This window comes from Enterococcus sp. DIV1283b (genome assembly GCF_051710965.1).
In the GTDB taxonomy this organism is placed as follows: Bacteria; Bacillota; Bacilli; order Lactobacillales; family Enterococcaceae; genus Enterococcus_B; species Enterococcus_B lactis.
On the sequence record NZ_JBIOLR010000001.1, the window covers coordinates 57,672 to 173,014 of the forward strand.

Sequence of the window (115,343 nt, forward strand, 5' to 3'; positions counted from 1 at the left end):
CTAAATTAGAAAGTTTAGCAGCTTACGGCCAGAATGTAGGAAGAAAAGATGAGCCAACTTCGATATTAGCTAAAGATTTAACGTATGATCAGGAAAATCAATCTTTTTTTGTACCATTTTCACTAATGCCCAATCGATTAACAAATTTTGATGGGTATCAGCCTCCTTTTACAACATCTAATAGTACTAGTCAGACGTACTTTGATTTGAATGGTGTACAGGTACCTTCCTCAAGACTAGCTATTACTGAAGATGGGATTACTGTATCTGGGGTTACTCAAAGTGAATTTGAAAGTATTGAAACAATGGAGTATAACGCACGATTTAATAATCCTGCTGGATCTTATGCACAACCAGATGGTTATAGTTTTTACGCCATTTCTTCAGGAACCTATTTGCACCAATTCTTGATCAATCATCAAGAAGCCGCTGCAGATATCATAGTGAGTTATATTGATACTGAAGGGAATGAATTGAAACCTTCTCAAAACATTAGCGGTAATATTGGTGAATCTTTTGATGCAACAACACCAGAGTATAAGTTAGAAATAGACGGGTATACTCTAAAAGAAGTTCAAGGTGATGCGACGGGAACCTTCAGCGAAGATACCCAAGAAGTAGTGTATGTATATGAGCGCAGCGATGCAGCACCAGTGACGGTGAGGTATCAGGATTCCCAAGGAAATCAATTGTCAGAACCAAAAATCTTAAGCGGAAAAATCGGATTGCCGTATGAGAGTGAAGCAAAAGAAATTACCGGCTGGTATGTGATTGAAACGCCAAGTAATGCATCAGGAATCTTTAGTGAAGAAGCGCAAGAAGTGACTTATGTGTATGAAAGGAGCGATGCAGCACCAGTGACGGTGAGGTATCAGGATTCCCGAGGAAATCAATTGTCAGAACCAAAAATCTTAAGTGGAAAAATCGGATTGCCGTATGAGAGTGAAGCAAAAGAAATTACCGGCTGGTATGTGATTGAAACGCCAAGTAATGCATCAGGATTCTTTAGTGAAGAAGTACAAGAAGTAGTGTATACTTACGCTTCTCAACTGGAAAATGAAGAAAAGAATAATCTCGAAACAGATGTGAAAGAAAAGAATGATGAGAACGTATCAGAAAATAATTATCAAGATAAAGAGAACAAACAAAGTGGAGAGACAACAGATAGAGAAAACAGTTCTGATGGGAAGTTACCAAATACAGGAGAAGAAAAATCAAGTCAAAGAGTAATGATTGGAATTGGCTTATTATTTGTCCTGTTTACTTTAGTAGTGATTGGAGAGCGGAAAAAGAGTAAACGAGAATAAGCTATAGTATTTTTTTAGGAAAAGAGGGTGTTCAGAAAATGAAAATTTTCTGGGCACTCTTTTTTGCAAGTATAATTTGATTATTTGGCTATCTTTTGTGTCTACAAACTCGTCAAAAAATCTAAGTTCTGTTAAAAATTTGTTTTTTTATTTATAAAAGTAAGGAGAGGTTTAATAAGCACTAATTTCTTATGAGATAAGCCGAAGTTTTCCAAAAATTCAAGAAATAATCTTCGAAAACTGTTTTCTTGAAGTTAATTAAAAATAGAATAGAGATATACAAGAGCATTACTATTTTTGGAGTATGTAGTTTTAGCCTATCGTTTTTATGTAATAAACACATACTGAATTTTTAGGAAGTGTTTGATGGAGAAAGAAAAAAGAACCGCGAATCCCTTAATTATCAAAGGATTCACGGTTTTTCTTTTATTATTCCCACTCCACTGTTGCTGGTGGTTTAGAAGTGATGTCATACACGATACGGTTGACATGTGCTACTTCGTTTACGATACGTACAGAGATTTTTTGCAAGACTTCCCATGGGATACGGGCAAAATCAGCTGTCATTCCGTCGATTGAAGTCACCGCACGGATACCGACTGTGTAGTCGTAAGTACGTCCGTCACCCATAACACCGACAGAGCGGATTCCTGGAAGAACAGTGAAATATTGCCAGATATCACGGTCAAGTCCAGCAGCTGCGATTTCTTCACGCAAGATAGCATCAGATTCGCGTACGATTTCTAGCTTGTCTTCAGTGATTTCGCCAAGAACACGAATACCAAGACCAGGGCCAGGGAATGGCTGACGCCAAACGATTGAATCAGGCATGCCTAATTGAGTACCTAATTCACGGACTTCGTCTTTGAATAATGTGTTTAATGGTTCGATCAATTCAAATTGCATATCTTCTGGCAGTCCACCTACATTATGGTGAGATTTGATCGTTTGTGCTGTTTCTGTACCAGATTCGATAACGTCAGTATACAACGTTCCTTGTGCTAGGAAAGAGACGCCTTCTTCACCAGCAAGTTTTGTTGCTTCGTCATCAAAAACATATACGAATTCATTCCCAATGATTTTACGTTTTTGTTCTGGGTCAGATACACCTTTCAACTTGTCTAAGAAGCGATCTCTTGCATCGACTTTGATGATGTTCAAGCCGAATTTTCCGCCTAGACTTTCCATTACTTGTTCCGCTTCGCCTTTGCGTAGCAGACCATGGTCAACAAAGATAGATGTCAATTGGTCACCAATCGCTTTTTGTAAAAGAACCCCAACGACACTAGAATCAACGCCGCCTGAAAGACCAAGCAAGACTTTTTTGTCACCAACTTGTTCACGGATTTTTTCTACTTGCATATCGATAAAGTTATCCATTGTCCAGTTACCTTCACAGTGACAAACATCAAAGGCAAAGTGGCGCAGCAATTCGATTCCGTATTCGGAATGACGTACTTCTGCATGGAATTGGATACCGTAAAAATTACGTGTTGTGTCTTGGATAGAAGCAATCGGACAATCTTTGCTTGTTCCGACTGTTTCAAAGCCTTCAGGAACTTTAGTTACCAAGTCGCCATGGCTCATCCATACTGTTTGTTGTTTTGGTGTTTCTTTAAACAAGACAGCTTGATCGCTTGTTACTTCTAACAAGGCTTTCCCATATTCGCGGTTTTTAGCAGGCTCTACGGAACCGCCAAGTTTGTACGTGATCAATTGCATACCATAGCAAATCCCTAATACAGGAATACCTAAATTGAAGATCTCAGGATCGATCCCAAATGCATTCTCATCATATACACTGTTTGGTCCGCCAGAAAGAATGATTCCCTTTGGATTCATCGCTTTTACTTCTTCTGCAGTAATGCGGTGGCTCAATAATTCGGAAAAGACTCCAAGATCACGAATACGTCTTGTGATCAATTGGTTATACTGACTACCGTAGTCTAATACGATAATCTTTTCAACGTTCGTCATATCGGCAACGTTTGTCAAATTTATTACCCCTATCCCTTTAAATTTTATCTCAAAATAGTTAAACTATTTTAAAATGCTAATATTTTCGCATGAAAATCGAATCGATGATATGATTTTCAGTTTTATGGAGAATTATATCGGCTCTTCCTCGTGTAGGCAAGATATATTCCTGTAAATTTTTCAAATTCACATTTTTCCATACATCTTTTGCCATTTTAAAGGCTTCTTCACGATCTCCGATAGCAAAACGATAATAATAATTCTCTGGATTTTGGAAAGCCGTATCTAGTAACGCGCCAAAACGATCCAAATACCATTTTTCGATCAGCACGGGATCAGCATCGACATAGACAGAAAAATCAAAAAAGTCGCTGACGTATATTTGCTGATTCGCAGGTAATTGAAGCGTATTGATCCCCTCAACGATCAAGATATCAGGTTGTTGGATCAGCTCGTACTTATCTGGAATGATATCATATACATCATGTGAGTAAACAGGTACTTTTATCTCTTCCTGACCAGATTTTACACGATTCAAGAAGTCGATCAGCATCTCCATATCATAACTTTCAGGAAATCCTTTGCGATCCATGATTCCACGCTCTTTTAATATACGATTTGGATAAAGAAATCCATCAGTCGTGATCAGCTGAACATTTCTTCGTTTGAAGGTACGAGACAAAATCGTCTGCAGCAGTCTGGCTGTGGTACTTTTTCCAACGGCTACGCTTCCGGCAATCCCGATAATAAAAGGCGGTACTTCTACATATTTATGAAGAAATAAACCTTTACTCAAGAACAAAGATTCAAATTCTTTCATATATAGATATATCAGATGAGCAAGAGGTACGTAGATATCTCGAACATCCTGCATGGAAATGCGGTCATTCAAACTTTTGATATTATCTAGTTCATCTTGTGTCAAAGGTGCTTGCCCATTACGATAAAATTCTCGCCATTCTTCTCTTGCCACACGGTAGTAGTTCATTGGATCATTCATATTAGCCTCCTGCGTTCTCCCATCAATGGAACTATTTTAACACAAAATAAACACAAACCCCACCACTTAAGAGAGATTGCCAATCTTTTTGTACAATCTTTATAATAGAAAGAAAAGGAGTTTTATTCTTGACTTGCGCACGGATACATAAAAGGATAGACTGTTGACATGAAAGAAATGAGAAGGATGGAAGACATGACAAATCATTACTATTCTGAACGCCCAGATACGGCGCACGATTTTGAACAATGGGCTTTTGAGTTAAAAGGCAGAACCTTTCAATTTGTAACTGATTCTGGTGTATTTTCACGTGAAACAGTGGATTATGGTTCACGTGTCCTGATTGATGCTTTTGATTGGGAAGAGTTACCTGATGAAGGAAAGATCTTAGATGTGGGATGCGGGTATGGACCGATTGGGCTAGCTTTGGCATTTGCGACACAACGGTTTGTTGAAATGGTCGACATTAATGAGCGAGCAGTGAATCTAGCGCAAGGAAACGCAAAGCGTAATCAAATCGAACAAGTGGACATCCATCAATCGAATATCTATGAAGTACTTCATGAAGAAACCTATGCAGCTATCGTCAGCAATCCGCCAATCCGTGCTGGAAAAAAAGTCGTACATGAAATCTTGACAGGCGCATATCCTCGATTGAAGCAGGGCGGTACACTGACAATTGTGATCCAGAAGAAACAAGGAGCGCCGAGTGCGCAAAAGAAGATGGAAGAAACATTTGGCAATGCAGAAATCGTCACAAAAGATAAAGGATATTATATCATCAAAAGTGTGAAAGAATAACTAGCTGAGAAATAATAGAGCGGCGAAAAAGTGGAACTGGGCGTGCATGCAAGGGTACGTATCAGTTCTTTTTTTGTTGAGAAGTTTTTAAAAACAAAGAACTATTTTTTCTTCAAAAAGAAATAGTAGGAACAGAGTAGTTGTTTTTTACGATAAAATAAATAAGATACAGAACTTGTATAGAAGGCTGCCAAGTTGGTAGATAAAGGAGATTTTTATCAAAAACATACTTTCTTTTTTTCTCTATTCTTTTCTTGGGGGTTTTGGTACACTGATAGGGAATTTAGATAGAAGGGAGCCACTAGGGTGAAGCTGACCATCAGAGATATCGCAGAAATGGCAGGGGTATCAGTAACAACTGTCTCACAGATTTTGAATAACAAAGGAAGCCGATTTAGTGATAAGACAAGAAAAAAAGTGTTGTCGATCGTGAATGAACATCATTATAAACCCGATTATTTCGCCTCAAATGTAATCAATCGACATTCAAAGACCATAGGAATGATCGTCCCTGATGTCACCGATTTCTTCTTCTCCAAACTGATCGAAGGTGTAGAGAGCTATTTGAATCCTTTGGGCTATGTGATCATGTTATGCAATTCTCGTCATAGCCAAGAAAATGAGATCAAGTATTTACAAGAGCTTTCCCACCGCTCAGTGGACGGGATCTTGCTGGCAACACCAAATATTTTACCTGAGAAATACGCATTAGATAGCGGATTTTATCAAAAAATGCCGATTATTTTAATCGATCGCGGATTGAATCGTCGGGATAACGGACGGCTTATCGTAAAGGAATATGAGGGAGCCTATCAAGCCGTTTCACTATTTATTGAAAGCGGCCATACGAAAATCGGCATGCTGAAGGAAACCACTGGATACTATCAACTAGAAGAACGTTTCAACGGATATCGTCATGCGCTGAAAGATCATGGCTTGCCTTTTAATGGGAAATTTGTTGAACATGGAGAGTTGACTGTCCAAGGTGGATATACTGCATCAAAAAAATTACTCAAACATAAAGATATCACGGCTATTTTTTGTGGGAATGATGCCATGGCGATCGGATGCTATCAGGCGATAGATGAATTGGGCAAAAAAATCCCAGAAGATATCTCAGTCATAGGATTCGATGGATTAAAGCTCTCAGAATACATGATTCCGCAATTGACGACAGTGCAGCAACCAAGTTTTGATATTGGATTTTATGCTGCGCGTTTCCTGATCGATACAATCGAATTTCCTCAAAGAAAAGTTCCGAACAAAGTGTTCGAAACAAAATTAATTATTCGTGAGAGCGTAAAAGTATTGACAAAGGGCTAACTCGGCGGTATATTGCTTATGTAAGCATTTACAAAGGCGAGTTAGTGCTTTTTTTATTTTTAGTAAACCAGTTTACTAAAGTGGTTTACCTTTCCTAAAAATAATGTATAATACCGAATGAAGACAAGGAGGATCAGGCAATGCGAATGGTGGATCTGATTGAAAAAAAGAGGGATGGAAACGAGCTGTCGAAAGAGGAAATCGAGTACATCGTCACAAACTATACGAATGGAAAGATTCCAGATTATCAAGTCAGTGCATTATTGATGGCAATTTTTTATCAAGACATGACAAATGAAGAAATCACGAACTTAACATTGGCGATTGCTAATTCTGGTGATGTCATCGATTTGAGTTCTCTTGAAGGAATAAAGGTAGATAAGCATTCGACAGGTGGCGTTGGTGACACGACCACATTGATTTTAGCCCCCCTAGTAGCTAGTGTCGGAGTGACAGTGGCTAAAATGTCTGGACGCGGTCTAGGTTACACAGGTGGCACATTAGACAAGCTAGAAGCAATTCCCGGATTTCAGATCGAGCTTTCGGATGAAGCATTCGTGCGCATTGTCAATGAAAGCAAAGTAGCAGTAATCGGTCAATCAGGAAACTTGGCACCGGCGGACAAAAAATTGTACGCTTTGCGTGACGTCACAGCGACCGTTGATTCTCTTCCGCTGATTGCCAGTTCGATCATGAGTAAAAAGATCGCGGCAGGAGCAGATGCAATCGTTTTGGATGTGACCACTGGAGACGGTGCTTTCATGAAGAATATCGAAGATGCAAGACGTCTGGCAAAAACCATGACAAGCATTGGCAAACTAGCGAACCGAGAAACAGTGGCGGTAATCTCGGATATGTCAGAACCTCTTGGCGAAGCAATCGGAAATAGTCTAGAAGTTGTCGAGGCAATCGAAACATTACAAGGAAATGGTCCAGAAGATCTAGTAGAAATGTGCTACGCCTTAGGAAGCCAAATGGTTGTTCTTGCTGGCAAAGCTAAAACAATCGATGAAGCAAGAACGTTGCTTCAAGAAGCTCTGGAATCAGGTAAAGCGTTAGCAAAATTCAAAGAAATGATCCAAAATCAAGGGGGAGACCCAACGATCGTGGAACAACCAGAACGAATTTTGACTGCACGTTACACAATGGAGCTTCCTGCTAAACAAAGCGGAGTCGTGTCAAAAATCGTGGCAAACGAATTAGGAATTGCTGCAATGATGCTAGGCGCTGGGCGTAAAACCAAAGAAGACGATATTGATCACGCCGTTGGATTGAAACTGCATAAAAAAATCGGGGACACTGTGACAAAGGGCGAGTCATTATTGACAATCTATAGTAATGATGAAGAAATCTCTTCGGTTATTGAATTATTATATAAAAATATTGAAATTGGCGAATCAGCAATGAAGCCAACATTGATTCATGACATTATCACAGAATAAAAGGAAAAAAGCGGATTTTACCGTTTGAAAGAAAAGGGGAAAAGAAATGGAACTAAACCGAATGATCGACCATACTATTTTGAAAGCAGATGCATCTAAAGAAGCTGTGATGCAAATTATCGAAGAAGCGAAAAAATATCATTTTTACTCTGTCTGCATCAATCCAGCATGGGTTGCGCTAGCAAAAGAACAATTACAAGGTGAACCAGTAGCTGTATGTACAGTGATTGGGTTTCCTTTAGGAGCAAACACATCCGAGACAAAAGCATTTGAAACGACAGATGCCATCGATAACGGTGCAGATGAAGTCGATATGGTCATCAATATCGGTGCGTTGAAATCAAAAGATGATCAAAAAGTTCAAAAAGATATCGAAGCAGTTGTTGAAGCAGCAAAAGATCGTGCACTTGTCAAAGTGATCATCGAAACATCTTTATTAGATAGAGAAGAAATCATCCGAGCATGCGAATTAGCAAAAGCTGCAGGCGCTGATTTTGTCAAAACATCAACTGGTTTCTCAACGGGTGGTGCAAAGGTAGAGGATGTCCGCTTGATGCGTGAAACGGTAGGACCTGAAATGGGCGTCAAAGCTTCTGGCGGTATCCATAACGAAGAAGAAGCAATGGCAATGATCGAAGCGGGTGCTACAAGAATCGGAACAAGCGCAGGAGTAGCAATCGTATCTGGTTCAACTGGCGAAAGCTATTAATTTTCAAAGGAGAAACTCATGGCAGAACTCAAACAAGAATGGATCAACACAGCTATTGAAGCGTTAGATAAAGCATACGTTCCTTATTCCCATTTTCCGGTAGGTGCTTGTCTCGTAACAGAATCAGGCAAGACTTATCAAGGAATCAACATCGAGAATGCATCATTTGGATTAACGAATTGTGCTGAGCGCACAGCTTTCTTCAAAGCCGTATCAGAAGGAGAAAGATCGTTTACCCATTTAGTCGTAGCAGGGCACACCCCTGATCCTATTTCTCCATGTGGTGCATGTCGGCAAGTAATGGCAGAGTTCTGCGCCCCTGATATGCCGGTTACGCTAGTGGGAGACAATGGTGTGACGAAGGCAACGACCGTTCGAGAACTACTGCCTTATGCATTTACTGAAAAAGATCTATAACTCATGTTCATTCAGTCAGCTGACTGTTGAAAAATAAAACAATTATTTTAGGAGGCTTTACAGAAATGAAAAAAGCAAAATTATTTGGTTTAGGTGCTGTCGCACTAGCAGCAGGGTTATTTTTAGGTGCATGCGGCAACAACGGCTCTACTGATTCATCCGGTGGCAAAAGCTCATCAGACGCAACAACTGCAGCATTGATCACAGATACAGGTGGTGTAGACGACCGTTCATTCAACCAGTCAGCTTGGGAAGGATTACAAAAATGGGGGAAAGATCAAGGTCTTTCACGAGGCAATGATGGCTTCCAATACTTCCAATCTTCAAACGAATCAGATTATATCCCAAATATCGACCAAGCATTGAATGCTGGATTCAAAACGATTTTTGGTATTGGTTATAAACTAAAACCAGCGATCCAAGAACAAGCAACAAACAATACAGGTACGAACTTCGTTATCATCGATGATGTGATTGACGGATTAGATAACGTTGTATCTGCAACATTCAAAGACAACGAAGCTTCTTATCTTGCAGGGATTGCAGCAGCTTACACGACTGAAACGAACGTAGTCGGCTTTATCGGCGGCGTAAAAGGTGAAGTAATCGATCGTTTTGATGCTGGATTCAAAGCCGGCGTTGATGCAGGTGCGAAAGAACTAGGAAAAGAAATCAAAGTATTGAACCAATATGCTGGTGACTTCTCTGCTCCAGATAAAGGACGTTCAATTGCTCAAGGTATGTATGCACAAAATGCAGATATCATCTTCCATGCTTCAGGTGGTACAGGTAACGGTGTATTCCAAGAAGCAAAATCATTGAACGAATCAGGCGACAAAAAAGTTTGGGTTATCGGTGTTGACCGCGACCAATCAGACGAAGGCGAATACACATTGAACGGCGAAAAGAAAAACTTCACATTGACATCTACACTGAAAGCAGTTGGAACAGTAGTAGAAGATTTGGCACAAAAATCAGCTGACGGTAAATTCCCTGGTGGTGAACACACTGTTTATGGATTGAAAGAAGACGGTGTTGGTCTAACAGAAGGACAACTTTCTGACGAAGCGAAAAAAGCAGTGGATGAAGCAAAAGAAAAAATCATTTCAGGTGACGTAAAAGTTCCAGAAACTCCTGAAGAAAACTAAAACCATTTCTATAGCCTTGTTAGACACATGTTTGACAAGGCTATGGTTTGATTAGAACAAGAATTGTTCATTTATCCAAGCTGCCTTGAGACAGTTTGGATAAGGGAACAACTCCCTGAAGTAATGTTTGTTTCAAAAGAAGAACGCTCACTAAGCGTGAATCTTAGTCAATCGTTGCCCTAGATAGAAATCGTTAGGATGTGAAAAAAAGGTGGTTCAAGAAAATATTGTCATAGAAATGCAGAATATTACCAAAGAATTTGGAACATTCAAGGCAAATGACAACATCAATTTACAAGTAAAGGCAGGAGAGATTCATGCGTTGCTTGGAGAAAACGGTGCTGGCAAATCTACATTGATGAACGTGCTTTCCGGATTATTAGAGCCGACATCAGGGAAAATTTTGATGCGTGGGAAAGAAGTACAGATCACAAGCCCGACAAAAGCCAATCAATTAGGGATTGGGATGGTCCATCAGCACTTTATGCTTGTTGATGCCTTTACTGTAACAGAAAACATCGTGTTGGGAAGCGAACCTAGTCGTGCAGGGATGCTTGACCATAAAAAAGCGCGAAAAGAGATCCAAAAAGTTTCTGAACAATATGGATTATCAGTCAACCCAGATGCTTATGTTCGTGATATTTCAGTTGGGATGGAACAACGGGTAGAAATTTTAAAAACACTTTACCGAGGAGCAGATGTACTGATTTTTGATGAGCCGACAGCTGTATTGACCCCTCAGGAAATTGATGAATTAATCGTGATCATGAAGGAATTAGTCAAAGAAGGCAAGTCAATCATTTTGATTACGCATAAGTTAGATGAAATCAAAGCAGTAGCTGACCGCTGTACAGTTATCCGCCGTGGAAAAGGAATCGGTACAGTCAACGTTAAAGACGTTACCTCACAGCAATTAGCTGATATGATGGTCGGAAGAACGGTTTCATTCAAAACGATGAAAAAAGAAGCGAAGCCTCAAGAAGTCGTTTTGTCTATTGAAAATCTAGTGGTGAAAGAAAATCGTGGATTAGAAGCCGTGAAAAACCTGAACTTAGAGGTTCGTGCTGGTGAAGTACTTGGTATCGCTGGAATCGATGGAAACGGGCAGTCGGAGTTGATCCAAGCTTTAACTGGTTTGCGAAAGGCAGAAAGCGGACATATCAAGCTAAAAGGGGAAGACATCACCAATAAAAAACCTCGAAAGATCACTGAACATGGTGTAGGACATGTGCCAGAAGACCGTCATAAATACGGGTTAGTCCTAGATATGACATTGTCTGAAAACATTGCCCTGCAAACGTATCATCAAAAACCTTACAGTAAAAACGGTATGCTGAATTATTCAGTGATAAATGAACATGCCAGAGAATTGATCGAAGAATATGATGTTCGAACAACGAATGAACTTGTTCCTGCAAAAGCTTTATCAGGCGGAAATCAGCAAAAAGCAATCATCGCTCGGGAAGTCGACCGAGATCCTGATCTGTTGATCGTTGCAAATCCAACTCGTGGACTGGATGTAGGTGCGATCGAATTTATTCATAAACGTCTGATCGAACAAAGGGACAAATACAAAGCAGTGTTATTGATTAGTTTCGAATTAGAAGAAATTTTAAATGTTTCGGATCGTATTGCTGTTATCCATGAAGGAGAAATCGTCGGGATCGTTGATCCGAAAGAAACATCTGAAAATGAATTAGGTCTATTGATGGCGGGCTATACCTTAGAAGAAGCACGAAAAGAGTTAGAAAAGGGGGCTGGCGCACATGAATGATCGCAGCGAGAAATTCCGTAATTTATTAGTGCCTGTACTTTCAGTTGTTTTAGGATTGATCTTAGGCGCGATATTGATGGCTGCTTTTGGTTTTCAGCCCATCCAAGGTTATTCTTCTATGTTAGATGCAGCTCTTGGTTCGCAAAGAGGAATCGGTGAAACATTAAGGCAAGCAACGCCGTTGATTTTTACAGCATTAGGGTTTTCTGTAGCTAACTCAGCTGGGTTCTTCAATATCGGGCTTTCTGGACAAGCGCTTTGCGGATGGATCGTCAGTGTCTGGGTGGCACTTGCTTTTCCAGATCTTCCAAAAGTCGTTTTGCTTCCATTGTGTGTGATCCTAGGTGCCTTAGCAGGTGCGATGGCAGCGGCTGTTCCTGGGTTGCTACGAGCATTTTTTGGAACAAGTGAAGTGATCGTAACGATCATGATGAACTATATCTTATTATACGTAAGCACATTTGCTTTACATGAAGTGATGCCTGAAAGCTACCGATCAAGTTTGGACTCTTCCAATATGATCAGTCAAAATGCATCGTTGCGGTTACCTTGGTTAACACAAGCTTTTGGCGGTTCTCGCGTAAACTCAGGTTTGTTTCTAGCAATCATCGCGCTTATTTTCGTTTGGCTATTGATGAAGAAAACGACTTTAGGATTTGAGATCCGTTCCGTTGGTTTGAATCCTTTTGCTTCTGAGTATGCAGGGATGAGCAGTAAACGTACAATCGTTTTGTCGATGGTCATTTCTGGTGCTTTGGCAGGGCTTGGCGGTGTGGTTGAAGGATTAGGAACGTATCAAAACTTCTTCGTTCAAACAACTTCACTATCTATTGGATTTGACGGAATGGCTGTCTCCTTACTTGGATCTGGATCAGCAATCGGTATTCTTTTATCAGCGATTTTGTTCAGTATTTTGAAGATCGGCGGACTTGGCATGCAGACAGGAGCTGGTGTTCCGTTTGAGATCGTCAATGTATCGATTGCTCTGATTATCTTCTTTGTTGGGATCAATTTCTTGATTCGTTTCTTCATGGCTAAGTTCTTCCAAGGAAAAAAACAAGAAGAAATCGTTGCGACAATCGAAGCGAAGCCAACGAATCAAAACCATGAAGGAGGCGAACTATAATGTCGACTATCGAATTAATTGCCTTGATTCTTACTTCAACACTGGTTTATTCAACACCGCTAATTCTAACGTCACTAGGCGGAACGTTTTCTGAACGCAGCGGGATCGTAAACGTAGGGTTAGAAGGAATCATGGTCATGGGTGCTTTTAGTTCCATCGTTTTCAACTTGACGATGAGCCCCTCACTTGGTTCCATGACGCCATGGATCGCTATTTTAGTGGGTGGCGTCGTGGGTATCCTATTTTCTTTGATCCACGCAGTAGCAACAGTCAGCTTGCGTGCTGACCATATCATCAGCGGTACAGTGATCAATCTGATGGCACCAGCTTTAGGTGTTTTCTTGATCAAAGCATGGTATGGGAAAGGTCAAACAGATAACATCACGCAGAATCTGGGATATTTCTCTTTCCCAGGTTTAGCAGATATTCCGGTCATTGGACCAATTTTCTTCAAAAATACATTCTTGCCTGCTTATTGTGCAATTTTGATTGCTGTCATTGCTTGGGTGATCATCTTCAAGACGAAATTCGGCTTACGCCTCCGTTCAGTTGGTGAAAACCCTCAAGCTGCCGATACATTAGGTATCAATGTATATGCTATGCGTTATTCAGGCGTGCTGATTTCAGGTTTGTTAGGCGGTATGGGCGGTGCTGTTTTTGCTCAGTCGATTTCCGGTAACTTTTCAGCTGGTACGATCGTCGGACAAGGTTTCATCTCTATGGCTGCTATGATCTTTGGTAAATGGAATCCTTTAGGCGCAATGGGTGCCTCACTGTTCTTTGGTTTTGCACAAAGCTTGAGTATCATCGGTGCACAATTACCAGTTATTTCTTCGATTCCACCAGTATTGCTGCAAATTGCTCCATATTTGCTGACAATCATTGTGTTGGTTGTTTTCTTAGGGAAAGCTTCTGGACCAAAAGCAAACGGGAAGAACTATATCAAATCAAAATAATCTTTTAGCGAATAAAAAGGGTGGGTTACGGGAAGTGTTTTTCGTCTCGCCCTTTTTGTTTTAAAGGTAATAAAAATAAAAAGAAAGAAGGAATAATCATGTTTAAACGCGTACATCTGATCGTCATGGATTCAGTAGGAATTGGAGAAGCACCAGATGCCGAGAAGTTCGGTGACGTTGGTTCTGATACATTAGGACACATTGCAAAAGAAGCAGGATTGAATATTCCGCATTTAGAGCAGCTTGGTTTGGGAACGATTCGGCCTCTTGAAGGTGTGGAATCAGTGAAAGATCATCAAGGCTATGCGACGAAATTAGAAGAAGTTTCTGTAGGGAAAGATACGATGACAGGCCATTGGGAAATCATGGGATTGAATATCAAGACGCCGTTTCGTGTATTTCCGAACGGGTTCCCTGATGATCTGATCAAACAAATCGAAGAGTTTTCTGGTCGTAAAGTCGTATGCAACAAACCATATAGCGGAACGGCTGTTATTGACGATTACGGTGAACACCAAATGAAAACAGGCGATTTAATCGTATATACTTCTGCCGATCCTGTCCTTCAGATCGCGGCACATGAAGAAATCATTCCTTTAGAAGAACTATACCGGATTTGCCAATTCGTTCGTGATATAACAAAAAATGACCCGTACATGATCGGTCGAATCATTGCACGTCCATACGTGGGAGATCCAGGAGACTTCACACGAACAAGCAATCGTCATGATTATGCGTTGGATCCATTCGGACACACCGTCCTCGATTCTTTGAAAGAAGCAGGAAAAGACGTGATTGCTGTTGGAAAGATCAACGATATTTTCAATGGACAAGGAATCACTGAATCTGTCCGCACGAAAAGTAATATGGATGGCGTCGACCAGTTGCTGAACGTTATGAAAAAAGAGTTTATAGGTATCAGCTTTACCAATTTAGTAGATTTTGATGCATTATACGGTCATCGCCGGGATGTAGTCGGTTATGCGCATGCGATTGAAGAATTTGACTTGCGGATCCCAGAACTGCTTGAAGCTATGGAAGAAGACGACTTGCTAATGATTACAGCCGATCACGGAAACGATCCGACATTTACTGGTACTGATCATACACGAGAATATGTACCGTTATTGGTTTACAGTAAAAAAATGAAAGAACAAGGGGCGTTGCCTCAAGGATATTATTCCGATATCTCCGCAACGATTGCTGAGAACTTTAGTGTTTCTTCGACTGAAAATGGCGAAAGCTTCTTAAAATTATTAAAATAATCTTTTTAAAATAGGAGAAAGCAAATGACCAAGTTAAGCGAGATGTTACAAGAAACGACCCAGTTTATCCTTGATAAAGGAGTAAAAGAAATTGATTTTGGTTTGATCCTAGGTTCAGGGTTAGGTGAATTAGCAGATGAAATCGAAGATGCTGTAATGATTTCTTATGATGAGATCCCGTTCTTTCCTGTTTCGACAGTAGTTGGACATGCAGGACAGCTAGTTTACGGATCTCTAGCAGGCAAGAAAGTGTTAGCCATGCAAGGAAGATTCCACTACTATGAAGGTCATTCCATGCAAACAGTGACCTATCCAGTACGTGTGATGGCCGGACTAGGTGCCCATTCAGTCATTGTGACCAACGCATGTGGCGGTGTCAACGAATCCTTCGTACCGGGAGATTTGATGCTGATTACCGATCACATCAATTTTACTGGTGAAAATCCTTTGATCGGCCCGAATGAAGATGACATGGGTCCTAGATTCCCAGATATGAGTCAAGCTTATACGCCTGACTATCAAGCAACAGCAAAAGCAGCTGCAGAAAAACTAGGTTTGGATCTTAAAGAAGGCGTATATATGGGCTATTCTGGCCCAACTTATGAAACGCCTGCTGAGATTCGGATGTCTCGGACAATAGGAGCCGATGCAGTAGGGATGTCAACTGTTCCAGAAGTCATCGTAGCAGCTCACAGCGGATTAAAAGTGTTAGGAATCTCTTGTATTACCAACTTAGCAGCAGGCATGCAAGCGAATCTGAGCCATGAAGAAGTTGTAGAAACAACTCAGAGAGTCAAACAATCTTTTAAAGCATTGGTTAAAGAAACATTGACACTATTGTAATAGGAGGAACAATAAAATGAGTGTGCATATCGAAGCGAAAGAAGGCGAGATCGCCGATAAGATTTTACTTCCGGGAGACCCTTTGCGAGCTAAATATATTGCGGAGACTTTTTTAGAAGAACCAGTTTGTTACAATCAGGTCCGCGGCATGTTAGGCTTTACCGGCAAATATAAAGGAGAACGTATTTCTGTTCAAGGAACAGGGATGGGGATGCCATCAGCCACCATCTATGCCCATGAATTGATCCAGTCATATGGCGTAAAGAAATTGATCCGAGTAGGTACATGCGGGGCATTGTCAAAAGATGTCCATGTTCGTGATTTGGTACTAGCGCAAGGCGCAGCGACTAGCTCTTCGATGATCGAAAAAAATTTCCAAGCCTTTCATTTTCCACCGATCAGTGATTTCAATCTATTACTGAAAGCATATGAGATAGCTAAAGAAAAGGGCTATACGGTTCATGTAGGAAATGTCCTTTCGGAAGATTCTTTCTACAAAGATGATTTGACAGAGACATTCCAATTAGCTGAACTTGGCGTCTTAGGAGTGGAAATGGAAGCAGCGGCTCTTTATTACTTAGGCGCGAAATACCATGTGCAGACATTAAGTTTGATGACCGTTAGCGACCATTTGATTACTGGGGAAGAAACAACAGCTGCAGAACGTCAATCGACGTTCAATGAAATGATCGAAGTAGGATTGGAAACGGCGATTCAAGGGTAAAGTAATAGCTAAATAGCAAGAAAGTGTGACTGCCTAAACTTCTATTAATAGAAATTTGGCAGTCACATTTTTTTGCAGAAACTGTCTCACATAACCTGAAATCAATGACAACCGTTGCTTCAGTTACTTCGAGAGTCCTCCTAAAGTCAACCATTTGAATGTCTAAAATGTGAATCGACATTCCTTTTAAATTGCAGACGAATGGCACAATCTTAATCAAATAAAAAAGAACAGAAAGAAGCGAGTTACGCTCTTTCTGTTCCGAACTAGGCTACCAACAGGATGTGACAAATGAGTCATATCCTGTTGGTGGTTTCGTCTAAATGAATACCTTAATCATTCAATTGCTCATGTGATGATGCTTGAAGAATGAAAAATTCAACTTAAATCAAGTCTGCATCAATAATAAGTGTTTCGAATAATACAGCGTGCTCAAGTGAGGGGCTTGATCCAGGACGTCCTGGTAGGCGATATACTTCTACTCGCTGTCCTGCTTTTCCAGGAAATGCTCGACGTATTTGAATATTACTATCAACTGTTCTTGTAAAGCTATAGAATGTTCTGCCGTCAAATGTTTCAAAATGATATCTTCCATCAATGTAAACGACCAATCTTTCTTGACTGTAAAAACGTTCAGGTGTCAATGTTAAATAAGCAAATGCTCGAGAGCCTTCTAGCCCTACAGACAACAAGTTTGTTTCTGTTACGCCTGTTTCCACTTGGATATTGTCATATTTCGCCCAACCATTCCATGTAGAAGCAAATCGTATAAGGTATGTATTTTCATCGTCTGGAGTCGTAAAAGTAAGTTTGCCACGTTCCCAGTTCTCATTATTATGTTCACTGCTCTCTAATACATCAAAACCGACATCATGATTCATGATCCCTAATTCAACACGTCCTGGTGCTGATTCGCTTGCTGCAACATCATAACTAAATGTATACGTGGTACTTGGTTTTAATGTCACGTATTGATGAACATTTTCACCATTTCTTGCTAAAGCAAAGTTATTTCCATTAACGGTTTGAAGTGTGGGATTATTTGGCTCTTGGCCACTAGTGATCCAATGATCAAACCCGTCATTAAAGTCACCATTATGGATATACAATTGTTGCTCAATGGCCTGTTTACTTGTACTAACAAAGTCAGTTGTTGATAGACTTGTTGCGAATGTCGAAACGGATCCTCCTAAACTTAAAAATACCATACCTGCTGCCATCACTGTTTTTAAATTATTTTTGATCATCTTGTATCTCCTCGCTCTCTATTTTTTATTTTTTGATTTTGTTTGTAAGATGCAGCCGTGTAATCTGTCTGTATCTCACAAATTAATCATAACCGAGAAAATAGCGGTCGTGTAAACACTTTTTTCTATATAACATTTATTATTAGGAAAAAATGATAAAATAAATAGTTTTATGAGGTTGACTTTTGTCTAAATTTCATTTGTTAGCAACATAAGAAAAGATGGAGAGTTGTGGTGATAGCTCATAAAAATGAAAACTTCCTCTTAGAAACAGGATAAAAGAATGAAATTTAAATAAGTTTCTACAAAAAATGTTCGCTCCACATCTGAATGATTGTCAGACATTCTTTTTTCTCTCAATGCTACGCCTTCTCTCTTAATTTTTTGTTTATTCAAACAGTACTTACTATTATAATCATATAGTTATTATGTAAATTGATGTCATTCGCATTAGATAGCTAAGACTACCGTCTAACCAATATCTAAAAAAAACAGCCCCTTCATCTCTTACAATAATAGGAGGTGAGAGGGCTGTCTTACTTACAATAGAGTATCTATTATAGGTAGTATTTTTTAGCCACTGTTAAGTCATCATTTAATTCATAAACAAGTGGTTGACCTGTTGGGATTTCAAGATCCATGATGTCTTCGTCAGAGATACCTTCGATATGTTTAGCTAGAGCGCGTAATGAGTTACCGTGTGCAGCTACTAAAACAGTTTTGTTGTCTAGTAATGCTGGAGCAATTTCATCTTGCCAGAATGGCAAAGCACGTTCTAATGTCACTTTCAAGTTTTCGCCACCAGGAATATCGCGTTTGTCTAACATTGCGTAACGACGGTCGTTTGCTGCAGAACCTTCGTCAGTTTCTTCCATTAATGGAGGAAGAGTATCGTAAGAACGACGCCAGATGTGTACTTGTTCGTCGCCGTATTTTTCAGCTGTTTCTTTTTTGTTCAAACCTTGTAATTTACCATAGTGACGTTCGTTCAAGCGCCATGATTTGATTTGTGGTACCCAAAGTTGATCTGAATATTCTAAGATCAAGTTACATGTTTTGATTGCACGAGTCAAAACAGAAGTATAGGCAACATCAAATTCGATTCCAGCTTCTTTGATTTTGCGTCCGCCTTCTTTTGCTTCTTCGATTCCTTCTGGTGCTAGGTTTACATCAGCCCAACCAGTAAATTGGTTCAATGCATTCCATTCACTAAGACCGTGACGAGAAAAAACTAATTTTGGCATGTTTAGCTCTCCTTTAAGATAGGTTTATATTTCTGAAAATTTCAGTTCTGTTTTATTGTACAATTTTTTGGAAGAGATTTCCATCGAAAAATTGGATAAGATTCTATGAGAAAACGAGTAGAGAAGATAAAAAAACGAACAGCTGCGAAAGCACTGTTCGTTTTTAGGCATTAGATGCATAATTGCTCGATTTCTTTTTCAGGCAAATTGATATATTTATAACATGTTCCAACTGAAACACCGCATTTTGAAGAAATAAATTGGATTGTTTCTTTTTTTTCATAATAGAGACGCCGGATTTTTTTGATCGTTTTTGCATCGATTTTTGGTCTTCCGCCGATTTTTCCTTTTTTACGAGCTTCATCTAATCCAACTAATGTACGTTCTTTGATCAATGCGCACTCCATGTTTGCCAGGTTTTCCATCAATTGGAAATAGATTTTTCCCATTTCGCGCGTATCGATTCCTTCATCAATGCTAATCAAGTGCAGCCCGCGGTCTTTGAATAATTGCGTAAGTTCTGTTAATTGCCGTGTAGATTTGCCCAATCGATGAAGTTGGCAGACGACTAGTGCATCGCCTTGCTGCATGTCAGCAATCACTGACTCCAAATGAACAGCAGTAGCATCGTTTTGTTCCACTTCATATGTCTCATGGAAAATTTCTTGACAACCAAAGTCAGATAATTGTTCAACCTGAGTTGTTAAATCAACATCATTTATGGTTGTGCGTGCATAACCAATAATTTTCATGGTGATTCCTTTCTAGCAGTGATTTTCTAACTGGATATAACAGTAAAAATGTAGCATAAAGTACGTCAAAAAGATAGTTTTTTCGCAAATTTTCCGCTGTCTTTTTTTATTGGATGATCAAGCAGTTTTTCTTTATTTATGGCGGATGGCATCAAGAATCTCAACACCTTTTTCTGAGCCAACAACAACTTTTGAAACCATATTTAGGAAAAGTCCATGTTCGACTACCCCAACAAGTTCATCTAAATAGGTAGCTAAGCTTTCTGGTTGTTCGATGACATCTAGATGTAGATCAATGATATAATGACCACCATCTGTGGTTAGGACTTCGCCGTTTTTGTCTGTACGCAAGACAGGTTGGAATCCTTTTTCGTCAAAAATATGAAGTAGCTGTTGGGAACCATAAGGGATGACTTCAACTGGGAGTGGAAACTTCCCAAGTTTATGGACTAATTTAGAAGAATCAACGATCCAAATCGTTTCTTTTGAGTACGTAGCGACTATTTTCTCGAAAAGCAAAGCAGCACCGCCGCCTTTTATCCCTTGAAAATCAGCACTGATTTCATCAGCACCATCTATCGTCAGATCGACTACTGGGACTTCATCGATACTCTTTAGCGGTATTCCTAATTTTTCCGCCTGTTCTTTTGTCGCATTTGAAGTAGTGACTCCTGTGATACGTAATCCTTCTTCACGCATGCGGCGACCAATCTCTTCTACCATATAATAGGCGGTTGAACCGGTCCCGAGACCAACGATCATCCCGTCCTTTACGAATTTCGCGGCTTCAATGCCAGCTAATTGTTTTAAATTCATCTTTGCATCCACCTTTTTTTAGTTTGAGCTTCGTGCTTTCCTCACTATTTTAGCGTGATTTACGGCAAAAAGATACCATTCTTTTTTATTGCAATAAAGCTTTTTCAAAAAAAATTGCATCTCTTGTTGACATGTTTTTTCATTCGTGATATTCTAACAAAGGTGCTTTATCTACAGGTTTCTGTGAAGAAACGTGCTGACTGTTTATCAAAGCATATTTGATAAGGATGCAGACATTGCATTTATTTTTTATCGCAAAAAAAGAACCACCTGGATGTGTGGAACTAGACGCAAATCGTGGGAAGGAGGAAACAAGGAATGCCTACAATTAACCAATTAGTACGTAAACCTCGTAAATCAAAGGTGGAAAAATCTAATTCACCTGCTTTGAACAAAGGATATAACAGCTTTAAGAAAACTCAAACTAACGTAAACTCACCTCAAAAACGTGGGGTAGCAACTCGTGTGGGTACAATGACACCTAAAAAACCGAACTCAGCTTTACGTAAATATGCACGTGTTCGTTTGTCAAACTTAATTGAAGTTACTGCTTATATCCCAGGGATTGGTCATAACTTACAAGAACACAGTGTTGTATTATTACGCGGTGGTCGTGTAAAAGACTTACCAGGGGTACGTTACCATATCGTTCGCGGTGCTTTAGATACTGCTGGTGTTAACGACCGTAAACAAAGCCGTTCTAAATACGGAACTAAAAAACCTAAAGCTTAATTTTAATTATTAAACAAATGAAACTTGCTTCTATTATATAGAAGTAATTACTATGAACAATATTTCGGAAGGAGGAGTTACGGATGCCACGTAAAGGTCCTGTTGCAAAACGTGATGTTTTACCAGATCCTATTTATAACTCAAAATTAGTAACTCGCTTGATCAACCGTGTAATGGTTGACGGAAAACGCGGGATTGCAGCTAACATTATCTATAATGCCTTTGACTTGATCAAAGAATCTACAGGTAACGATCCATTAGAAGTGTTTGAACAAGCAATGAAAAACGTTCAACCTGTTCTTGAAGTTAAAGCACGTCGTGTTGGGGGTTCAAACTACCAAGTACCAGTTGAAGTTCGCCCTGAACGCCGCGTTACTCTAGGTCTTCGTTGGGTAGTAAACTACGCTCGCTTGCGCGGTGAACACACAATGGAAGAACGCTTAGCAAAAGAAATCATGGATGCTGCAAACAACACAGGTGCTTCTGTTAAAAAACGTGAAGACACTCATAAAATGGCTGATGCCAACCGTGCGTTTGCTCACTATCGCTGGTAAGATTCTCTCTGTTTGGTCGGCTTTTATAAGTCGACCTCAGATAGTGTCCTTATTTTTAGCAACTAGATAGTAAAGAGAGGAGAAACAAGGAGAATGACCAGAGAATTTTCTTTACACAACACTCGTAATATCGGTATCATGGCCCACATCGATGCTGGTAAAACGACTGCTACTGAACGTATCTTGTACTATACTGGTAAAATCCATAAAATTGGTGAAACTCATGAAGGAGCTTCACAAATGGACTGGATGGAACAAGAACAAGAACGTGGGATTACGATCACTTCTGCTGCTACTACAGCACAATGGAAGGGTCACCGAATCAACATCATCGACACACCAGGACACGTAGACTTCACAGTTGAAGTTGAACGTTCATTGCGTGTACTTGATGGTGCTGTAACTGTTCTTGATGCACAATCAGGTGTTGAACCTCAAACTGAAACAGTTTGGCGTCAAGCAACAACTTACGGTGTACCTCGTATCGTATTTGCAAACAAAATGGACAAGATCGGTGCTGACTTCTTATATTCAGTATCAACTTTACATGACCGTTTGCAAGCAAACGCTCACCCAATCCAATTACCAATTGGTGCGGAAGACGACTTCACAGGAATTATTGACCTTGTAACAATGAAGGCTGAAATGTATACAAACGATCTTGGAACAGAGATCGAAGAAACAGAAATTCCTGAAGAATACCGCGAATTAGCTGAAGAATGGCGCGAAAAATTGGTTGAAGCTGTAGCTGAAACTGATGAAGAACTTACTTTGAAATACTTAGAAGGTGAAGAAATCACTGAAGCTGAGTTAAAAGAAGGTATCCGCCGCGCAACAGTTAACGTAGAATTCTACCCAGTACTATGTGGTTCAGCATTTAAGAACAAAGGGGTTCAATTACTATTGGACGCTGTTCTTGATTACTTGCCATCACCGTTAGATATCCCAGCTATCAAAGGGATTGACCCTAAAACTGATGAAGAAGTAGAACGTCCTGCAGACGACAGCGCTCCTTTCTCAGCTTTAGCATTTAAAGTTATGACTGACCCATTCGTAGGTCGTTTAACTTTCTTCCGTGTGTACTCTGGTGTTTTAAAATCAGGTTCATACGTACAAAACGCAACAAAAGGCAAACGCGAACGTGTTGGTCGTATCCTACAGATGCATGCCAACTCTCGTTCAGAAATCTCTGAAGTTTACGCTGGAGATATCGCTGCTGCTGTTGGTTTGAAAGACACAACTACTGGGGACACACTATGTGATGAAAAGAATCTAGTTATTCTTGAATCAATGGAATTCCCAGAACCAGTTATCCAAGTCGCTATTGAACCTAAATCAAAAGCTGACCAAGATAAAATGGGTGTGGCTTTACAAAAACTATCTGAAGAAGATCCTACTTTCCGTGCTGAAACAAACGTGGAAACAGGCGAAACAATCATCGCTGGTATGGGTGAACTTCACTTAGATATCATCGTTGACCGTATGCGTCGTGAATTCAAAGTTGAAGCTAACGTAGGTGCGCCTCAAGTATCTTACCGTGAAACTTTCCGTGCTGGCACTCAAGCCGAAGGTAAGTTTGTACGTCAGTCTGGTGGTAAAGGTCAATACGGTCACGTATGGATCGAATTTACACCAAACGAAGAAGGTGCTGGTTTCGAATTTGAAAATGCGATCGTCGGTGGGGTTGTTCCTCGTGAATACATTCCAGCTGTTGAAACTGGTTTGAAAGATGCTATGGAAAATGGTGTCTTAGCTGGCTATCCATTAGTAGATATCAAAGCTAAACTTTACGATGGTTCATACCATGATGTCGATTCAAATGAAACTGCCTTCCGTGTTGCTGCTTCTATGGCATTACGTGCAGCAGCTAAGAAAGCTAATCCAGTGATCCTTGAACCAATCATGGCTGTAGAAGTTGTTATCCCTGAAGATTACTTAGGTGATGTTATGGGTCACGTAACTGCTCGTCGTGGACGTGTTGAAGGTATGGAAGCTCGCGCTGGCGGACAACAAGTTGTTCGTGCGATGGTTCCACTTGCTGAAATGTTTGGTTATGCTACAACTCTTCGTTCTGCTACTCAAGGTCGTGGTACATTTACAATGACATTTGACCACTACGAAGATGTACCAAAATCAGTACAAGAAGAAATCATTAAGAAAAACGGCGGAAAAGCTGAATAATTTCTTAAAACCGGATAGTCCTGCAAAGAGATTATCCAAAGAGACTATATTTTTAATATAGTTTCGTGTAAAATAATTATCGATGATATGGGCATGTGGTGTACCTCGTGTACATCATATACCTATCAGACAAATAAAAAATATATTGTATTTTTAGGAGGACATTTTAAAATGGCAAAAGAAAAATTTGACCGTTCTAAACCACACGTTAACATTGGTACTATCGGACACGTTGACCATGGTAAAACTACATTAACAGCTGCAATCACAACTGTACTATCTAAGAAAAACGGCGGCCAAGCTATGGCTTACGATCAAATCGATGGTGCTCCAGAAGAACGCGAACGCGGAATCACAATCTCAACAGCTCACGTTGAGTACGAAACTGACGCACGTCACTATGCTCACGTTGACTGCCCAGGACACGCGGACTACGTTAAAAACATGATCACTGGTGCTGCTCAAATGGACGGAGCTATCTTGGTAGTTTCTGCTGCTGATGGCCCTATGCCTCAAACTCGTGAACACATCCTATTGTCTCGTCAAGTTGGTGTTCCTTACATCGTTGTATTCTTGAACAAAGTAGACATGGTTGATGACGAAGAATTACTAGAATTAGTTGAAATGGAAGTTCGTGACCTATTAACAGAATACGAATTCCCTGGTGACGATGTTCCTGTAGTTGCTGGTTCAGCTTTGAAAGCTCTAGAAGGCGACGCTTCATACGAAGAAAAAATTCTTGAATTAATGGCTGCAGTTGACGAATACATCCCAACTCCAGAACGTGAAAACGACAAACCATTCATGATGCCAGTTGAAGACGTGTTCTCAATTACTGGTCGTGGTACTGTTGCTACAGGTCGTGTGGAACGTGGACAAGTTCGCGTTGGTGACGAAGTTGAAGTTGTTGGTATTTCTGAAGAAACTTCAAAAACAACAGTTACTGGTGTTGAAATGTTCCGTAAATTGTTAGACTACGCTGAAGCTGGAGACAACATTGGTGCTTTACTACGTGGTGTTGCACGTGAAGACATCCAACGTGGACAAGTTTTGGCTAAACCAGGTACAATCACACCTCATACAAAATTCTCTGCAGAAGTATACGTGTTGACAAAAGAAGAAGGTGGACGTCACACTCCATTCTTCACTAACTACCGTCCACAATTCTACTTCCGTACAACTGACGTAACAGGTGTTGTTGAATTACCAGAAGGAACTGAAATGGTTATGCCTGGCGACAACGTAACAATGGAAGTTGAATTAATCCACCCAATCGCTATCGAAAACGGTACTAAATTCTCAATCCGTGAAGGCGGACGTACAGTTGGTGCCGGTGTCGTTACAGAAATCAAAGCTTAATTGAATTAAGCAAAACTAAGCAACATTTATTCGGACGTAATCGCTCGGAATGAAGATCTCAGAATCTTTGTTCCGAGCTTTTTTATTTATTGCAGACTCAGGAAAGAAAAGACAGGGCATTATAATAGAAGAAACGCGAAATAAAAGGGTTAGTGTTTTCTAAATGAAACTTTATGAAAACAAAATGTTTTTTACAAGAAAAAGCCTTGCGTTGTGAGTTTATATATATTATAATGACAAAGGTGCGTTTACTTTAGTGAATTGCACAGACGTAATCAGATTGATTTCGTCGGCTAAGAAACGAGAGGTTGCGACACGCCCGGACGCTTTGCCACGAACGAGCGTGACGGAAATTTTCGTGGAGCTATGTCTACTTTTCAAAATAGGCGAAGGAGGGAACAAGATGGCAAAACAAAAAATTCGTATCCGTTTAAAAGCGTATGAACACCGTATTTTAGATCAATCAGCGGATAAAATCGTGGAAACTGCAAAAAGAACTGGAGCTAGCGTGTCTGGTCCAATTCCATTACCAACTGAACGCAGTCTTTACACAATCATCCGTGCGACTCATAAATACAAAGATTCACGCGAACAATTCGAAATGCGTACACACAAACGTCTTATCGACATTGTGAACCCAACACCAAAAACTGTTGATGCTTTGATGAAGCTAGACTTACCATCTGGTGTAAACATCGAAATCAAATTATAAAACTAAAACAAAAATAATGGAGGTGTACTCATGACCAAAGGAATCTTAGGGAAAAAAGTGGGAATGACACAAATCTTCACTGAATCTGGTGAATTAATTCCAGTTACTGTTGTAGAAGCTACGCCAAACGTAGTACTACAAGTGAAAACAATGGAAACGGATGGCTACGAAGCTATTCAAGTTGGTTACCAAGATATGCGTGAAGTTTTATCAAACAAACCTGCGAAAGGTCATGTTGCAAAAGCAAACACGGCTCCTAAGCGCTTCATTCGTGAATTCAAAAATGTTGAGCTAGGAGAATATGAAGTAGGAAAAGAAATTACAGTAGATGTTTTCCAAGCAGGAGACATTATTGATGTAACAGGTACTACGAAAGGTAAAGGATTCCAAGGGGTTATCAAACGCCATGGACAAAGCCGCGGACCAATGGCTCACGGTTCTCGTTACCATCGTCGTCCTGGGTCAATGGGTCCAGTTGCACCTAACCGTGTATTCAAAAACAAACGTCTTGCTGGCCGTATGGGTGGCAACCGCGTAACTATCCAAAACTTGGAAGTTGTACGTGTAGATGCAGAAAGAAATGTTATCTTGATCAAAGGTAATGTTCCTGGAGCGAAAAAATCTTTAATCACTATCAAATCAGCTGTGAAAGCTAAATAATTGTAGGAAGAAAGGAGGAACTAAGGAATGCCGAATGTAGCATTATTCAAACAAGATGGAAGCCAAAACGGTGAAATCACACTTAACGAAGAAATCTTCGGAATTGAACCTAATGAAAGTGTTGTTTACGATGCAATCGTAATGCAACGTGCGTCATTAAGACAAGGAACACACGCGGTTAAAAACCGTAGCGCTGTTCGTGGCGGTGGACGTAAACCATGGCGTCAAAAAGGAACAGGTCGTGCACGTCAAGGATCTATCCGCTCACCACAATGGCGTGGAGGTGGCGTAGTCTTTGGACCAACACCACGTTCTTACAGCTACAAACTTCCTAAAAAAGTTCGTCGTTTAGCAATGAAATCTGTATTGTCAGAAAAAGTTGCTGAAAACAACTTGGTAGCAATCGAAGGCTTGAACTTCGACGCACCAAAAACAAAAGAATTCAAACAAGTTCTTGCTAACTTATCTATCGACTCTAAAGTATTGGTTGTTCTAGAAAAAGGTAACGACTTTGCTGCTTTATCAGCACGTAACTTACCAAACGTTTCTGTAGTAACTTCTGATAATGTGAGTGTGCTAGACGTTGTATCAAATACAAAAGTGTTAGCAACACAAACTGCTCTTACTCAAATTGAGGAGGTGCTTGCATAATGAACTTACTAGACGTAATCAAACGCCCAGTGATCACTGAAAAATCAATGCTTGCCATGGATGACAAGAAATACACTTTTGAAGTGGACACTCGCGCAAACAAAACTTTAGTAAAACAAGCGGTAGAAGCTGCTTTTGACGTTAAAGTCAAAAACGTGAACATCGTGAACGTACGTGCGAAATTCAAACGTATGGGCAAATATGCAGGATATACAAAAAAACGTCGCAAAGCGATCGTTACATTGACTGAAGATTCAAAAGAAATCCAATTATTCGAAGCTGCTGAATAAGCACTAATAGATAACTCATTAAATTAGGAGGGAAAAACGTGGCGATTAAAAAGTACAAACCTACCTCAAATGGTCGTCGTAACATGACAGGTTCTGATTTTGCTGAAATCACAACATCAACACCTGAAAAATCATTGTTACAACCATTGAAAAACCATGCTGGACGTAACAACAACGGCCGCATCACTGTACGTCATCAAGGTGGCGGACACAAACGCCAATATCGCGTGATCGACTTCAAACGTAACAAAGACAACGTTGTTGCAACTGTTCAAACGATCGAATATGATCCAAACCGTTCAGCTAACATCGCGTTAGTACACTATGAAGATGGAGTGAAAGCTTACATCTTAGCACCTAAAGGACTAGAAGTGGGTATGAAACTTGTTTCAGGTCCAGAAGCAGATATCAAAGTCGGAAATGCTCTTCCATTAGAAAACATTCCAGTTGGTACTGTTATCCACAACATTGAAATGAAACCTGGTAAAGGTGGACAATTGATCCGTTCTGCTGGTACAAGTGCTCAAGTACTTGGTAAAGAAGGCAAATACGTATTGATCCGCTTGAACTCTGGTGAAGTTCGTATGATCTTAGCTGCATGCCGCGCAACAATCGGTTCTGTAGGTAACGAACAACACGAATTAATCAACATCGGTAAAGCTGGACGCTCTCGTTGGATGCGTAAACGCCCAACTGTACGTGGTAGCGTAATGAACCCTAATGATCACCCACACGGTGGTGGTGAAGGTAAAGCTCCTATCGGACGTAAAGCACCAGTTTCTCCTTGGGGTCAACCAGCTCTTGGTTACAAAACTCGTAACAAAAAAGCTAAATCAGACAAACTTATTGTTCGTCGTCGCAAAAATAAATAATTACTTTGACCATGTGTCGCACATTTTGAGAGGAGGTTCACCATGGGTCGTAGTTTAAAGAAAGGACCTTTTGTCGATGAGCATTTAATGAAAAAAGTTGAAGCTCAAGCAGGGGTTGAAAAGAAAAAAGTTATCAAAACTTGGTCACGCCGTTCAACAGTTTTCCCAAGTTTTGTTGGATATACCATCGCAGTTTATGATGGACGTAAACATGTACCAGTTTACATCCAAGAAGACATGGTAGGACACAAATTAGGTGAATTTGCACCTACAAGAACTTATCGTGGACATGCTGCTGACGATAAGAAAACGAAACGCTAATTTGAGGGGAGGATAAATCCAAATGGCAGAACAAATCACATCAGCTAAAGCAACTGCAAAAACAGTTCGCACTTCACCTCGAAAAGCCCGTTTAGTAATTGACCTTATCAGAGGTAAAAGTGTCGCAGATGCAATTTCAATCTTGAAATTCACACCAAACAAATCTGCTGGAATCATTGAAAAAGTATTGATGTCAGCAGTTGCGAATGCAGAAAATAACTTTGACTTAGATGTTGAAAACTTGGTAGTAACCGAAGCTTTTGTTAACGAAGGACCTACAATGAAACGTTTCCGTCCTCGTGCAAAAGGTTCAGCTTCTCCAATCAACAAACGTACAAGTCATATCACGGTAGTCGTATCAGAAAAATAAGGAGGGATAATCAGTGGGTCAAAAAGTACATCCAATTGGAATGCGTGTAGGCATCATCCGCGACTGGGATGCTAAATGGTATGCTGAAAAAGAGTATGCTGAGTTCTTACACGAAGATTTAAGAATCCGTAAATTTATTTCAACTAAACTTGCTGATGCTGCTGTATCAACAGTTGAAATCGAACGTGCAACAGGTCGCGTAAACATTTCAATTCACACAGCTAAACCAGGTATGGTTATTGGTAAAGGCGGTTCTGAAGTCGAAAGCCTAAGAAAAGAATTAAACAAATTAACTGGTAAAAGAATCCACATCAACATCGTGGAAATCAAAAAACCAGATCTAGATGCAAAATTAGTAGGTGAAGGAATCGCACGTCAATTAGAAAACCGTGTTGCTTTCCGTCGCGCTCAAAAACAAGCGATCCAACGCTCAATGCGTGCTGGCGCTCAAGGGATCAAAACTCAAGTATCTGGTCGTCTAAACGGAGCAGATATCGCTCGTTCAGAAGGATACTCAGAGGGAACTGTTCCTCTTCATACTTTACGTGCGGACATTGATTACGCATGGGAAGAAGCAGATACAACATACGGAAAACTAGGAGTTAAAGTGTGGATCTATCGTGGAGAAATTCTTCCAACTAAAAAAAACACTGAGAAAGGAGGGAAATAATCATGTTAGTACCTAAACGTGTAAAACACCGTCGTGAATTCCGCGGAAAAATGCGCGGGGAAGCTAAAGGCGGAAAAGAAGTAGCATTCGGTGAATACGGTTTGCAAGCTGTTGATTCACATTGGATCACAAACCGCCAAATCGAAGCTGCTCGTATCGCAATGACTCGTTACATGAAACGTGGTGGGAAAGTATGGATTAAAATTTTCCCTCACAAATCTTATACTGCCAAAGCAATTGGGGTACGTATGGGTTCTGGTAAAGGGGCACCTGAAGGATGGGTTGCACCAGTAAAACGTGGTAAAATCATGTTTGAAATCGCAGGCGTTCCTGAAGAAGTAGCTCGTGAAGCGTTACGTCTAGCTTCTCACAAATTACCAATGAAAACTAAGATCGTAAAACGTGAGGAAATGGGTGGTGAATCGAATGAAGGTTAAAGAAATCAGAGAATTAACCACTGCCGAAATGCTTGATCAAGAAAAACAATTAAAAGAAGAATTGTTTAATCTTAGATTCCAATTAGCAACAGGTCAATTAGAAAACACTGCACGTATTAAAGAAGTACGTAAATCGATTGCACGCATCAAAACTGTGTTGCGTGAACAAGCTAAGTAATTATGGAAGGAGGCCATTAAGCGTATGACTGAAGGAAGAAATCAACGCAAAGTTTATCAAGGTCGCGTGGTTTCAGACAAAATGGATAAAACAATTACCGTTGCTGTCGAAACAAAGAAAAACCACCCTATCTATGGCAAACGCATGAACTATTCTAAGAAATACAAAGTGCATGATGAAAACAACACAGCAAAAGTTGGCGACATCGTGAGAATTATGGAAACTCGTCCATTATCAGCTACAAAACGTTTCCGTTTGTTGGAAGTAGTCGAAGAAGCAGTTATTATCTAATAACACGAGATTTTCCTATATAGATTGAATGCAAAATCTGAAAGGAGGATACACAACGTGATCCAAGCAGAAAGTCGTTTAAAAGTCGCTGATAACTCAGGCGCACGTGAAATTTTGACGATCAAAGTCCTTGGTGGATCTGGTCGTAAAACTGCTAACATCGGTGATGTGATCGTTGCTACGGTTAAACAAGCAACGCCAGGTGGGGTTGTCAAAAAAGGTGACGTCGTTAAAGCCGTTATCGTTCGAACAAAATCAGGAGCTCGTCGTACAGACGGTTCATATATTAAATTTGATGAAAATGCTGCAGTGATTATTCGTGATGATAAAAGCCCTCGTGGAACACGTATCTTTGGGCCAGTTGCACGTGAACTACGTGAAAACAACTTCATGAAGATCGTTTCACTAGCACCAGAAGTTTTATAATCTTGAGACACTTATCAAAGGAGGTGCGAAACAGTTATGTTTGTTAAAAAAGGCGATAAAGTTAAAGTTATCACTGGAAAAGACAAAAACAAAGAAGGCGTTGTACTAGCAGCGTTCCCGAAAAAAGATAAAGTTATTGTCGAAGGTGTAAATGTCGTTAAAAAACACCAAAAACCTTCTCAAGCTGCTCCTCAAGGTGGAATTGTTGAGATGGAAGCGCCAATTCATGTTTCTAACGTGATGGTGGTTGACTCTACTGGTGTAGCTGGCCGAGTTGGCTACAAAGAAGTAGACGGCAAAAAAGTCCGTGTTTCTAAAAAAACCGGTGAAGTTTTAGATAAATAAAAGTTTAAGGAAGGAGGGTCTTACTGAATGAACCGCCTAAAAGAAAAATATCTTAAAGAAGTAACTCCATCATTGATGGAAAAATTTAACTATAGCTCTGTTATGCAAACACCTAAAGTTGAAAAAATCGTCATCAACATGGGTGTTGGTGATGCGGTATCAAACGCTAAAAACTTAGATAAAGCAGTTGAAGAATTAACTTTGATCACTGGTCAAAAACCAATGATTACAAAAGCTAAAAAATCAATCGCTGGATTCCGTTTACGTGAAGGAATGCCAATTGGTGCAAAAGTTACATTGCGCGGAGAAAGAATGTACGAATTCTTAGACAAATTGGTTTCAGTTTCACTACCACGTGTACGTGACTTCCATGGTGTAAGTAAAAAAGCCTTTGACGGTCGTGGAAACTATACTTTAGGTATTAAAGAACAATTGATCTTCCCAGAAGTAGATTATGATTTAGTAGATAAAGTACGTGGTATGGACATCGTTATTGTAACAACAGCAAACTCTGATGAAGAATCTCGTGAGTTGTTGACACAATTAGGCATGCCATTCCAAAAATAATTAAAGGAGGCGAACTACGTGGCTAAAAAATCAATGATTGCTAAAAACAAACGTCCTGCAAAATTTTCAACACAAGCTTATACTCGTTGCGAACGTTGCGGACGTCCACATTCAGTTTATCGTAAGTTCCATCTTTGCCGTATTTGCTTCCGCGAACTTGCCTATAAAGGTCAAATTCCCGGCGTGAAGAAAGCTAGCTGGTAAAAAGTAAATTCGCATAAGAAGGAGGTAAAAGATCAATGGTCATGACAGATCCAATTGCAGATTTTCTAACTCGTATCCGTAACGCAAACATGGTTAAACATGAGTCTTTAGAAGTACCTGCATCAAAAATTAAACGTGACATCGCTGAAATCTTGAAACGTGAAGGTTTCGTTCGTGATGTTGAATACATCGAAGATGACAAACAAGGCGTGATCCGTGTTTTCCTAAAATTTGGTAAAAACGGCGAACGTGTTATCACAAACTTAAAACGTATCTCTAAACCAGGTTTGCGTGCTTATGTCAAAGCTGACGAAGTACCAAAAGTATTGAACGGTTTAGGTATCGCAATCATTTCGACTTCTGAAGGTGTTGTCACTGATAAAGAAGCTCGTGAAAAAAATATCGGCGGCGAAGTTATCGCTTACGTATGGTAATCAAGTAGAATCTACAAGGAGGTGTCTTTAAGTGAGCCGTATCGGAAATAAAGTCGTTGTTATCCCTGAAGGAGTAACAGTTACTCAAGAAGGAAACAACGTTACAGTTAAAGGACCAAAAGGTGAATTGACTCGTACTTTCTCAGCAGATATCAAAATGAATATCGAAGGAAACGAAGTGACTTTCACTCGTCCAAACGACAGTAAAGAAATGAAAACAATTCATGGAACAACTCGTGCGAACTTCAACAACATGGTTGTAGGTGTCAGCGAAGGTTTCCAAAAAGCGTTAGAATTAATCGGGGTTGGGTACCGTGCACAATTACAAGGATCAAAACTTGTATTGAACGTTGGTTACTCACATCCAGTAGAAATCACACCACCAGCTGGAGTAACTGTTGAAGTACCAGCTAACACACAAGTAATTGTTAAAGGTGCGAACAAAGAAGAAGTTGGCGAATTAGCTGCAAATATTCGCGGAACTCGTCCTCCAGAACCTTATAAAGGTAAAGGTATTCGTTATGTTGGCGAATATGTACGCCGTAAAGAAGGTAAAACTGGTAAATAATCGTTTAGAAAAATTGCATAGAAGCCAGCAGCAGGAAAAAGGCATTTGGCTGAAGTTTACCTTCAAAAAAATAAACTTTAACTTGTGCCGCAGCTTCTATTTTTCGAAACGTATTTACTGCTTGAAATAGTAGTACAATAAAAATAAAGAGGTGACAATTGTGATTACAAAACCAGATAAGAACAAAACACGTCAAAAGAGACATCGTCGTGTACGTAACAATATCTCTGGTACTGCTGAGCGCCCACGCTTGAACGTTTTTCGTTCTAACAAAAACATCTACGCTCAAATTATTGATGACGTAGCGGGTGTAACGCTAGCAAGTGCCTCTACCTTGGATAAAGAAATTTCAGGTGGAACAAAAACAGAAGCAGCACAAGCTGTCGGTAAACTAGTTGCTGAACGTGCAGCTGAAAAAGGCATTAAAGTAGTAGTCTTTGACCGTGGTGGATACCTTTACCATGGCCGTGTGCAAGCTTTAGCTGAAGCTGCTCGCGAAAATGGACTAGAATTTTAGAAGAAGGAGGAATACCATTCATGGTTTATATCGATCCAAAACATTTGGAATTAGAAGACCGCGTTGTTGCAATTAACCGTGTAACAAAAGTTGTTAAAGGTGGACGTCGTCTACGTTTTGCTGCTTTAGTTGTTGTCGGTGACAAAAACGGACACGTAGGATTTGGTACAGGTAAAGCTCAAGAAGTTCCTGAAGCAATCCGTAAAGCAATTGAAGATGCGAAGAAAAACTTAGTTGAAGTACCTATGGTTGGTTCAACAATCCCACACGAAGTAATCGGTGCTTTTAGTGGTGGTAGAATCCTAATGAAACCTGCTGTAGAAGGTTCTGGGGTTGCTGCTGGCGGACCAGTTCGTGCCGTATTAGAATTAGCTGGGGTAGCAGATATCACTTCTAAATCTTTAGGCTCAAATACACCAATCAACGTTGTTCGCGCAACAGTTGAAGGTTTGAAACAATTGAAACGTGCAGAAGAAGTTGCAGAACTTCGCGGCAAATCAGTTGAAGAATTAATCGGATAAGGAGGACAACAATAATGGCTGAATTAAAAGTTACTTTAAAACGCAGTATTATCGGACGTCCTCAAAACCAACGCGATACAGTTAAAGCGTTAGGTCTTACAAAGATTAACAGTTCAGTGGTTAAGCCTTCTAATGAAGCAATTAAAGGCATGATCAATACTGTTTCTCACCTAGTGGACGTTGAAGAAGTTTAATTAAAAAAATCAGAACTAGAATATTAAGGAGGTGCCAAACCTATGAAACTTCATGAATTAAAACCTGCTGAAGGTTCACGCCAAGTACGTAACCGTGTTGGTCGTGGTACTTCATCTGGTAACGGAAAAACTGCCGGACGCGGACAAAAAGGACAAAAAGCCCGTTCAGGCGGTGGTGTGCGTTTAGGATTTGAAGGGGGACAAACACCATTGTTCCGTCGTTTACCAAAACGAGGATTCACAAACGTGAACCGTAAAGACTATGCAGTCATCAATCTTGATGTATTGAACCGCTTTGAAGACGGAGCTGAAGTAACTCCTGTTGCCTTAGTTGAAGCTGGAATCGTGAAAAACGAAAAAGCTGGAATCAAAGTATTAGCTAACGGGGAACTAAACAAGAAATTAACTGTGAAAGCAGCAAAATTCTCTAAAGCAGCTCAAGAAGCAATTGAAGCGGCTGGTGGATCAATCGAGGTGATCTAATGTTTAGACTATTAAAAGATGCTTTTAAAGTGAAAGACATTAGATCGAAAATCCTATTTACTGTATTTGTGTTGTTTGTATTTCGCCTAGGTGCACATATCACTGTACCAGGCGTAAATGCTGCTTCATTGCAAAACCTTTCTTCTTTGCCATTTTTCAACATGTTGAACTTGGTAAGTGGTAGTGCGATGCAAAACTTCTCCATTTTCTCAATGGGGGTTTCACCATACATTACTGCTTCTATCGTCATTCAGCTTCTTCAAATGGACATCGTGCCTCGATTTGTTGAATGGTCGAAACAAGGGGAAGTTGGTCGTAAAAAATTGAATCAAGCCACTCGATATCTGACATTAGTATTGGCATTTATCCAATCTGTCGGTATCACTGCTGGATTCAATCAATACGCTCAATTAGGTTTCGTGAATAATCCTAACGTAGCAACTTACGTAACGATTGGTTTGATTCTAACAGCCGGTACGATGTTTGTTACTTGGCTAGGAGAACAGATCACAGAAAAAGGTATCGGAAATGGCGTATCAATGATCATTTTTGCAGGTATCATTTCTAGATTGCCTGAAAGTATCAGAGAAATTTATGAAGATTACTTTATAAATATCGATCCTTCAGACATATGGAAATCTGCTATTTTTGTGGCCATTTTATTAGTAGCGGTCTTATTGATCGTGACATTCGTAACATTTTTCCAACAAGCTGAACGCAAGATCCCGATCCAATATACGAAACGTGTCGCTGGCGCGCCTACAAGCAGCTATCTGCCGTTGAAAGTAAATGCAGCTGGAGTTATTCCAGTTATCTTTGCTAGTTCGTTTATTGCTACGCCAAATGCTGTTTTACAAGCATTGAGTGGTAGATTCGGTTCTGAAAACTGGTATAAAGTGATGATGGAGATCTTTAACTATAATACAGCACCTGGTGCTACGATTTATACGATTCTGATCGTTGCCTTCACTTTCTTCTACGCCTTTGTACAAGTAAACCCTGAGAAATTAGCGGAAAACTTGCAAAAGCAAGGAAGTTATATACCAAGCGTACGCCCTGGTAAGGGGACTGAAGAGTATGTCTCAAGATTACTGATGCGTTTAAGTACAGTTGGTGCAGTCTTCCTTGGTTTAGTGGCATTGCTTCCAATCATTGCTCAAATAGTTTGGGATCTTCCACAATCAATCGGATTAGGCGGTACAAGCTTACTGATCGTTATCGGTGTAGCTTTAGAAACTGCGAAACAGTTAGAAGGCTTAATGCTGAAACGTAAATATGTTGGATTCATTGAGTAAGAAAGCGTGTTGAGGTTCTTCCTCAACACACGTTCTCACACATTTATTAGGAGGGAAAACAATGAACCTCATTTTAATGGGGCTGCCAGGCGCAGGTAAAGGAACACAAGCTGAAAAAATCATTGACGCTTATGGTATTCCGCACATCTCAACAGGAGATATGTTCCGCGCAGCGATGCAAAACGAAACAGCTCTTGGCCTGGAAGCAAAGTCTTATATGGATAAAGGTGCATTAGTTCCTGATGAAGTAACAAATGGAATCGTGAAAGAGCGACTAGCTGAACCAGATACAGAGAAAGGCTTCTTATTAGATGGCTTTCCACGTACACTAGATCAAGCAAAAGCTCTGGACGCAATGCTAAAAGATTTGAATAAAAAAATTGATGCTGTCATCGATATCCATGTTGGTGAAGAAATCTTGGTCGAACGTCTAGCCGGCCGATTTATCTGCAGCAATTGTGGAGCAACTTACCATAAAATTTTCAACCCTACAAAAGTTGAAGACACATGTGATCGTTGCGGTGGGCATGAATTCTATCAAAGAGAAGATGATAAACCTGAGACGGTTAAAAATCGTCTGGCTATCAACATCAAAAATAGTGAACCAATCTTGGCTTATTATAAAGAACAAGGTTTGCTAAACACTATTGATGGTGCTCGTGAAATCGATGCTGTATTTGCAGATGTACAAAAAATCATTGAAAAATAGCACGATTGCCCGTAGCCGACTTGCATTATGCAGTTACTCTTGTCAAGTTCAATAAATTATGATAGAATATGTCAGTCCGACTTCTAGAGAATCCTCTAGATGATCCATTTTGAGAATTTTGAGGTGGGAACTGCAGTTTCCGCCATTTTATCGTGTGAAAATGCGAAACAAGTACAAGGAGGTACTGTGCGTGGCAAAAGAAGATATGATTGAAGTCGAAGGTACAGTCGTCGAAACTTTGCCGAATGCAATGTTTAAAGTTGAACTAGAAAACGGACACCAAGTTCTTGCTACTGTTTCAGGTAAAATTCGTATGCATTATATCCGTATCTTACCTGGTGACAAAGTAACGGTTGAATTGTCTCCATACGATCTTAACCGTGGCCGTATTACTTATCGCTTTAAATAATTGTACTCCGTAAAACTACAGGAGGTATTATCATGAAAGTAAGACCATCAGTAAAACCAATGTGCGAACATTGTAAAGTAATTCGTCGTAAAGGACGCGTTATGGTGATTTGCCCAGCAAATCCAAAACATAAACAACGTCAAGGATAATTGGAGGTGCTATAAATATGGCTCGTATTGCAGGAGTAGATATTCCTCGTGATAAACGTGTGGTAGTTTCACTTACTTATATCTATGGTATTGGTAACACTACTGCTAAAAAGATCTTAGCTGATGCTGGTGTATCTGAAGATGTTCGCGTTCGTGAATTAACGAATGAACAAACAGATGCTATCCGTGCAGAAGTAGATAAATTAAAAGTTGAAGGGGATCTTCGTCGTGAAGTGAACTTGAACATCAAACGTTTGATGGAAATCGGTTCTTACCGTGGAATCCGTCATCGCCGTGGATTGCCTGTTCGTGGACAAAACACGAAAAACAATGCACGTACTCGTAAAGGCCCAGCTCGCGCTATCGCTGGCAAGAAAAAATAATTCTTAAGTGAAGGAGGTTAAAACTTCATGGCAGCAAAAAAAGTGAATCGTAAACGCCGTGTGAAGAAGAATATAGAAGCAGGTATTGCACATATCCATTCTACATTCAATAACACTATCATCATGATCACTGATACTCACGGAAATGCATTAGCGTGGTCATCAGCTGGTTCATTAGGTTTCAAAGGAAGCAAAAAATCAACTCCTTTTGCCGCTCAAATGGCAGCAGAAACTGCTACAAAAGCAGCAATGGAACACGGATTAAAGACTGTTGAAGTAACAGTTAAAGGACCTGGTTCTGGACGTGAAGCAGCAATTCGTTCATTACAAGCTACAGGTTTAGAAGTGACTGCAATTCGTGACGTGACTCCAGTTCCTCATAATGGTGCCCGCCCTCCAAAACGCCGTCGTGTTTAATGAGTGCCGCTCATTTTGAGTTTTATCAGTAACGTCATTGAACAAGACACTTTTCGTTTTGAAAGGGGTAAAGATAAGAATGATTGAGTTCGAAAAACCAAGAATCGCAAAAATTGATGAAGAAAAAGATTATGGCAAGTTCATCGTTGAACCTCTTGAAAGAGGGTATGGGACTACTTTAGGGAATTCCCTACGTCGTATTTTATTATCTTCTTTGCCAGGTGCTGCCATCACTAATATTCAAATCGATGGTGTACTGCATGAATTCTCTACCATCAAAGGTGTTAGAGAAGACGTCACTCAAATCATCTTGAACATTAAAGGCTTAGCGCTGAAAATGTATGGCCAAGAAGAAAAAACCCTTGAAATCGATATTACCGGACCTGCTACAGTAACTGCTGGCGATATTATCGTTGATAGTGATGTAGAAATTCTTAACAAAGATATGTACATCTGTAGTGTCTCTGAAGGAGCTACGTTCCATGCTCGCTTAACAGTGAAACCTGGACGTGGTTATGTTCAAGCAGATGAAAATAAAAAAGAAGATATGCCAATTGGCGTTCTTCCAGTCGATTCAATCTACACACCTGTTCGTCGTGTGAACTATCAAGTTGAGAACACACGTGTTGGACACCGTGAAGATTTTGATAAATTGACGATGGAGATTTGGACAGATGGTTCAATCGAACCGTTGGAAGCAATGAGTTTATCTGCGAAAATCATGACTGAACATTTGGATATTTTTGTGAACTTAACTGATGAAGCAAAAAATGCTGAAATCATGGTCGAAAAAGAAGAAACACAAAAAGAAAAAATGTTGGAAATGACGATCGAAGAGTTAGACTTGTCTGTTCGCTCTTACAATTGTTTGAAACGTGCAGGAATCAATACTGTACAAGAACTTACAAATAAATCTGAGCCTGAAATGATCAAAGTCCGTAACTTAGGACGTAAATCATTAGAAGAAGTTAAAGCAAAATTGCACGACTTAGGTTTAGGTTTACGTAAAGAAGATTAAAACCTTTTACGAAGGAGGGAAACCAACGTGAGTTATCGTAAACTAGGACGCACATCTAGCCAACGTAAAGCGATGTTGCGTGATTTAACAACTGATTTATTAATCAACGAACGTATTGTGACTACTGAAGCTCGTGCGAAAGAAGTTCGCTCAACTGCAGAAAAAATGATCACTTTAGGTAAACGCGGAGATTTGCATGCACGTCGTCAAGCTGCGGCTTTCGTACGTAATGAAGTTGCCAGCGTGCGTGAAGAAAATGAGGACATCGTCATTGAATCAGCTTTACAAAAACTATTCAACGATATTGCACCTCGTTACGCAGAACGTCAAGGCGGATACACACGCATTTTGAAGACAGAACCAAGACGCGGTGATGGTGCACCAATGGTTGTCTTAGAACTTGTCTAAAATCACACTAATAACATCACTTTATAGATGATTCTTTTAGAGTGTTATGATGTTGGAAGATATTTTTCCGAGTCTAGCTCAGCGCTGCTCCTCAAGCGAATATCGCTTGGGGAGTAAGCACTCATCATAAAGTGTTTTTTTATACCTTCAATTAACTGTCATGACAGCTCTGCTTGAAGGCATAAAAAAACATTTTAAGCGAGAAATAATTGAAAATTTTGTCTTTTTTTGATAGTGTTAGTAGGAACTTTAGGATGAAGAAGGAGTAATCATGGAGCCAATTATTGAATTAGAGAAAATAAATTACAAATACCAGCCAGATGATCTTCGCCCCGCATTGAAAGATGTCTCCTTTACAATTGATAAAGGTGAGTGGATCGCTATTATTGGACACAACGGTTCAGGAAAATCGACACTTGCCAAAACAATCAATGGGCTACTTCTGCCAGAATCAGGGGTCGTGAAAGTCGGAAATCAAGTATTGGATGAAGAAAACATTTGGACAATCCGGCAAATGGTTGGAATGGTTTTTCAAAATCCAGACAATCAGTTCGTTGGTTCGACAGTAGAAGATGACGTTGCGTTTGGTCTTGAAAATCAAGGGATTCCCAGAGAAGAAATGCTGATACGTGTGAAAGATGCACTTGAGAAAGTTAGAATGGCTGAGTTTGCTACACGCGAGCCTGCTCGTTTATCAGGAGGACAAAAACAGCGTGTTGCTATTGCCGGCGTGGTTGCCTTACGACCTGATATCATTATTTTAGATGAAGCAACAAGTATGCTAGATCCAGAAGGCCGTGAAGAAGTGATTTCTACGATCAAGAAGATCAAAGAAGAAAGTCAATTGACCGTTATATCTATCACTCATGATATTGATGAGGCAGCTAATGCCAATCGGGTACTAGTGATGAGGCAAGGAGAACTTGTCCGTGAAGGTACACCAAAAGAAATCTTTTCTGCGGGTCCTGAACTGATCGATTTAGGTCTAGATCTACCATTTCCTGAAAAACTAAAGCGTGCACTGAAAGAACGTGGGGTAGATGTGCCAAGTGAATATATGACAGAAGAAAGGATGGTGGATTGGTTATGGACATCCGTTTTGAACAAGTAGACTTTACTTATCAGCCGAATACACCATTTGAACAACGGGCCTTATTTGACATCAATATGACGATCAAAGAAAACAGTTATACAGCATTAGTAGGGCATACCGGAAGCGGGAAATCAACTTTACTCCAACATTTGAATGCGCTTGTTAAGCCAACAAGCGGTACCGTCCATATTGGAGAACGCGACATTCAGCCAGATACGGATAATAAAAATCTAAAGCCTATCCGAAAAAAAGTCGGCATCGTCTTTCAGTTTCCAGAAGCACAGCTATTCGAAGAAACAGTGGCAAAAGATATTGCCTTCGGTCCTAAAAACTTTGGTGTCAGTGAAGAAGAAGCGCTGATACTAGCAAAAGAAACATTAGAACAAGTTGGACTGGATGAAAGCTATTTGGAACGTTCACCATTTGAACTTTCAGGAGGGCAAATGCGTAGAGTAGCAATCGCTGGTGTGCTTGCCATGAAGCCTGAAGTACTTGTATTGGATGAACCAACGGCAGGACTTGATCCTCAGGGCAGAAAAGAAATGATGGAGATGTTTTGGCGTCTTCATAAGAAACAGCAGATTACTATTGTTTTAGTGACGCATTTAATGGATGATGTAGCCAATTTTGCAGACTATGTCTATGTGCTGGAGAAGGGGCGAATCGTTAATAGCGGGCAGCCCAAAGAGGTTTTTCAAAACATCGAATGGCTAAAAGAAAAACAGTTAGGTGTACCTACTGCCACAGAATTTGCAGAAGAATTAATGGCTAAAGGGATGGACTTCACTACCTTACCTTTGACAGCTGAAGAATTAGCAGACGCCATCGTCCATTCTGCTGGAGGAAATGCCCATGATGAATAAATTGATATTTGGCCGTTATATGCCAGGAGATTCCTTGATCCATCGATTGGATCCCCGAGCCAAATTATTAGCCAGTTTTTATTTTATCGGTATCATTTTTTTAGCAAATAATTGGGAAACATATCTTGTATTGGCAGTTTTCACATTATTTTCTGTCTTCTTATCAAAAGTAGACTTGAAATTTTTTATCCGAGGTATTCGCCCATTGATTTGGCTGATCCTCTTTACTGTAGCTTTGCAAGTCTTGTTTACTAGTGGCGGAGAAACTTATTGGAGTTGGGGTGTTTTCCATATCACTGAATTTGGTGTGATGAACGGTCTCTTTATTTTCTGCCGATTCGTGTTGATTATTTTTATGTCGACGCTGCTCACGCTTACTACACCGCCTTTGGAATTATCTGATGCGATTGAGTACTTGCTTCGACCATTGAAAGCCGTACGGTTCCCAGTCCACGAAATTTCTTTGATGCTGTCGATTGCTCTTCGTTTTGTGCCTACATTGATGGATGAAACAGAAAAGATCATGAACGCTCAGCGCGCGCGTGGTGTTGACTTTGGTGAAGGCAATCTAGTTCAGAAAATGAAAGCAGTCATTCCTTTGCTGATTCCTTTATTTGTCAGCAGTTTCAACCGAGCGGAAGATCTTGCGACCGCTATGGAAGCAAGGGGCTACAAGGGCGGGGAAGGAAGAACGAAATATCGTGTCTTGCATTGGCATAATAGAGACACGATGGTTATCATTGCTTTTATACTATTAACCGTGCTACTGATCTTTTTAAGAGGATAAACGTTCAGTGGACCGCTATCTATCCTTTTTCTTGCTAATCTATTTGCAAGAAAGTATGCGAGCAGTGTATGACAAGAAACATTAGGGTCTGTGGCAGACTAATGTCACAGGCCTCTTTCTTTTATTTGAAAAAAAGAACAAACAACATTATCTGGAAAAACCACTATTTCTAGACAACTTTTTAGAAACAAAGGAGAGAAAACCATGGTACGTTACAAAGCAATCATTGCATACGACGGAACAAATTTCAATGGGTTCCAGAAACAGCCAAATGGACGTACTGTTCAAGAAGAAGTAGAAAAAACATTACAAAAAATAGCAAACGGGAAAGAAATCACGGTCTTTGGTTCGGGAAGGACAGATGCCGGAGTACATGCAATCGGGCAAGTGATCCATTTTGATTATCCAGAAGAACGCCCGTTAGAACGAATGCGTTTTGCGTTAGATACCCAGTCACCAGAGGATATCGCTGTAAGACAAGTAGAAATCGTTTCAGAAGAATTCCATGCAAGATATTTGGTCAAAGAAAAAACTTATCAATTTAGAGTGGATATAGGCAAGCCACGCAGTCCCTTTCGACGTCATTATGCCAGTTATTATCCTTACCCACTTGATTTGGAAAAAATTCAGCGGGCACTACCTGATTTATTGGGGACCCACGATTTCACCTCTTTTTGCGCATCAGGAAGCTCGATAGAGGATAAAGTACGTACGATCTATGAGGCTAAGATGGAGGTCAATGAAACAAAAGACGAATTGTTGTTTACTTTTAGGGGAAATGGCTTCTTGTATAAGATGATACGTATCTTAGTAGGAACGCTATTGAAAATTGGTAATGGCCGATTGCCTGAAGATAGTCTCCCAGCGATTATTGCGAAAAAAGATCGTAATGCAGCAGGACCTACAGCACACCCTGAAGGACTTTATTTGTATGAAGTGAAATATGAATAAGAGGTTGTGAAAAAGCTGCCCTGCATCAAGCAATAAGAACAGCCAAACCAAAATAGCTCCTCCTATTTTTCGTTTGGTTGGGCTTATTGCCGCAGATGCAAGCTTTTGAACACCGTTTAAGGAAGAGGTTGTGAAATCAGCGTTTTGACCTGAGTATTAGAGAAACAAACGGAAAAATAGTTCCTCATATTTTGCCGTTTGTTGAGCTAATACCGAAGGACAGCTGATTGAACACCGTTTAAGAAAGAGGTCGTGATCCTGCCGTTTAACTCTGAGTCACAAGGAGCAATTTCAAAAAACAGCTTCTCGCGTTTGATGAATATCACAACGTGTGAACGAAGCATGGATAAGTGAACCTTCTTTTTGCCACACTACTTTTTTGTAACCAAAAAACGATGGAACGTTGTTTTGATTGCCCGCGATGCGGACAGTCTGAACAGGTTCCATCGTTTCTTTATTTTCTTCGTCTTCTTCTGTGTGTATTTCGCGGTTTTTCTTCTATTGTTGGATCAATCGTGCCATAAAAGGGGCGATTGCGGTCAAGGTACCAGACATAGAGAATAAACAATGCAATACATAGTACAAAAAGGATTGCACCTATCATAAATCCTTCAGGCAAGTAGCTGAAAGTAACCGTGTGTTTACCTGCTGGAACTTTTAGCATCAAGAATGCGTTTTTGAAGTTGCTGACTTTGACTGGCTTCCCATCGATTTCGGCTTTCCATCCTTTGTCGTAAGGAATAGTTGTCACCAACATAGAATCTTCTGCGGTATCTACAGTTCCAGAAGCTTTTCTGCCAGAGGCTTCCATTTCGACACCTTTTTCTTTGATCTGATTCATTGCGGCTTGATAGGCTACAACATCTAGACCAACGACTTTCGGCTCCATGAAACTTACTTCTTTCGTCCCATAAAAACTTGCAGTAAATGTCACCGTTGTCTCTTGGGGATAATAGCCAAGATCATAGTATTGTCCAGAAATATTGATTTGCGTTTTCCTCGATGTACCATTGACAGTGATCGTTGCACTAGAACTTTCTAATTGTGCAAAATTGGTTGGGAACAAACTTAAGTAAGCTTGTGTATTTGCAGGTACATGGACTTCCCATGTGAGCTCTTTCGGTTGATTATCTGCCGTCTCTGAATAAGTCACACCAGTCGTTGTTTTTGTGATCGTCGTATTTAACTGATTCTTCAAAGTAGGCGTATAGAATGTAAAATACTGTTCATTTAGACCAGATAATGTATTGATCAAGTTTGTCTGACTAGTTAAATTATCTGTTACGGGCTGCTCAATATCATTAACGGATAACGGTGCGGTAAATGCCAGTGGCAATGCATTGACATTCTGATACAGTGTATAGCCGCCGCTTTGACCAGCTTGGCGGAAGCCATATTTGCTGAACGTGCTTTCGTTCTTAGAAATGTTGTATTTGATTCCTGTAAAGCCATCCATCAGCAAAGTATTATTATTGTAACGGATATTTAAATTTGTCCCTCTTGAACGGAACCCTAATGTATCCAGATAAGAGGAAGAATTACGATTTCTTATAGAAGAAAACAAGCTGATGCCACTGTAACCGTAGTTGATCGAATCATTTGGCGATACCGGATCCAGATTTTCCAAGCGGTAAAACGAGTCAGAATCTTCTTTTGTTTCATTTACAAGAGCTTTCAAGTCAGGATAAGGATCCGTATACAAACTGCGGGAAGCATAATTCCAATCATCAAGGATACCATGGATCATGCTGTTCGTATTGACTAGAGCCTCAGCAAACATGATCAATAACAACAATATACTTAGATGGTTGAAGGAAAGTTTTTTATGCTGATAAAATCCCACAGCAAAAGCATAGATCCCTAAGAAAACAACTGTCAATACAAAGGAAGTCATCGTCACATAGGTGTAGCTTCCTTCAGGTTTGATGCCCCATGCCACCGCAAAGAGAGCAGCTACGACCAAAATGATTCCTAACAACAGCCCACGATCGTCTTGTTCTATCTTTTCCCATCCTTTTCCTGCAAGCAGGAGAACTAAGAAAGAGAACAGATAGGCATAACGGAATAAAAACATATTCGGTGCATGCATACCATGCCAAAACAAATTCAATGGAACAAGATAAAAACTTGCGATAAGTATGGCGAAAAGACTACCGTACAAAAACTTATTTTTTAACGGTACTTTCCGACTAGCAAAATAAAACAAGCAAAGGACCAGCGGAAGCAGGCCTGCATAAATGAACGGAATCGAACCGTATTTTGTGGTGTCATAAACACCAATCATGTTTTTCATGATCAGATCCAGATAAGAAGTCGCTTCTGTTTTCAACGTAGTGATTTGACTCAATGCTTCGCCATTTGACCGAAGATCCAGTACTGCTGGCAATACAATGATCATTGAAGCGCCGCCTGCCAGTAAAGAAGTGATCCCATAAGGAACAATCGATTTTTTGTATTCTGACCAGTTTGTCAATAGACGGGCAATAAAATATAAGAAAGAAAAGACACCAATCATAAAGCCCATATAAAAACTGGATAGAAACAAGAGTAAATAGCTGATGAATAAAAGTTTCGGCCGTTTCAGATCCATGACACGATGAATCCCCAAAATCACTAATGGAAGATAAACAAATGCATCCAGCCACATGATGATCTCCGAATGTGCAGTGATGAATGAGATCAATGCGTAACTGACGCTAAGTGCAACATGCCCCCAGCGAGGAATCTTGAATGTGCGTGCAAGAAACCAAAAAGCTAATCCGGCACAGCCGACTTTAAGCAAAGTCAGAATATAAAGTGCATCTGGCATCATCTGGTTTGGAAAGAAGAAAACCAGTGGCGTGAAGATTCCGCCGAGATAATAAGAAATCAAAGACAGATAATTCAAGCCCAGAGAAGCATTCCATGTATAGAAAATACTTTGCTTTCCAAGAAGGACATTTCGGAAGCTTGCATGAAAATTAGAAAATTGTGAAAAGGCATCACTTGCCAAAATACTTCTGCTGCTCCCGGGATAGATCCCGATACTTAAATAAACAAGTGCTAAAATCAAAAACGGAATCAGGAAACTAGCTGCTGCGTAGCGTCCGTTTTCTCTAAAGAATGACTTTAAGTTTTTTTTCATATTTATTTTCCACCAAATTTCTATGAAGTTGTATTTAGTTTATCATATCCTTGTTTTTCTCTGCTTAAAAAGAGTCTAGTTTTCATAAAAAAATAAAATTTGGGAATAAATAACTTCACAATTTGTTCGTATAACAAAAATAAACACAAAAAAAGGGGAGGAATCAAAAATTCCACCCACCAAAATTTTTATTAAATAAAAAACCGTTCACTATCTGAACGGTCCAAGTATCATTCAATTAAACGCGTTCAACTTTTCCTGATTTCAAAGCACGAGTTGACACCCAAACTTTTTTAGGTTTTCCGTCGACCATAACGCGAACTTTTTGTAAGTTAGGTTTAACAGTACGTTTTGTTGAGTTCATAGCGTGTGAACGGTTGTTTCCACTTTTTGTCTTGCGACCTGTAAAGTAACAAACTTTTGCCATGGTAATTTCCTCCTTTGCCTTGATTTGGAGCAATAGAATAATTCAGCTCATACCAGACTAACATATCATATAGATTGGAAATTTGCAAGTACATTTTCATGGATACAATTGACATTTGTGAAGAATAATTGTAAATTAAACAGGGTTATACCTGAAATTTTGCAAGGTTTTTGAGTACTTTGGGTAACTGCCTTTTATTTCAAGTTGCGCTATGATAAAATATGATAGAAGAAAAATGGGAGTATTTTACCCGTTAAGGAGGCTCATTCATGGCTGTAAAAATTCAAACGTCAGCTGGAACCATTGAAATTACCAATGATGTAATTGCAACAGTTGTTGGTGGCGCCGCGACAGATGTGTTCGGTGTTGTAGGAATGGCCAGCAAAAATCAAATTAAAGATAATATTACTGAGATTTTGCGTAAAGAAAATTACTCAAGAGGAGTAGTTGTCCGCCAAGAAGATAATGGTATTGCTGTAGATGTTTATACGATTATCAGCTATGGTACGAAAATCTCTGAAGTTTCTCGCAACGTCCAAGAAAAAGTGAAATACAATCTAGAGGCATTATTAGGCGTAGCTGCCAATTCGGTTAATGTCTTTGTACAAGGTGTTCGTGTACTGCCAGACTAGGCAGGAGACTGGCTGATAACTCAGCAGTCGATCTGAAGGAGGATTATCTAGGTGAGTGTAACAGAAATAAGTGCAAGCCAGTTCCAGGAAATGGTGCAGGCTGGTGCGAATCGTCTGCAAGTAAATGCAGAATACGTCAATTCATTAAATGTATTCCCTGTGCCAGATGGCGATACGGGAACAAATATGAATCTATCTATGACTAGTGGAGCGAAGGCAGTAGTAGATTCAACCTCAGAAAAAGTAGGAGAATTAGCAGCAATGCTTTCAAAAGGATTGCTGATGGGTGCGCGCGGAAATTCCGGCGTTATTTTGTCTCAATTGTTCCGAGGATTTTCTAAGCAAATTCCAGATGTTGTCTCATTAAATGCTTCTGATCTTGCTGCAGCATTCACTCATGGTGTTGAAACTGCGTATAAAGCAGTAATGAAACCAGTAGAAGGAACGATTTTGACAGTAGCTAGAGAAGCAGCAAAAGCTGGAGAAAAGAAAGCGAAGAGTACAGACGATGTCGTTGAAGTGATGACAGCTGTTGTAAAAGGAGCACAACGTGCTTTAGCGAAAACCCCAGACTTGCTTCCAGTCCTAAAAGAAGTCGGTGTTGTAGACAGTGGAGGACAAGGGTTGCTGTTTGTTTATGAGGGCTTTTTAAGCGCATTGAATGGAGAATTCCAAGCGGATGAAACATATGAACCTTCTCCAGCAGAAATGGATGATATGGTCAATGCAGAGCACCATCGCAGTGTCCAAGGACAAATGGCGACAGAAGATATCCATTTTGGTTATTGTACAGAAATCATGGTGAAAATCGGTGAAGGACCTACTGTTGATAGCACGTTCGACTACGAAGAATTCCGTAACTATTTAGATGGTATTGGAGATTCTTTACTTGTGGTCAATGATGACGAGATCATCAAAGTCCATGTGCATACAGAAAACCCAGGAGAAGTCTTGAACTATGGACAAAAATTCGGTTCATTAGTCAAAATCAAAGTCGACAACATGCGCTTGCAGCATGAGACGATTTTGGAACACGATGAAGAAGTGAACGAGTTTGCGAAAAAAGAAACACCACGTATCCCGTATGGTATCGTAGCAATCGCTGCTGGTAAAGGCGTCCAAGAGCTGTTTGAAAGTTTAGGCGCTAATTATGTTATCAGCGGTGGGCAAACAATGAACCCAAGTACGGAAGACATCGTTAAAGCAATCCAAGAAGTGAACGCAGATAAAGTGATTGTCTTACCGAACAACAAAAACATCTTCATGGCAGCTGATCAAGCGGCAGAAGTAGCAGATATCCCAGTAGCAGTTGTTCCTTCAAGAACGATTTCTCAAGGATTGACGGCTATGCTTTCATTCAATGATCAAGCTTCTTTAGAAGAAAACAAAGAAACGATGACAGAAATGTTGTCTAGCGTCGTAAGTGGTCAAGTCACTCACGCAATCAGAGATACCTCAATCGACGGTGTAGAGATCAAAGAAGGCGACTTTTTAGGCATGATCGATGGCAAAATCATGATCTCTAACCCAGATATCACAGCAACAGCGTTAAGTACACTAGAACAAATGATCAATGAGGACACAGAGATCGTAACGATCTTAGCAGGTGATGAAGGAACAGTTGAACAAGCAAATGAATTTGCTGAGAAACTAACAGAAAAACATCCTGATTTGGAAATCGAGATCCACCAAGGAGATCAGCCTGTCTATCCTTATCTATTTTCTGCTGAATAATTCCTGTGACAGAATATCTTTCTAACACAGTATTCATTCATAAAAGGCCTTCGGTTAGTGATCAGGTATGATCACTGACCAAGTCCTTTTTTTGTTAAAGGAGGGAGGAAAAAACATATGCGTTCTTTAGATGATCCAATCACTATGCTGGCAGGAGTCGGAGAAAAAAGAGCAGCTAGTCTTGCCAGCTTGGGCATCCAAACGATTGAAGACTTACTGACTTATTATCCTTTTCGCTACGAAGATATTCAGGAAAGAAATCTAAACGAGATCCAAGATCAAGAAAAGGTTACTTTGAAAGGAATCGTAGTCTCTCCTCCTGTGATGAATCGATTTGGTTATAAAAAAAGCCGATTGCAATTTCGTATGATGCAAGAACATGATGTGTTCAACGTTTCTTTTTTTAATCAACCTTATCTAAAAGAAAAAGTCATTTTATCGGAGGAAATCGCTGTATACGGTAAATGGGATGCAAAGCGTAAAGCCTTGAACGGGATGAAGATTTTAGGTTCTCAAACAATGGATGACTTTTCGCCGATATATCACGTCAATAAATCGATTCGTCAAACGACATTAGTTGATCTAATCAAAAAAGGGTTTCAAGAATACGGCACATTGATCGAAGAAAACCTGCCGAACAGCCTTGTGGAGAAATATCGACTACTTGACCGAGCTTCCGCTGTAAGAAGTATGCACTTTCCGAAAAACCACGAAGAAAATCACCAAGCCAAACGACGTGTCGTTTTTGAAGAATTCTTTTTATTTCAAATGCGTCTTCAAGGATTGAAAAAAGCAGAAAAAGCAGAAAAGAATGGCTTGGAGATCCTTTATGATGTCCAAAAATTAAAAGAATTTACTCAAAAGCTGCCTTTTGAACTGACAAATGCCCAAAAACGGGTAACGAATGAAATCTGTCGGGATCTTCGCAGTCCTCAACATATGCAGCGACTTTTGCAGGGAGATGTAGGTAGCGGAAAAACAGTGGTTGCCGCAATCGCATTATATGCCACCGTTACAGCGGGGTTCCAAGGTGCGTTGATGGTGCCTACCGAAATCTTGGCACAACAGCACATGGAAAGTTTGCAACAGCTGTTTGATCCCAATGAAGTAACTGTCGCATTGCTTACAGGGTCAACGAAAACAAAAGAACGACGTGAACTCCTTGAAAAACTAGAACGAGGAGAAATCAACGTCGTGATCGGTACACATGCATTGATCCAAGATGGAGTTGAATTTCAGAATTTAGGTCTAGTTATTACGGATGAACAGCACCGTTTTGGCGTGAATCAGCGGAAAGTCCTTCGTGAAAAAGGCTGGCGACCTGATGTCTTGTTTATGACAGCCACTCCGATCCCTAGAACGCTAGCTATCACAGCGTACGGTGAAATGGATGTATCAATCATTGATGAACTTCCAGCTGGACGTATCCCTATTGAAACACGCTGGGTAAGAACACCTCAATTAGACAGTGTACTGGATTGGACAAGGAAAGAACTGGCAAGAGGACATCAAATGTACGTCATCTGTCCACTGATCGAAGAATCAGAAGCATTAGACGTAAAAAACGCAGTGGAAATCTATGAAAAACTTCGTGAACTATTTGCACCAAAATATGAAGTTGGCTTGTTACATGGTAAAATGAAGAATCAGGAAAAAGAAGTGATCATGGAAGCTTTCAAAGATAACCAGATGCAGATATTAGTTTCTACTACGGTAATAGAAGTAGGGGTAAATGTGCCAAACGCAACCGTCATGCTGATTATGGATGCGGATCGATTTGGTTTGGCACAGCTGCATCAGCTTCGTGGACGTGTTGGACGCGGAAGTGATGCTTCCTACTGTATCTTAGTTGCTAATCCCAAAAATGAACTAGGCGTGGAACGGATGAAAATCATGACAGAGACCACCAATGGTTTTGTACTAAGTGAAAAAGATTTGGAATTACGCGGTCCCGGTGAAGTATTCGGCTTCCGACAATCTGGTTTACCTCAATTTGCGATTGCTGACTTGGTGACGGATGGAAATGTTTTGGAGGTAGCCAGAGAAGAGGCTGCAGCTCTTTGGCAGATAAAGAATTGGCAGATGCTGCCTGAGTATCAGCCTCTAGCACAAAGCCTCCAGATAGAAAATCAGGATAATCGTTATTTCGATTAGCAGACTATGCTATACTTTATAATGATGATGGAAAAAGGAGTGGGAACAATGAAAATTGCCGTAGATGCAATGGGCGGAGATCACGCACCTCAAGCAATTGTAGAAGGCGTGGCTTTAGCGCAGCAAGATTTTCCAGAAGTAGAATTCTTACTTTACGGAAAAGAAGCAGAAATCAAGAAATACTTAACAAATGAAAAAAACATCACGATTATCCATACAGACGAAAAAATCAATAGTGATGATGAGCCAGTAAAAGCAATCCGACGGAAAAAGACTGCTTCAATGGTCCTTGCTGCACAAGCAGTGAAAAACGGCGAAGCGGATGCTATATTTTCAGCAGGGAATACAGGTGCGCTGCTAGCAGCGGGTTTGTTCATCGTAGGACGTATCAAAAATATCGAACGCCCTGGCTTGATGTCTACCTTGCCAGTAGTAGGAAAAGAAGGTGCCGGTTTCGATATGCTGGATCTTGGCGCTAACGCAGAAAACAAACCAGAACATTTGTTGCAATACGGTATTTTAGGTTCTTTCTATGCACGTAAAGTCCGAGGGATCGGACGTCCCCGCGTTGCTCTTTTAAACAACGGAACAGAAGCCACAAAAGGTAGTGAAGTGACGAAAAAAGCCTATGAACTTCTTCAGAATGAAACAAGTTTGAATTTCATTGGAAATGTAGAAGCGCGCGAGTTGCTCAATGGGGTGGCTGACGTAGTAGTCACAGATGGATTTACAGGCAATGCTGTTTTGAAATCCATTGAAGGAACGGCAATGAATATGATGGATCTATTAAAATCCGCTATTCTAAACGAAGGGATCAAAGGGAAAATGGGCGCCATGCTTTTAAAAGACGGCTTGCGTTCTTTAAAATCTGAAATGGATTATTCCAAACATGGCGGAGCTGTTTTGTTTGGCTTGAAAGCACCAGTCATTAAAACCCACGGAGCAACAGGTCCTGATGCTGTCCGCTATACGATCCGCCAAATCCACACGATGCTTGAAACAAATGTAGTAGGACAGTTAGTCGAACAATTTGAAAAAAGCGAAGAATAATATTCAGATAGCTGAGGCAATCCGGTTCGTTAAAAAAAGGTGGACATTCCTGAAAAATGTCAGTAAAATTAGCCATGGTGTAGGTAATTGACAAGTGTATGATTCTTGGAGGTGAAAAAGTTGACTCGCGAAGAAGTATTTAACAAAGTAGCGAAAATTATTTCAAATCATTTTGAGATAGATACCGATAAAGTGACGGATGAATTGAACATCAAAGATGATTTAAAAGCTGATTCAATTAGTATTATGGAGTTCGTTTTAGAACTTGAAGATGAATTCGGTACAGAAATTTCAGATGAAGACGCTGAACAAATTGAAACAGTTGGCGGTGCAGTAGATTATATCAGCAGCCATCTCAAATAATTTCAATAAAAGCAAAGAAGGATAAAAAGTTGTATGCAACTTTTTATCCTTCTTTTTTTAATCTTTTTGACACGGAAAAGACATTTTTCTGATAATTCTGTCGATAATTAGAAATTATGTTGCAAAGTAAAGCGGTTTTCTATATAATTATTAATAATTCATTACACAAAGATAAGAATAACCTTTGTTATAAAACGCTTTATTCTGTGTAATGTTCTTTTTTACTAAGAAAAACTTCCGTTTAGGAAGCAGAGAGGGGTATTCGATTGTCAGATAATCAATTATTAGAAGTTCAGAACCTACATACAGGCTTCCGACTCAAAGATGACTATTACGATGCAGTAGATGATGTTTCATTTACTTTAGACAAAAACGAGATCTTAGCAATCGTTGGGGAATCTGGGTGCGGGAAAAGTACATTAGCTACTACGATTATGGGATTACTTGATCCTAATAACACAAAAATTACAGGTGAAATTTTATATAACGATCTGAATTTAATCGAACTGAACGAAACGCTTTATAATAAAATCCGCGGAAATGATATCGGAATGATTTTCCAAGATCCGTTGTCTGCATTAAATCCTCTCATGAGAATCGAAGACCAGATCAAAGAAGGACTTTCCTATCACACAAAGATGAATGCAGAACAGCGTCAAGCTCGCGCACTGGAATTACTAGAACAAGTAGGGATTCCTAATCCAGCAAGAGTTGGACGTCAATATCCCCATGAATTATCAGGCGGTATGAGACAACGTGTCATCATCGCGATTGCAATCGCCTGCAAACCTCCAATCGTCATTGCAGATGAACCGACGACAGCCCTAGATGTAACCATCCAAGCACAGATTCTTGATTTACTGAAAGATCTTCAGGAAGAAACAAAAACAGGGATCATCCTGATTACTCATGACTTAGGAGTCGTAGCAGAAATGGCTGATCGAGTGGCAGTGATGTATGGCGGACAGTTTGTTGAAGTAGCGGGTGTAAAAGAACTGTTTGATCATCCGAAACATCCTTATACGCGCTCTTTATTGAACTCTATACCTCAAGAAGGAAATCATGATGCAGAACTCCATGTGATCGAAGGTGTCGTTCCTTCTCTGAAAAACATGCCTCGTAAAGGGTGCCGATTTGCTCCACGTATTCCGTGGATACCAGCAAGTGATCACGAAGAAGATCCTATCCTTCATGAAGTCGCTCCGAACCATTTGGTCCGTTGCTCTTGCTACAAGCATTTCCACTTTAGAGACGAAAAAGGAGAGGTGTAGATGACAGAATTAATCACAATCAAAGACCTGAAAGTTCATTACCCTATTCGCAGTGGATTCTTCAATCGAGTAACGGATCATGTATATGCTGTAGATGGTGTGGATTTTATTATCGAAAAAGGAAAGACGTATGGTTTGGTGGGAGAGTCCGGTTCCGGAAAATCCACTACAGGAAAAGCAGTCGTTGGTTTAGAAAAGACGACAGCTGGACAAATCATGTATGAAGGAAAAGATGTAACGAAGCGAAGCAACCGAAAAAAAATGGGTTATAACAAAGACGTACAAATGATCTTCCAAGATTCAATGTCTAGTTTGAATCCTAAAAAACGAGTATTGGATATCATTGCAGAACCTATCCGAAATTTTGAACGGTTAAGCGATCAAGAAGAAAAGAAAAAGGTAAAAGGATTGCTAGATATCGTTGGGATGCCGGAAGATGCACTTTACAAATATCCTCATGAATTTTCAGGGGGACAACGCCAACGTCTAGGAGTAGCCCGCGCTGTTGCTACTAATCCAAAATTAATCGTGGCCGATGAACCGGTATCTGCTCTGGATCTATCTGTTCAAGCGCAAGTATTGAATTTCATGAAACGAATCCAGCAAGAATACGGTCTCAGCTATTTATTTATTTCTCATGATTTAGGTGTAGTAAAACATATGTGCGACAACATCGCGATTATGTACAAAGGTCGATTTGTAGAAATCGGTACAAGAGAAGACATTTATAATGACCCGCGCCACATCTATACGAAACGTCTGCTTTCAGCAATTCCGCAAATCGATGTAGAAAATCGGGAAAGCCACAAAGAAAATCGCCGAAAAGTAGAACAAGAGTATATCCAAAACCAAAGAGAATACTATGATGCGACTGGCCGAGTCTACGATTTGCGTACGATCACAACTACACATAAAGTGGCGTTGAAAGATGGAGGTGCGAGCTAATGTGGAAAACGATTCTGCGACGTGTTTTATTGATGATCCCGCAAGTTATTATTTTAAGTGTTCTGATCTTCTTATTAGCCCAAGCGATGCCAGGGGATCCATTTACTGGTTTGATCAACCCAAACCAAGATCCGGCAGTGATCGAACAAATGCGACAATCAGCTGGATTGAATGACCCATGGTATGTCCAGTACTTCCGTTGGATCGGCAATGCTTTGCAAGGCGATTTTGGTCAAAGTTTCTTATACAAACGCTCTGTTGCTGACCTAATCGGTGAACGGATCATCAACACGTTATATCTATCGATCTTGACAGTTGTCCTTACTTATTTGATTGCTGTGCCTCTAGGGATGCTAGCAGGCCGGTATCAAAATTCGATCTTGGATAAGATCGTCGTGATTTATAACTTCTTTAGTTTTGCTGTTCCGTTGTTTATCTTCGGCTTGATCATGCTGTTTGTTTTTGGTTATCGTTTAGGCTGGTTCCCAACAAGCGGTTCTCAAACACTAGGTTTGCAAGGGGGATTTATCACTCAGTGGATAGATCGCTTGAAATATATTCTGCTACCATCGATTACCCAAGCATTTCTGGCGACTGCCGTTACGATCCAATATCTGCGAAGCGAAGTAATCGATTCGAAGTCGCTTGATTTTGTCAGAACAGCCCGTTCCAAAGGGGTACCGACGAATAAAGTATTCAGTAGACATATCTTCCGGAATGCAGCGTTGCCGATGGCTTCGCAAATGGGGTATGAAATCACTTCGTTGATTGCTGGTTCTGTAGTTATCGAAAAGATTTTTGGCTATCCAGGAGTCGGGAAACTATTTATTGACTCTATTGGTCAACGAGACTACACCGTGATCACATCCTTAGTATTGATTTTAGGAATCGCGACGCTAGTGGGGACATTACTGTCAGATATCATTATGAGTATCGTTGACCCGCGTATTCGGATTCAATAAAACCAATCAGAAAGGAGAATGGATCGATGAGTGAAAAAAACAATACAGCAGTTCAAGAAAGTATCCCTCCTATGGGGATACGAATGATTGCTCGAGAATTTAAAAAAGATAAAATCGCTATTTTTTCATTAGGTTTGCTAGTGGTTTTATTATTAGTGATTTTTATCGGTGCGATGCTGACCGATCAAGATAAAGTGATGTATGTTAGTATTTTTGACAAATATGCTGCCCCAGGAGCAGTTTCGACACAAGGACAAAAGTTCATTCTGGGAGCAGATGAAGGCGGACGTGATGTATTAGGTCAATTGATCATAGGTGCTAGAAACTCTGTTACGATCGGATTTGCGATCACGATCCTTACTTCGATCATCGGGGTTGGATTAGGGATCATCTCTGGCTACTACGGAGGGATCATTGACAACATCTTGATGCGAATCGTTGATTTTATCATGATTCTACCGATCATGCTGATCATCATCGTCTTCGTATCGATTATTTCCAGATACAATGTCTGGTCCTTTATTTTCATCATGAGTGCATTTTATTGGGTAGCTAAAGCCCGATTATTCCGAAGCAAGACATTATCTGAAGCAAGAAGAGATTATGTCAGTGCCTCAAAAACAATGGGAACAAGTGATTTTAAAATCATGTTCCGCGAAATCATGCCGAATCTAAGTTCATTGATCATTACGAACTTGACAATGAACTTTGCGGCAAACATCGGTATCGAGACAACTTTGACTTTCTTAGGTTTCGGTTTGCCGGCAAATGTACCTAGTTTAGGTACACTGATCGGTTATGCAAGTAATGGAGAAGTCTTAGTGAATCGGCAATGGATCTGGTTACCCGCATCAATCCTCATTTTAGTTTTGATGTTGAGTATCAATTATGTTGGACAGGCATTCAAGCGTTCTGCAGATGCACGCCAACGGTTAGGCTAGTTATAGAAGCGAAGGGGGAAATAGGAATGAAGAAAACGATTTTTGGATTTGCAACGCTGATGTCTGCTGTCGTTCTTGCAGCATGCGGGGGCGGAGGTACAGATACTTCTGGAAATAACTCTGGAGGCAACAGCAATAACAAAGAGGAATTAACTTTTCCAATCGCAACAAAAAACAATGATGATGCAATCGAAGACGGTGAATTAGAAGCTGCGGTCGCAACGGACAGTCAGTTCAAAGGATTGTTCCAGTGGGAGTTTTATCAAGATTCATATGATGCAGCGTTTATGGCACCCTCTCACGAACCATTGTTTGCAAACGATGATGATTTTAGAATCACAGATGACGGAGCTGCAACACTTGATCTAGACGAAGATACGAAAAAAGCGACAATCAAAGTAAAAGACAACGTCAAATGGTCAGATGGTGAAGATGTAACGGCGGACGATGTGATTTTCCCTTACGAAATCATTGGGAATAAAGATTACACTGGTATCCGTTATGACGACACTTTCCGTAACATCGTAGGTATGGAAGAATATCATGATGGAAGTGCCGATACGATCTCTGGAATCAAAAAGATAGACGACAAAACAGTTGAAATCGAATATAAAGAAGTAAATCCAAGCATGCTTCAATCGGGTGGCGGTATCTGGACATATGCAGCACCGAAACATACGTTAGAAGGCGTAGCAATCAAAGACATGGAATCAAGCGATCAAGTACGTAAAAATCCAGTGACTTTCGGCCCTTATTACATGAGTAATATTGTTGCAGGAGAATCAGTAGAGTACTTACCAAACGAGCACTACTGGAATGGTACACCTAAATTGAAAAAGATCACGATGAAATCTGTACCGATGGCTAGTGCAACTGAAGCATTGAACTCTAAGCTATATGACATGATTTTCCAAATGCCAACAGATACTTATGATACGTATAAAGAAATTGCTGGCTATACAAACTTAGGCCGTGAACAAACTTCTTATACTTATCTAGGATTCAAGTTAGGTAAATGGAATTCAGATACAAAGAGTGTGGAATACAATCCAGATTCAAAAATGGCTGATAAATCATTACGTCAAGCCATGGGCTATGCATTAGATAACAATGCAGTAGGTGAACGTTTCTATGCAGGTTTGAGAAGCAATGCGACTTCATTGATCCCTCCAGTATTCAAGTCATATCACGATGATGAGATGAAAGGATTCACACAAGATTTAGACAAAGCGAAAAAACTATTGGATGATGCCGGCTACAAAGATGTGGACGACGATGGTTTAAGAGAAGACAAAGATGGAAACAAACTAACCATCAACTTTGCTTCGATGTCCGGTGGGGAGACAGCGCAACCATTGGCAGATTACTATATCCAACAATGGAAAGAAATCGGTTTGGATGTCCAATACACAACAGGTCGTCTGATCGAGTTCAACTCTTTCTACGATAAATTAGAAAATGATGATCCTGAAATCGATGTTTACCAAGCTGCTTGGAATACAGGAACTGATCCAAATCCAAGTGGACTATGGGGACCAAATGCAGCATTCAACTACACTCGTTATGAATCAGAAGAAAATACAAAGTTGATCAACGATATCAGTTCAAGCAAAGCATTTGATGAAGACTATTTGAAAGAAGCCTATCAAAAATGGCAACAATATGCGTTTGAAGAAGCATTTGCGATTCCAACGTTGTTCCGTAACGAAGTATTGCCAGTCAACGACCGTGTCAAAGACTGGGATTGGTCCTATGATGTACCAAACCCATGGGCAACTGTTTCTGTTACAGCAGATTCACGTTCATAATCAATAAAAATGACCGAAAAAGGGCGATGTCCTTTTTCGGTTTTTTATTTATCGTTATTTTTATATAGCAAATAAAAATAAATATAGTTTTTTTAAATTTTATTTTAAAAACGCGTTGAACATAAATATGTTATTATATATATTTTAAATAGATTTAAAAAAAGAAGAATGAATAAAATATATGTTATTTAATTTAATTTAAATAAAAATCATTGTTATTTTAAACTGATGAGAATCTTTCGCGTAGTTAATAAAAGAGAAGGTTCACACTTATCTCTTTTTAAAATAAAAAAAGGGGGACCGAACGACTGTCGCCTTGTTGCTTGTTCAAGTATGTTTCAATAGTCACTCGTGAGACACTTTAGGCACTCAAAAAAGGGAGCGGATACAAAATGAAGAGAAATGTGAAAAAGATGATAGCAAGTTCATGTACACTTATTGCCTTGAGCAGCTGGATTGCACCAATCAATGCCGTTAGTGCGGCTGAAATACCTGAACCATTAGTCATTTCTACTACACCAGAGATTTTCAATATGGATGTGGTGCAAACAGATGTACCACTAAAACAAGGAAGAATAACTGTGAACACTTTTTATGGAGGTGTAACAGGAATACCGGGCTTCGGAACAGTTTGGGGAGAATTTTATCCAACACAAAGAAGAGTGACTGTTTATGCAAATGGAAAAGAAAGACAAACTAAAACGGGTGGTCCAGGATCAGCTGTTCGGGTTACTGTACCTAGAGCATTTTCTGGAAATACATCTGGCTGGTGGTGGGCATAGAAAGAAGTGCGGCTGATCCAGCCGCTTCTTTCTTCTAAACGATGAAAAAAATCTATCGCTTCTTTTTTCTATTCACAGTCACCAGTTTTTTATATGCTATTTCTTTTGCTGGAACCGAAATGATCAAATCAGCGATTCCAGAAATCCATTCATCGATCATCATCGAAGCAGCGAGTGGTGAAGAAAATCAGCAGGAAATGTACCAGACGATTGCGAAATATGCTAGAGAAAAGCAATTGGATCTCCATAAGATCCTCTTTCGAATCGGCAAAGATGGGGAAACGTATAAAGATATCTATACATTTGGTAAAGAAGGGTATTCGACCTATAGCTTTTCCCCTATAGCATCCGATTATCCTATCAATTTTTATGATTCTTCGAAACCATCTACTGAAGAAGTACTTGGCGGTTATATGATCACAGAGGAACCGCCTGCCAATATGATCGAAGAATTTTATGATATGGGGATGGAAATAACGATTGAAAGGGCGCAATGGCCGCTTTATCTAGCTTCAGGTTTGCTATTAAGTATCGGTCAATTGTTCTGTATGCTTTTCTTGTGCTTATTCTTAGCTCTATTATTCTATAAGTCCTCTATGAGAAAGAAAGTCGGGATTCTCGAAACACTTGGACGAAACAAAGCAAAACTAGTGTGTAAAGATAGTTTGATAGATGCGGCCATCTTCACGGTTATTTTAGCTGGCTTTGCATGGTTTTATCCCTATCTGCACTTTCTTTATCCCCAGATCCTGTTATGGGGGATCATTGGAATCATCATCATGCACATATCAAGCGGCTGGGTGATTTATTCATGGGGATCGATCGCTGATAAAATAAAGGGACATAAACCGTATAGATGGCTGTCCTACACGAATCACCTTATCAAGGCCACCTTGCTTGTATTTATCGTAGTAAGCGGGAATATAATCTTGTCTAGTATGGATGAGAACAAACAACTAGAACAGCAATTAGCTTATTGGAATGACATTCCTGATTATTATCACTTGAGATTTAGTAATATCACGACCAAATTACCAGATAATTCTAGAAATTTTACGAGAGAAGAAAGAAAAAAAGAAGCGAAAAGGATCAATCAGGACATGCTTCCTTTATTAGAACGAGCAGAACAATCAGGTGGGATCCTTTTGAGAGATAATGCATTTGACCATACGAGTGACGTTCTTACCTACATTCAAAATGATGCTTATTGGTTAGTCAACCATAATGCCGTACACGAATTGAAAGTCAAAGATATACACGGAAAACCAATCTATCCATTAGAAGATGCCTTCTTCTATGTGTTGATCCCAGAAAATAAAAAGCAATACACGGATCTAATCGTTAAAATGGCAGAAGATGAAATCACTTTTTACCAGAATTCCTTCGAGTATGAACAAGACGAGTATCAGGGGGAATTAAAGGTGATCTATACCCAATCGAATCAAATCATCTTTAATTATAATTTTGACCTGTTAGACAATATCTTTTCCTTCAACCCGATCATTGTCTCTGTTTCTCTGCCTTTGATCCAGCCAAATATAGAGATATGGATAAGTGAGGTATCGAACGGCTCCTATTTGTTTCGAAATGGTCGAGAAGTTCAAGTGTTTATTGAAGAGAATGGCATTGAAGATGATTTTTACGGCCTAACATCTGTGAAAGACAGAATCAGCGAAGTAATTGCGAAAGCGCGTTCAGAATTTTACACAGCGCTAGTCGTCTTCTCACTGATTCTTATCAGTTTTGTTGCTATTGAACTATATGCGAGCATGATTTATGCAGAAGTAAATAAGAAAAAATCATTTTTAGCGTACATTACTGGTAAACCGCTGTTCCAGCGTCACAAAACTTACTATTTCATGACGGCGGGGATATCTTCAGGTGTTTTAGGGATCTTACTCATATGGCAGAAGGACTTATGGCCGATTGCACTGGCTGTATTCAGCTTTGAGCTGTTTTTGCTACTCCCAACGACTTATCTATCTGAGAAAAAGCAACGGCTGGAGGTGATCAAAAATGATTGATGTTAGAAAAATCACAAAAAAATACAAAGAGAAAACGATTTTTGAACACCTTTCTTTTTCTGTGCCCGCGGGTTCTATGCTTGCCATCACAGGAGAAAGTGGGATAGGTAAAACGACTTTATTGAATTGTTTAGGCCAGCTGGAAACGATAAATGAAGGGGAAATCTTGATCGATGGCCAAAAAATCAGCCGAAAAAACAGAAAAACATTTTTTCGGGAACAAGCTGGTTTTTTATTTCAAAACTATGCACTGATCGATAACGAAACAGTGAAGCAAAACTTGACCTTGGTCTTAAAAGATGAGCAGAAAATCAAAGAATCCCTCGAAAAATTTCAGGTAGACCATTTGATAGACAAAAAAATATTTCTCTTAAGCGGAGGCGAACAGCAGCGAGTAGCTCTTGCTCGTTTATTTTTGAAAGAACCAAAGATCATCTTTGCAGATGAGCCAACAGCCTCTCTTGATCAAAAGAACAAAGGAATCGTCCTTCAAGCATTACAAGAACTGAATGCAAAAGGAGCTACGGTCCTTGTGGTCACCCATGATCCAACATTGGCAGCAGAATTCGATCATGTGTTGGACATGAATGAATGGAAGAAATCAATCCAATAAGCCTTATTTATGTGTTCATTCTGTTGGTTTTGTCTGATAGTTTACCAGTGATTGGACTGTTTTTTTCAATCGTTTTATTGAGAAGTCATCAGCCAAAGATTCACCCACGATGGGTTAAATGGTGTGTGTTCATTTTGCTCCTTTTTCAAGTGTTACTAACGGTGATTCTTCTATTGAGCATTCATGTTTCAGAGGTTCAGCTAGGACCCGCCCAAGAAGTCATTGAAAACATACGAGAATAAGGGATTGTACAAAAAAAGGAATGTGACAATAGTCGTGTCACATTCCTTTTTTGTATGAACAGTGTTCAATCAGCTATTCCACGGTATTCGTTCAAGAAACGGCAAAATATGAGAAGCTGTCTTTCTGTTTATTTCTCTAATACACCAAACTAAACGGCTTTTTCACAACCTCTCGTCAATCACTAGGATTATTAAAGCTTTACTTACCTTTTACCCGAACCATTTCAAATTTAACAAAAAACCAGTATAATAAGGAAGTATCGAAAAAATATCCATAAAAGGAATGTGGAAAATGGACAACCAGCTGACAAAAGAACTAAAAGAAAATTATAACATCGTTTTTCACGATCTAAATTTGCTTGAACAAGCTTTTACCCATTCATCCTATGTGAATGAGCATCGCAATCTGCAATTATCGGATAATGAACGACTTGAATTTTTAGGAGATGCCGTTTTAGAATTGATGGTTTCTCAGTATTTATTCCGTTTATATCCTCATTTGCCAGAAGGAAAATTGACAAAAACACGAGCAGCGATCGTTCGCGAAGACAGTTTATCGAAATTTGCCAAAGAATGTCACTTTGATCAATATGTTCTGTTGGGCAAGGGAGAAGAGAATTCAGGAGGACGTACGCGACCAGCATTGCTTTGCGACCTATTCGAAGCTTTTTTAGGCGCGTTATATCTTGACCAAGGATTCGACACGACCCATGCGTTCATCGAAAAAGTGATTTTTCCTAAAGTCAAAGCAGGTGCTTTTTCACATGAGATGGATCATAAAACAAAATTGCAAGAAGTCTTGCAAAAATCAGGTGATGTATCGATCGAATACCGATTGATCAATGAAGAAGGTCCAGCTCATGAACGAGTATTTTGGATCGAAGTTTACGTAGATGATCAATTGATTGGCACTGGACAAGGAAAATCGAAAAAATTAGCAGAACAAGCTGCGGCGGAAAATGCATTGGCAGCACTGTAAAAGTAAGTGAGGGAAAGCTTTGTATTTGAAACGAATTGAAATAGCCGGTTTTAAATCATTTGCAGACAAGACAGTCATTGATTTTGAAAACAGCGTCACAGCAGTGGTTGGGCCAAATGGCAGCGGAAAAAGCAATATTACAGAAGCTATCCGCTGGGTATTAGGAGAACAATCTGCTAAAAGTTTGCGAGGCGGAAAAATGCCGGATATCATCTTTGCCGGTTCCGATACCCGTAAGCAGCTGAATATTGCAGAAGTCACAGTGATTTTAGACAATAGTGATCATTATCTGCCATTGGAGTACAATGAGATCAGTGTAACCCGCCGTTATCGACGGACTGGGGAAAGCGAGTTTTTCATCAATAAACAAAGCTGCAGATTAAAAGATATCCAAGAATTATTCTTAGATTCTGGATTAGGAAAAGAATCGTTCTCAATCATTTCTCAAGGAAAAGTAGAAGCGATTTTCAGTAGTAAACCGGAAGACCGTCGTGGGATCTTTGAAGAAGCAGCTGGTGTGTTGAAATACAAACAGCGGAAAAAGAAAGCAGAACAAAAGCTTTTTGAAACAGAAGACAACCTCAGCCGCGTCCAAGACATCATCCATGAATTGGAAGAACAGTTAACTCCTTTGGCCGCCCAGAGTGAGGCAGCAAAGGAGTTTTTACGGCTAAAAGAAACACTGACTCAAACCGATGTTTCTTTGATGGTTGCTGAAATCAAGACAGCAAAAAAAGATTGGGACAACAAACAAGCACAGCTTGCGAAATTCAATCTAGAATTAGGCAAACTATCTGAGTCGATCCAAGAACAAGAATCCATTTTGGCGAAGCAGCGTAAAGAAAATGCGCAAGCCGATCGTCTGATCGAAAAAAATCAGCAAGTATTATTAGATCTTTCGGAAAAACTGAAGCAGACAGAAGGACAAAAAGATGTTTTGCAGGAGCGGACAAAGCATACACAAAAAAGCTCGCAAGAATATCAAACTTCATTAGCAGAAGCACAAAAAAAGGTTAAACATTTTGAAAAGCTTCAAGAAAGCTTGATGAAAGAAGCAGCAGAAAAAGAAACAGAGATCCAAAAAGCTGAAGCAAATCTCATAAAAACACAGCAAGAATTAGAAAAATACCAAAAATCAACGAAAGAATTATTGGCAGAACTAAGAGATCAATATGTTGATTTGATGCAAGAACAAGCAGCTGTAGGAAACGAACTGAAGTATCTGGAACGTCAATATGTACAAGAAACAGCAAAAAGCAAGCAGACGTTAGCCAAGCAATCGGAAGTAGAGGCATCAGTAGATCGATTGATCTTACAAAAAGAAGAATTGACACAAAAGCAGGCGCAGCTAAAATCATCTTTAACTGAAACAAAAGAGAAGTTAGAAATGATCCAACGAAACGTGAAAAAGTTCCAAGAAGCATTAGCAAAAGAACAGCCTAAAATGTATCAATTGATGAATCAAGTCCAGCAGCTGCGTGCTCGTCAGAAAAGCCTTCAAGAGATCCAAGAAAACTATTTTGGCTTTTACCAAGGCGTTCGATTGGTCTTGCAGCATAAACAGCAGCTTTCCGGTATTGTCGGAGCAGTGGCTGAACTGATCGACGTCCCAGCAGATTTCACGTTAGCCATCGAAACAGCTTTAGGTGGAGCAGCTCAACATGTCATCGTTGAAAATGAAAAAGATGCTCGGCAAGCCATCACGTATTTGAAACAGCAAAGAGGAGGAAGAGCAACATTCCTTCCGCTGACGACAATCAAACCAAGACAGTTACCAGCTCATATATTGACACAAGCAGCAGCTATAGAAGGGTTTATAGGGATTGCCAGTGAACAAGTTGCTTATCCTGATCAAATTCAAACAGTGGTTCAAAACCTGTTAGGAACGATCCTTTTAGCAAAAGACTTAACTAGTGCTAATGCGATCGCGCAAACGATCCGCTATCAATACCGAGTGGTTTCCTTAGAAGGTGACGTGATGAATGCCGGAGGATCCATGACAGGTGGAGCGAACAAACGAGGAAACCAAGGCAGTTTGTTTGTACAAAACCAAGAATTGAAACAGTTGACTAGTGAATTCGAAGAAGCAGATAAACAACTTCAAGTGCAAGAAAAGAAAGTTCAGGAGCTGCAACAAGAAACAGCTCGTTTAGCCGAAGAACAAGAAGTTTTGCGTACACGAGGCGAACAATTACGTTTTGAAGAACAAGAAGCGACAAATCAGTTGCAAAACATCATAAACGAACTTGAACGTTTTGAAAAAGAAAAGCAAATCTCAACTTTTGAGACACGTGAGCTGCAGCAGTTTATCGAAGATTACGAAAAACAAACGAACGAGTTGAAAGACAAACAAACAGATCTTGAAACGCAACGCCAACAAATCGACGAAGAGATCAAATCTTTAAGTCAAGAAAGTGACCAGATGGAAGCCAGAAGAGCACAAGTGCAAAGTCAAAAAGCACAAGAACAAGCAGATCTTGCTGTCTTGAAAGAGCAGTTTAATCATCTGCAGATCCAGCTCCGCGGTGCCCGAGTCCAAAAAGCAGAGGCAATCGAACGTCAAGAAGCGATAGAAAAACAGTTGGCGACATTGACAGCAGACTTTTCTGATCATGAAGTCACAGAAGAAAGTTTGGAAAAACAAATTAACGAATTATCTGCTCAGCGAGAAACATTGAAAGCCGAGTTGGCAAAAGCCAAAGAGCAGCGAGATAGAAGGCAAAGGGAGATCGATGAGCTTGAAGCAGTCTTGGCAGAGCGTAATCGTGAGCAAAAAGCACGACTGTCGGAACAATCCAAATTAGAAGTCCAAAAAGACCGAGCTGAAATGATTTTAGATAATCATTTGACCTATCTGCAGTCAGAATATCAGCTGACATTTGAGAAAGCTTCCCAAGACTATCAAGAAACAACCGATATCGAAGACAGTAGAACAAAGGTTGCCTCCTTAAAAGAACAGATTGAAAAACTGGGACCAGTAAACTTAAATTCAATCGAACAATACGAACAAGTCAGTGAAAGACATACATTCTTAGCGACACAGCGAGATGATCTGTTAGCAGCGAAAAACCAGTTGTTTGAAACGATGGATGAGATGGATGACGAAGTGCGGACAAGATTCAAAGAAGTATTTGAAGCTATCCGTCAAGAATTCAAAATTGTCTTTCCAAATATGTTTGGCGGCGGTAAAGCTGAATTAGTATTGACAGAACCAACTGATCTGCTGAAAACAGGTATTGGGATTGAAGTACAACCTCCTGGCAAGAAACTGCAAAGTTTAAGTTTGCTTTCCGGAGGAGAACGAGCACTTACAGCCATTGCGCTGCTCTTTTCTATTATCCGTGTCTGTCCTGTTCCGTTTTGCATCTTAGATGAGGTAGAAGCAGCGTTAGATGAAGCAAATGTGAAACGTTTTGGTCGTTACTTAAGCGACTTCCAAGATGACACACAATTTATCGTAGTCACACACCGCAAAGGAACGATGGTCGCAGCAGATGTACTGTACGGAGTGACAATGCAGGAATCCGGTGTATCAAAAATCGTTTCTGTACGGATGGAAGATATCAATGAAGAGGCGAAAATCAACGAAACGAAAGTGTAGGAACGAAAATGATCAAATTAGTAGCAATTGATTTGGACGGTACATTATTAAATGAACAAAAGCTAATTTCAGATGAGAATAAACAAGCATTAGCACAAGCAAAACAGCAAGGGGTCAAGATCGTTCTATGTACAGGACGCCCCTTAGCTGCGATGGCGCATTATCTGCAAGAATTAGGGCTGGTAGATGAGGGTGACTATAGCATCACTTTCAACGGCGGTTTGGTACAAAAAAACGATACTAGTGAAATCATGGAAAAGAAAGTGATGGAAGTATCAGATATCCAACGCTTATACAAATTGGCTCAGCAATTGGATCTGCCACTAGATGTTTTGTCTGACAATGTGGTTTTACAGCTGCCTAGTGCCCCAAGAAAGCAATCCTTGTACAATGTGTTGAATAAGCTGCTGCAATTCCAACCAGCGGATATAAGCGATATTACAGATGAATTTGTGCTTAATAAGGCAGTAATCGCTTATGACCAAGAAGAATTAGATCCTAAAATCAAAGAAATACCAGCAGAATTCCATGAAATGTATGAGATCATCAAAACGAGAAGTATGCTTTTGGAATTTATGCCAAAAGGTGTCACAAAAGCTTATGGTATTTCTTTATTGGCAAAAGATCTTGGTTTGAAACAAGAAGAAATCATGGCAATCGGTGATGAAGAAAATGATTTACCGATGATCCAATACGCTGGTCTAGGCGTAGCGATGGAGAATGCTGTGCCTTTCGTCAAAGAAGCAGCAGATTTCGTGACAGCCAGCAATGAAGAAAATGGCGTAGCCAAAGTGATCCAAAAATTTGTATTAGAGTAGGGGGAGTCAAATGGGATTTTTTGATAAAATCAAGCGTGCTTTTACTGGCGAAGAGAAAACGGAAGAAGTTGAAGTACAGGAGAAGTACGACAAGGGTTTAGAAAAGACGCGTAAAACATTTGGTGAACGGATGAATGAGCTGTTTGCCAATTTTCGAACAGTCGATGAAGACTTTTTTGAAGAATTAGAAGAAACACTTATCGGGGCAGATGTAGGTTTTGAAACAGCGATACGAATTACCGAAGCGTTGCGTCAAGAAGTGAAACTCAGAAATGCGAAAAAATCGGCAGAAGTCCAAAATGCAATCATCGAGAAACTTGTGGATCTCTATGAAGCGGAAGGAATCAATGAAGTAAATGAACTAAATATCCAAGAAGACGGACTAACAGTTATTTTGTTTGTCGGCGTCAATGGTGTAGGGAAAACAACAAGTATTGGTAAACTTGCCCATCAGTTCAAAAACGAAGGTAAAAAAGTATTAATGGCAGCAGCAGATACCTTCCGTGCTGGAGCGATCGACCAATTAGTTGTCTGGGGCGAACGCGCTGGTGTTGAAGTTGTTCGTGGCAATGCAGGCGGCGATCCAGCAGCTGTCGTATTCGATGCTTTGGAAAGAGCAAAGACAGAGCAGGCAGATGTTTTACTAGTTGATACTGCAGGCCGACTGCAAAATAAAGTGAACTTGATGAACGAATTAGAAAAAATAAAACGAGTAATCCAGCGGGAATTACCAGAAGCACCCCAAGAAACACTACTTGTATTAGATGCAACAACCGGTCAAAACGCGATGGTTCAAGCAAAACAATTCAAAGAAACAACAGATGTGACCGGTCTTGTTTTGACAAAATTAGATGGTACAGCAAAAGGCGGTATCGTACTTGCTATCCGTAATGAATTGCATTTACCAGTGAAATTGGTCGGGTTGGGTGAAGGAATCGATGACTTGGAGCCGTTTGATCCAAACGATTTTGTCGTTGGATTATTCAAAGGATTACTAAAAGAAGAATAACCCATGTCTAAAAAGCAGGAGCTGTGACAAAAGTTGCAGCTCCTTGTTTGAATGATTGTTTTTAACATAGCTGTGTTTTTGATGCCTTCATTTTTATACTTATTTGTAAGCGATTCTCAAACAATTTCGTTCTTTTTCTTAGACTTTTTGATTATAATTAGATTCATATGAATTGGAGGTCACTTAATGATGAATTTTAAGCAATTATTATTGCATGACAATGCGCGCCCTTTTATCGACCAAGCTCGATTTGGTATAGAACGGGAAGGACAGCGGGTTGATCTTGCAGGAAATCTAGCAAAAACCGATCATCCAGCAATTTTTGGCGATCGATCCTATCACCCCTATATCCAAACAGATTTTAGCGAAACACAAACAGAGATGATCACCCCTGTTACCGATTCTATTCCCGAATTATTTCAGTATCTGGCTGCTGTTTATGATGTGACTGCTCGTTCTATACCGAAAGAAGAGATGATCTGGCCATTAAGTATGCCACCTGCCTTACCGGAAAAAGACGAAGAAATCATTATTGCAAAATTAAAAAATTTCGAAGATGTCTTGTATCGACGTTATTTAGCAAAAGAATATGGGAAGCGAAAACAAATGGTAAGCGGCATCCATTTCAATTTTGAATTTGGTGACGAATTGTTAAGAACATTGTTCAGCCATCAGGAAGAATTTCAGGATTTTTCTGAATTCAAAACAGAACTTTATTTGAAAACAGCGAGAAATTTTTTACGTTATCGCTGGATGATCACTTATTTATTTGGTGCTTCACCGATGAGTGAGAAAAACTATTTTATAAATGAATCGCACCCGCAAGAACCTGTTCGCAGTATTCGAAACAGTGCGCTAGGCTACACGAATCATCCAAATGTGAAAGTTTCCTATGCTTCCATGAAACAGTATTTAGCAGATATTGAGCGAATGATCGAAGAAGGGAAACTTTCAGAGGAGAAAGAATTTTATACACCGCTTCGTTTCCGAGGCGGAAAAAAAGTCGCAGATTTAGCAACAACAGGCGTTCGTTATATTGAATTGCGGAATATCGATCTGAACCCTTACGCAAGGCTGGGAATCAATCCGGAACAAGTTCGTTTCTTACAATTATTCCTGATGTATATGCTATGGACAGAAGAAAAAGAAGACAGTGACCAATGGGTGGCAGAAGGTACAACTCGAAATAACAAAGTAGCACTAGAACAACCATCAGATCAAACAGAATTTCATCAAGAAGGTAGAGAAATCCTTGAAGGGATGAAGCAAATGCTGGTTGAATTGGATTGGTTGGATTCTCTTTATTTAGTGGAGGAAGCATTGATTCAAATGGATCATCCCGAACAAACATTAGCAGCGAAACTCTATCAAGAAGCACAGCTATCGAGTCAGCAAGAAGTTGCTGTGGCATTGGGGCATCAATATTATAAAGAAAGTCATGAACGTCCCTATCAGTTGGCTGGTTTTCGCGAAATGGAACTTTCTACTCAGATATTTATGTTCGATGCTATCCAAAAAGGTGTCCAAGTCAAAGTATTAGATGAGTCGGATCAATTTTTGCGTCTGCAATTCCAAGACCATGTAGAATATGTGAAAAATGCAAACATGACAAGTAAGGACAGCTATATCGTTCCACTTATCATGGAAAACAAAACAGTAACGAAAAAAGTTTTAAAAGAAGCTGGGTTCCGAGTGCCAGGTGGTGCAGAATTTTCATCCATGGAAGAAGCCGTAAAAGCTTATCCAAGATTTGCCGATCAGGCCTTTGTGATCAAACCTAAGTCCACAAATTACGGGTTGGGTATCACGATTTTCAAGGAAGGGGCTGATCTGGAGGATTATCAAGCAGGATTGGCGATTGCTTTTCGTGAAGACAGCTCGGTTTTAGTAGAAGAATTTATGCCGGGAACGGAATATCGTTTCTTTGTAATCGATGGAGAAATCCAAGCCATCATGTTGCGAGTCCCTGCTAATGTTATTGGTGACGGTATCCGAACAGTGAAAGAACTTGTTGAAGAAAAAAATAGTGACCCGTTGCGTGGAACGAATCATCGTGCACCGTTGGAATTGATCCAATTAGGCGAATTAGAACAATTGATGTTGAAAGAACAAGGGTTAACGATCGAATCAGTTCCCCAAGCCAATCAAATTGTTTATCTAAGGGAGAACTCAAATATCAGTACGGGTGGTGATTCGATCGATATGACTGATGAATTTTCTGAAGCTTACAAAAAAATCGCCGTTTCTGCGGTAGAAGCACTAGGAGCTAAAATCAGTGGTATTGATTTGATCATACCAGATAAAGAAATCGATCCTACAACCGATAAAAAAGCATACGGGATCATCGAAGCAAATTTCAATCCAGCGATGCATATGCATGTTTATCCTTTTGCAGGAAAAGGCAGAAGATTGACGATGAATGTATTGAAATTGTTATATCCTGAAGTATTTTAAACGAAAAAGCTTTTGACAGATTGTCCTATTTGATGTCAATCTGTTCAAAAGCTTTTTTGCATGTAAAAATTTATGTGTTTTTTCGTTTTAAAATAAACGATCCCAGAAGCTTTTTTTCTTTTTTGGTTTTTCTTTTTCAGCTGGCGAAGAGTTTTCTTCTGGGTATTTTTTTTCGATATCGATCACAGGTTCATTTACTGCTTCTTTTGCTGTTAAGAGCAATCCGAATTCCTCAGGATTTGCAGTGACGTAATCGTTGACTACAGTAAATCGGCTATTGTTTTTCGTTGCTAGCTGGATATATTGGTTTTGGACAGAAAGGGGTAGAGCCCCATTCAAGAGTATGGAAGCATCTGGATGTTTTTTGAGTTCTTTTAAAAAGTTTTCTTTGTTTTTCGGTTGGATCATTTCAGCAACAGTCATACTAAGATAGCAACGTTCCCTGAATGTCCCTAAATATTTATGCTGTTCTTCAGGGTTCACTAAAGGTGTACCATAAAGTCCCTTATCCAAATGGCTTTTTACATCATCTTGTGCCATAAAAAATACCCTCCTTCTTCTCTTTGTCTTTCTTACGATTATAGCATATTCCCAATAATACCTAAAACATATGAAAAAGCGGTTGCTTTTGTTCAACGATTCACTTAAAATAAGAATGAAAATCATTCTCAATTAGAAAGGTGGATTGGATGCGCTACGGACGACTAGTAGCATTATTAGTTATTTTAAGTAGTATTTCATTGTTCATTGGAGTATCGAATGTACAATTGTCAGAATTGCTCCAGTTAAATGGACAAAGTTTACAAATCTTGCTAGCGACTCGTTTGCCGCGAACGATTTGTTTGATCCTTGTGGGAGCGACTAGTAGCATTTGTGGGTTGATCATGCAACATTTGACCCAAAATAAATTTGTTTCACCTACGACTGCGGGCACGATGGATAGTGCGCGTTTAGGTATTTTAGTGGCCATGATTTTCCTACCTGGTGCATCCTTGATTGTCCGATCCTTGACTGCATTTTGCTTTGCTTTCGCAGGAACATTGCTTTTTTTATCCCTTACGCGATTGTTCCCCCAGAAAAATCAATTGATGCTTCCGTTGATTGGGGTCATGTTAGGGAATATCATTGGTTCAGTTGCTACTTTTTTTGCTTATCAATTCCAGTTGGTACAAAATATGACTTCGTGGCTTCAAGGGAATTTTGCGACTGTGATACGAGGAAATTATGAGTTACTGTATGCTGTTGTTCCGTTGCTACTCTTGGTTTGGCTATTTGCTTACCGATTTACGATCATTGGTCTGGGCGAATCGTTTGCAGTAAATTTGGGAATAGATTACCAGAAGATGCAGTTTTTAGGTATTGGCTTGGTTTCATTGGCTAGTGCAGTCATGTTGATCATGGTGGGCAGCATTCCTTTTATCGGAGTGATCATTCCGAATCTTGTCTCTAGAATATATGGAGATCAAGTGCACAAAACAATTGGCATAACTGCTTTAGCAGGTAGTTTGTTCTTAGTATTTTGCGATCTTGTCGCTCGTGTGTTGATTTTTCCTTATGAAATACCAGTCAGTGTGATCGTTGGAATCATCGGTGGGGCTATCTTCCTTTATCTTCTGATAAGGGGGCGACGATATGCTTAAAAAAAAGCCGTCTATTTTTATTGGTATGCTTGTTCTTGTTCTATTTGTTACAGGAGTGTACTTGACGATCCATACATATGGAAACTGGCATTTTGCGTGGGCATTGAGGAGTAAGAAAATTTTTGCATTTATCCTTGTCTCGCTAGCTGTCAGCAGTGCTACGATCAGCTTTCAGACAATTACGCATAACCAGTTTTTGACTCCTTCAGTATTGGGACTTGAGTCGTTATATGTCCTTGTCCAAACGGTCCTTTTCTTCTTTATCGGAGGAGTGACGATGCTTCAGCAGACAGGTACAGGTTTTTTCTTATTGAACGTTGGGCTGATGGTTGGGTTGAGTCTGTTGTTATTTTTCTTTCTTTTGAAAAAAATGAAAGCGAATCTTTTTTTGTTACTGATGTCAGGGATGATTTTAGGTACGCTTTTTGGTAGTGTCAGTACCTTTTTACAAGTTATCATGGATCCGAATGAATATGATTTGCTTCAAGGGAGATTATTTGCAAGTTTTGGCAATATCCAAAGTCAGTATCTTTTGCCTGCTTCTTTGATCATTATCGGCTGCTGGTTCCTGTTATTTCGATATCGACATGTGCTAGACGTTTTCCATCTTGGGAATGAACAAGCTGTAAACCTTGGAATAGACACAGATCGATTTGAATTTTTTATTTTGTGTTGTGTCAGTCTTCTGACAGGAACATCAACGGCTCTTGTGGGACCAGTTACTTTTTTAGGGTTTATTGTCGCAAATGTCAGTTACCGTGTATTTTCTACTTATCGTCATGGTCAGCTATTTATCGGAAGTTTTCTGGTAGCTATGCTGTTTCTGACAGGCGGACAGCTCGCAGTAGAGCAGATTTTCGGCTGGAATACAACAGTGAGTGTCGTCGTTGAATTTGTCGGAGGAATTTATTTTGTCACAAAATTGATTCGCGAAAGGAAGAGTATCCTATGATCGATTTACAAAAGGTCAATAAACTGTACCATGGAAAATCAGTGGTCAAAGATGTACAGTTAACGATTCCTGAAAAGAAGTTGACTGCTTTTATCGGTCCAAATGGTGCTGGAAAGTCAACTGTGTTGTCGATGATTAGTCGTTTGATACCAAAAGATACAGGTGAAATCTATTTAGACCATAACGAAGTAAAGGCTTGGAAATCCAATGAATTAGCCAAAAAATTATCGATCTTGCGACAATCGAATGAAATAAATGTCCAAATCACCGTAAAAGAATTAGTAGAATTTGGACGATTTCCTTATACGAAAGGAAAATTGACGACAAAAGATCAAAAAATCGTTCAGGAATCACTGGAACACCTCGGGTTAGAAGAAATAGCAGATCAATCGATTGACACTCTTTCAGGAGGTCAACTCCAACGTGCGTATATTGCAATGGTACTAGCGCAAGACACGGATTATATTTTACTGGATGAACCTTTGAACAATCTAGATATGAATTTTGCTGTTCAAATCATGCAGATTTTAAAAAAGTTAGTACAAGAAATTGGGAAAACAATTGTTATCGTTCTTCATGATATCAACTTTGCTGCAAGTTATGCAGACGAGATCGTTGCAATGAAAGAGGGGCAGTTATTTACGCAAGGAACGACCCAAGAAATGATAAAAAAAGATGTATTGGATGAATTGTACGAAATGGACATACGGATTTGTGAGATTGAAGGCCGCAGATTCTGTCTTTATTTCTAAAACTAACATTAGGAGAGAAGAGATGAAAAAATTAGTAGTAGGTATCTTGATTCTAGCATCATTTGGTTTAGCAGCATGTGGAAATAGTAACAACACCAGTCAGGCAGATACAAAGAAAAGCAGTACGCAAGCTGAAACAGCATTAACGATAAAAGACAGTAATGGCGATCAAATCGAGGTGCCAAAGAATCCTAAAAAAGTCGTCGTATTCGACAATGGTTCTTTAGATACGATGGATGCTCTTGGTGTTGGAGATAAGGTAGTTGGAGCAGCTACGAGCAGCCTTCCTGAGTATCTTTCCTCCTATAAAAAAGTGGAATCAGCAGGTGGGATCAAAGAACCAGACTTAGAAAAAATCAATCAGCTTCAGCCAGATCTGATCATCATTTCTGGCCGACAAAGAGATTTTCAAAAAGATCTAAGTCAAATCGCTCCGACTATTTTCCTTTCTTTAGATGCGAAAAAGCCATGGGAATCTTTCCAGCAAAATGTCACTACTTTAGGGGAGATCTTTGGCAAGCAAGAAGAAGCCAAAACGCAATTAGAGGAATTATCCAATGCAGTCGATCAGACGAAAAAGAAAGCAGAAGCGTCTGATAAAAAAGCACTAGTCACACTTGTGAATGAAGGGCAATTATCAGCCTATGGATCAGGTTCTAGATTTGGGTTCATCCATGATTTATTTGGCTTTGAACAAGCGGATGATCAAATCGAAGCATCCACTCACGGTCAAAGTGTTTCTTATGAATATGTGCTAGAAAAAAATCCGGATATCTTATTTGTGGTAGACCGAACAAAAGCTATTGGTGGAGACGACAGCAAAGATGATATTTCTGCCAATGAACTGGTAGCACAAACGAATGCTGGTAAAAATCAGCAGATCATCTCCCTTGAACCAGATGTTTGGTATTTAAGCGGGGGCGGTTTAGAGTCAATGAAACTGATGATCGAAGATGTGGATCAAGCATTTAAGTAGAATCAAAAATAATCGAAAAAATTGAACCGACCTCTAAAAGTTAGATTTTCTAGCTAACTTTTAGAGGTCGGTTTTTATGTGTTTGGGAAATCTTTTTTCTTTAATACTTAGGTTAAAGTGCTGATTTCACAACCTTTATTCACGCATGTGTCTCAGCAAGCGGCTGATAGTTGATGATCTGCATTTTTCGATAAAAATCGGCGGGAAGCTTACTCCAACGTTTCAATAATTGATAGAAATAACTTTCTTCTGCTTTGATCTTATACTCGCTTAATATCAATCCAAAACTATTCGTTTGTTTTGCAGCTAATTTTTTATAGATATCCAATGCTTTTGTTTTATCTTCATTGACAAAAAGTGTTTTTACTTCAATATAAGAACCCTCGATGTTTTGTGTTTCTTCGATAAAATAGATACTTTTTATATATTCTTTCATAGTGATTCCTCCAAAGAAGTCTTTTTATTTGATAAGTTTACTTTACCGAAGAGTTGTTAATAATCCGTGAACAAAAAGTTATTCTTTTTCCAATAGTTATTAAGGGATGTTTATTTTTTAGAATATATTTTGTTATTTAAGGAATGGATAAGGTTGGACAAATAACAGGTTGCTTTTTGGAGCCTGCTTCGCTATAGTAGAGAAAAAATAACGAAAGAAGCGGATTTAGATGGGAGAAGAAATTAAAACAGACCTTGTACTGGCAGAAAATCAATGGATAGAAACAGAACGACTTATTTTACGACCCGTCACTTTAGCAGATACAGAGGATGTATATGAATATGCAAGTGATGAGGTAACGACACGGTTCCTCTTTCCCGCAAACCAATCATTAGCAGAAACAAGAGCAAATATTGCTACATCCTTTATAAAGGATCCTTTAGGAAAATATGGTATAGAACTAAAAAAATCAGGTAAACTGATCGGAACGACAGATATCCGTGTGAATGACCACAATGGGACTGCCGAAATCGGCTATGCGCTCAATTCTGCCTATTGGGGAAATGGCTATATGCCTGAAGCTACCGCTGCTTTGTTGAAACTAGGTTTCGAACAATTAGATCTTGTAAGGATCTTTGCTACCCATGACGTGAGAAATTCCAATTCGGGACGGGTAATGGAGAAGTTACATATGAAAAAAGAAGGATTGATCTCAGATGCTGAGCGAAGAAATGGTGAAGTGGTTTCTTTAGTGATAAGAGGAATCACAAGATCCGAATGGTTGGCTCTCCAACAAACAGAAAACAGCTAAAACCAGACAAATTAGTTGCATCTGATGAATAAAGTGATTATTCTATGACGTGAGGTGATACAGATGAAATTAGAAGTGACAAAAGAAGCACAAGAAGTATTGAAAAATAAATTAGAAGCAGATGATCAACTTTTATTAGATATCGAAAACGGCGACGGTCCATTTGCAGAAAGCCAAGTCAGTTGCCAATTAGACACGGCATTTCGATTGATCATTGTTAAAAAAGATACACAAACAGATCTAAGTCTTTATTCTGTTGTGGCTGATACACCAGTTGGACCAATCAAAATCAAAGACAGTGCAATACTTTACATGGATGATCCATCAACACTTGCTTTAGAACCAACTTATAATAGTTTACAATTAAAAGGACCAAGCGGCTTGAGAAAAGGCAACTTGCAAGTTGTTCGAAAAGACTAGAGGGATAAAATGGGAAAATTGGCGATCATCAGCGACTTACATGTGGACATCAATAAATTCGGCGAATCAGAGCTGATACAGCTTTGGCAAGTTTTGCAAAAGCACAAGATCACTCGGCTTCATCTAGCCGGAGATACGGCCAATAAAGTAGATCGTTGCCTAGCTGTTGTCGAATTTTTCGTCAATAAAGGATTATCTACGACATTTCATTTCGGCAATCACGAGTTGGCAGATGTGCCCAATGAACAGATGATGGACCATTTTCCAGACCCACATTTTTTAAATGAACGGTATATTGCTTTAAATGAGCAGACCGTTCTTTTAGGGATGAATGGCTGGTACGACTATCAGTTTTCCGAATTGAAAGATTACGATGCAATCGTACGAATGAAACGTTTGTATTGGTATGATCGGTTCATCCAGCGTGGGAAAACAGATCTCGAGGTCAATGCAGAAATGCTTGCAGCTGCAAAAAAATTGCTAGACCAGTTGGAAGCAAAAAAGCTTGAGGTCATCTTATCCACTCATTTCGTTCCTAAACGAGCATTTATCGTGTATCAATCTGCTCCTTATGAGCGTTGGAACAAATTAAATGCGTTTTTAGGATCAGAATCATTCGGAAAATTACTAGACCATTACTCAAATATCAAACAAGTAGTTTTTGGTCATACGCATCGGCGGTTCGAAGATCAGTTGATCCATGGAGCAATTTATAGTTGTCGACCATTCGGTTATTATTATGAATGGCAACTGACTCGTGATTTTGTTTTGAAAGAACAGTTGTTAGACAGCTATGATCCTATGAAATTACGTGTACTCTTGCGTGCCCATCACCCAGCTTTTCAGGCCTATCAAACACAACATTTGCAAGAGGAATTTGAACAAGCGATGACGATCATTTCGTATTGAGACAGCATTAGCGATGTGTAAAAGAAAATCCCTGTCAAATATAAGGATAAGTAAGAGCAGTAGATCCATTTATCGTGGATCTGCTGCTTTTTTGCTGTGGAGAATAGTCAGCGAATGTTTATTTGATCAATCGATTCATAACATAGGGAGTACTAGATGCAAGCGTTTATTCTTTTTTTATCTGATACTGTCAAAAAATAATATAATATGTATTTTTTATTTACTTATAATAACTATTGATTGCAGTCTTGACAGTCAAGTCATATTTTGATGGATGGAGGTGTGAGACGTACAAATGATTTTAAAGACTATGACAGCTATAGTTCTAATTTCAATTGCATCAAGCGGCAATAGAAAAATAAGAATCAAAACGGACTGATAATCATCTAACAACTAATCGACATATATGAGCAGACACGGGACGATATTCTTCTCTCTCATAAGTTCCGTAAAGCAAACATATGCTATGGATCGATTGTATATTTATTAAAAAAAGAAAGAGGAATGGCAATGATGAAAAAAGAAACTATATTAGTAGCAACGATGTTATTCAGTATGGCAGTAAGTACGACTTTTGTTTCTGCAGCTGAAGTATACCCAAAGGAATATAACACAGACGGAACGATCACATTTGAAGCAGGAGATGAGGGAATAACTCCTCCAGTTGATCCGGAAGATCCTGATCCCAACGTCCCTGTCGATCCAGTAGACCCTCCAAGTCCTGGAACAGGAGGAGCATTATCGATTGATTATGGATCAAAATTCAAATTTGGGACTCAAAAAATTTCTACTGCAGATAAAACGTATTATGCATCTGCTGATGAAATGACTGATGGTTCTAAAAAACCGACATATGTCCAAGTGACAGATAAAAGAGGAACACTATCTGGGTGGAAATTAAGTGTAGCCCAACCAGAACAATTTAAAACTGCCAGTGGGGACGAACTAGTTGGAGCACAGCTGAAGTTTACGAAAGGACAGGCTGTTTCTTTGGTTGATCCAACATATACGCCTGAAACGGTCAATTCTGAATTAACGCTGACACCAGGAGGAAATAATACGTTAGCAATCAATGCTAAATCAGGAACAGGTGTGGGGACTTGGGTCTATCGTTTTGGTGCGAATGAAAATGAAAATAAAGATGCGGTACAGCTTTCGGTACCTGGTACATCTGTCAAGTTAGCGCAACAATATTCTACTAAATTAGTTTGGACATTAGAAGATACACCTAATAACTAGTTTACTTGCAAGAACAGTTCATCTGGGAATTCAACGATCAGGAGGAAAAGATATAGTGAAAAAGAGAAGGATCGCGCTCATTTTAAGCAGTCTATTAGCGACTAATATCTTTCCGATTATAGGGTATTCTTTGGAATCGAATCAGTTGGTGAATGATAATAGAAGAGTCGAAGAAAGTAAAGAGGCTTCGACACTCGATCGTTTAACAGAATCCAGCCAGATCCAAGAAAGCAGTGAGAATTCAAGTACTACTGACAGTAAAGAGACCACTGACAAAGAAGAATCTGAAGAGTTAATCAAACAGCCATTGGAGAATGCCCCGACCTATCGAGTGGGGCTGCCTAATGATCCCAATATTATTTCTATTGATAAGATTTTTCAACAACCCATCGGTACCAGCACGTCCATATTGGAAAACGGGAAGCTATTGCAATTGAATCCAGCAGAGAGGTCTCAAAGAGGAGCTATTTGGTCAAACAATAAAATCGATTTACGCTCAGATTTTACATTTAAATGTTATTTATATTTAGGAAATCAACGAGATAAAGCGGGAGATGGTATGACTTTTACATTGACTGGTGATTCTAGAATGGCTAATGATCCCAGTCAAGTTATTGGTTCTCCAGGTATGGGAATTGGTTCTTATTCGACTCGATCAGGACAGCCTTATGTCGCAAATGCACTCTCGATTGAGTTCGACACATATAAAAATAGTGGCTCTTCTGATCGAATGGATCGTGAAATAACTGCCGATAATAAGGGACATGGACATGTCGCCTTTGTCACTCCTAAACCAAATAACAACAATTATTCCGGAGAGCATACTGGCGTAACAGTAGCACCTACCTTTCTCTCTGATGGTACATGGCGTACATTAATCATTCAATGGGACGCGTCTCAAAGAAGTCTCACCTATGATCTGGAAGGTGTCGGTCGCTCTTCTCATATTGTACCTGATCTCATCAGTCAATTCGGTTCTACAGAAGTAAATTGGGGATTTACTTCTTCAACAGGTACATTTTTTCAAGAAAACGCTATCGCGATGACGCAACTTCCATCTAATGTGTCATCAACAGCTGATGTAAAAGTCAATGATAGTGATTATGGGGCCATCGCTGAAGTTGAAAGAAACGATAAGATAACTATCAGAAATACATTGAAAGTTACTGGGAATTTTCTTGAAGATAAGAAATTGGAGACTAGTATAGACCTACCACAAGAATTAAATATTCCTGAGCGTATCTTGATCAACGGAAATCAAGTTGATGCCAAAGATATCCTGATAACAGGAAACCGAGTCACACTCAATCTAGGAGATTATTTTGTTCTTGGAGATACATTGATTATTGAGTTGGAAACAGACTTGCGAGAAGTCATTCCCGAAAAGGTACTCACTATGCACTTTGAATATCTTGAGAATGCAAAGTTAATTGAGCAGTCAAATGATATAAGTCTGACGATTGCGAAGCTGAAGGAAATAGATGTCCATGTTTATTATAAAGAGAAAGAGAGTCAAAATGATCTCGCAGAAATGAAAACAATCACTGGAAAAATCGGAGAGAGTTATAAAGAAATTCCTATTGATATTGAGGGATATGTTTTTGACTCTGATTCAGCGAATACAGAAGGTGTCTTTTCCGAAAATACAGCAGATATCTATTTTTATTACAGAAAAGGAAAGCTTTATCTTTCAGCGGCTCCTCAGTATGTTGATTTTGGGCAACATAAAATATCCAGTAAACCATTAAGTGTATTTGGGCAGTTCTCAGGTGGATTGAAAATCATGGATGAACGGGCTTCTGGAGGTTGGGCATTACAATTGAAACAAGAAAAAGTTCTTACAAATGGAACGTTTGAACTCCCGGAAGCTCTTTCGTTTGTTACTTCTGAAGAGACAACGGTTATAGGGGCATCTGCTGTTACGATTTTCGAAAGTGACCAAAAAGGCGAAAGTGATTTGTCTGCTATTTTAGATTCTACATCTCAACATGGAATCAGAATAGATATTCCTGTAGAAAATCAAAGGATTGGAACATTTGAGGGGAAACTATCCTGGATTCTTGCAGATGTTCCAGAAAATTAATAAAAAGAGAAGATGAGGACAAAAGCATGGTTCACCAAGAACAACAGGAACCATAAATACTTATTTTCTGCACAGCTTAAAATGGCAGAGTCACGCTTTTGTTCCCGTCTTTTCTTACATATGATGAAAGGAGCGATTTTCTTGAAACCAAAACAGCAATTATTTGTAACACTCCTAGTTATTATAGGGACACTTTTTAACCATTTACCAGTGACAGCTAGTGCATTCAATTTTTCGGTGACGCCAATCACTTCGGAGAATCAAATCGATAAAAGAAAAACTTATTTCGATCTCCAACTTGTTCCAGATCAGGAAGTAGAATTAAAAGCAGAATTGAGAAATGATACGGAAAAAGAAGTGAAAATCGATATTTCTGTAAATAGCGCAACGACTAATTCAAACGTGATGGTTGAATATGGAAAAAATGAGATTGAAAAAGACGAAAGTCTAATCTTTGATCTGATCGACTATGTGAGTTATCCAGAGACAGTGACACTGGAACCTAAAAGCGTTCAAACCGTGGTTTTTCATGCCAAGATGCCAAAAGATCGATTCGATGGTGTATTGGCCGGTGGGATCACATTCAAAGAAATTGTGACGGAAAAGGATCAAACAGAAAACAAGGATCAAAGCTTATCGATTGAGAATGAATACGCCTATACTGTGGCCTTGTTAATGCGACAGACACTGAATGAAGTTGCTCCTAACCTAGTTCTCCATGAAGTTAAACCTGATCAAATCAATGCAAGAAATGTCATTTTAGCAAACGTTCAAAATGATCAAAAAACCTATGTCAATCAAGTAGTTATTGAAACAAAAATTACAAAAAAAGGACATTCTGAAGTTTTATATCAGGAGGAAAAAGAAGGGTTGCAGATTGCGCCGAATACAAACTTTTCTTTTCCAACAGCTTTGGATGGTCAGCCACTAACTCCAGGCGAATATCATCTCACAATGACCATTCTAGGAAATGAAAATGAAAAAGGAAAATTCTCAAGAAAAAAAGAAAATACCACCATCAACTATACCGACCAATGGATATTTGAAAAAGTGTTTATGATAGACGGGAAAGAAGCCAAGGAATTGAATACGAAGGATGTGACGATTAAAAAGGCCAATAATTGGATCTACATCTTAGAAGCGCTGATTTTCTTGTTGTTCGTTTTAATACTTATCCTTTGGTTTATTTTGAGAAAGAAAGAAAAGAAAGAAGAGAAAGAAAAGTAAGATCAAAATAACAAATAATAGTTTTTCCTTATTGCGTGATATTTACGTTCTTTTTCGATAGTATAAAATGCTTTTGTATTGGCGTAGATGCCTATAAGTAAATGATATAATCATTATAATAGGTCTAACAGCAAGAATGGTCAATAAACGGATCCTCCAGGTTGTATGTAGCGTACAGTTGGGACGATGTAGGAAATACGAATAAGAAGGGATAGTAGCAGTGAAGGAATGGAAACAGCAATATACGTAGAAAGAGCTGATGGCTAATGAATTATGAGTTTTTTTTAAGCAAGGAAGATTATAGAAGTTATTCATTACTTAAATATTTAGAAGCAAGCTCAAATTTATCAGAATCAATCTCGGATATTCAAGAGAAACTATCGTTATCGACATTTCTCTTAAAAAAAACTATCGATAAGCTAAAACATGATTTACAAATGTTCGATTTAGAGAAAAATTTTCGTCTAACTGTTAGTGAATTGGTGATATGTTTGGAAATCAATGGTAAAAGTTCTAGTAAAGCCCTATTATCTCGCTATATAACAGATTCTTTATCCATGAAAATGGTATTGGCTTTCTTTCAGGAAAAATATATCTCAATAGAAAATTTTGCTGAACAGCATCATGTGAGTTATTCTGTGGCTTATAAAGTATTGCAAGGGCTGAAAAGAAATCTAAAAAAGTATCAAATTTTTTTTGAGAAAAGAAAGTTGACAGGAAATCCTAAAAACATCCGCCTTTTTTTATATAATCTTTTTAACTCAACAGAAATAAGTGTTGAAAAGTTGTATGCGCTACCTATAATTATAAAAACAGAAAAAATGGTAAAAAATTTAAATCGGTATTATCCTCTTTCCGCTTATGAAAAAAAGAAATTATTCCACTTTTTAGCAATCAATCTATTGTCTGAACAAGAAGATTCTTTAGATATTGTCAACAATCAGCCGCTATTTTTCTCAGATATAGGATTTTTCTATCTAAAAGGAGTACTGGAGACAGAATCAGTTGTTTTTATCTGTAAGACCCTCTCGTGGCTTTATCTCCATGATAAGTTAGATCAAAAGTATTTGAGGAAAAAAGAAGATGAAACAATCGAATGGTTGAATGAGCGGTTCATTGAAAGTTTTGAAAAACGGTTCAAACGGTTACCGAAAGAAACGAGAAAATCGATCCAAGATGAGTTAACCAAAATACATTTTAAACTTTTGCATTATACCCTTAATAAATCGGATGAATTTCCACTAGATATTTCTTTTTTTAATCAAAACTATCCTACATTTTATTGCTATCTGTTAGAGTATATGAATGATTTAATGTCAGAACACAAAGAGTTGCTTCAAGATAAATTTTTTCTTTTTTTCAGTTATTTATTGTTATTGATCAATCACATACCCGTTCAACTGGTTTCTGAGCCAGTAAAAATCATCATCGATTTTTCTTATGGTGCTGCCTATAATCGATTTATCAAGAAAAATTTAAGTTTGTACATTAATCTGAATACGGAAGTGATAGAGGCTGGAAAGCCTGATTTTCCGGATGTTATAATCACGAATAGAAACAATTTATATGAAGAAAGTGTGTCTCAAGTAGTGGTTTGGCTTGATCCGCCAAGAGCAGTAGACTGGGGGAACCTTACAAAGATTTTGTTGACTATCCAAGAAGAGAAATACAAAGACAGCAAAATTGACAAGCAAATAGACGATTTTGCTGAAGAAATCATCGACAGGATCGAATAGTGAACTTCTTTTAGAAAGTCCGACTGCTTTTTCTAAAAATAAAAAAACTTGGTACGCAATCGCTGTACCAAGTTTTTTTATTTAGCTTTTAATTAAGCCATAAATAATAATTTATATAAGAATACTGCTACGACACCAGCACAGATAGGTGCAACAACGGGTACCCATGCATATCCCCATTGAGAAGAACCTTTATGTTTCAATGGAAGTAGTGCGTGTACAAGACGTGGTGCAAAGTCACGAGCTGGGTTCAGGCCAGGACCTGTAGGACCACCAAGTGAAGCAACTAATGTCCATACAAGGAAACCAAGTGCTAAGTGAGCTGTACCAAGGTTATCTTGGAAGAATGGTGCTTTTGTAATACCTAAAGCTCCAAAGAATAAAACGAATGAACCAAAGAATTCATTGACGAAACCATTGAATTTAGAACCAACACTGTTGATTGTTGAGAATGTACCTAACACATGGTTTACATCTTCTGTTTGGTCGTAGTAAGGTTTGTAACAAGCCACTACGATCAATTGTCCGATCGCTGCACCAATCAATTGTGCAATGATATAAGGAACAACTTCAGCCCAAGGGAACAATCCGTTAGACGCTAAGGCGATCGTAAATGCTGGGTTGATGTGGTTACCGCTGATTCCGCCAAAGATCATTGCCGGCATCATAACCCCAAATCCATATCCGACAGCAATCAGCATCCAGTCGCTGCCATATCCTTTTGTACCTTTTAAATCTACGTTTGCTACAGCACCGTTACCTAGAACGATTAGTAATGCTGTACCAATCATTTCCGCCGCAAGACGGGTCATTAGTGAGTAATCCATAAATACCTCCAAATGTTATAAAAATGCAAAAAAAAAGAAACATCAACACGAAAAGCATCGGTGCAGTGTTTCGTGTCGGAAGGATTTCTGCAGTCTTAACAAATGTGAATAAAAAAATGATTTCCATTACGTATAAGAAACCAGACCAACAGTAAAACTCCAACTCTTTTTAAAAGTTCTCCACAAATCACCAAGCTTAACTATAAATATACCAAAAAAAAAACGTTTTTTTTCTCAAAAATTGTATCCTAGAAACAACATGTTTTGAAACTTTCAGAAAAGGTTTGTTAGTAAAATGAAAGCTATACGTAAGGAGTGTTGTTTGATGAAATTTTTTCAAGAGTTTTTCATTATTATTTTCTTTTCTGTATTAGGAGAAGGTATCCGAATTTTTGCTCATTTACCTATTCCTGGGAGTATCTTAGGGATTCTTTTTTTATTTTTAGCATTTGAAATGCATCTTGTTGATCCTGAAAAAATCGGAGCAACTGGTGATTTTTTATTGAATAATCTAGCTATTTTATTTGTTCCAGCTGGTGTAGGTTTATTGGAATATTTTGATGACATTGCTTCGATATGGCCTATTTTATTGGGGGCAGTCGTCGTGTGTTCCATCGTCACGATGGTCGCAGCGGGAAAAACGGCAGAAGGGGTAGAAGCTTTGCTAGGCTATGTCCGTAAGAAAAAAGCAAGCAGGGTATCTGTAAACGAAATGGAGGAGAATCAAATTGACTGAGTTTTTTGTAAATCCATTATTTGGCTTAAGTTTGACTTTAGGAGTGTACGTATTATCTGACAAATTTTTGCGGAAATATAAACTGCCTGTTTTGAATCCTCTCGTATTATCGATTGTTGTTATTATCTTATTTCTGCATTTTTCTGGCGTCAGCTATAAAGAGTATAATATCGGCGGCAATTTTTTGACTATGCTGATTACTCCTGCGACAGTGGCACTTGCCATCCCGCTTTATAAAAACTTCCGTTTGCTGAAAGAAAATTTTTATCCTGTAATAGCTGCGATTTTAGCAGGAATAGTCGCAAATTGCTTGGTTAGTGTAGGGATCGGTTATTTCTTCTCTCTTCATAAAGAGATGGTCATCTCCTTACTACCGAAATCTGTAACGACGGCTATTTCTGTCGATTTGTCTCATACGATGGGTGGGGTGAATGCCGTGACTCTTGCTATTGTTGTCTCTACAGGTATTTTTGGCTCGCTGATCGCTACTCATATTTTCCGCCTATTCAAGATCGAAAGTCCCGTTGCTCGCGGTGTGGCGTTAGGAAGTACTTCTCATGCTATCGGTACAGCAAAAGCAATCGAGATTGGCGAAGTAGAAGGGATCATTTCAGGGCTTGCGATATGCGTAAATGGGATACTGACCGTTTTGTTGCTGCCGTTATTCTTTCAGCCTTTTGCTGGCTTGTTTTGATGCGAAGACCACTATTTTATGCTACAATAACCAAAACGTTCTAGCATAAAAAAGGAGGGAAAGACGTGTATTTGTCTTCCGAGTATCTTAAACAATTTGATAAAGATCTATATTATAAGATTCTCCTCCTAGAAAGTTTCGAGGATCAAGCTTGGCATACTGCTGCACAATTAGCGCAAGTTGTTCAGCTGGATGCCCGCAGTGTGTCGAAATACCTAAACGAGCTGTCTAAAAACTATCAGCAGTTTAGCGGTAAGACGCACCCTTTGTTTACAAAAAATCACCGTTCCGGTTATAACTTTTATGATACGCTCGATTCGATCGAACATGAGCGTTTTTTGATCTATCTCGTGCAAAGTACGCTGAAATTCCAGCTGCTGCACGACATTTTTTTTGAAGAATTCCACACGATGTACCAATTTGCGCAAAAGCATTACATTAGTGAATCCACTGCTCATCGAAAAATCAATGAATGGAAACAGCAACTGCAAACTTATGGGATTCGTCTGCAACGAGGTACATATATCGCGCAAGGCGAAGAAGAAATCATTCGACTTTACTTGCATATGACATTCTGGCAGTTGTTTCGAGGGAAAATCTGGCCGTTTGAAACGATTTCTCAAATGGACGTAAAGAATATGGCGGAACATATCATGGCTTTTTTCAACGTTCGTTTGAATGAAATCAAAAAAAGACGATTGGAATACATGCTAGGTGCCTTTTTTTTAAGAAAATCACAGAAGCATTATGTGGTATTGAATGAGAAAAAAAGACGGCTGATTGCAGACAATCTGTTGTTCCAGAGATTCTGCCAAGTCATGGAGCCGGTATTTCCTAATTATTTTCAAGTAGAAGACGAGTTAGGCGCATTATTTCTTGTTCTGATGACGCGTGAAGAATATTATAGTGATCCTAAGATACGGAAGAAAATTTTTGATTTTCATCAACAAGCAGAAACACCGCCTTTTGCAGCTCTTTCTGAAGCAAAAGCAGCTCTTTCCCTTTATCAAGAAGAGCAGGAGCTACCAGCGGAAAATCTGACCTTTGAGGCAGAAAACTATTTGTTCAGTAGTCATTTTTTCGCCTATCTTTTTCCTAACGCAAAAGAAACGATTGATGGAAACAGCAGTGACTTCATTAATCATTTAGTCATTGAAAACAAGGAATTAAAACAATGGTTAGTACGCTTTTTTGAAAGCAGACACAAAAAGCCTAATCATCTGGCGTTTAAAAATCATGCGTTTTTGATGGGTCGGTATCTGACTGTGTTTAAAACATTAGGAGCCTTTACTCCACAGCTTCCAAAGATCACGATCCTCTTGATGACAGATTTCCCATTATTTGAAGAGCAACTGTTAGAGGAGGGGTTACGGACGTTTTTCCGTAATGATTATCAGCTGATTTTTCTACCAACGGATTATCGGGGAAGAGAAGTGGATCTTTTGATTTCAACAAGTAAAGTTCATCGAAAACCATGGGCGGATCTTGATTATTTTATTGTGACCGAAGAATTAAAATTGATAGATTACATTCAGCTATCTCAAAAATTTGAAATGATTCAAAAACAAAAACAATCAAAACAATAACAAAAAAAGGAGAATAAAGATGACATTTGAAGAAATTTTACCAGAATTGAAAAAAGGTGCAAAGATTATTCGTAAAGGATGGAGTGGATTTGAGCTTTATGTTGTTCTCGTATCCGATGATGAATTTGATGGCTGTCCGGTGACGCCTTACTTATTGATCAAAACAAGTGATGAAGGTTTTTCTAGCTTTGCTCCTACAGTTTGCGATATTTTAGCAGATGATTGGGCGATCGTAGAATGAAAAACCGTTATCCAGATTTAGCTAAACAGGTCGTATTTATTACAGGAGCTGCTTCTGGTATTGGTGCCGCACAAGCCCAAGCTTTTCTGGAACAAGATGCCTTTGTGTTTGGATTAGATCAAAAATTTGGAAAAATGGAAGAACTTTCTTTTCGATTTCCTGAAACTTTTGCCTACGCACTAGGGGATGTCCGACAGAGGAAAGAACTCCAGCAAGCGGTATCGAAATGCCAAAATCATTTTGGTGAAGTTACGATTTTATTGAATACTGCGGGGGTACTAGATGCATACAAATCCTTGATGGAAACTGACGAATCGCTGTGGGATCTGATTTATGAAACGAATGTGAAAAGCATGTATCATCTAACAAACATCATCCTTCCTGATATGATCCGCCGAAAAAGCGGAACAATCATCAACATGGCTTCGATTGCGGGTTTGGTTGCTGGCGGAGGTGGGATCGCTTATACAAGTGCGAAACATGCAATCGTCGGTTTTACCAAACAACTCGCTCTGGATTACGCAGAGCAGGGGATCCGAGTAAAAGGAATTGCTCCAGGAGCCATCCAAACGCCGATGAATGCGGCTGATTTTGAAGGGGAAGGTGAGATGGCAGAGTGGGTGGCAAATGAAACACCAGTCAAGCGATGGGCACAGCCGGAAGAAGTAGCGGAGCTGACATTATTTCTTGCCTCTCCTCAAGCAAGCTATATACAAGGAACGATTATTCCAATCGACGGTGGCTGGTTGCTAAAATAACCTTGTGTTTTTTTCAAGCTTCTGTATGATAAGAAATAAAGAGAGAACCAAATGGTTGATGATAAAAGAAAGTCGATGATTGTTCCCGGCATTTGATGTCAGACAGCTTTTTCACAACCTTCTGATATAAACGGTGTTCAAAAGCTTGCAACTGCGGTAATAAGTCCAGCCAAATGAAAAATAGGAGGAGCTATTTTTATTTGACTATTCTTATTACTTGTTGCAGGGCAGCTTTTTCACAACCTTCTGCGGCACTTCAGTTGGAATTTTCTTCCCATCCTTTGGTCGCAGTCATTACCAAGATAAAATTATCTTGCAAAGGAGAAATAGAACATGGAAAAAAATAATACCCGTTCAGCCAAACGCTGGACAACGACAGATGTGACTCGGATGGCGCTAGTCACTGGTTTATATGTGGCAGTGACGCTGGTTTTGTCTGTTTTTAGCTTTGGAGTGATTCAGATTCGTCTCTCGGAGATGTTCAACTATCTGTCCTTGTATAACAAAAGATACATCGTCGCGGTAACAGCGGGAGTAGCTTTGGCTAATATTGCTTCTCCTCTTGGACTGATAGATGTTGTAGTAGGAAGTGTCAGCACGCTGATTGTATTGCTTATCAACTATAAAATCACTAGTCGCATCAAAAACATGAAAATCAAAATGGTAGTGACAGCATGCGTATTTGCTTTTTCCATGTTTACAGTAGCTGGTCAGCTAACGATTTTATATCAACTACCTTTTTTCTTGAATTGGTGGGTGATTGCTTTAGGAGAATTGGCATCAATGATTGTCGGTGGGATAATTATTTATTGGATCGGTAAAAAAGTGGATTTGACAAAATAAAGATCTGTTTAAATTAAAATATGGCAGCGTGGAAGAGACCGGATGTTGAGTCTTCTTCCATGCTGCTTTTTTGCTCAATTCGTTCGAAGAAATCGATTTAGCCGTTTCTTCAACAAGACACCGATATAGGCTGCTCCAGTTGCTTTGATTGCTTCCGGCAGTAAAAAAGGCAGCAGCCCACTGGCAAATGCAGTTGTAAAAGTAAGGTCGCCACTTATCTTCAGCCAGATCGTCCCACAGACTAATGCGGCAAGAGAACCCATTAGATTGGCAAAGATTGCGTACAAGTAATGAGCGTCTGTTTTTTCGATCATCCAGCCAGTTAGCCATGTTTGAAAGAGAAATCCAATCAAATATCCGCCAGTTGGACCAAATAAAACAGCTATGCCTCCAGTCATCCCTGAAAATACAGGAAGACCGATCAAACCCAGTAATAGATAAACTGTAACAGATATCAATCCCAGTTTTCTTCCGAGAAAAGTGGCTGTCAGTCCAATAGCAAATGTTTGCCCTGTCAAAGGAACCAAACCAAAAGGAATGGTCATCTGAGAAAGGACAGAAATAATCGCGGCAAATTCCGCAGCAAGTATCAATTCTTTCAATGTTCGGTTCATAATATCCTCTTTTCGTTAACTTAATATTTTTATTTGGTTAACGAAATTGTAAAACAAAGTGATTGCTTTGTAAATAGAAAATAAAAAAAAGACCAGCTATCCAATAGATAGCGGCCTTTTTCAAGAAAGCTTTTGAAATTATAAGCTTTGGTTGTAGTATTCAACGACAAGAGCTTCGTCGATTTCTGGATATAGTTCGTCACGTTCTGGTAAACGAGTCAATGAACCTTCCAATTTTTCAGCGTCAAAGCTTACGAATGCTGGACGTCCAACAGTTGCTTCTACAGCTTCTTTTACTGTTACGATGTTTTGTGATTTTTCACGAACTGAGATCACTTGACCCACTTCTACGTGGTATGAAGGGATATCAACGCGTTTGCCATCAACTAAAATGTGACCATGGTTAACTAATTGACGTGCTTGACGACGAGTCGTTGCAAGTCCTAAACGGTAAACAACATTGTCTAAACGTTGTTCTAGTAAGATCATGAAGTTAACACCATGTTTACCTTCTTTGATTTTGCTAGCTTTTACGAACAAGTTACGGAATTGACGTTCGTTCATTCCGTACATGTGACGAAGTTTTTGTTTTTCAGTTAATTGCATGCCGTATTCTGATTGTTTGCCACGGCTGTTAGGTCCATGTTGACCTGGTGCGTAAGGGCGACGTGCTAATTCTTTTCCTGTGCCTGACAATGAGATGCCTAAGCGACGAGAAATTTTCCATGATGGTCCTGTATAACGAGACATTAAAATTTCCTCCAATGAATATAAGTTTTTGGAGTAAAATAATCCGTTGAAAAATTCATAATCATATAGTTTGTTCTTCAATCTTCACCTTTGCAGCCGCGGTTACACAATCGAACCCGAGACGGGGCAACAAACTAGGGATGAGTTATTATTTTTCTGCTGCATTATTTTACACAAACTACAGTATATGATAGATCATCCATGAATGTCAAGATAATTAGTACGTAAAAACGCTTTACAAACCTAGGCTCTCTTTATAAAATGAGAAGGTATGTGCAAATGGAAAAAAGTGAAGGAAGTTTAAGGAGAAAATCAATGAATCCGGTATCACCATTATTTGAGAAAATCGATGCTTCAATTGAAAAGAAGGCGAACCTTTTTGAAAACAGCTTTTCACGTTACGCTGTTCGAGCGGTTCTTGCCTGTTTGTTTTTGACTTTAGGAACGGCTGTGGCATTTGCGATTGCGATGAAGGGGGAAGATATCGCGCACGGTCTAGGAAAGATTTTATACGCATTTATGTTCAGCTGGGGTCTGGTCATGATTCTATACATGAACGCCGAATTAGGAACATCGAATATGCTTTATATGACCGTGGGTGTTTTTCGGCAGAGACTTGCTTTAAGTAAGGCAGCCAAGATTCTATTTGCCTGTATTTTTTTCAATATGATTGGCGGTATGTTATGTGGATTTCTTATTTCTATGACTACGCCATTTCAAGATTTAACGTTGGACAACTTTGTGTTAGAATCAATAGCAGTAAAACTAGCAAAACCTGCAACAACGATTTTGGTGGAAGGGATGTTTGCGAATATCGTTGTCAATACCGCTGTACTCATCAGCATGCGGATGAAAGAGGATGCTGGGAAAGTGATCACGGTCGTATTCATTATTTTCATTTTTGCTTTTTTAGGATATGAACACGTGATAGCGAATTTTCCTGCCTTTACGCTTGCTTACTTTGCTTCTCATGGCCAGATGGATGGAATGACAGCCAGCAATGTGTTACATAATTTGTTTTTTGCTTTGGCAGGGAATTATATTGGTGGCGGTTTAGTGATGGGGCTGGGTTATGCTTGGCTGAATCAATCAAAATCATCCTATGTGGACTAAAAAGTCGTTCATTAAGGGAGGGAATACCATGGAAGTGTTAGTTTTTCCAAAAAATGAAGAAAAAGCGTTACAAATGGAAAAGTACATGAAAAATCTCTTTCCTTTTGCTGGGGTACCTAAGCCGGAACGCGCTCTTTTGCAACAGCCGTTATTGGATAAAAGCAAACATTTATCTGTTTCTGAAGTTTTAGCTTTTGTTCATTATTATTATGAACAAATCGAAAGAGAATATCAGTATGTGGCGATCGATTTAGTCCAAAAAAACATCAAACGTCTTACCTTTGAAGAGATAGTTGCATTGTTACCACTAGTCCAGAAAAAAGAATGGTGGGACAGCATCGATTCTTGGAGAAAAGTATACAGTACATGGTGTAAAGCCCATCCAGAGCAACGTAAAGAAGTCTTTCAGTTGTTCGAAAAAAAGGAAGATTTCTGGTTGCGTCGAATAGCAATCACGTTGCAATTAGGTTATAAACAGCAAACAGACACAGCACTATTGATCCGAGCAATAGACGAAGACCGTCAAACAAAGGAATTCTTTATCCAAAAAGCAATCGGTTGGGCATTGCGTGATTATAGTAAGACCGATGCCGCTTGGGTAAAAAGTCAGCTGACAACAGATTTGAGCAAGTTAGCTGTTCGAGAGGCAAGCAAGTATTTATAAGAAAGCGAGACGACAAGAGATGAGACGCAAATTATTTGCTTTTGATATTGATGGAACGTTGTTAGATTCAAATAAACAAGCTTTAGATAGCACGAGAGAAGCATTGGAAAAATTACGCAAAGCCGGTCATCTGGTCACGATTGCTACAGGGCGGAGCCGGTTCCATGCGCAAGAAGTCATTCGAGATCTGGATTTTACGAACTACATTTTATGTAATGGAGCGGCCGGTTTTTTAGACCATGAACAAGTATATAAGAATTTACTAGATCGCGAACAGTTAGATGCATTCGTCCAGGAAGCGCATCATGAACAGATCGACACAGCTTTTGTCAGCTTAGACAATATCAAACGTTCTTCTTCCAATGATGTAACGGTGATGGAAGAGGCGATGCATTCTTTCGGCGCTGTCTTGCCTGAACTAGATCAGTTTTTTGCAGAGGAACAAGAAATCTATCAAGCGTTAGCATTTTTCGATCAAACCTATGATGGAAAATTCTCTTCATACGATAAGATTCGATTTGTCCGCTGGCATGAGAACAGTGTAGATGTCGTTCCCCAAAACGGTTCTAAAGCGGCGACAATCCTACACTTAGCAGAACAAGTAGGTATCCCGCATGAAGATATTATCAGCTTTGGTGACGGACAAAATGACCGTGAAATGTTGCGTATGTCAGGGATCGGAATAGCTATGGGGAATGCTGTGCCAGAAGTACAAGCAGAAGCCAAGATGGTCACTGATACAAATGATCAAGATGGTATCTGGAAGGCATTGAAAGAGTTAAGTGTGATTTAAAAGAGGTTGTGAAAAAGCTGTTCTGCATCAAGTAATAAGCCCAGCCAAACAAAAATAGCTCCTCCTATTTTTCGTTTGGCTGGGCTTATTACCGCAGATGCAAGCTTTTGAACACCGTTTAAGGAAGATGTCGTGACAGAAGTGGTCAGTTTCAAGTAATAAGAAGAGATTTATGAAAATTGCTTCTCAAATTTTTGAAAAATTTCGGCTTATTTCTGAAGAAGCAGCAGATGGAACAACGTTTATTCGGGAAATGGGACGGTGATAAGACTTTTATCACAGCCCCATTTCTTTATTTTATTTTTCAAATCTAAGAAATATCAGGAAAGAGTTCCTTTTGTTTGACCTTTTCTTTCTTATTGAAAACAACTATAATATAGAGTGATGTTAAAAGAGAAGAGGAATTTAGTGTGCGGGTATTGTTTATTGGTGATGTAGTAGGTTCAATGGGACGAGAGATGATTACTGAATATCTTCCTAGGTTGAAGAAGAAGTATCGTCCGCAAGTAACGATCGTAAATGGTGAGAATGCCGCTTCTGGACGTGGGATCACAGAAAAAATCTATAAAAAATTTTTGCAAGACGGTGTAGACGTCGTGACGATGGGAAATCATACGTGGGACAACCGCGGGATTTTTGAGTTTGTAAATGAAGCCAAAAAGATGGTTCGGCCGGCAAATTTTCCGGAAGGGACGCCTGGACAAGGGATGGTCTTTGTCAAAGTGAATCAGATCGAATTGGCAGTAATCAACATGCAAGCTCGTTCTTTCATGGTGGACTTGGATGATCCTTTTCGTAAAATGAAGGAACTAGTAGAAGAAGCTAGGAAACGTACGCCAATCATTTTTGTAGATTTTCATGGAGAAACAACAAGTGAAAAACAAGCGATGGGCTGGTTTTTAGATGGGAAAGTTTCAGCAGTGGTCGGTACACATACACATGTCCAGACAAATGATGCGCGAATTTTGCCAAAAGGCACAGCGTATCTGACAGACGTTGGGATGACAGGACCCTATGATGGTATTTTGGGTATGCGCAGAGAACCTGTGATCGAAAAGTTTCTGACCGCATTACCAAAACGTTTTGAAGTTGTCGAACAAGGCCGATCGATTTTAAGCGGCTGTATCTTAGAATTGGATGATACGACAGGTCATGCAAAAGGAATCCAGCTGATTCAAATCAATGAGGATCGACCGTTCATGGAGTAGAAAGAGAGGCAGTTTTTTGCAGCAGGAGCCGGAAATTCAAAAAGAAGTAAGGAAACTGACAAAACTTTTAAGAGAAAATGAAACGATCATTCGCTACAAAGAACTTGAAGAAAAGATCCATCAAAACCAGTATTTAACTGAGTTGAGAGAGAAAATCAAACAAGCGCAAAAAGAAGCTGTTCATTTTGCCCACTATGACAAACCAGCAGCAGAACAAGAAGCAATCAAGCGAGCGGATCAATTCATGAAAGAATTTGATCAGCATCCGCTTGTTATAGCTTATAGAAAACAGCTGTTGGAAGCAGATGATCTGCTTCATCATTTAACAACGATGATACAAGAAGAAATCAATGGACAAATAGAGGAGGAAAAACATGCCTCAAAAAACTAAAAACACTCCTATGATGGAACAATATCTAAGCATCAAGGCACAATACCAAGATGCTTTTTTGTTCTATCGTTTAGGAGACTTTTATGAATTATTTTATGAAGATGCGATCAAGGCATCACAGCTTTTGGAATTAACGTTGACGAGCAGAAATCGAAATGCAGAAGAACCTATTCCTATGTGCGGTGTCCCTCACCATGCAGCACAAGGATATATCGATGCCTTGATTGAAAAAGGCTATAAAGTAGCGATTTGCGAGCAGGTAGAAGATCCAAAGACGACTAAAGGGATGGTCAAGCGCGAAGTGATCCAGCTAGTCACTCCTGGTACAGTCATGGACAGCAAAGGATTGTCGGCAAAAGACAACAATTTTTTAACAGCTGTAGTTAGTCAAGGAAATGAATTTGGCTTTGCTTATGCCGATCTAAGTACGGGAGAATTGAAGACGGCTCGGTTGCATGATGAAGAAGCTGTTTTAAATGAAGCCTCTGCATTGCAGACAAAAGAACTCGTATTAGGCAGTGAGATCACTGATACCCTTCGTGAACAGCTAAGCGGGCGTTTAGGGCTAGTCTTTTCTCAACAAAATGAGATGGAAGAAAACGCGGAATTTAGCTTTTTGACAAGCGAACTAGTCGATCCGCTGGAAAAAGAAGCAACCGGCAAACTATTGACTTATTTATCGGTGACACAAAAGCGGAGTTTAGCTCATATCCAAAAAGCAGTAGAATACCAACCAGATCATTTTTTGAAAATGGATTATTATTCAAAATTCAACCTAGAATTAAGCCAATCTATTCGGACTGGGAAAAAGCACGGCACTCTTCTATGGTTGTTAGATGAAACAAAAACAGCAATGGGTGGCCGCTTATTGAAACAATGGCTAGACCGTCCGCTTATCCAGGCAAAACAAATTAAAGCAAGACAAGAAATGGTCGCTTCTTTGCTAGACAGTTATTTTGAACGTATCGATTTGCAGTCAGCATTAACGAAAGTCTATGATCTGGAACGCCTAGCAGGTCGAGTAGCTTTCGGTAATGTCAATGGGCGAGACTTGATCCAGTTGAAAACTTCTTTAGAACAAGTGCCAATGATCAGAGGGTTGATTGAAGGAATCGATCAAGGTCAATGGCAAAGCCTGCTTTCAGAAATGCAACCGATGGACCATCTCGTCCAATTGATCGACCAAGCTATCCAAGATGATCCGCCGTTACAAATAACGGAAGGAAACATCATCAAAGATGGTTTCAATGAGCAGCTCGATACGTACCGTTCTGCTATGAGAAACGGAAAGAAGTGGCTAGCAGAACTTGAAGCAAAAGAGCGTCAAGAAACAGGAATCAAGAACTTAAAAATCGGATTTAACCGCGTTTTCGGTTATTATATAGAAATCACAAAAGCAAATCTTGGAAATGCAGAACTGGAGAAGTATGAACGAAAACAAACCCTAGCAAATGCAGAGCGTTTCATCACGCCAGAGCTAAAAGAATTGGAGACACAAATCCTCGAAGCAGAAGAAAAATCTGTTGATTTAGAATATCAGTTGTTTTTAGCTGTGAGAGAAGAAGTCAAAAAGGCTATCCAGCCGCTACAAGTACTTGCAAAAGCAATCAGCGCAGCAGATGTGCTACAAAGTTTTGCAACGATCAGCGAACGCTATCAGTATGTTCGGCCAGAACTTGTCAGTGACAAGCATCAGCTTCTGATCAAAGACGGACGACATCCTGTAGTAGAAAAAGTATTAGGACATCAGGAATATATCCCTAACAGCGTAGAAATGGCAGAAGACGAAATGATCTTGCTGATTACAGGACCGAATATGTCTGGTAAAAGTACGTATATGCGCCAGTTAGCATTAACTGTTCTGATGGCACAAATGGGCTGTTTCGTTCCGGCAAAACAAGCAGTTTTACCTATTTTTGATCGGATTTTTACCCGAATTGGTGCAAGTGACGACTTAATTGCTGGACAAAGTACTTTTATGGTAGAGATGATGGAAGCCAATCAAGCCCTGCGTTATGCTACGCCAAACAGTTTGATTTTGTTTGACGAACTCGGGCGAGGAACAGCAACCTATGACGGAATGGCGTTGGCTCAAGCAATCATCGAATATATCCATCGACATGTACAAGCAAAAACACTCTTTTCTACCCATTATCATGAACTGACGGTACTTGAAAAAGAACTTCCGCAGCTTAAAAATGTCCATGTTGGGGCTGTTGAAAAAGACGGAGAAGTTGTCTTCTTGCATAAAATGATGGATGGACCTGCGGATAAAAGCTATGGTATACATGTGGCAAAAATCGCAGGGTTGCCTGCCAATCTACTAGAGCGAGCAGCAGATATTCTGCATACGCTAGAAAATGGCGATAACGGACACCATACTGTTCCAGCTGAAATAGAAGAGAAGACTAAAACAGCCAAACAGGAGCAAATAAAACCACCTGCAGAAAAAGTAAACCAAGACCCTATACAAGACAGTGTCAAAGAAGAAAACCAACAACTTTCTTTATTCGGTGAATTATCCGAAAATGAAACAGAAGTCATTGAATCACTGAAGCAAATAAATTTACTAGAAATGACGCCAATGGATGCACTAAACACATTATATGAATTACAAAAACAACTGTAGGAAGAAGGCGGATATCGATGGCCAAAATCCAAGAATTATCTGAACGTTTAGCTAATCAGATCGCTGCGGGAGAAGTAGTGGAACGACCAGCTTCCGTCGTGAAAGAATTAGTGGAAAATGCAATTGACGCCGGTAGTACTCAGATTGATATCTTAGTTGAAGAAGCGGGACTGCGGACGATCCAAGTGATTGATAACGGAGAAGGCATTTTGGCAGACGACGTAGAGAATGCCTTCAAGCGGCATGCGACAAGTAAGATCCATAATCGCGACGATCTTTTTCGCATACGAACGCTGGGCTTTCGAGGGGAAGCTTTGCCAAGTATTGCCTCTGTTTCTGAAATGACTCTGGAAACGGCGAATCAGGAAGAAAAACAAGGTACTTATCTGTCGCTCAAAGGCGGCGAGGTCATGGAGCATCGGCCAGCACCTCTGCGTCAAGGAACGAAGATTACCGTCAGCAACCTGTTCTTCAATACGCCAGCCCGTTTGAAATACGTGAAAACACTGCACACAGAATTAGCGAACATCGGGGACATCGTCAATCGTCTGGCATTAAGTCACCCAACAATTGCTTTTCGTTTAGTACATGATGGAAACAAAATGTTGGCAACTGCTGGAAATGGCGATTTGAAACAAACGATTGCGGGAATCTACGGATTATCTACCGCTAAAAAAATGTTGAAAATCGAAGGAAAAGATCTAGATTTTGAGTTATTTGGTTATGTTTCATTGCCAGAGGTGACTCGTGCCAGTCGGAATTACTTATCGACGATCATCAATGGACGTTTTATCAAGAATTTTTCCTTAAATAAAGCAATCGTTGCAGGTTATGGATCAAAATTAATGGTCGGCCGTTTTCCTATTGCTATATTGGAAATCAAGATGGACCCGCTTTTAGTCGATGTAAATGTCCATCCGACGAAGCAGGAAGTCCGGTTGTCGAAGGAAAAAGAACTAACAGAGCTAATTAGTAACGCCATTCAAAAAGCATTGTCCCAAGAAAACCTGATCCCAAGTGCCGCGGATAATCTACGGTTCAAGAAAAAAGTACCAGATCAGCCTAAAACGGAACAAATCGAAATCGATTTGTCCTACGCTTTTGAAGAAGAAAAACCTAAAAAGCCAAGTAGTTTGAATTTTGACCGAGAGACAGGAACCTTTTTTGTAGAAGAACCAAAGAGCACATTTGTTGACAGATCTGTTGATAAGTCTGTGGAAAATGTTGAAAACTTTTCTGGTTTTTCTGAAGAAAACACCAGTTATCCAGAAAAAACAACGAAAACGGTGGATAAGTTTGGTGAAAATGTTGATAACTTTGTAGAAAAAACAGTGGAAAAATCTGAAAAGAAAGAAATTCCTACTGTGGATAACACGGAAGAAACAAATAAAGAACAGATAGATATATCCTTGGAAGAGGATGAACAGATTTACGAGGAAGAATTGACACTCCACCCTGAATTTGATTTCACTCAAGGAAACGACAAAACATTAGAACAAGCGATCAAGAAACTAGAAACGGAAAAACCAGTTCAACGTTTTCCTCAATTGGAATATTTTGGACAGATGCACGGAACGTATCTTTTTGCCCAAAGTAGCGACGGATTGTACATCATCGATCAGCATGCTGCTCAAGAGCGTATCAAATATGAATATTTCCGGGAAAAAATTGGGGAAGTATCTGATGATCTGCAAGAATTGCTTGTTCCATTTGTGTTGGACTATCCAAACAGTGATGCTTTGAAACTAAAAGAGCAAAAGCATTTGCTAGAAGACGCAGGGATTTATTTAGAAGAATTTGGTCAAAACAGCTTTATTGTACGGGCCCATCCTACTTGGTATCCTAATGGTGAAGAAGAATCGATTATTCGCGAGATGATCGATATGCTACTGACGACAGGAAGTGTGAGCGTAAAAAAATTCCGTGAAGCAACAGCAATCATGATGAGCTGTAAACGATCGATCAAAGCCAACCATTATTTGAATGAAGCACAAGCACGTGTGCTGCTGAAAGATTTAGCACAATGCGAAAATCCGTTCAATTGTCCCCATGGCCGCCCAGTATTGATTCACTTTACCAACTCGGATATGGAAAGAATGTTCAAACGGATCCAAGACCCGCATTAAGTCAGAGAGAAGAGGGAAACATGAAGATTATACTAGCATCTCAATCACCAAGAAGAAAAGAGTTATTGGCTCACATCGTTTCAGAATTCGAGATCGAACCTGCTGATATTGATGAAACGCCATTTCCAGACGAACTGCCAGTCGATTATGTACGCAGAATGGCTGAAGAAAAAGCACGAACTGTTTGGGAACAAAAAGAAAAGAAAGACAGCTTAGTGATTGCTAGCGACACGACTGTTGTTCTCAACCAGGAGATCATGGGTAAACCAGAAGATATGGCTGAGGCTGAAGTCATGTTGAAAAAATTAAGCGGGGAAACACATACTGTATACACAGCAGTTGTTTTAAAAACAAAGGAGCGAGAAGAACGAATACTAGCAGAAGCACATGTCACTTTTTATCCACTGACAGATGAAGAAATCAATCGTTACTTGGAGACGGGAGACTATGTGGATAAAGCAGGGGCATACGGCATCCAAAATGCTGCAAGTGTATTCGTCAAAGAAATTTCTGGAGATTACTACAGTATCGTAGGGTTTCCGATTGGTGCTGTCAATCAGGCACTGAAAACATTCAATTAAACAAAAAAAGCGGACTATCTGATTTTCGATTGAAAATCCATGATAGCCCGTCTTTTTTATTGAAAAGATTACTTATCTACTCTGACTAAGATTTTACTTCAGCTTTACCGACTGCTTCGCCTGGGCGAACAAGTCCTGATTGGTCAAGGGATAGACCAGCAACTTTTTCGTTATTAGTTAAAGCAACAATAATATCAGTTTTCTTACCAGCTTGTTCGATTTCTGGCAATTCCATTTCAGCAATCAGAGTTTCTGGTGTGACAAGATCTCCTTCTTTCACGAATACAGTGAAAGGAACGCCTTTTAGTTCAACGGTATCTAATCCCATGTGAACAAGTACTTCCAGCCCCTCATCAGAACGAATACCAATGGCATGTTTTGTTTCAAAAACACTCGTTACTTTACCATTTACTGGTGCATAGACTTTGCCGTTTGACGGTTCGACAGCATAACCGTCACCCATCATTTTTTGTGAGAAAACTGGGTCATTTACTTCAGTAATTTCCTTGATGTTCCCAGCAGCCACTGCGAATAATGTTTCTTTGGTTGCAACTGCCGTACCAGTTGCTGAAACAGGTTCGAAAGACTGTGGCGTTGCTGTTGCACCATTCGCTGTTTGAAGCTGTACATCAGCAGCATTTTCAGGAACAGCAGGATCAATCTTATTCAAGATTCCCTGACGTCTAAAGACGATCGTCAAGCCAAATGGAATGATGATAGCGATGATCATTGCGATGATGAAAGGTACCCATGTTTCTGCTTGGATAGCTAGTATTCCTGGTAAACCACCTACTCCGATCGCGTTTGCTCGAACATCCATCAAGTTGGCAAACATGCCAGCTAATCCAGAACCGACCATTGCTGCGACGAAAGGATAGACGTATTTCAAATTGATCCCGAACATAGCAGGTTCAGTTACGCCTAAGTAACAAGAAATCATTGCTGGAATCGAGATTTGTTCTTCTTTTTTGTTTCCACGATGCAAGAAGACGATGGCTAAGACTGCAGAGCCTTGGGCGATATTTGATAAAGCAATCATCGGCCATAAATTCGTTGATCCGAAATCTGCAATCAGCTGCATATCAATCGCATTGGTCATATGGTGGAGACCAGTAATGACTAAAGGTGCATACAGGAACCCGAATACAGCACTAAACAACCAGCTGATAGAAGACGTCAACCCGGTATTTACGATAGTTGAAATCCAGCTTCCGACTGTCCAGCCGATAGGACCTAAAATAACGTGAGCAGCTAAAACAGTTGGTAACAATGAAAACAATGGAACAAAGATCATTGAAATCGACTGAGGGATATATTTGCGGAAGAAAATCTCTAGATACGCTAACATAAACCCTGCCAGCATGGCTGGAATAACTTGTGCTTGATAACCAATCATTTGGACTTGAGCAAAACCAAAATCCCAAAATGGAATATCTGCTGCGGCTGTGGAAGCTACACCATAAGCATTTAATAATTGCGGAGAAACTAATGTAATTCCTAAAACGATTCCTAATATTTGTGTAGTACCCATCTTTTTCGCAATACTCCAAGTGATACCTACTGGAAGAAAATGGAAAATTGCTTCACCTGGCAGCCATAAAAAGGCATTGACGCCATTCCAAAATTGCGAGTGTTCAACGATCGTTCCACCAAGGCTTTCAAACTGGATACCTTCAAGTACATTTCTGAACCCAAGGATCAATCCGCCGACGATAATTGCAGGAATCAGTGGTGTAAAGATTTCTGCCAAGACGGCAATGGCGCGTTGTACGGGATGAAGGTTTTGTTTTGCTGCTGCTTTTCCTTGTTCTTTGGAAACCCCTTCAACTCCGGATACTGCAACGAAGTCGTTATAAAAAGTAGAAACATCGTTTCCTATGATGACTTGGAACTGCCCAGCATTCGTGAACATCCCTTTCACGCTAGGAATATCTTCGATTGCTTTTTGATCTGCTTTTCCAGGATCATTTAGGACAAAACGCATACGAGTTGCACAATGACTAACTGCAGCAATATTTTCTTTTCCGCCGATATCATGTAGCAGTTTCTCGGCATCTGCTTGATACTTTGCCATATCAATAAACCCCTTTCTTTTAACTTGTCTATGCAAGTTTCTTCTTCGTTTACTATACTTTTTTTTAGGAAGGATTGCAAGCGTTTTATTCAAAAACATCCAGAAAAATGATATCGTTTTAAAAAGCATAAAATAAGCTTTTCTTAAAAAGAGGAACATTGAAATACAAAAAGAGCTGTAGTATAGTGAAGAAATGATGGAAGAACGAGTGAGGGAAAAAACATGAACAAGTTCAATGAAATTTTTTTAGATTTGGAACAGAAAATTTTAGCGAAAGAATATCCTCCGCATTCGCTTTTGCCTAGTGAGAACCAATTGATCAAAATCTACGGTGTTTCACGAGAAACAATTAGAAAAGCACTGAATCTTTTGACGACGGAAGGATATATTCAAAAAAAACAAGGAAAAGGGTCGATCGTACTAGATCGAAACCGCTTTGATTTTCCTATTTCTGGACTGACAAGCTATAAAGAGCTACAGGAAACTCAACGTATTCCAAGTGAAACGATTGTTCATACGTTAGAAGAAACAGAAGTAACAAAAGCACTGAATGAGATTACTGGCTGGGAGATTGGTGCACCTGTCTGGCATTTGATACGCGAAAGAAAAATCGATGGCGAAGTGGTTATATTAGATACTGATTATCTATTAAAGGAAATCGTTCCTCATTTAACCCCAGTACAAGCACAAGGATCGATCTATGAATATTTTGAAAATGAGCTTTCTTTAACGATTGCTTACGCACAAAAGGAAATCACAGTAGAAGAAGTAACAGATATCATGAAAACAACAATGGATCTTCACGATGATACTTACGCAGTAGTCGTCAGAAGTCTTGTTCATTTGGAAGATACCCGCTGTTTTGAGTATTCTGAGTCGGTACACCGATTAGATAAATTCCGTTTCGTTGAGTTTGCCCGGCGCCGAAAAGTGTAAATGATTCGAAAGAAAGCAAATTGTTGGCATCTGTCTGCTTTGGCGCTATGATAGGATCACAAAGGGGGCATTTTTAATGGATAAACCAACAAGACCAGAAAAAGAAGAACTGAAAGAAAAATTATCACCGATGGCTTATGCAGTCACACAAGAAAATGCAACAGAACGTCCATTTACCGGAAAATACGATGATTTTTACGAAAAAGGAATCTACGTCGATATCGTCAGCGGCGAACCGTTATTTAGCTCTGCGGAAAAATACGACGCTGGTTGTGGCTGGCCATCATTCAGCAAACCAATAGCGAAAAGACAAGTACGCGAAAAAGCCGATTTTTCTCATGGCATGCATCGAATAGAAGTTCGAAGCAAAGAAGCAAACTCTCATCTTGGACATGTATTTACCGATGGCCCAGTAGATAAAGGCGGTCTGCGTTACTGCATCAATTCTGCCTCACTAAAATTCATTCCCTATGAAAAGATGGATGAACTCGGTTATGGCGAATACAAATCACTGGTAGAATAATGAAAATACAAAAAGAGCGGTACAATACGGGGCTTCACTCGATCGTCCGCTCTTTTTTATTCAAGCGATTGCTATTTGAAAGAAACGCTCCCCAGACTCCTTTTTTCACAAGGTAAAATGTGCTACAATAAAGGGAACGTATGTGTGCAAAAGAAAGAGGACTAGAATATGTATGAATATCTGACAGGTGTGGTTACCTTTATCAACCCCTATTACATAGTAGTAGAAACCAATGGTATCGGCTACCAGATCGCACTAGGAAATCCTTACCGCTACAGTAGCAAACTAAATCAAAAAATAAAAATTTATGTCCATCAGGTGATCCGAGAAGATGCGCATCTTTTGTATGGATTTGATTCTTTAGAAGAAAAACAACTGTTTTTGCGATTAGTCAGTGTTTCAGGAATCGGTCCAAAAAGTGCTCTTGCGATCATGGCAAGTGAAGACCACTCCGGTTTGATCCAAGCAGTGGAATCCAGTGATGTCACTTATTTGACAAAATTTCCAGGGGTAGGGAAGAAGACGGCGCAACAAATGATCTTGGATCTAAAAGGAAAATTTGGTGAGCTGAGTATCGATACGCCCTTCAGTCTATTCGATGAAGCAAATACAAAAGACGCTACCGCTCTATCTGAAGCAATGGAGGCTCTCTCAGCTCTTGGTTACAGTGATAGAGAAATCAAACGTGTAGAAAAACAATTAAAAGAAGTCGATAATCAGACAACAGATGAGTATTTACGCCAAGCACTCAAGCTGATGATGAAAAAATAAGGAGGAGACCAAATGACAGATGAATACTTGTTATCACCAGAAACTGGCGAAAATGAACTGAGTTTGGAAAAATCTCTTCGTCCGCAGTTGCTTTCTCAGTATATCGGGCAGAGAAAAGTCAAACAAGAACTTCAGATCTACATCGAAGCTGCCAGAAATCGGGAAGAACCATTAGATCATGTTCTGTTGTATGGGCCTCCTGGATTAGGGAAAACGACGATGGCTATGGTCATTGCTAATGAGATGACTGTGAACATTCGTACGACAAGCGGTCCCGCTATCGAACGTCCGGGTGATTTAGTAGCGATCTTGAATGAACTGGAAGCAGGGGATGTCCTATTTATCGATGAGATCCATCGATTGCCTAGAGTAGTAGAAGAGATGCTTTATTCGGCCATGGAAGATTTTTATGTAGACATCATGGTAGGACAAGGACCAACCGCACATCCGGTCCATTTCCCTCTTCCTCCCTTTACTTTGATTGGGGCGACGACGCGAGCAGGTATGCTTTCTGCACCTTTACGCGATCGATTTGGCATCATTTCACATATGGAATATTATGACGAACAGGAACTGCAGGAGATCGTTTTACGTTCTTCAGATATTTTTCAAACAGAGATCATTGAAGAAGGGGCATTGGAAATTGCTCGCCGATCGCGAGGAACGCCTAGAATCGCGAATCGCTTACTCAAACGGGTTCGTGATTTTGCGCAAGTTCAAGGAGACGGGAAAATCGATCGTCCTATAGCAGATCAGGCTCTTACTTTACTACAAGTCGATCAAGCTGGTTTGGATTATGTTGACCAGAAATTGTTACGGACGATGATCGAATTATATGGCGGCGGACCCGTAGGATTAAGCACGCTTTCCGTAAATATAGGAGAAGAACGAGAAACAGTCGAAGATATGTATGAACCGTACTTGATCCAGAAAGGATTTCTAAAGCGTACACCTAGAGGGCGAATGGCTACGGTTTATGCTTATGAACATTTCGGCTACGACTATCATATGTGATTTTTGCTTTTAGATTGGAGGAAAATGAATGAGTGATACAACACGTACGAAACAATTGATCAAAAACGTATTGATTGATTTGTGCCAAACACAATCTTTTCGAAAAATCAGCGTCCAAAAAATCGCAAATGAAGCAAAAATCAATCGTCAAACATTTTATTATCATTTTACAGATAAATACGATTTGCTTCGTTGGGTCTATTGTGAGGATGCCTTGCATTATTTAGACCCGCAATGTCTTACTCTTGATAATTGGGAAGAGCAAGCATTGAAAATGCTGAAAGCAATTGCTGAAAAGAAAGAGTTTTACGCAAATACTGTGCTTTCTGACCAAGAAATTTTACAAAAAGAATTCTCTCAACTAATCCAAAAATCTTTTATCAAGATTTTTGAGCAAATGGATGAAGAAAGACAGCTTTCTGCAAAAGATAAACTATTTTATGCTCGTTTTTTTTCTTACGGTTGCAGCGGCGTGTTAGTCAATTGGATCACGAATGAATATGAAGAAACACCGATGGAAATCGCTATGCAGCTTTTCCGTTTAGCCAAGGATACGGAATTATATTCTTATCGTCTTTATGCAAAAGAAGAGTTAGAAGAACAGTAATAGAAACAATCTTTTGTTGAAAAAGCCATGATCGTTAAAAGGAGATGGGAAAATGACAAAAATTTTATTTGTTTGTTTGGGAAATATTTGCCGTTCACCAATGGCAGAAGGCTTGTTGAAGAAACGAGTAGCATCAGAAGGAAAGGAAGCAGAGTTTTTTGTGGATTCTGCTGCTACAAGTACGTATGAAGTTGGAAAGACACCGCACCCTGGAACGAAAAAAATATTAAACCAAGAAAATGTGGATATGACGAATATGGTTGCTCGTCAAATCACACCCCACGATTTTGAAACTTTTGATTGGATCATTGGCATGGATCAAGAAAATGTAGAAGAACTGAAAAGAAGAGCACCACGCTCAGCACAGGAAAAAATCCATTTGTTTTTAAGTAGCATCCCTGGAAAAGAAAAAGAAAATGTTCCCGATCCATACTATACCAATAACTTTGATGAGACATATCAATTGATCACAGAAGGGTTAGATCATTGGTGGAACATTTGGATGGATGAGAATAAAATAACAAACAGTTTATAAAATTAGCGCTTTCTTTTTTTGAAGATGTTAGAGCATTTCCTTGTTTTTTTGTAAAATGTTAGGTAAAATAAGATTAATTAAGTAACACTTTCTTAGCTAAAGGAGGAGTGCATTCGATGAACGAAGAGACAGTATCACCAATGAAGAAGCTTACGAAGTTAGTTACTCATACCTCGTATCAACTTTTTGATTCTTTTGTAAATGACACTGAAGAACATGCTAAGAATGTACGATTGCAAGGAAAGTTTATTCTTGAGCTGCAAAAAGCTGCGACTGAACATAGTTTAGTTATCTTACAAGTAAGAGCGAATCGTTTGAGTAGCAAGTATGAAACAATCTCAGGTTGGGTGGCGACAAAAACGGTCGAAAAAGACCGAGTAATGATCCGCCTACAAAACGAAGAGCAGCAGATCCGCATGGTTCCCGTAGAACAAATTGAAAAAATAACAATCCTTTCACCAGCAGGAGAACAGGAACGGTTATCAAAATAATTTATACCAGATAGAAAAGCACGTATGAGCTTGTACCATCAATCATTACTAATCAAAAATAACCGAATGCTTTAAGCGGATATCGATAAAACGAAACGTTTTACGATGAGTATCACAGCATGACAGCATTCGGTTGATTAGTTGAATCGATTGTATGGGACAAGTTTTTTTGATAAAAAAAGGTCCTGCTAGCCGGGGAGCTAGCAGGATAAGGAGTTAAAAATGAAAAAGTGTTGTTAGGGTTGTTTGTTAGTATGCTTATATAATAGTCATTAGTTGTGAATATTTTGTGACGAAAGTTTTCGAAAGTTGTTAAGTTTTTTTGCGAAATTTATTTTTATATCATATATTTGTCTAAAATTTTATACTATAAAAAGACACGTTGTGCAATCAGCTACCCTTTGGTATTAGTTCAAAAAACGGTAAAATAGCTCCTTATATTTTGCTGTTTTGCTTTTCTAATACTTAAGCCAAGGCGCTGATTTCACAACCTTTTTTTACAAATCCAGCGATTCCCATGAGTTAAGAACTATCTTTTCTCCAAAAAGAAATAATAGGAATAGAAGTCTTGATAGTTGCGATAAAATAAAAATGGATAGATAAAATTCGAGAGAAACATGTATTGACGTGGCAGATGAAAGGGTCAGTTGTGTTGGTGTATCAGGAGTGCCGTTAGAAGAACACAAGGAGAGAAAAGATGGAACTATTAGAAAAAGAAAGTATTGATTTTTATTTGGAGCGTGATTGGACCGTGTTACGGTATGCTTTTTTCAAGGAAGAAGAGTATGACGGGCTAACTAGTCATCAGGAGGCGGTTTTAGAATTTCTCAATTACTCAAATACATTGTGTGTTGCCAGGTCATGGCGGATTAGCGAAAGGCTTCTCGTAGTTTCTAAAAAAATATATGCACAAAAACTTTACGAATTCAGAGAAGAAAAAATCAACTATACGGATATCCGATTTTTTGACAAGATGAAAGAGTATCCTATTTATGTGAATAAAGAAATGATGAAGGCGAAAAGAGTCACCCCTGAATCATTCTGGGCTGAGGATGGTATCTATCGGACTTCTTTTCTTGATGCGCCTCAAGGAGCGGCAGGAACGGAAGAAGAATTTAACCAGTTGAATGATCGTCTTTTTCCAGATAAAGATCATCTGCATATTTACCTTTGGAACAATGAATTTACGAATTATTATAATAATGGTCGTTATTGGAATGGTGCTTATGTGTGGTCAGTGTATGACGAAAAAAGAAAGCGATTCACTGTTTTTGATGCTATATTGGTATTGGATTGAATTATTCCATATAGGGCTGAACTGGAAAAAGGAGAGAAAAGATGGAACTATTAGAAAAAGAAACAAGGAGATTCGGCTATCAGACAAGTCTATTTACATATTTTGCATTTTTTAAAGAAAATCGCAGTCAAGGGTTAAAAAGTCATCAAGAAGCTATAATAGGTTACCTTACTTACTGCAATCGTCTGTGGGAATGTAGTATATGGTCTTTAGATATTTTTGTAAGAACAGGTAAAAATGTTTCTTCAGAAAAATATGAAGAAAAATTTCAACAAACAAGAAACAATCCTATTGTTTATACGGATCTAAGCTCGTTTGATAATGTACAAGGGTGGCCTATCCGTGTAAATACCTCACTAATGAAGGCAAAAAAAATCGAACCCAAAAATTTTTTTGTACAGGATGGAAATTATGAAACGGCTTTTCTTGACCATGAAGCAGTTATTCCTAAAACACGAGCTGAATTTATACAAATCAATAATCAATTGTTTCCTGAAAAGAAACAGCTAGAGATTTATTGTTGGGATACTACTTTTACGAATTATTATGATGAAGGACGACGGTGGTGGGGAGCTTATTTATGGTCGATTTATGATATGAAAAGAAACCGTTTTACAGTTGTTAGTATCAACTTAGTCAACCAAGCGTGATACTAGAGGAACCGTTTGCGATTCCTCTAGTATTGTTCTGTGCAAATCAGGAGAGTAGAAATGATATAATACTTACGTTTTTTAATACTGTGTGGTGTTCTTTGGATATTTATTTCCCTGTAATGAATCGTGTCGAATTGAGAATGAATTTACGAATTATTATAATGAAGGTCGTTATTGGGATGGTGCTTATGTGTGGTCAGTGTATGACGAAAAGAGAAAGCGATTTACTGTTTTCGATGCTATATTGGTATTGGATTGAATTATTCCATATAGGGCTGAACTGGAAAAAGGAGAGAAAAGATGGAACTATTAGAAAAAGAAAGTATTGATTTTTATTTGGAACGTAATCGAATCCCATTCACTTATGCTTTTTTCAAGGAAGAAGAATATGACGGGCTAACTAGTCATCAGGAGGCAGTTTTAGAATTTCTTAATTGCTCAAGTAGACTACAAGCTTGCTGGTTATGGCGAATCGGTGATTCTATTGAAAAAGGAACGATGGTTTCTAAAAAAACATACGCACAAAAATTTTATGAATTCAGAGAAGAAAAAATCAACTATACGGATATCCGATTTTTTGACAAGATGAAAGATTATCCTATTTATGTGAATAAAGAAATGATGAAGGCGAAAAGAGTCACCCCTAAAGCATTATGGGCTGAGGATGGTATCTATCGGACTTCTTTTCTTAATGCGCCTCAAGGAGCGGCAGGAACGGAAGAAGAATTTAACCAGTTGAATGATCGTCTTTTCCCAGATAAAGATCATCTGCATATTTACCTTTGGAATAATGAATTTACGAATTATTATAATAATGGTCGTTATTGGGATGGTGCTTATGTGTGGTCAGTGTATGACGAAAAGAGAAAGCGATTCACTGTTTTTGATGCTAGTTTAGTGATGATTTAAAAATAAACGAAAATTTTAGAAAAGAAAGGAGCCGCCAAGGGCGGCTCCTCTTTTACAGTTCTTCGTAAGTCAGGATAAGCGGTTAGGATATAATACTTTCTTTTTTTCCATACGATGTTGGGCATTCTTTGAATAACTACTTTAGCGTAATAGATCGAGTCGTATTGAATATAGTTGTCAAGGTTTAATCTATAAAATCCCCACCCTAATGTTTTCCCAAGAGCGATTGATTTATACGATCGATAGATTACACGATTACCATCTTGTAAAGAACAAGCACCTAGAGGTAACTTGATCGTACCCTCTAAGTATTTTTTATTGGCAGTATAGATCGCGCAGTTGATAAATATCAAAGCTTGTTCCGTAGTATGGAAGGCAGCGGAATAGGTTATGTCCTCCAATCGGGCTCGTAGGGCATCCTCAGACTGTCCCACATGCCGTTCCATCGTATGTCCTTTCCCGCCGTCTGCATACCATTCGTCATAGTACAAATCAAGAGGGGAATACCATTCGAATTCATCGTCATCATCGTCATCCCCTTTGAAGTTTTTGATTGCTTCAAGGACGCGAGCTAGACTCAACGCATTCCATGCAGCGCCCATTGCGCCTTCGACTAATGTTTTACCTGTACCATCTTCTACGATGTCTCCAGTTTCTTCATCTAATACACCTCTTCGCCCATCGATCGTGATCGAGTCATCTATTGGGATGGCTGCTTCACTGTAAGCAAAATCGATCGCTCCCCACTGGTATTCTGGAACGGCTACGCGAGTGTCAGCGTACACGAACTTTCCTGTTGCATCAAGGACAACCGTTTGTCCGTATAAGGTAGCGATTATACCAGAAGGATCGAAGCTCAATCCGTTTTCAGTCGGTGCCAAGACTTCCGCTAAGTTCTTTTGTATATCGGCAGTGCGTGTATGATAGGCTTGCGCCATTTGCTGAGCCGTCTGGACAGCGACTTCTCTTGAAGGTGTTTCGATCACCCCAAATTCAAAAGTGGTGTTTTGCTGGATATATTCCAGAAAGTCTTCTTGAGTCGCGATCTGGCTCATCAAGACAGACATCGGGACACTTAATTCGACTTCATGGACGAAGGAACCGTTGCTACCCCGATGGCCATAATTGTGACCGGAGATCGTTAGTAATGTTGTATCACTGCCGACTCGAGTTTCCATGACACGAACCATTTCCAGTAAGAAGAATTGATCTTCGATGAACATTCGATCAGCTACCGAGGCATCACGTCCGATCACGCCAGTTCGAGCGCTTTCGGTAAAAAGAGAACCATAAGAGATCAGTTTACGGAATGCCGGATGGTCATTGATCGAAAAGCGATAAGCACCATGATCCGTTGTTCCTGTCAAATATTCCCGCATCAATGCATGACTGGTCACGTCTTGCGCGTATCTTTTTTGCAGACCTTGCGAGAAATTATAGGTACTAGTAGTAGAATCAATTCCCGAAGTGGCAAAAGCGGCCAATTCTTGTTGCAGGGCAGGATTATTGGAAGATAATTCATACAAGCTCGCATTCGTTTTGAGTAAGTCTGCAGTGGCGACGCCTAAGGAGGAACCTAATTGGTAAAAACTATAACCAAGTCCTGCTCCTAGGATAGCAGAAACTACTGCAGCAGAAGCAGGGAGGGAAACCAATGCAGAACTTAATGTAGCACCAACAGCAGAAAAAGGAGAGAGAAAAGAGGAGAAACTGACGCCATCGGTGAAAGAAACCAATGCTGCGTTGTGCGGATCTGGTTCTTGGGTAGTGACAGGGATACGAGAGATAGACGGGAGTTCAGGAACAACTTCGGTCGTCGCATGTTGTTCTGCTTTAATCGTATACGTTTCTTGGGCGTGCGTTTGGACAGGCGTGGCAGCAAATGGCAGAAGTGTCAACACAACAAAAAACAAATGAGTGAGTTTTTTCATGTTTTCTCCTTTCAAGAACACGCACGGCTGATCGACAAGGGGGCTTTTGCACCTCCGTTCATTCCTATTCGCTTACACATTAATTATTCTTGAAAAAACAAAAGAATACAAGGCGTAATAGAAAAAATCAATTTAAAAAATGTTTTTTATATTATTGGTGTTTCCTTTGTGTATTCTCATGGAAGATAGTAGTTATGCCAAAAAATCGTTTGTTTTTGACGCATAATCGTTCGCGCAACTGATAAAGAAAAAGAAGGGATAGATTTATCTATTTTAATATTAATGTTATTTAATGTTTGCTTTTTTATTATGTAAAAAATAACTTTATTTATAAAAAAGAGGTTGTGACTGAAGTGGTCAGCTTCAAGAAATAAGAAGGAATTGACGAAAATTGCTTCTTAAATTTTTGTAAAATTTCGGCTTATTTTTCGAAGAAGCTACTTCTGGAACACCGTTTATTCGGAAAAAAAGGTCTGTGACAAGACTTTTGTCACAGACCTTTTGCTTTTTATTGATCCTGCGATTACTCGTCGCAATTTTTGTGAGAGCTTTTTCGCAAACTCTTTCTTAAAAAGTGTTCAAGAGACAACCTCTTTTATCAATCCGCTACTTCTTCTTTCTTAGCGAAACTCCAAATCAGGCCGATAATAAAACCGATAACTGCTGGCACGATCCATCCCATCCCCAATTTGAAAAACGGCAAGTAGCTTTCCGCAGCATGTAAAAGATTTTGAACGATAGGGGTTTGCTTAATAGATTCTGGGCAGGCATTCAACCCATCAAAAATCGAAGCAATCAATGTAAAATAGGTAGTCATCCGATAAACAGCTGTACGCTGCTTAAACAAAGGACCAACCAACACTAACAGAATCAATGTCATTGCTAATGGATAGATGAACATCAAAACAGGCAACGAAAATTGAATGATATTCGTCAAGCCTACATTTGCCGCTAAACAGGGAAGGACACTGGCAAGTGCAACAAAAAAGGCGTAATTTCTTTGCGGGAACAAATCCGTGAATGTTTCTGCAAAAGCTGTAATCAAACCAATACCAGTCTTCAAACAAGCTAATATAACGATGAATGCTAATAAGATACTACCATAAGTGCCTAAATAATGATCAGCAATCTGAGCCAGCGTGATTCCGCCATTTTCACTTAGAGCAAAGCTACCTAAGCTCATAGCACCTAAATAAGCGAGCAAAGTATAAATGATCCCCATCAATATAATGCTGATCGCACCAGATTTGATCGTGTCTTTAGCAATTTCAGCAGGTTTTGTTACACCCATGTTTTGGATCGTCGTAACGATGATGATTCCAAATGCTAAAGCAGCAAGCGCATCTAATGTGTTATATCCTTGAGTAAATCCTGTGAAAAAAGCATGGTCTTGGTAATTTGGCTGAATAGGCGCTTGATCGACAGAGCCTAATGGATTCAAAAAAGCAAGGAGAAGCAATGCCCCTAATAAAACCAAAAATGCAGGATTCAGGAATTTTCCAACATAATCTAATATCTTTGTCGGTTTTCTTGAAAACCACCAAGCCAGCACAAAAAATACAATACTGAAAATTGCTAGATATAGCGTCTGTCTGCTAGGATCGATAAATGGTGCTAAACCAATCTCGAAAGATGTGGTTGCAAGGCGAGGTAAAGCAAAAAACGGTCCGATAACTAAGTAAAGCAAGATGGTAAAAACCATCGCATATGTTTGATTTATCCGTTTTGCTAATTCATATACACCTGAGCTTTTCGATACACCAATGGCAATCACCCCTAAGAAGGGAAGACCGATACCGGTAACCAAGAAACCTAGATTCGCCCAAAAGGTAGCAGCGCCTGCTTCTTGACCCAAATGAACAGGAAAGATAAGATTTCCAGCACCAAAAAATAGACCGAAAAGCATGGAGCCTATAAAAAGATAGTCTTTAAATGATAATTTTTTTGTCATACATAACTCCTTTACGGTTTTTTTAAAAGTAACAAAATTTCGAAAAATATGCAACAATTTTCAGAAAATTTCCTATATAAAACGATGGTTATT

118 protein-coding genes and 1 pseudogene (1 of these 119 only partly in view) are annotated in these 115,343 nt (G+C 39.5%); 103 read left to right on the top strand and 16 right to left on the bottom strand.

Annotated elements, in window-relative coordinates; genetic code table 11:
* Window positions 1–1,307, top strand: the 3' portion of a protein-coding gene (locus tag IGJ53_RS00270) for a MucBP domain-containing protein (protein ID WP_438749304.1). 568 nt of this gene lie to the left of the window's left edge; only the last 1,307 of its 1,875 coding nucleotides appear in the window; its start codon lies off the left edge, out of view; the stop codon is at window positions 1,305–1,307.
* Between the two features lie 429 nt (window positions 1,308–1,736).
* Here the strand turns inward: IGJ53_RS00270 and guaA are convergent, their stop codons facing one another.
* Together guaA and coaA are read right to left on the bottom strand one after the other, a co-directional pair.
* On the bottom strand, window positions 1,737–3,302 hold the full coding sequence (gene guaA / locus IGJ53_RS00275; protein ID WP_002298578.1) for a glutamine-hydrolyzing GMP synthase: 1,566 nt from the start codon (window positions 3,300–3,302) through the stop codon (window positions 1,737–1,739).
* Between the two features lie 58 nt (window positions 3,303–3,360).
* Entirely contained in the window at window positions 3,361–4,284 is a 924-nt protein-coding gene (gene coaA, locus IGJ53_RS00280) for a type I pantothenate kinase (RefSeq protein WP_002288627.1), read from the bottom strand.
* Window positions 4,285–4,479: 195 nt separating this feature from the next.
* On the opposite strand from coaA, the gene IGJ53_RS00285 reads away from it, so the two are divergent.
* From IGJ53_RS00285 to deoD, 12 genes are all read left to right on the top strand, one after another.
* A complete protein-coding gene (locus IGJ53_RS00285; protein WP_010731711.1) occupies window positions 4,480–5,085 on the top strand; it encodes a class I SAM-dependent methyltransferase in 606 nt (201 codons plus the stop codon).
* A gap of 306 nt (window positions 5,086–5,391) precedes the next feature.
* On the top strand, window positions 5,392–6,408 hold the full coding sequence (locus tag IGJ53_RS00290; RefSeq protein ID WP_002291103.1) for a LacI family DNA-binding transcriptional regulator: 1,017 nt from the start codon (window positions 5,392–5,394) through the stop codon (window positions 6,406–6,408).
* A gap of 140 nt (window positions 6,409–6,548) precedes the next feature.
* Window positions 6,549–7,850, top strand: a complete 1,302-nt coding sequence (locus tag IGJ53_RS00295; RefSeq protein ID WP_002312334.1) for a pyrimidine-nucleoside phosphorylase — start codon at window positions 6,549–6,551, stop codon at window positions 7,848–7,850.
* A gap of 46 nt (window positions 7,851–7,896) precedes the next feature.
* Window positions 7,897–8,559 carry a deoxyribose-phosphate aldolase gene (gene deoC, locus IGJ53_RS00300; RefSeq protein WP_259741610.1) on the top strand — a complete coding sequence of 221 codons (663 nt, stop codon included), beginning with the start codon at window positions 7,897–7,899 and terminating at the stop codon, window positions 8,557–8,559.
* Window positions 8,560–8,577: 18 nt separating this feature from the next.
* Entirely contained in the window at window positions 8,578–8,976 is a 399-nt protein-coding gene (locus IGJ53_RS00305) for a cytidine deaminase (protein WP_010731712.1), read from the top strand.
* A 65-nt stretch (window positions 8,977–9,041) separates the two neighbouring features.
* Entirely contained in the window at window positions 9,042–10,124 is a 1,083-nt protein-coding gene (locus tag IGJ53_RS00310) for a BMP family lipoprotein (protein WP_010731713.1), read from the top strand.
* A gap of 211 nt (window positions 10,125–10,335) precedes the next feature.
* On the top strand, window positions 10,336–11,898 hold the full coding sequence (locus IGJ53_RS00315) for an ABC transporter ATP-binding protein (RefSeq protein WP_002291113.1): 1,563 nt from the start codon (window positions 10,336–10,338) through the stop codon (window positions 11,896–11,898).
* Entirely contained in the window at window positions 11,891–13,024 is a 1,134-nt protein-coding gene (locus tag IGJ53_RS00320; protein WP_010731714.1) for an ABC transporter permease, read from the top strand. The genes IGJ53_RS00315 and IGJ53_RS00320 overlap by 8 nt, the downstream gene beginning before the upstream one ends.
* A complete protein-coding gene (locus tag IGJ53_RS00325) occupies window positions 13,024–13,980 on the top strand; it encodes an ABC transporter permease (protein ID WP_002309847.1) in 957 nt (318 codons plus the stop codon). The genes IGJ53_RS00320 and IGJ53_RS00325 overlap by 1 nt, the downstream gene beginning before the upstream one ends.
* A 98-nt stretch (window positions 13,981–14,078) precedes the next feature.
* Window positions 14,079–15,245 (top strand): phosphopentomutase, encoded by a 1,167-nt coding sequence (gene deoB / locus IGJ53_RS00330; protein ID WP_259741608.1) that lies wholly within the window; start codon window positions 14,079–14,081, stop codon window positions 15,243–15,245.
* A gap of 24 nt (window positions 15,246–15,269) precedes the next feature.
* Entirely contained in the window at window positions 15,270–16,088 is an 819-nt protein-coding gene (locus tag IGJ53_RS00335) for a purine-nucleoside phosphorylase (RefSeq protein WP_010731716.1), read from the top strand.
* Between the two features lie 16 nt (window positions 16,089–16,104).
* The gene (deoD, locus tag IGJ53_RS00340; RefSeq protein WP_002291121.1) at window positions 16,105–16,812 is read left to right on the top strand and encodes a purine-nucleoside phosphorylase; all 708 of its coding nucleotides are present in this window, start codon (window positions 16,105–16,107) and stop codon (window positions 16,810–16,812) included.
* Between the two features lie 383 nt (window positions 16,813–17,195).
* Here the strand turns inward: deoD and IGJ53_RS00345 are convergent, their stop codons facing one another.
* The 4 genes from IGJ53_RS00345 to rpiA all read right to left on the bottom strand — a co-directional run bounded on the left by IGJ53_RS00345 (window position 17,196) and on the right by rpiA (window position 20,871).
* Window positions 17,196–18,059: a carbohydrate binding domain-containing protein gene (locus IGJ53_RS00345; RefSeq protein WP_010731717.1), complete on the bottom strand. Its 864-nt coding sequence runs from the start codon at window positions 18,057–18,059 to the stop codon at window positions 17,196–17,198.
* 557 nt (window positions 18,060–18,616) lie between these two features.
* Window positions 18,617–19,303 carry a 2,3-diphosphoglycerate-dependent phosphoglycerate mutase gene (gene gpmA / locus IGJ53_RS00350; RefSeq protein ID WP_002294321.1) on the bottom strand — a complete coding sequence of 229 codons (687 nt, stop codon included), beginning with the start codon at window positions 19,301–19,303 and terminating at the stop codon, window positions 18,617–18,619.
* Window positions 19,304–19,473: 170 nt separating this feature from the next.
* Entirely contained in the window at window positions 19,474–20,055 is a 582-nt protein-coding gene (locus tag IGJ53_RS00355; RefSeq protein WP_002290435.1) for a recombinase family protein, read from the bottom strand.
* A gap of 132 nt (window positions 20,056–20,187) precedes the next feature.
* Window positions 20,188–20,871: a ribose-5-phosphate isomerase RpiA gene (rpiA, locus tag IGJ53_RS00360; protein ID WP_010731718.1), complete on the bottom strand. Its 684-nt coding sequence runs from the start codon at window positions 20,869–20,871 to the stop codon at window positions 20,188–20,190.
* Between the two features lie 318 nt (window positions 20,872–21,189).
* Between rpiA and rpsL the strand changes: the two genes are divergently transcribed.
* The 37 genes from rpsL to truA all read left to right on the top strand — a co-directional run bounded on the left by rpsL (window position 21,190) and on the right by truA (window position 43,890).
* Complete coding sequence (gene rpsL, locus IGJ53_RS00365; protein WP_002294318.1) at window positions 21,190–21,603, top strand: 30S ribosomal protein S12; 414 nt, start codon at window positions 21,190–21,192, stop codon at window positions 21,601–21,603.
* An 83-nt stretch (window positions 21,604–21,686) separates the two neighbouring features.
* Window positions 21,687–22,157, top strand: coding sequence for a 30S ribosomal protein S7 (gene rpsG / locus IGJ53_RS00370; RefSeq protein WP_002290440.1), 471 nt, complete (start codon window positions 21,687–21,689; stop codon window positions 22,155–22,157).
* 93 nt (window positions 22,158–22,250) lie between these two features.
* Window positions 22,251–24,338, top strand: coding sequence for an elongation factor G (gene fusA / locus IGJ53_RS00375; RefSeq protein WP_010731719.1), 2,088 nt, complete (start codon window positions 22,251–22,253; stop codon window positions 24,336–24,338).
* Between the two features lie 171 nt (window positions 24,339–24,509).
* Window positions 24,510–25,697, top strand: a complete 1,188-nt coding sequence (gene tuf / locus IGJ53_RS00380; protein WP_002373149.1) for an elongation factor Tu — start codon at window positions 24,510–24,512, stop codon at window positions 25,695–25,697.
* A gap of 403 nt (window positions 25,698–26,100) precedes the next feature.
* Entirely contained in the window at window positions 26,101–26,409 is a 309-nt protein-coding gene (rpsJ, locus tag IGJ53_RS00385; RefSeq protein ID WP_002290443.1) for a 30S ribosomal protein S10, read from the top strand.
* A gap of 30 nt (window positions 26,410–26,439) precedes the next feature.
* Window positions 26,440–27,069 carry a 50S ribosomal protein L3 gene (gene rplC / locus IGJ53_RS00390; protein WP_002290445.1) on the top strand — a complete coding sequence of 210 codons (630 nt, stop codon included), beginning with the start codon at window positions 26,440–26,442 and terminating at the stop codon, window positions 27,067–27,069.
* A gap of 27 nt (window positions 27,070–27,096) precedes the next feature.
* A complete protein-coding gene (gene rplD / locus IGJ53_RS00395) occupies window positions 27,097–27,720 on the top strand; it encodes a 50S ribosomal protein L4 (RefSeq protein ID WP_002290446.1) in 624 nt (207 codons plus the stop codon).
* Window positions 27,720–28,010: a 50S ribosomal protein L23 gene (gene rplW / locus IGJ53_RS00400; protein WP_002290449.1), complete on the top strand. Its 291-nt coding sequence runs from the start codon at window positions 27,720–27,722 to the stop codon at window positions 28,008–28,010. Before rplD ends, rplW begins: the two co-directional genes overlap by 1 nt.
* A 38-nt stretch (window positions 28,011–28,048) precedes the next feature.
* Window positions 28,049–28,882: a 50S ribosomal protein L2 gene (gene rplB / locus IGJ53_RS00405; RefSeq protein WP_002290451.1), complete on the top strand. Its 834-nt coding sequence runs from the start codon at window positions 28,049–28,051 to the stop codon at window positions 28,880–28,882.
* Window positions 28,883–28,924: 42 nt separating this feature from the next.
* Entirely contained in the window at window positions 28,925–29,203 is a 279-nt protein-coding gene (gene rpsS / locus IGJ53_RS00410; RefSeq protein WP_002288655.1) for a 30S ribosomal protein S19, read from the top strand.
* Window positions 29,204–29,225: 22 nt separating this feature from the next.
* Window positions 29,226–29,573, top strand: a complete 348-nt coding sequence (gene rplV, locus IGJ53_RS00415; RefSeq protein WP_002290452.1) for a 50S ribosomal protein L22 — start codon at window positions 29,226–29,228, stop codon at window positions 29,571–29,573.
* A gap of 13 nt (window positions 29,574–29,586) precedes the next feature.
* Window positions 29,587–30,243 carry a 30S ribosomal protein S3 gene (gene rpsC / locus IGJ53_RS00420; protein WP_002288659.1) on the top strand — a complete coding sequence of 219 codons (657 nt, stop codon included), beginning with the start codon at window positions 29,587–29,589 and terminating at the stop codon, window positions 30,241–30,243.
* Between the two features lie 2 nt (window positions 30,244–30,245).
* Window positions 30,246–30,680, top strand: coding sequence for a 50S ribosomal protein L16 (gene rplP / locus IGJ53_RS00425; RefSeq protein WP_002288661.1), 435 nt, complete (start codon window positions 30,246–30,248; stop codon window positions 30,678–30,680).
* Window positions 30,670–30,858 carry a 50S ribosomal protein L29 gene (gene rpmC / locus IGJ53_RS00430; protein ID WP_002288664.1) on the top strand — a complete coding sequence of 63 codons (189 nt, stop codon included), beginning with the start codon at window positions 30,670–30,672 and terminating at the stop codon, window positions 30,856–30,858. The genes rplP and rpmC overlap by 11 nt, the downstream gene beginning before the upstream one ends.
* Window positions 30,859–30,882: 24 nt before the next feature.
* Window positions 30,883–31,149, top strand: a complete 267-nt coding sequence (rpsQ, locus tag IGJ53_RS00435) for a 30S ribosomal protein S17 (protein ID WP_002288668.1) — start codon at window positions 30,883–30,885, stop codon at window positions 31,147–31,149.
* A gap of 57 nt (window positions 31,150–31,206) precedes the next feature.
* Entirely contained in the window at window positions 31,207–31,575 is a 369-nt protein-coding gene (gene rplN, locus IGJ53_RS00440) for a 50S ribosomal protein L14 (protein ID WP_002288669.1), read from the top strand.
* A gap of 36 nt (window positions 31,576–31,611) precedes the next feature.
* The gene (gene rplX, locus IGJ53_RS00445) at window positions 31,612–31,920 is read left to right on the top strand and encodes a 50S ribosomal protein L24 (RefSeq protein WP_002288670.1); all 309 of its coding nucleotides are present in this window, start codon (window positions 31,612–31,614) and stop codon (window positions 31,918–31,920) included.
* A 27-nt stretch (window positions 31,921–31,947) separates the two neighbouring features.
* Window positions 31,948–32,487 (top strand): 50S ribosomal protein L5, encoded by a 540-nt coding sequence (rplE, locus tag IGJ53_RS00450; protein WP_002288671.1) that lies wholly within the window; start codon window positions 31,948–31,950, stop codon window positions 32,485–32,487.
* 18 nt (window positions 32,488–32,505) lie between these two features.
* Window positions 32,506–32,691 (top strand): type Z 30S ribosomal protein S14, encoded by a 186-nt coding sequence (locus tag IGJ53_RS00455; protein ID WP_002288673.1) that lies wholly within the window; start codon window positions 32,506–32,508, stop codon window positions 32,689–32,691.
* Window positions 32,692–32,726: 35 nt separating this feature from the next.
* Window positions 32,727–33,125, top strand: a complete 399-nt coding sequence (gene rpsH / locus IGJ53_RS00460) for a 30S ribosomal protein S8 (RefSeq protein WP_002288675.1) — start codon at window positions 32,727–32,729, stop codon at window positions 33,123–33,125.
* Between the two features lie 31 nt (window positions 33,126–33,156).
* Window positions 33,157–33,693 carry a 50S ribosomal protein L6 gene (gene rplF / locus IGJ53_RS00465; protein ID WP_002309839.1) on the top strand — a complete coding sequence of 179 codons (537 nt, stop codon included), beginning with the start codon at window positions 33,157–33,159 and terminating at the stop codon, window positions 33,691–33,693.
* Window positions 33,694–33,853: 160 nt separating this feature from the next.
* Window positions 33,854–34,210, top strand: a complete 357-nt coding sequence (rplR, locus tag IGJ53_RS00470) for a 50S ribosomal protein L18 (RefSeq protein ID WP_002288679.1) — start codon at window positions 33,854–33,856, stop codon at window positions 34,208–34,210.
* Between the two features lie 20 nt (window positions 34,211–34,230).
* A complete protein-coding gene (gene rpsE / locus IGJ53_RS00475; protein ID WP_002288681.1) occupies window positions 34,231–34,731 on the top strand; it encodes a 30S ribosomal protein S5 in 501 nt (166 codons plus the stop codon).
* 14 nt (window positions 34,732–34,745) lie between these two features.
* Entirely contained in the window at window positions 34,746–34,925 is a 180-nt protein-coding gene (gene rpmD / locus IGJ53_RS00480; protein ID WP_002290455.1) for a 50S ribosomal protein L30, read from the top strand.
* A gap of 42 nt (window positions 34,926–34,967) precedes the next feature.
* Window positions 34,968–35,408, top strand: a complete 441-nt coding sequence (rplO, locus tag IGJ53_RS00485; RefSeq protein WP_002288687.1) for a 50S ribosomal protein L15 — start codon at window positions 34,968–34,970, stop codon at window positions 35,406–35,408.
* A complete protein-coding gene (gene secY, locus IGJ53_RS00490) occupies window positions 35,408–36,703 on the top strand; it encodes a preprotein translocase subunit SecY (protein WP_259741606.1) in 1,296 nt (431 codons plus the stop codon). Before rplO ends, secY begins: the two co-directional genes overlap by 1 nt.
* A 61-nt stretch (window positions 36,704–36,764) precedes the next feature.
* Window positions 36,765–37,412, top strand: a complete 648-nt coding sequence (locus IGJ53_RS00495; protein WP_002288690.1) for an adenylate kinase — start codon at window positions 36,765–36,767, stop codon at window positions 37,410–37,412.
* Between the two features lie 190 nt (window positions 37,413–37,602).
* Complete coding sequence (infA, locus tag IGJ53_RS00500) at window positions 37,603–37,821, top strand: translation initiation factor IF-1 (RefSeq protein WP_002288695.1); 219 nt, start codon at window positions 37,603–37,605, stop codon at window positions 37,819–37,821.
* A gap of 32 nt (window positions 37,822–37,853) precedes the next feature.
* Window positions 37,854–37,970 carry a 50S ribosomal protein L36 gene (rpmJ, locus tag IGJ53_RS00505; protein ID WP_002288710.1) on the top strand — a complete coding sequence of 39 codons (117 nt, stop codon included), beginning with the start codon at window positions 37,854–37,856 and terminating at the stop codon, window positions 37,968–37,970.
* 17 nt (window positions 37,971–37,987) lie between these two features.
* Window positions 37,988–38,353 (top strand): 30S ribosomal protein S13, encoded by a 366-nt coding sequence (gene rpsM / locus IGJ53_RS00510; protein ID WP_002288713.1) that lies wholly within the window; start codon window positions 37,988–37,990, stop codon window positions 38,351–38,353.
* Between the two features lie 27 nt (window positions 38,354–38,380).
* Complete coding sequence (gene rpsK, locus IGJ53_RS00515; RefSeq protein ID WP_002288714.1) at window positions 38,381–38,770, top strand: 30S ribosomal protein S11; 390 nt, start codon at window positions 38,381–38,383, stop codon at window positions 38,768–38,770.
* 79 nt (window positions 38,771–38,849) lie between these two features.
* A complete protein-coding gene (locus IGJ53_RS00520) occupies window positions 38,850–39,788 on the top strand; it encodes a DNA-directed RNA polymerase subunit alpha (protein WP_002288715.1) in 939 nt (312 codons plus the stop codon).
* A 27-nt stretch (window positions 39,789–39,815) separates the two neighbouring features.
* A complete protein-coding gene (gene rplQ, locus IGJ53_RS00525; RefSeq protein ID WP_002288716.1) occupies window positions 39,816–40,196 on the top strand; it encodes a 50S ribosomal protein L17 in 381 nt (126 codons plus the stop codon).
* A gap of 271 nt (window positions 40,197–40,467) precedes the next feature.
* Window positions 40,468–41,307: an energy-coupling factor ABC transporter ATP-binding protein gene (locus tag IGJ53_RS00530; protein ID WP_010731720.1), complete on the top strand. Its 840-nt coding sequence runs from the start codon at window positions 40,468–40,470 to the stop codon at window positions 41,305–41,307.
* Window positions 41,283–42,152, top strand: coding sequence for an energy-coupling factor ABC transporter ATP-binding protein (locus IGJ53_RS00535; RefSeq protein WP_259741605.1), 870 nt, complete (start codon window positions 41,283–41,285; stop codon window positions 42,150–42,152). The genes IGJ53_RS00530 and IGJ53_RS00535 overlap by 25 nt, the downstream gene beginning before the upstream one ends.
* Window positions 42,142–42,939 carry an energy-coupling factor transporter transmembrane component T family protein gene (locus IGJ53_RS00540; protein ID WP_002315505.1) on the top strand — a complete coding sequence of 266 codons (798 nt, stop codon included), beginning with the start codon at window positions 42,142–42,144 and terminating at the stop codon, window positions 42,937–42,939. The genes IGJ53_RS00535 and IGJ53_RS00540 overlap by 11 nt, the downstream gene beginning before the upstream one ends.
* A gap of 204 nt (window positions 42,940–43,143) precedes the next feature.
* Window positions 43,144–43,890: a tRNA pseudouridine(38-40) synthase TruA gene (gene truA, locus IGJ53_RS00545; RefSeq protein WP_010731722.1), complete on the top strand. Its 747-nt coding sequence runs from the start codon at window positions 43,144–43,146 to the stop codon at window positions 43,888–43,890.
* Window positions 43,891–44,344: 454 nt separating this feature from the next.
* Here truA and IGJ53_RS00550 read toward each other — a convergent pair whose 3' ends face one another.
* A complete protein-coding gene (locus tag IGJ53_RS00550) occupies window positions 44,345–47,014 on the bottom strand; it encodes a YfhO family protein (RefSeq protein WP_259742121.1) in 2,670 nt (889 codons plus the stop codon).
* 238 nt (window positions 47,015–47,252) lie between these two features.
* Window positions 47,253–47,441, bottom strand: a complete 189-nt coding sequence (gene rpmB, locus IGJ53_RS00555; RefSeq protein WP_002290463.1) for a 50S ribosomal protein L28 — start codon at window positions 47,439–47,441, stop codon at window positions 47,253–47,255.
* A gap of 269 nt (window positions 47,442–47,710) precedes the next feature.
* On the opposite strand from rpmB, the gene IGJ53_RS00560 reads away from it, so the two are divergent.
* The 18 genes from IGJ53_RS00560 (at window position 47,711) to gshAB (ending at window position 71,823) form a co-directional block, all read left to right on the top strand.
* A complete protein-coding gene (locus IGJ53_RS00560; protein WP_002290464.1) occupies window positions 47,711–48,073 on the top strand; it encodes an Asp23/Gls24 family envelope stress response protein in 363 nt (120 codons plus the stop codon).
* 51 nt (window positions 48,074–48,124) lie between these two features.
* Window positions 48,125–49,807, top strand: a complete 1,683-nt coding sequence (locus tag IGJ53_RS00565; protein ID WP_259742122.1) for a DAK2 domain-containing protein — start codon at window positions 48,125–48,127, stop codon at window positions 49,805–49,807.
* Between the two features lie 117 nt (window positions 49,808–49,924).
* Window positions 49,925–51,961, top strand: a complete 2,037-nt coding sequence (gene recG, locus IGJ53_RS00570) for an ATP-dependent DNA helicase RecG (RefSeq protein ID WP_259742123.1) — start codon at window positions 49,925–49,927, stop codon at window positions 51,959–51,961.
* A 48-nt stretch (window positions 51,962–52,009) separates the two neighbouring features.
* The gene (gene plsX, locus IGJ53_RS00575; RefSeq protein ID WP_002290467.1) at window positions 52,010–53,011 is read left to right on the top strand and encodes a phosphate acyltransferase PlsX; all 1,002 of its coding nucleotides are present in this window, start codon (window positions 52,010–52,012) and stop codon (window positions 53,009–53,011) included.
* 120 nt (window positions 53,012–53,131) lie between these two features.
* The gene (gene acpP, locus IGJ53_RS00580) at window positions 53,132–53,374 is read left to right on the top strand and encodes an acyl carrier protein (protein ID WP_002294295.1); all 243 of its coding nucleotides are present in this window, start codon (window positions 53,132–53,134) and stop codon (window positions 53,372–53,374) included.
* Window positions 53,375–53,640: 266 nt separating this feature from the next.
* Window positions 53,641–54,645 (top strand): ABC transporter ATP-binding protein, encoded by a 1,005-nt coding sequence (locus IGJ53_RS00585; RefSeq protein ID WP_002309832.1) that lies wholly within the window; start codon window positions 53,641–53,643, stop codon window positions 54,643–54,645.
* A complete protein-coding gene (locus IGJ53_RS00590; RefSeq protein WP_002309831.1) occupies window positions 54,646–55,590 on the top strand; it encodes an ABC transporter ATP-binding protein in 945 nt (314 codons plus the stop codon). It begins immediately after the preceding gene.
* Entirely contained in the window at window positions 55,590–56,552 is a 963-nt protein-coding gene (gene opp4B, locus IGJ53_RS00595) for an oligopeptide ABC transporter permease (protein ID WP_002290474.1), read from the top strand. Before IGJ53_RS00590 ends, opp4B begins: the two co-directional genes overlap by 1 nt.
* Before the next feature lie 26 nt (window positions 56,553–56,578).
* Window positions 56,579–57,493 carry an ABC transporter permease gene (locus tag IGJ53_RS00600; protein ID WP_002290475.1) on the top strand — a complete coding sequence of 305 codons (915 nt, stop codon included), beginning with the start codon at window positions 56,579–56,581 and terminating at the stop codon, window positions 57,491–57,493.
* 26 nt (window positions 57,494–57,519) lie between these two features.
* Window positions 57,520–59,301, top strand: a complete 1,782-nt coding sequence (locus IGJ53_RS00605) for an oligopeptide ABC transporter substrate-binding protein (RefSeq protein WP_259742124.1) — start codon at window positions 57,520–57,522, stop codon at window positions 59,299–59,301.
* Window positions 59,302–59,693: 392 nt separating this feature from the next.
* Window positions 59,694–60,083, top strand: a complete 390-nt coding sequence (locus IGJ53_RS00610) for a hypothetical protein (RefSeq protein WP_259742125.1) — start codon at window positions 59,694–59,696, stop codon at window positions 60,081–60,083.
* Window positions 60,084–60,124: 41 nt separating this feature from the next.
* Entirely contained in the window at window positions 60,125–62,107 is a 1,983-nt protein-coding gene (locus IGJ53_RS00615; protein WP_438749314.1) for a DUF1430 domain-containing protein, read from the top strand.
* Window positions 62,100–62,720: an ABC transporter ATP-binding protein gene (locus tag IGJ53_RS00620; protein WP_259742127.1), complete on the top strand. Its 621-nt coding sequence runs from the start codon at window positions 62,100–62,102 to the stop codon at window positions 62,718–62,720. The genes IGJ53_RS00615 and IGJ53_RS00620 overlap by 8 nt, the downstream gene beginning before the upstream one ends.
* Window positions 62,721–63,254: 534 nt before the next feature.
* Window positions 63,255–63,941: a ribonuclease III gene (gene rnc, locus IGJ53_RS00625; protein ID WP_002287896.1), complete on the top strand. Its 687-nt coding sequence runs from the start codon at window positions 63,255–63,257 to the stop codon at window positions 63,939–63,941.
* Between the two features lie 19 nt (window positions 63,942–63,960).
* The gene (smc, locus tag IGJ53_RS00630) at window positions 63,961–67,542 is read left to right on the top strand and encodes a chromosome segregation protein SMC (protein WP_438749317.1); all 3,582 of its coding nucleotides are present in this window, start codon (window positions 63,961–63,963) and stop codon (window positions 67,540–67,542) included.
* Between the two features lie 8 nt (window positions 67,543–67,550).
* Complete coding sequence (locus IGJ53_RS00635) at window positions 67,551–68,360, top strand: Cof-type HAD-IIB family hydrolase (protein WP_010731730.1); 810 nt, start codon at window positions 67,551–67,553, stop codon at window positions 68,358–68,360.
* Between the two features lie 10 nt (window positions 68,361–68,370).
* Window positions 68,371–69,369, top strand: coding sequence for a signal recognition particle-docking protein FtsY (ftsY, locus tag IGJ53_RS00640; protein WP_002287900.1), 999 nt, complete (start codon window positions 68,371–68,373; stop codon window positions 69,367–69,369).
* A 186-nt stretch (window positions 69,370–69,555) separates the two neighbouring features.
* Entirely contained in the window at window positions 69,556–71,823 is a 2,268-nt protein-coding gene (gene gshAB / locus IGJ53_RS00645) for a bifunctional glutamate--cysteine ligase GshA/glutathione synthetase GshB (RefSeq protein ID WP_259742129.1), read from the top strand.
* An 87-nt stretch (window positions 71,824–71,910) separates the two neighbouring features.
* Here gshAB and IGJ53_RS00650 read toward each other — a convergent pair whose 3' ends face one another.
* Window positions 71,911–72,363: a YueI family protein gene (locus IGJ53_RS00650; RefSeq protein ID WP_002287902.1), complete on the bottom strand. Its 453-nt coding sequence runs from the start codon at window positions 72,361–72,363 to the stop codon at window positions 71,911–71,913.
* A 149-nt stretch (window positions 72,364–72,512) separates the two neighbouring features.
* Between IGJ53_RS00650 and IGJ53_RS00655 the strand changes: the two genes are divergently transcribed.
* The 4 genes from IGJ53_RS00655 to IGJ53_RS00670 are packed head-to-tail and all read left to right on the top strand — an operon-like array spanning window position 72,513 to window position 76,143.
* The gene (locus tag IGJ53_RS00655; RefSeq protein WP_259742130.1) at window positions 72,513–73,463 is read left to right on the top strand and encodes an ABC transporter permease; all 951 of its coding nucleotides are present in this window, start codon (window positions 72,513–72,515) and stop codon (window positions 73,461–73,463) included.
* Complete coding sequence (locus tag IGJ53_RS00660) at window positions 73,456–74,415, top strand: iron chelate uptake ABC transporter family permease subunit (protein ID WP_438749320.1); 960 nt, start codon at window positions 73,456–73,458, stop codon at window positions 74,413–74,415. The genes IGJ53_RS00655 and IGJ53_RS00660 overlap by 8 nt, the downstream gene beginning before the upstream one ends.
* Window positions 74,412–75,167, top strand: a complete 756-nt coding sequence (locus IGJ53_RS00665) for an iron ABC transporter ATP-binding protein (protein WP_002372520.1) — start codon at window positions 74,412–74,414, stop codon at window positions 75,165–75,167. The genes IGJ53_RS00660 and IGJ53_RS00665 overlap by 4 nt, the downstream gene beginning before the upstream one ends.
* 22 nt (window positions 75,168–75,189) lie before the next feature.
* Window positions 75,190–76,143, top strand: coding sequence for a siderophore ABC transporter substrate-binding protein (locus IGJ53_RS00670; protein ID WP_010731734.1), 954 nt, complete (start codon window positions 75,190–75,192; stop codon window positions 76,141–76,143).
* A 139-nt stretch (window positions 76,144–76,282) separates the two neighbouring features.
* On the opposite strand, the gene IGJ53_RS00675 is transcribed toward IGJ53_RS00670, so the two are convergent.
* Complete coding sequence (locus IGJ53_RS00675) at window positions 76,283–76,579, bottom strand: hypothetical protein (protein WP_002290488.1); 297 nt, start codon at window positions 76,577–76,579, stop codon at window positions 76,283–76,285.
* 229 nt (window positions 76,580–76,808) lie between these two features.
* On the opposite strand from IGJ53_RS00675, the gene IGJ53_RS00680 reads away from it, so the two are divergent.
* From IGJ53_RS00680 to IGJ53_RS00710, 7 genes are all read left to right on the top strand, one after another.
* Window positions 76,809–77,390 carry a GNAT family N-acetyltransferase gene (locus tag IGJ53_RS00680; protein ID WP_002312367.1) on the top strand — a complete coding sequence of 194 codons (582 nt, stop codon included), beginning with the start codon at window positions 76,809–76,811 and terminating at the stop codon, window positions 77,388–77,390.
* A gap of 63 nt (window positions 77,391–77,453) precedes the next feature.
* Window positions 77,454–77,810, top strand: a complete 357-nt coding sequence (locus tag IGJ53_RS00685; protein ID WP_002287910.1) for an iron-sulfur cluster biosynthesis family protein — start codon at window positions 77,454–77,456, stop codon at window positions 77,808–77,810.
* Between the two features lie 9 nt (window positions 77,811–77,819).
* Window positions 77,820–78,719, top strand: coding sequence for a metallophosphoesterase (locus IGJ53_RS00690; protein WP_010731735.1), 900 nt, complete (start codon window positions 77,820–77,822; stop codon window positions 78,717–78,719).
* A 510-nt stretch (window positions 78,720–79,229) separates the two neighbouring features.
* Window positions 79,230–79,958, top strand: a complete 729-nt coding sequence (locus IGJ53_RS00695) for a WxL domain-containing protein (RefSeq protein WP_010731736.1) — start codon at window positions 79,230–79,232, stop codon at window positions 79,956–79,958.
* A gap of 55 nt (window positions 79,959–80,013) precedes the next feature.
* Entirely contained in the window at window positions 80,014–82,041 is a 2,028-nt protein-coding gene (locus tag IGJ53_RS00700; protein ID WP_259742133.1) for a lectin-like domain-containing protein, read from the top strand.
* A gap of 120 nt (window positions 82,042–82,161) precedes the next feature.
* Window positions 82,162–83,268, top strand: a complete 1,107-nt coding sequence (locus tag IGJ53_RS00705; RefSeq protein ID WP_042956922.1) for a DUF916 and DUF3324 domain-containing protein — start codon at window positions 82,162–82,164, stop codon at window positions 83,266–83,268.
* 437 nt (window positions 83,269–83,705) lie between these two features.
* Entirely contained in the window at window positions 83,706–85,004 is a 1,299-nt protein-coding gene (locus IGJ53_RS00710) for a helix-turn-helix domain-containing protein (RefSeq protein WP_259742137.1), read from the top strand.
* A 92-nt stretch (window positions 85,005–85,096) separates the two neighbouring features.
* On the opposite strand, the gene IGJ53_RS00715 is transcribed toward IGJ53_RS00710, so the two are convergent.
* Entirely contained in the window at window positions 85,097–85,831 is a 735-nt protein-coding gene (locus IGJ53_RS00715) for an MIP/aquaporin family protein (protein WP_002290500.1), read from the bottom strand.
* A gap of 325 nt (window positions 85,832–86,156) precedes the next feature.
* Here IGJ53_RS00715 and IGJ53_RS00720 point away from each other — a divergent pair, with 325 nt between their 5' ends.
* The 6 genes and pseudogenes from IGJ53_RS00720 to IGJ53_RS00745 all read left to right on the top strand — a co-directional run bounded on the left by IGJ53_RS00720 (window position 86,157) and on the right by IGJ53_RS00745 (window position 90,689).
* Complete coding sequence (locus IGJ53_RS00720; RefSeq protein WP_002312390.1) at window positions 86,157–86,567, top strand: CidA/LrgA family protein; 411 nt, start codon at window positions 86,157–86,159, stop codon at window positions 86,565–86,567.
* Window positions 86,560–87,261 carry an LrgB family protein gene (locus tag IGJ53_RS00725; RefSeq protein ID WP_002315539.1) on the top strand — a complete coding sequence of 234 codons (702 nt, stop codon included), beginning with the start codon at window positions 86,560–86,562 and terminating at the stop codon, window positions 87,259–87,261. The genes IGJ53_RS00720 and IGJ53_RS00725 overlap by 8 nt, the downstream gene beginning before the upstream one ends.
* Window positions 87,261–88,847, top strand: a pseudogene (locus tag IGJ53_RS00730) (helix-turn-helix domain-containing protein). Before IGJ53_RS00725 ends, IGJ53_RS00730 begins: the two are co-directional and overlap by 1 nt.
* A gap of 19 nt (window positions 88,848–88,866) precedes the next feature.
* Window positions 88,867–89,088 carry a DUF2829 domain-containing protein gene (locus IGJ53_RS00735; RefSeq protein ID WP_002290506.1) on the top strand — a complete coding sequence of 74 codons (222 nt, stop codon included), beginning with the start codon at window positions 88,867–88,869 and terminating at the stop codon, window positions 89,086–89,088.
* Window positions 89,085–89,846, top strand: coding sequence for a 3-oxoacyl-ACP reductase (locus IGJ53_RS00740; RefSeq protein WP_002372559.1), 762 nt, complete (start codon window positions 89,085–89,087; stop codon window positions 89,844–89,846). Before IGJ53_RS00735 ends, IGJ53_RS00740 begins: the two co-directional genes overlap by 4 nt.
* 333 nt (window positions 89,847–90,179) lie before the next feature.
* Entirely contained in the window at window positions 90,180–90,689 is a 510-nt protein-coding gene (locus IGJ53_RS00745) for a QueT transporter family protein (protein ID WP_010731741.1), read from the top strand.
* A gap of 74 nt (window positions 90,690–90,763) precedes the next feature.
* Here the strand turns inward: IGJ53_RS00745 and IGJ53_RS00750 are convergent, their stop codons facing one another.
* Both IGJ53_RS00750 and rpsD read right to left on the bottom strand, forming a co-directional pair.
* Entirely contained in the window at window positions 90,764–91,303 is a 540-nt protein-coding gene (locus tag IGJ53_RS00750; protein WP_002309798.1) for a biotin transporter BioY, read from the bottom strand.
* Between the two features lie 138 nt (window positions 91,304–91,441).
* A complete protein-coding gene (gene rpsD / locus IGJ53_RS00755) occupies window positions 91,442–92,053 on the bottom strand; it encodes a 30S ribosomal protein S4 (RefSeq protein WP_002294265.1) in 612 nt (203 codons plus the stop codon).
* Window positions 92,054–92,314: 261 nt separating this feature from the next.
* Here rpsD and IGJ53_RS00760 point away from each other — a divergent pair, with 261 nt between their 5' ends.
* From IGJ53_RS00760 to IGJ53_RS00795, 8 genes are all read left to right on the top strand, one after another.
* The gene (locus IGJ53_RS00760; RefSeq protein WP_259742134.1) at window positions 92,315–93,166 is read left to right on the top strand and encodes a formate/nitrite transporter family protein; all 852 of its coding nucleotides are present in this window, start codon (window positions 92,315–92,317) and stop codon (window positions 93,164–93,166) included.
* Window positions 93,167–93,194: 28 nt separating this feature from the next.
* Window positions 93,195–93,830, top strand: coding sequence for a DNA alkylation repair protein (locus IGJ53_RS00765; RefSeq protein ID WP_010731742.1), 636 nt, complete (start codon window positions 93,195–93,197; stop codon window positions 93,828–93,830).
* A gap of 19 nt (window positions 93,831–93,849) precedes the next feature.
* A complete protein-coding gene (locus tag IGJ53_RS00770) occupies window positions 93,850–94,623 on the top strand; it encodes a Cof-type HAD-IIB family hydrolase (RefSeq protein ID WP_002309794.1) in 774 nt (257 codons plus the stop codon).
* 410 nt (window positions 94,624–95,033) lie between these two features.
* The gene (locus tag IGJ53_RS00775) at window positions 95,034–95,831 is read left to right on the top strand and encodes a TIGR00282 family metallophosphoesterase (RefSeq protein ID WP_010731743.1); all 798 of its coding nucleotides are present in this window, start codon (window positions 95,034–95,036) and stop codon (window positions 95,829–95,831) included.
* Entirely contained in the window at window positions 95,806–96,222 is a 417-nt protein-coding gene (locus IGJ53_RS00780) for a YlbF family regulator (RefSeq protein ID WP_016628824.1), read from the top strand. The genes IGJ53_RS00775 and IGJ53_RS00780 overlap by 26 nt, the downstream gene beginning before the upstream one ends.
* Window positions 96,206–98,851, top strand: coding sequence for a DNA mismatch repair protein MutS (gene mutS / locus IGJ53_RS00785; protein ID WP_086311284.1), 2,646 nt, complete (start codon window positions 96,206–96,208; stop codon window positions 98,849–98,851). Before IGJ53_RS00780 ends, mutS begins: the two co-directional genes overlap by 17 nt.
* Before the next feature lie 17 nt (window positions 98,852–98,868).
* The gene (mutL, locus tag IGJ53_RS00790) at window positions 98,869–100,977 is read left to right on the top strand and encodes a DNA mismatch repair endonuclease MutL (RefSeq protein ID WP_010731745.1); all 2,109 of its coding nucleotides are present in this window, start codon (window positions 98,869–98,871) and stop codon (window positions 100,975–100,977) included.
* Window positions 100,978–100,997: 20 nt separating this feature from the next.
* A complete protein-coding gene (locus IGJ53_RS00795) occupies window positions 100,998–101,558 on the top strand; it encodes a Maf family protein (RefSeq protein ID WP_259742135.1) in 561 nt (186 codons plus the stop codon).
* An 85-nt stretch (window positions 101,559–101,643) separates the two neighbouring features.
* Here IGJ53_RS00795 and treP read toward each other — a convergent pair whose 3' ends face one another.
* Complete coding sequence (treP, locus tag IGJ53_RS00800) at window positions 101,644–103,632, bottom strand: PTS system trehalose-specific EIIBC component (protein WP_259742136.1); 1,989 nt, start codon at window positions 103,630–103,632, stop codon at window positions 101,644–101,646.
* 222 nt (window positions 103,633–103,854) lie between these two features.
* On the opposite strand from treP, the gene treR reads away from it, so the two are divergent.
* The 10 genes from treR (at window position 103,855) to IGJ53_RS00850 (ending at window position 111,368) form a co-directional block, all read left to right on the top strand.
* Complete coding sequence (treR, locus tag IGJ53_RS00805; protein ID WP_002290526.1) at window positions 103,855–104,568, top strand: trehalose operon repressor; 714 nt, start codon at window positions 103,855–103,857, stop codon at window positions 104,566–104,568.
* A 76-nt stretch (window positions 104,569–104,644) separates the two neighbouring features.
* Complete coding sequence (gene msrB, locus IGJ53_RS00810; protein ID WP_002309788.1) at window positions 104,645–105,091, top strand: peptide-methionine (R)-S-oxide reductase MsrB; 447 nt, start codon at window positions 104,645–104,647, stop codon at window positions 105,089–105,091.
* A 168-nt stretch (window positions 105,092–105,259) separates the two neighbouring features.
* Entirely contained in the window at window positions 105,260–105,862 is a 603-nt protein-coding gene (gene ruvA / locus IGJ53_RS00815; RefSeq protein ID WP_002290528.1) for a Holliday junction branch migration protein RuvA, read from the top strand.
* 12 nt (window positions 105,863–105,874) lie between these two features.
* A complete protein-coding gene (ruvB, locus tag IGJ53_RS00820) occupies window positions 105,875–106,876 on the top strand; it encodes a Holliday junction branch migration DNA helicase RuvB (protein ID WP_010731748.1) in 1,002 nt (333 codons plus the stop codon).
* A gap of 28 nt (window positions 106,877–106,904) precedes the next feature.
* Window positions 106,905–107,483 (top strand): TetR/AcrR family transcriptional regulator, encoded by a 579-nt coding sequence (locus IGJ53_RS00825; RefSeq protein WP_002290530.1) that lies wholly within the window; start codon window positions 106,905–106,907, stop codon window positions 107,481–107,483.
* A 52-nt stretch (window positions 107,484–107,535) separates the two neighbouring features.
* The gene (locus tag IGJ53_RS00830; RefSeq protein ID WP_002345476.1) at window positions 107,536–108,018 is read left to right on the top strand and encodes a low molecular weight protein-tyrosine-phosphatase; all 483 of its coding nucleotides are present in this window, start codon (window positions 107,536–107,538) and stop codon (window positions 108,016–108,018) included.
* Window positions 108,019–108,134: 116 nt separating this feature from the next.
* The gene (locus tag IGJ53_RS00835) at window positions 108,135–108,509 is read left to right on the top strand and encodes a hypothetical protein (protein WP_002289815.1); all 375 of its coding nucleotides are present in this window, start codon (window positions 108,135–108,137) and stop codon (window positions 108,507–108,509) included.
* A 697-nt stretch (window positions 108,510–109,206) separates the two neighbouring features.
* A complete protein-coding gene (locus tag IGJ53_RS00840; protein ID WP_438749328.1) occupies window positions 109,207–109,806 on the top strand; it encodes a hypothetical protein in 600 nt (199 codons plus the stop codon).
* 41 nt (window positions 109,807–109,847) lie between these two features.
* A complete protein-coding gene (locus IGJ53_RS00845) occupies window positions 109,848–110,456 on the top strand; it encodes a hypothetical protein (protein ID WP_002314045.1) in 609 nt (202 codons plus the stop codon).
* Window positions 110,457–110,759: 303 nt separating this feature from the next.
* The gene (locus tag IGJ53_RS00850) at window positions 110,760–111,368 is read left to right on the top strand and encodes a hypothetical protein (RefSeq protein WP_038398413.1); all 609 of its coding nucleotides are present in this window, start codon (window positions 110,760–110,762) and stop codon (window positions 111,366–111,368) included.
* On the opposite strand, the gene IGJ53_RS00855 is transcribed toward IGJ53_RS00850, so the two are convergent.
* Complete coding sequence (locus IGJ53_RS00855; protein ID WP_438749331.1) at window positions 111,365–113,299, bottom strand: RNase A-like domain-containing protein; 1,935 nt, start codon at window positions 113,297–113,299, stop codon at window positions 111,365–111,367. The genes IGJ53_RS00850 and IGJ53_RS00855 overlap by 4 nt on opposite strands.
* Window positions 113,300–113,897: 598 nt before the next feature.
* Complete coding sequence (gene brnQ / locus IGJ53_RS00860; protein ID WP_259742062.1) at window positions 113,898–115,250, bottom strand: branched-chain amino acid transport system II carrier protein; 1,353 nt, start codon at window positions 115,248–115,250, stop codon at window positions 113,898–113,900.
* Window positions 115,251–115,343 lie beyond the last annotated feature (93 nt).

Excerpts from the sequence above, each read along its gene's own strand:
- IGJ53_RS00285 (WP_010731711.1), top strand. The coding sequence starts at position 4,480 with ATGACAAATCATTACTATTCTGAACGCCCAGATACGGCGCACGATTTT.
- IGJ53_RS00655 (WP_259742130.1), top strand. The coding sequence starts at position 72,513 with ATGCGCTACGGACGACTAGTAGCATTATTAGTTATTTTAAGTAGTATT.
- rplE (WP_002288671.1), top strand. The coding sequence starts at position 31,948 with ATGAACCGCCTAAAAGAAAAATATCTTAAAGAAGTAACTCCATCATTG.
- IGJ53_RS00495 (WP_002288690.1), top strand. The coding sequence starts at position 36,765 with ATGAACCTCATTTTAATGGGGCTGCCAGGCGCAGGTAAAGGAACACAA.
- IGJ53_RS00750 (WP_002309798.1), bottom strand. The coding sequence starts at position 91,303 with ATGAACCGAACATTGAAAGAATTGATACTTGCTGCGGAATTTGCCGCG.
- IGJ53_RS00295 (WP_002312334.1), top strand. The coding sequence starts at position 6,549 with ATGCGAATGGTGGATCTGATTGAAAAAAAGAGGGATGGAAACGAGCTG.
- IGJ53_RS00760 (WP_259742134.1), top strand. The coding sequence starts at position 92,315 with ATGAGAAGGTATGTGCAAATGGAAAAAAGTGAAGGAAGTTTAAGGAGA.
- rpsQ (WP_002288668.1), top strand. The coding sequence starts at position 30,883 with ATGACTGAAGGAAGAAATCAACGCAAAGTTTATCAAGGTCGCGTGGTT.
- tuf (WP_002373149.1), top strand. The coding sequence starts at position 24,510 with ATGGCAAAAGAAAAATTTGACCGTTCTAAACCACACGTTAACATTGGT.
- msrB (WP_002309788.1), top strand. The coding sequence starts at position 104,645 with ATGGATAAACCAACAAGACCAGAAAAAGAAGAACTGAAAGAAAAATTA.
- ftsY (WP_002287900.1), top strand. The coding sequence starts at position 68,371 with ATGGGATTTTTTGATAAAATCAAGCGTGCTTTTACTGGCGAAGAGAAA.
- IGJ53_RS00540 (WP_002315505.1), top strand. The coding sequence starts at position 42,142 with ATGATGAATAAATTGATATTTGGCCGTTATATGCCAGGAGATTCCTTG.
- IGJ53_RS00710 (WP_259742137.1), top strand. The coding sequence starts at position 83,706 with ATGTTCGATTTAGAGAAAAATTTTCGTCTAACTGTTAGTGAATTGGTG.
- IGJ53_RS00780 (WP_016628824.1), top strand. The coding sequence starts at position 95,806 with ATGAGGATCGACCGTTCATGGAGTAGAAAGAGAGGCAGTTTTTTGCAG.
- treR (WP_002290526.1), top strand. The coding sequence starts at position 103,855 with ATGAACAAGTTCAATGAAATTTTTTTAGATTTGGAACAGAAAATTTTA.
- rnc (WP_002287896.1), top strand. The coding sequence starts at position 63,255 with ATGGACAACCAGCTGACAAAAGAACTAAAAGAAAATTATAACATCGTT.
- IGJ53_RS00620 (WP_259742127.1), top strand. The coding sequence starts at position 62,100 with ATGATTGATGTTAGAAAAATCACAAAAAAATACAAAGAGAAAACGATT.
- rpmD (WP_002290455.1), top strand. The coding sequence starts at position 34,746 with ATGGCTGAATTAAAAGTTACTTTAAAACGCAGTATTATCGGACGTCCT.
- mutL (WP_010731745.1), top strand. The coding sequence starts at position 98,869 with ATGGCCAAAATCCAAGAATTATCTGAACGTTTAGCTAATCAGATCGCT.
- rpiA (WP_010731718.1), bottom strand. The coding sequence starts at position 20,871 with ATGAATTTAAAACAATTAGCTGGCATTGAAGCCGCGAAATTCGTAAAG.
- secY (WP_259741606.1), top strand. The coding sequence starts at position 35,408 with ATGTTTAGACTATTAAAAGATGCTTTTAAAGTGAAAGACATTAGATCG.
- IGJ53_RS00670 (WP_010731734.1), top strand. The coding sequence starts at position 75,190 with ATGAAAAAATTAGTAGTAGGTATCTTGATTCTAGCATCATTTGGTTTA.
- gpmA (WP_002294321.1), bottom strand. The coding sequence starts at position 19,303 with ATGCCAAAATTAGTTTTTTCTCGTCACGGTCTTAGTGAATGGAATGCA.
- rplW (WP_002290449.1), top strand. The coding sequence starts at position 27,720 with ATGAACTTACTAGACGTAATCAAACGCCCAGTGATCACTGAAAAATCA.
- IGJ53_RS00735 (WP_002290506.1), top strand. The coding sequence starts at position 88,867 with ATGACATTTGAAGAAATTTTACCAGAATTGAAAAAAGGTGCAAAGATT.
- IGJ53_RS00660 (WP_438749320.1), top strand. The coding sequence starts at position 73,456 with ATGCTTAAAAAAAAGCCGTCTATTTTTATTGGTATGCTTGTTCTTGTT.
- IGJ53_RS00675 (WP_002290488.1), bottom strand. The coding sequence starts at position 76,579 with ATGAAAGAATATATAAAAAGTATCTATTTTATCGAAGAAACACAAAAC.
- coaA (WP_002288627.1), bottom strand. The coding sequence starts at position 4,284 with ATGAATGATCCAATGAACTACTACCGTGTGGCAAGAGAAGAATGGCGA.
- IGJ53_RS00590 (WP_002309831.1), top strand. The coding sequence starts at position 54,646 with ATGACAGAATTAATCACAATCAAAGACCTGAAAGTTCATTACCCTATT.
- IGJ53_RS00520 (WP_002288715.1), top strand. The coding sequence starts at position 38,850 with ATGATTGAGTTCGAAAAACCAAGAATCGCAAAAATTGATGAAGAAAAA.
- rplO (WP_002288687.1), top strand. The coding sequence starts at position 34,968 with ATGAAACTTCATGAATTAAAACCTGCTGAAGGTTCACGCCAAGTACGT.
- brnQ (WP_259742062.1), bottom strand. The coding sequence starts at position 115,250 with ATGACAAAAAAATTATCATTTAAAGACTATCTTTTTATAGGCTCCATG.
- IGJ53_RS00600 (WP_002290475.1), top strand. The coding sequence starts at position 56,579 with ATGAGTGAAAAAAACAATACAGCAGTTCAAGAAAGTATCCCTCCTATG.
- IGJ53_RS00840 (WP_438749328.1), top strand. The coding sequence starts at position 109,207 with ATGGAACTATTAGAAAAAGAAAGTATTGATTTTTATTTGGAGCGTGAT.
- IGJ53_RS00355 (WP_002290435.1), bottom strand. The coding sequence starts at position 20,055 with ATGAAAATTATTGGTTATGCACGCACAACCATAAATGATGTTGATTTA.
- IGJ53_RS00335 (WP_010731716.1), top strand. The coding sequence starts at position 15,270 with ATGACCAAGTTAAGCGAGATGTTACAAGAAACGACCCAGTTTATCCTT.
- IGJ53_RS00325 (WP_002309847.1), top strand. The coding sequence starts at position 13,024 with ATGTCGACTATCGAATTAATTGCCTTGATTCTTACTTCAACACTGGTT.
- IGJ53_RS00705 (WP_042956922.1), top strand. The coding sequence starts at position 82,162 with ATGATGAAAGGAGCGATTTTCTTGAAACCAAAACAGCAATTATTTGTA.
- rpsM (WP_002288713.1), top strand. The coding sequence starts at position 37,988 with ATGGCTCGTATTGCAGGAGTAGATATTCCTCGTGATAAACGTGTGGTA.
- IGJ53_RS00320 (WP_010731714.1), top strand. The coding sequence starts at position 11,891 with ATGAATGATCGCAGCGAGAAATTCCGTAATTTATTAGTGCCTGTACTT.
- rplV (WP_002290452.1), top strand. The coding sequence starts at position 29,226 with ATGGCAGAACAAATCACATCAGCTAAAGCAACTGCAAAAACAGTTCGC.
- rplX (WP_002288670.1), top strand. The coding sequence starts at position 31,612 with ATGTTTGTTAAAAAAGGCGATAAAGTTAAAGTTATCACTGGAAAAGAC.
- rpsE (WP_002288681.1), top strand. The coding sequence starts at position 34,231 with ATGGTTTATATCGATCCAAAACATTTGGAATTAGAAGACCGCGTTGTT.
- deoB (WP_259741608.1), top strand. The coding sequence starts at position 14,079 with ATGTTTAAACGCGTACATCTGATCGTCATGGATTCAGTAGGAATTGGA.
- IGJ53_RS00535 (WP_259741605.1), top strand. The coding sequence starts at position 41,283 with ATGGACATCCGTTTTGAACAAGTAGACTTTACTTATCAGCCGAATACA.
- IGJ53_RS00615 (WP_438749314.1), top strand. The coding sequence starts at position 60,125 with ATGAAAAAAATCTATCGCTTCTTTTTTCTATTCACAGTCACCAGTTTT.
- plsX (WP_002290467.1), top strand. The coding sequence starts at position 52,010 with ATGAAAATTGCCGTAGATGCAATGGGCGGAGATCACGCACCTCAAGCA.
- IGJ53_RS00610 (WP_259742125.1), top strand. The coding sequence starts at position 59,694 with ATGAAGAGAAATGTGAAAAAGATGATAGCAAGTTCATGTACACTTATT.
- IGJ53_RS00695 (WP_010731736.1), top strand. The coding sequence starts at position 79,230 with ATGATGAAAAAAGAAACTATATTAGTAGCAACGATGTTATTCAGTATG.
- IGJ53_RS00745 (WP_010731741.1), top strand. The coding sequence starts at position 90,180 with ATGGAAAAAAATAATACCCGTTCAGCCAAACGCTGGACAACGACAGAT.
- IGJ53_RS00715 (WP_002290500.1), bottom strand. The coding sequence starts at position 85,831 with ATGGATTACTCACTAATGACCCGTCTTGCGGCGGAAATGATTGGTACA.
- IGJ53_RS00550 (WP_259742121.1), bottom strand. The coding sequence starts at position 47,014 with ATGAAAAAAAACTTAAAGTCATTCTTTAGAGAAAACGGACGCTACGCA.
- IGJ53_RS00685 (WP_002287910.1), top strand. The coding sequence starts at position 77,454 with ATGAAATTAGAAGTGACAAAAGAAGCACAAGAAGTATTGAAAAATAAA.
- rpmB (WP_002290463.1), bottom strand. The coding sequence starts at position 47,441 with ATGGCAAAAGTTTGTTACTTTACAGGTCGCAAGACAAAAAGTGGAAAC.
- gshAB (WP_259742129.1), top strand. The coding sequence starts at position 69,556 with ATGATGAATTTTAAGCAATTATTATTGCATGACAATGCGCGCCCTTTT.
- rpsD (WP_002294265.1), bottom strand. The coding sequence starts at position 92,053 with ATGTCTCGTTATACAGGACCATCATGGAAAATTTCTCGTCGCTTAGGC.
- rpmC (WP_002288664.1), top strand. The coding sequence starts at position 30,670 with ATGAAGGTTAAAGAAATCAGAGAATTAACCACTGCCGAAATGCTTGAT.
- rpsK (WP_002288714.1), top strand. The coding sequence starts at position 38,381 with ATGGCAGCAAAAAAAGTGAATCGTAAACGCCGTGTGAAGAAGAATATA.
- IGJ53_RS00855 (WP_438749331.1), bottom strand. The coding sequence starts at position 113,299 with ATGAAAAAACTCACTCATTTGTTTTTTGTTGTGTTGACACTTCTGCCA.
- IGJ53_RS00830 (WP_002345476.1), top strand. The coding sequence starts at position 107,536 with ATGACAAAAATTTTATTTGTTTGTTTGGGAAATATTTGCCGTTCACCA.
- IGJ53_RS00680 (WP_002312367.1), top strand. The coding sequence starts at position 76,809 with ATGGGAGAAGAAATTAAAACAGACCTTGTACTGGCAGAAAATCAATGG.
- IGJ53_RS00795 (WP_259742135.1), top strand. The coding sequence starts at position 100,998 with ATGAAGATTATACTAGCATCTCAATCACCAAGAAGAAAAGAGTTATTG.
- truA (WP_010731722.1), top strand. The coding sequence starts at position 43,144 with ATGGTACGTTACAAAGCAATCATTGCATACGACGGAACAAATTTCAAT.
- rplD (WP_002290446.1), top strand. The coding sequence starts at position 27,097 with ATGCCGAATGTAGCATTATTCAAACAAGATGGAAGCCAAAACGGTGAA.
- mutS (WP_086311284.1), top strand. The coding sequence starts at position 96,206 with ATGCCTCAAAAAACTAAAAACACTCCTATGATGGAACAATATCTAAGC.
- recG (WP_259742123.1), top strand. The coding sequence starts at position 49,925 with ATGCGTTCTTTAGATGATCCAATCACTATGCTGGCAGGAGTCGGAGAA.
- IGJ53_RS00835 (WP_002289815.1), top strand. The coding sequence starts at position 108,135 with ATGAACGAAGAGACAGTATCACCAATGAAGAAGCTTACGAAGTTAGTT.
- IGJ53_RS00305 (WP_010731712.1), top strand. The coding sequence starts at position 8,578 with ATGGCAGAACTCAAACAAGAATGGATCAACACAGCTATTGAAGCGTTA.
- ruvA (WP_002290528.1), top strand. The coding sequence starts at position 105,260 with ATGTATGAATATCTGACAGGTGTGGTTACCTTTATCAACCCCTATTAC.
- IGJ53_RS00720 (WP_002312390.1), top strand. The coding sequence starts at position 86,157 with ATGAAATTTTTTCAAGAGTTTTTCATTATTATTTTCTTTTCTGTATTA.
- IGJ53_RS00740 (WP_002372559.1), top strand. The coding sequence starts at position 89,085 with ATGAAAAACCGTTATCCAGATTTAGCTAAACAGGTCGTATTTATTACA.
- IGJ53_RS00845 (WP_002314045.1), top strand. The coding sequence starts at position 109,848 with ATGGAACTATTAGAAAAAGAAACAAGGAGATTCGGCTATCAGACAAGT.
- rpsG (WP_002290440.1), top strand. The coding sequence starts at position 21,687 with ATGCCACGTAAAGGTCCTGTTGCAAAACGTGATGTTTTACCAGATCCT.
- IGJ53_RS00825 (WP_002290530.1), top strand. The coding sequence starts at position 106,905 with ATGAGTGATACAACACGTACGAAACAATTGATCAAAAACGTATTGATT.
- rpsJ (WP_002290443.1), top strand. The coding sequence starts at position 26,101 with ATGGCAAAACAAAAAATTCGTATCCGTTTAAAAGCGTATGAACACCGT.
- ruvB (WP_010731748.1), top strand. The coding sequence starts at position 105,875 with ATGACAGATGAATACTTGTTATCACCAGAAACTGGCGAAAATGAACTG.
- rpmJ (WP_002288710.1), top strand. The coding sequence starts at position 37,854 with ATGAAAGTAAGACCATCAGTAAAACCAATGTGCGAACATTGTAAAGTA.
- IGJ53_RS00765 (WP_010731742.1), top strand. The coding sequence starts at position 93,195 with ATGGAAGTGTTAGTTTTTCCAAAAAATGAAGAAAAAGCGTTACAAATG.
- treP (WP_259742136.1), bottom strand. The coding sequence starts at position 103,632 with ATGGCAAAGTATCAAGCAGATGCCGAGAAACTGCTACATGATATCGGC.
- rpsL (WP_002294318.1), top strand. The coding sequence starts at position 21,190 with ATGCCTACAATTAACCAATTAGTACGTAAACCTCGTAAATCAAAGGTG.
- rpsH (WP_002288675.1), top strand. The coding sequence starts at position 32,727 with ATGGTCATGACAGATCCAATTGCAGATTTTCTAACTCGTATCCGTAAC.
- IGJ53_RS00850 (WP_038398413.1), top strand. The coding sequence starts at position 110,760 with ATGGAACTATTAGAAAAAGAAAGTATTGATTTTTATTTGGAACGTAAT.
- IGJ53_RS00560 (WP_002290464.1), top strand. The coding sequence starts at position 47,711 with ATGGCTGTAAAAATTCAAACGTCAGCTGGAACCATTGAAATTACCAAT.
- IGJ53_RS00345 (WP_010731717.1), bottom strand. The coding sequence starts at position 18,059 with ATGATCAAAAATAATTTAAAAACAGTGATGGCAGCAGGTATGGTATTT.
- fusA (WP_010731719.1), top strand. The coding sequence starts at position 22,251 with ATGACCAGAGAATTTTCTTTACACAACACTCGTAATATCGGTATCATG.
- IGJ53_RS00605 (WP_259742124.1), top strand. The coding sequence starts at position 57,520 with ATGAAGAAAACGATTTTTGGATTTGCAACGCTGATGTCTGCTGTCGTT.
- opp4B (WP_002290474.1), top strand. The coding sequence starts at position 55,590 with ATGTGGAAAACGATTCTGCGACGTGTTTTATTGATGATCCCGCAAGTT.
- IGJ53_RS00650 (WP_002287902.1), bottom strand. The coding sequence starts at position 72,363 with ATGGCACAAGATGATGTAAAAAGCCATTTGGATAAGGGACTTTATGGT.
- deoD (WP_002291121.1), top strand. The coding sequence starts at position 16,105 with ATGAGTGTGCATATCGAAGCGAAAGAAGGCGAGATCGCCGATAAGATT.
- rpsS (WP_002288655.1), top strand. The coding sequence starts at position 28,925 with ATGGGTCGTAGTTTAAAGAAAGGACCTTTTGTCGATGAGCATTTAATG.
- IGJ53_RS00690 (WP_010731735.1), top strand. The coding sequence starts at position 77,820 with ATGGGAAAATTGGCGATCATCAGCGACTTACATGTGGACATCAATAAA.
- IGJ53_RS00770 (WP_002309794.1), top strand. The coding sequence starts at position 93,850 with ATGAGACGCAAATTATTTGCTTTTGATATTGATGGAACGTTGTTAGAT.
- rplC (WP_002290445.1), top strand. The coding sequence starts at position 26,440 with ATGACCAAAGGAATCTTAGGGAAAAAAGTGGGAATGACACAAATCTTC.
- deoC (WP_259741610.1), top strand. The coding sequence starts at position 7,897 with ATGGAACTAAACCGAATGATCGACCATACTATTTTGAAAGCAGATGCA.
- IGJ53_RS00530 (WP_010731720.1), top strand. The coding sequence starts at position 40,468 with ATGGAGCCAATTATTGAATTAGAGAAAATAAATTACAAATACCAGCCA.
- IGJ53_RS00665 (WP_002372520.1), top strand. The coding sequence starts at position 74,412 with ATGATCGATTTACAAAAGGTCAATAAACTGTACCATGGAAAATCAGTG.
- rplP (WP_002288661.1), top strand. The coding sequence starts at position 30,246 with ATGTTAGTACCTAAACGTGTAAAACACCGTCGTGAATTCCGCGGAAAA.
- IGJ53_RS00310 (WP_010731713.1), top strand. The coding sequence starts at position 9,042 with ATGAAAAAAGCAAAATTATTTGGTTTAGGTGCTGTCGCACTAGCAGCA.
- IGJ53_RS00635 (WP_010731730.1), top strand. The coding sequence starts at position 67,551 with ATGATCAAATTAGTAGCAATTGATTTGGACGGTACATTATTAAATGAA.